This is a genomic window from Flavobacterium chilense (assembly GCF_001602525.1).
Taxonomy (GTDB): domain Bacteria; phylum Bacteroidota; class Bacteroidia; order Flavobacteriales; family Flavobacteriaceae; genus Flavobacterium; species Flavobacterium chilense.
Genome location: NZ_LSYT01000001.1, coordinates 288,357 through 403,699, shown reverse-complemented (window position 1 = coordinate 403,699; position 115,343 = coordinate 288,357). Strand labels below are relative to the sequence as shown.

At 34.5% G+C, this 115,343-nt stretch carries 103 protein-coding genes and 1 tRNA gene (2 of these 104 cut by a window edge); 63 read left to right on the top strand and 41 right to left on the bottom strand.

The genetic code is table 11. The annotated features are described in order from the left end of the window. On the top strand, positions 1–1,418 hold the 3' portion of the coding sequence (locus tag A4F88_RS01590; protein WP_068840786.1) for a type IA DNA topoisomerase. The gene continues 652 nt to the left of window position 1, outside the view; the window shows 1,418 of its 2,070 coding nt (coding positions 653–2,070); its start codon lies off the left edge, out of view; its stop codon occupies positions 1,416–1,418. A gap of 233 nt (positions 1,419–1,651) precedes the next feature. Here the strand turns inward: A4F88_RS01590 and A4F88_RS01585 are convergent, their stop codons facing one another. Further along, positions 1,652–2,089 carry a hypothetical protein gene (locus A4F88_RS01585; protein ID WP_068840785.1) on the bottom strand — a complete coding sequence of 146 codons (438 nt, stop codon included), beginning with the start codon at positions 2,087–2,089 and terminating at the stop codon, positions 1,652–1,654. 623 nt (positions 2,090–2,712) lie between these two features. On the opposite strand from A4F88_RS01585, the gene A4F88_RS01580 reads away from it, so the two are divergent. The 3 genes from A4F88_RS01580 to A4F88_RS01570 all read left to right on the top strand — a co-directional run bounded on the left by A4F88_RS01580 (position 2,713) and on the right by A4F88_RS01570 (position 9,839). Then, positions 2,713–5,736 carry a SusC/RagA family TonB-linked outer membrane protein gene (locus A4F88_RS01580; protein ID WP_068840784.1) on the top strand — a complete coding sequence of 1,008 codons (3,024 nt, stop codon included), beginning with the start codon at positions 2,713–2,715 and terminating at the stop codon, positions 5,734–5,736. Positions 5,737–5,830: 94 nt separating this feature from the next. Beyond that, complete coding sequence (locus A4F88_RS01575) at positions 5,831–7,171, top strand: RagB/SusD family nutrient uptake outer membrane protein (RefSeq protein WP_245179000.1); 1,341 nt, start codon at positions 5,831–5,833, stop codon at positions 7,169–7,171. A 118-nt stretch (positions 7,172–7,289) separates the two neighbouring features. Further along, positions 7,290–9,839, top strand: coding sequence for a S9 family peptidase (locus A4F88_RS01570; protein WP_068840782.1), 2,550 nt, complete (start codon positions 7,290–7,292; stop codon positions 9,837–9,839). A 62-nt stretch (positions 9,840–9,901) separates the two neighbouring features. On the opposite strand, the gene A4F88_RS01565 is transcribed toward A4F88_RS01570, so the two are convergent. The 4 genes from A4F88_RS01565 to A4F88_RS01550 all read right to left on the bottom strand — a co-directional run bounded on the left by A4F88_RS01565 (position 9,902) and on the right by A4F88_RS01550 (position 13,232). Beyond that, positions 9,902–10,186 carry a DUF6520 family protein gene (locus A4F88_RS01565; protein WP_068840781.1) on the bottom strand — a complete coding sequence of 95 codons (285 nt, stop codon included), beginning with the start codon at positions 10,184–10,186 and terminating at the stop codon, positions 9,902–9,904. 105 nt (positions 10,187–10,291) lie between these two features. Next, positions 10,292–11,776: a MauE/DoxX family redox-associated membrane protein gene (locus tag A4F88_RS01560; protein ID WP_068840780.1), complete on the bottom strand. Its 1,485-nt coding sequence runs from the start codon at positions 11,774–11,776 to the stop codon at positions 10,292–10,294. A 133-nt stretch (positions 11,777–11,909) separates the two neighbouring features. Beyond that, positions 11,910–12,824, bottom strand: coding sequence for an AraC family transcriptional regulator (locus tag A4F88_RS01555; protein WP_068840779.1), 915 nt, complete (start codon positions 12,822–12,824; stop codon positions 11,910–11,912). Positions 12,825–12,851: 27 nt separating this feature from the next. Continuing rightward, a complete protein-coding gene (locus tag A4F88_RS01550; protein ID WP_068840778.1) occupies positions 12,852–13,232 on the bottom strand; it encodes a DUF7793 family protein in 381 nt (126 codons plus the stop codon). Positions 13,233–13,467: 235 nt separating this feature from the next. On the opposite strand from A4F88_RS01550, the gene A4F88_RS01545 reads away from it, so the two are divergent. The 3 genes from A4F88_RS01545 to A4F88_RS01535 all read left to right on the top strand — a co-directional run bounded on the left by A4F88_RS01545 (position 13,468) and on the right by A4F88_RS01535 (position 21,860). Further along, complete coding sequence (locus tag A4F88_RS01545; RefSeq protein WP_068840777.1) at positions 13,468–15,894, top strand: aminotransferase class I/II-fold pyridoxal phosphate-dependent enzyme; 2,427 nt, start codon at positions 13,468–13,470, stop codon at positions 15,892–15,894. Between the two features lie 217 nt (positions 15,895–16,111). Beyond that, entirely contained in the window at positions 16,112–16,546 is a 435-nt protein-coding gene (locus tag A4F88_RS01540; RefSeq protein WP_068840776.1) for a DUF1896 domain-containing protein, read from the top strand. Beyond that, a complete protein-coding gene (locus A4F88_RS01535) occupies positions 16,533–21,860 on the top strand; it encodes an N-6 DNA methylase (protein ID WP_068840775.1) in 5,328 nt (1,775 codons plus the stop codon). The genes A4F88_RS01540 and A4F88_RS01535 overlap by 14 nt, the downstream gene beginning before the upstream one ends. Before the next feature lie 8 nt (positions 21,861–21,868). On the opposite strand, the gene A4F88_RS01530 is transcribed toward A4F88_RS01535, so the two are convergent. Next, positions 21,869–24,211, bottom strand: coding sequence for an NERD domain-containing protein (locus A4F88_RS01530; RefSeq protein WP_068840774.1), 2,343 nt, complete (start codon positions 24,209–24,211; stop codon positions 21,869–21,871). Between the two features lie 166 nt (positions 24,212–24,377). After that, positions 24,378–26,402, bottom strand: coding sequence for a conjugal transfer protein MobC (gene mobC / locus A4F88_RS01525; protein WP_068840773.1), 2,025 nt, complete (start codon positions 26,400–26,402; stop codon positions 24,378–24,380). 202 nt (positions 26,403–26,604) lie between these two features. Here mobC and A4F88_RS01520 point away from each other — a divergent pair, with 202 nt between their 5' ends. After that, positions 26,605–27,162 carry a hypothetical protein gene (locus A4F88_RS01520; RefSeq protein WP_068840772.1) on the top strand — a complete coding sequence of 186 codons (558 nt, stop codon included), beginning with the start codon at positions 26,605–26,607 and terminating at the stop codon, positions 27,160–27,162. A gap of 25 nt (positions 27,163–27,187) precedes the next feature. On the opposite strand, the gene mobB is transcribed toward A4F88_RS01520, so the two are convergent. Both mobB and mobA read right to left on the bottom strand, forming a co-directional pair. Next, positions 27,188–28,486 (bottom strand): conjugal transfer protein MobB, encoded by a 1,299-nt coding sequence (gene mobB, locus A4F88_RS01515; protein WP_068840771.1) that lies wholly within the window; start codon positions 28,484–28,486, stop codon positions 27,188–27,190. Between the two features lies 1 nt (position 28,487). Beyond that, positions 28,488–28,925, bottom strand: coding sequence for a conjugal transfer protein MobA (gene mobA / locus A4F88_RS01510; RefSeq protein ID WP_068841429.1), 438 nt, complete (start codon positions 28,923–28,925; stop codon positions 28,488–28,490). A 751-nt stretch (positions 28,926–29,676) separates the two neighbouring features. On the opposite strand from mobA, the gene A4F88_RS01505 reads away from it, so the two are divergent. The 19 genes from A4F88_RS01505 (at position 29,677) to A4F88_RS01415 (ending at position 43,924) form a co-directional block, all read left to right on the top strand. Next, complete coding sequence (locus A4F88_RS01505; protein ID WP_068840770.1) at positions 29,677–30,444, top strand: ParA family protein; 768 nt, start codon at positions 29,677–29,679, stop codon at positions 30,442–30,444. A gap of 4 nt (positions 30,445–30,448) precedes the next feature. Further along, a complete protein-coding gene (locus tag A4F88_RS01500) occupies positions 30,449–30,865 on the top strand; it encodes a DUF3408 domain-containing protein (RefSeq protein ID WP_068841428.1) in 417 nt (138 codons plus the stop codon). 7 nt (positions 30,866–30,872) lie between these two features. After that, a complete protein-coding gene (locus A4F88_RS01495; protein ID WP_068841427.1) occupies positions 30,873–31,139 on the top strand; it encodes a DUF3408 domain-containing protein in 267 nt (88 codons plus the stop codon). 2 nt (positions 31,140–31,141) lie between these two features. Next, the gene (locus tag A4F88_RS01490; RefSeq protein WP_068840769.1) at positions 31,142–31,777 is read left to right on the top strand and encodes a conjugal transfer protein TraD; all 636 of its coding nucleotides are present in this window, start codon (positions 31,142–31,144) and stop codon (positions 31,775–31,777) included. A gap of 41 nt (positions 31,778–31,818) precedes the next feature. Then, positions 31,819–32,637, top strand: coding sequence for a hypothetical protein (locus A4F88_RS01485; protein ID WP_143154993.1), 819 nt, complete (start codon positions 31,819–31,821; stop codon positions 32,635–32,637). A gap of 200 nt (positions 32,638–32,837) precedes the next feature. Beyond that, entirely contained in the window at positions 32,838–33,143 is a 306-nt protein-coding gene (locus A4F88_RS01480) for a DUF4134 domain-containing protein (RefSeq protein ID WP_068840767.1), read from the top strand. A 9-nt stretch (positions 33,144–33,152) separates the two neighbouring features. Beyond that, entirely contained in the window at positions 33,153–33,485 is a 333-nt protein-coding gene (locus A4F88_RS01475) for a DUF4133 domain-containing protein (protein WP_068840766.1), read from the top strand. Beyond that, a complete protein-coding gene (locus A4F88_RS01470; RefSeq protein WP_068840765.1) occupies positions 33,482–35,989 on the top strand; it encodes a TraG family conjugative transposon ATPase in 2,508 nt (835 codons plus the stop codon). The genes A4F88_RS01475 and A4F88_RS01470 overlap by 4 nt, the downstream gene beginning before the upstream one ends. Before the next feature lie 25 nt (positions 35,990–36,014). Beyond that, on the top strand, positions 36,015–36,647 hold the full coding sequence (locus A4F88_RS01465; protein WP_068840764.1) for a DUF4141 domain-containing protein: 633 nt from the start codon (positions 36,015–36,017) through the stop codon (positions 36,645–36,647). A 3-nt stretch (positions 36,648–36,650) separates the two neighbouring features. Then, the gene (traJ, locus tag A4F88_RS01460; RefSeq protein ID WP_068840763.1) at positions 36,651–37,646 is read left to right on the top strand and encodes a conjugative transposon protein TraJ; all 996 of its coding nucleotides are present in this window, start codon (positions 36,651–36,653) and stop codon (positions 37,644–37,646) included. Positions 37,647–37,668: 22 nt separating this feature from the next. Continuing rightward, positions 37,669–38,292, top strand: a complete 624-nt coding sequence (gene traK / locus A4F88_RS01455) for a conjugative transposon protein TraK (protein WP_068840762.1) — start codon at positions 37,669–37,671, stop codon at positions 38,290–38,292. Positions 38,293–38,303: 11 nt separating this feature from the next. Next, positions 38,304–38,735 carry a hypothetical protein gene (locus tag A4F88_RS01450; protein ID WP_068840761.1) on the top strand — a complete coding sequence of 144 codons (432 nt, stop codon included), beginning with the start codon at positions 38,304–38,306 and terminating at the stop codon, positions 38,733–38,735. A gap of 20 nt (positions 38,736–38,755) precedes the next feature. Continuing rightward, positions 38,756–39,043, top strand: coding sequence for a nitrogen regulatory IIA protein (locus tag A4F88_RS01445; RefSeq protein ID WP_068840760.1), 288 nt, complete (start codon positions 38,756–38,758; stop codon positions 39,041–39,043). Beyond that, positions 39,030–40,355 carry a conjugative transposon protein TraM gene (traM, locus tag A4F88_RS01440; protein WP_068840759.1) on the top strand — a complete coding sequence of 442 codons (1,326 nt, stop codon included), beginning with the start codon at positions 39,030–39,032 and terminating at the stop codon, positions 40,353–40,355. Before A4F88_RS01445 ends, traM begins: the two co-directional genes overlap by 14 nt. Positions 40,356–40,379: 24 nt before the next feature. Continuing rightward, entirely contained in the window at positions 40,380–41,279 is a 900-nt protein-coding gene (gene traN, locus A4F88_RS01435) for a conjugative transposon protein TraN (RefSeq protein ID WP_068840758.1), read from the top strand. 25 nt (positions 41,280–41,304) lie between these two features. Then, entirely contained in the window at positions 41,305–41,865 is a 561-nt protein-coding gene (locus A4F88_RS01430; RefSeq protein WP_068840757.1) for a conjugal transfer protein TraO, read from the top strand. A gap of 10 nt (positions 41,866–41,875) precedes the next feature. After that, positions 41,876–42,316, top strand: coding sequence for a DUF3872 domain-containing protein (locus A4F88_RS01425; RefSeq protein ID WP_068840756.1), 441 nt, complete (start codon positions 41,876–41,878; stop codon positions 42,314–42,316). A gap of 522 nt (positions 42,317–42,838) precedes the next feature. Next, positions 42,839–43,291, top strand: coding sequence for a response regulator (locus A4F88_RS01420; RefSeq protein WP_068840755.1), 453 nt, complete (start codon positions 42,839–42,841; stop codon positions 43,289–43,291). A 78-nt stretch (positions 43,292–43,369) separates the two neighbouring features. Further along, positions 43,370–43,924 (top strand): sigma factor-like helix-turn-helix DNA-binding protein, encoded by a 555-nt coding sequence (locus A4F88_RS01415; protein ID WP_068840754.1) that lies wholly within the window; start codon positions 43,370–43,372, stop codon positions 43,922–43,924. Positions 43,925–44,186: 262 nt separating this feature from the next. Here A4F88_RS01415 and A4F88_RS01410 read toward each other — a convergent pair whose 3' ends face one another. From A4F88_RS01410 to A4F88_RS01375, 8 genes are read right to left on the bottom strand one after another with little or no spacing between them, the layout of a single operon-like run. After that, entirely contained in the window at positions 44,187–44,993 is an 807-nt protein-coding gene (locus A4F88_RS01410; RefSeq protein WP_068840753.1) for a PRTRC system ThiF family protein, read from the bottom strand. Continuing rightward, on the bottom strand, positions 44,990–45,715 hold the full coding sequence (locus A4F88_RS01405; RefSeq protein ID WP_068840752.1) for a PRTRC system protein B: 726 nt from the start codon (positions 45,713–45,715) through the stop codon (positions 44,990–44,992). Before A4F88_RS01405 ends, A4F88_RS01410 begins: the two co-directional genes overlap by 4 nt. Further along, positions 45,712–46,887, bottom strand: coding sequence for a hypothetical protein (locus A4F88_RS01400; protein WP_068840751.1), 1,176 nt, complete (start codon positions 46,885–46,887; stop codon positions 45,712–45,714). The genes A4F88_RS01405 and A4F88_RS01400 overlap by 4 nt, the downstream gene beginning before the upstream one ends. 18 nt (positions 46,888–46,905) lie before the next feature. Next, entirely contained in the window at positions 46,906–47,124 is a 219-nt protein-coding gene (locus A4F88_RS01395; protein WP_068840750.1) for a PRTRC system protein C, read from the bottom strand. Between the two features lie 17 nt (positions 47,125–47,141). After that, on the bottom strand, positions 47,142–47,771 hold the full coding sequence (locus tag A4F88_RS01390; RefSeq protein WP_068840749.1) for a PRTRC system protein E: 630 nt from the start codon (positions 47,769–47,771) through the stop codon (positions 47,142–47,144). A 41-nt stretch (positions 47,772–47,812) separates the two neighbouring features. Beyond that, positions 47,813–48,208 (bottom strand): hypothetical protein, encoded by a 396-nt coding sequence (locus A4F88_RS01385; protein WP_068840748.1) that lies wholly within the window; start codon positions 48,206–48,208, stop codon positions 47,813–47,815. 53 nt (positions 48,209–48,261) lie between these two features. Further along, positions 48,262–49,335, bottom strand: a complete 1,074-nt coding sequence (locus A4F88_RS01380; RefSeq protein WP_068840747.1) for a DUF932 domain-containing protein — start codon at positions 49,333–49,335, stop codon at positions 48,262–48,264. Positions 49,336–49,378: 43 nt separating this feature from the next. After that, positions 49,379–49,756, bottom strand: a complete 378-nt coding sequence (locus tag A4F88_RS01375) for a single-stranded DNA-binding protein (RefSeq protein WP_068840746.1) — start codon at positions 49,754–49,756, stop codon at positions 49,379–49,381. Between the two features lie 14 nt (positions 49,757–49,770). On the opposite strand from A4F88_RS01375, the gene A4F88_RS01370 reads away from it, so the two are divergent. From A4F88_RS01370 to A4F88_RS01305, 15 genes are all read left to right on the top strand, one after another. After that, the gene (locus A4F88_RS01370; protein ID WP_068840745.1) at positions 49,771–50,100 is read left to right on the top strand and encodes a hypothetical protein; all 330 of its coding nucleotides are present in this window, start codon (positions 49,771–49,773) and stop codon (positions 50,098–50,100) included. An 82-nt stretch (positions 50,101–50,182) separates the two neighbouring features. Then, complete coding sequence (locus A4F88_RS01365; protein WP_245178996.1) at positions 50,183–50,455, top strand: DNA-binding protein; 273 nt, start codon at positions 50,183–50,185, stop codon at positions 50,453–50,455. Further along, a complete protein-coding gene (locus tag A4F88_RS01360; RefSeq protein WP_068840744.1) occupies positions 50,452–50,748 on the top strand; it encodes a hypothetical protein in 297 nt (98 codons plus the stop codon). Before A4F88_RS01365 ends, A4F88_RS01360 begins: the two co-directional genes overlap by 4 nt. A gap of 451 nt (positions 50,749–51,199) precedes the next feature. Then, positions 51,200–51,706 carry a hypothetical protein gene (locus A4F88_RS01355; RefSeq protein WP_143154994.1) on the top strand — a complete coding sequence of 169 codons (507 nt, stop codon included), beginning with the start codon at positions 51,200–51,202 and terminating at the stop codon, positions 51,704–51,706. A 174-nt stretch (positions 51,707–51,880) separates the two neighbouring features. After that, positions 51,881–52,324 (top strand): hypothetical protein, encoded by a 444-nt coding sequence (locus A4F88_RS01350; protein WP_068840742.1) that lies wholly within the window; start codon positions 51,881–51,883, stop codon positions 52,322–52,324. Between the two features lie 277 nt (positions 52,325–52,601). Then, positions 52,602–53,234 carry a hypothetical protein gene (locus A4F88_RS01345; RefSeq protein WP_162268775.1) on the top strand — a complete coding sequence of 211 codons (633 nt, stop codon included), beginning with the start codon at positions 52,602–52,604 and terminating at the stop codon, positions 53,232–53,234. 220 nt (positions 53,235–53,454) lie between these two features. After that, complete coding sequence (locus A4F88_RS01340) at positions 53,455–54,297, top strand: hypothetical protein (protein ID WP_068840740.1); 843 nt, start codon at positions 53,455–53,457, stop codon at positions 54,295–54,297. A gap of 672 nt (positions 54,298–54,969) precedes the next feature. Further along, positions 54,970–55,215 (top strand): hypothetical protein, encoded by a 246-nt coding sequence (locus A4F88_RS25100; RefSeq protein WP_073075417.1) that lies wholly within the window; start codon positions 54,970–54,972, stop codon positions 55,213–55,215. 19 nt (positions 55,216–55,234) lie between these two features. Beyond that, positions 55,235–57,334, top strand: a complete 2,100-nt coding sequence (locus A4F88_RS01335; protein ID WP_068840739.1) for a hypothetical protein — start codon at positions 55,235–55,237, stop codon at positions 57,332–57,334. 163 nt (positions 57,335–57,497) lie between these two features. Next, positions 57,498–58,292: a hypothetical protein gene (locus A4F88_RS01330; protein WP_068840738.1), complete on the top strand. Its 795-nt coding sequence runs from the start codon at positions 57,498–57,500 to the stop codon at positions 58,290–58,292. A gap of 174 nt (positions 58,293–58,466) precedes the next feature. Continuing rightward, positions 58,467–58,859: a hypothetical protein gene (locus A4F88_RS01325; protein ID WP_068841425.1), complete on the top strand. Its 393-nt coding sequence runs from the start codon at positions 58,467–58,469 to the stop codon at positions 58,857–58,859. A 215-nt stretch (positions 58,860–59,074) separates the two neighbouring features. After that, entirely contained in the window at positions 59,075–60,064 is a 990-nt protein-coding gene (locus A4F88_RS01320) for a hypothetical protein (RefSeq protein WP_068840737.1), read from the top strand. A gap of 160 nt (positions 60,065–60,224) precedes the next feature. Continuing rightward, entirely contained in the window at positions 60,225–60,638 is a 414-nt protein-coding gene (locus A4F88_RS01315; protein WP_143154995.1) for a hypothetical protein, read from the top strand. A 6-nt stretch (positions 60,639–60,644) separates the two neighbouring features. Next, on the top strand, positions 60,645–61,022 hold the full coding sequence (locus A4F88_RS01310) for a hypothetical protein (RefSeq protein ID WP_068840735.1): 378 nt from the start codon (positions 60,645–60,647) through the stop codon (positions 61,020–61,022). 164 nt (positions 61,023–61,186) lie between these two features. Beyond that, positions 61,187–61,963 (top strand): DUF6602 domain-containing protein, encoded by a 777-nt coding sequence (locus A4F88_RS01305; protein ID WP_143154996.1) that lies wholly within the window; start codon positions 61,187–61,189, stop codon positions 61,961–61,963. 380 nt (positions 61,964–62,343) lie between these two features. On the opposite strand, the gene A4F88_RS01300 is transcribed toward A4F88_RS01305, so the two are convergent. From A4F88_RS01300 to A4F88_RS01270, 7 genes are all read right to left on the bottom strand, one after another. After that, positions 62,344–63,456 carry a Card1-like endonuclease domain-containing protein gene (locus tag A4F88_RS01300; RefSeq protein ID WP_068840733.1) on the bottom strand — a complete coding sequence of 371 codons (1,113 nt, stop codon included), beginning with the start codon at positions 63,454–63,456 and terminating at the stop codon, positions 62,344–62,346. Beyond that, positions 63,453–64,031, bottom strand: coding sequence for a hypothetical protein (locus A4F88_RS01295; RefSeq protein ID WP_068840732.1), 579 nt, complete (start codon positions 64,029–64,031; stop codon positions 63,453–63,455). Before A4F88_RS01295 ends, A4F88_RS01300 begins: the two co-directional genes overlap by 4 nt. After that, entirely contained in the window at positions 64,031–65,476 is a 1,446-nt protein-coding gene (locus A4F88_RS01290; protein ID WP_068840731.1) for a phospholipase D-like domain-containing protein, read from the bottom strand. The genes A4F88_RS01295 and A4F88_RS01290 overlap by 1 nt, the downstream gene beginning before the upstream one ends. Before the next feature lie 2 nt (positions 65,477–65,478). After that, a complete protein-coding gene (locus A4F88_RS01285) occupies positions 65,479–66,837 on the bottom strand; it encodes a hypothetical protein (protein WP_068840730.1) in 1,359 nt (452 codons plus the stop codon). A gap of 1 nt (position 66,838) precedes the next feature. After that, entirely contained in the window at positions 66,839–70,999 is a 4,161-nt protein-coding gene (locus A4F88_RS01280; protein WP_068840729.1) for an AAA domain-containing protein, read from the bottom strand. A 324-nt stretch (positions 71,000–71,323) separates the two neighbouring features. Next, positions 71,324–72,667, bottom strand: a complete 1,344-nt coding sequence (locus A4F88_RS01275) for a site-specific integrase (RefSeq protein ID WP_068840728.1) — start codon at positions 72,665–72,667, stop codon at positions 71,324–71,326. A 267-nt stretch (positions 72,668–72,934) separates the two neighbouring features. Further along, positions 72,935–73,012, bottom strand: a tRNA-Val gene (locus tag A4F88_RS01270). Between the two features lie 265 nt (positions 73,013–73,277). On the opposite strand from A4F88_RS01270, the gene A4F88_RS01265 reads away from it, so the two are divergent. Both A4F88_RS01265 and A4F88_RS01260 read left to right on the top strand, forming a co-directional pair. After that, on the top strand, positions 73,278–75,065 hold the full coding sequence (locus A4F88_RS01265; protein ID WP_068840727.1) for an ABC transporter ATP-binding protein: 1,788 nt from the start codon (positions 73,278–73,280) through the stop codon (positions 75,063–75,065). A 36-nt stretch (positions 75,066–75,101) separates the two neighbouring features. Further along, positions 75,102–76,418 (top strand): porin family protein, encoded by a 1,317-nt coding sequence (locus A4F88_RS01260; protein WP_156062644.1) that lies wholly within the window; start codon positions 75,102–75,104, stop codon positions 76,416–76,418. Between the two features lie 71 nt (positions 76,419–76,489). Here A4F88_RS01260 and A4F88_RS01255 read toward each other — a convergent pair whose 3' ends face one another. Continuing rightward, positions 76,490–77,659, bottom strand: coding sequence for a proline dehydrogenase family protein (locus A4F88_RS01255; RefSeq protein ID WP_068840725.1), 1,170 nt, complete (start codon positions 77,657–77,659; stop codon positions 76,490–76,492). 269 nt (positions 77,660–77,928) lie between these two features. On the opposite strand from A4F88_RS01255, the gene aroB reads away from it, so the two are divergent. The 5 genes from aroB (at position 77,929) to recQ (ending at position 84,428) form a co-directional block, all read left to right on the top strand. Further along, positions 77,929–78,996, top strand: a complete 1,068-nt coding sequence (gene aroB / locus A4F88_RS01250) for a 3-dehydroquinate synthase (protein ID WP_068841424.1) — start codon at positions 77,929–77,931, stop codon at positions 78,994–78,996. Positions 78,997–79,292: 296 nt separating this feature from the next. Continuing rightward, the gene (locus A4F88_RS01240; protein ID WP_068840723.1) at positions 79,293–80,696 is read left to right on the top strand and encodes a type III PLP-dependent enzyme domain-containing protein; all 1,404 of its coding nucleotides are present in this window, start codon (positions 79,293–79,295) and stop codon (positions 80,694–80,696) included. A gap of 106 nt (positions 80,697–80,802) precedes the next feature. Beyond that, positions 80,803–81,771 carry a deoxyhypusine synthase family protein gene (locus A4F88_RS01235; protein WP_068840722.1) on the top strand — a complete coding sequence of 323 codons (969 nt, stop codon included), beginning with the start codon at positions 80,803–80,805 and terminating at the stop codon, positions 81,769–81,771. Positions 81,772–81,778: 7 nt separating this feature from the next. Next, a complete protein-coding gene (locus tag A4F88_RS01230) occupies positions 81,779–82,183 on the top strand; it encodes a DNA primase (protein ID WP_068840721.1) in 405 nt (134 codons plus the stop codon). Between the two features lie 136 nt (positions 82,184–82,319). Beyond that, positions 82,320–84,428: a DNA helicase RecQ gene (gene recQ / locus A4F88_RS01225; protein WP_068840720.1), complete on the top strand. Its 2,109-nt coding sequence runs from the start codon at positions 82,320–82,322 to the stop codon at positions 84,426–84,428. A gap of 59 nt (positions 84,429–84,487) precedes the next feature. Here the strand turns inward: recQ and A4F88_RS01220 are convergent, their stop codons facing one another. The 4 genes from A4F88_RS01220 to A4F88_RS01205 form a co-directional block, all read right to left on the bottom strand. Then, positions 84,488–85,003 (bottom strand): DinB family protein, encoded by a 516-nt coding sequence (locus A4F88_RS01220; RefSeq protein WP_068840719.1) that lies wholly within the window; start codon positions 85,001–85,003, stop codon positions 84,488–84,490. A gap of 30 nt (positions 85,004–85,033) precedes the next feature. Then, complete coding sequence (locus A4F88_RS01215; protein WP_068840718.1) at positions 85,034–87,619, bottom strand: phosphoenolpyruvate carboxylase; 2,586 nt, start codon at positions 87,617–87,619, stop codon at positions 85,034–85,036. A gap of 91 nt (positions 87,620–87,710) precedes the next feature. After that, positions 87,711–88,190 (bottom strand): Lrp/AsnC family transcriptional regulator, encoded by a 480-nt coding sequence (locus A4F88_RS01210; RefSeq protein ID WP_008468989.1) that lies wholly within the window; start codon positions 88,188–88,190, stop codon positions 87,711–87,713. 77 nt (positions 88,191–88,267) lie between these two features. After that, on the bottom strand, positions 88,268–89,422 hold the full coding sequence (locus A4F88_RS01205; protein ID WP_068840717.1) for a M14 family metallopeptidase: 1,155 nt from the start codon (positions 89,420–89,422) through the stop codon (positions 88,268–88,270). 312 nt (positions 89,423–89,734) lie between these two features. On the opposite strand from A4F88_RS01205, the gene A4F88_RS01200 reads away from it, so the two are divergent. Beyond that, positions 89,735–90,211 carry a helix-turn-helix domain-containing protein gene (locus A4F88_RS01200; RefSeq protein WP_068840716.1) on the top strand — a complete coding sequence of 159 codons (477 nt, stop codon included), beginning with the start codon at positions 89,735–89,737 and terminating at the stop codon, positions 90,209–90,211. An 83-nt stretch (positions 90,212–90,294) separates the two neighbouring features. Here A4F88_RS01200 and A4F88_RS01195 read toward each other — a convergent pair whose 3' ends face one another. Further along, a complete protein-coding gene (locus A4F88_RS01195; RefSeq protein WP_068840715.1) occupies positions 90,295–90,846 on the bottom strand; it encodes a 1-acyl-sn-glycerol-3-phosphate acyltransferase in 552 nt (183 codons plus the stop codon). A 65-nt stretch (positions 90,847–90,911) separates the two neighbouring features. Here A4F88_RS01195 and A4F88_RS01190 point away from each other — a divergent pair, with 65 nt between their 5' ends. The 6 genes from A4F88_RS01190 (at position 90,912) to A4F88_RS01165 (ending at position 95,687) form a co-directional block, all read left to right on the top strand. Then, positions 90,912–91,577: a spermidine synthase gene (locus tag A4F88_RS01190; RefSeq protein WP_068840714.1), complete on the top strand. Its 666-nt coding sequence runs from the start codon at positions 90,912–90,914 to the stop codon at positions 91,575–91,577. 4 nt (positions 91,578–91,581) lie between these two features. Further along, on the top strand, positions 91,582–92,259 hold the full coding sequence (locus A4F88_RS01185; protein WP_068840713.1) for a peptidoglycan DD-metalloendopeptidase family protein: 678 nt from the start codon (positions 91,582–91,584) through the stop codon (positions 92,257–92,259). Positions 92,260–92,265: 6 nt separating this feature from the next. Beyond that, complete coding sequence (locus tag A4F88_RS01180; RefSeq protein ID WP_068840712.1) at positions 92,266–92,742, top strand: hypothetical protein; 477 nt, start codon at positions 92,266–92,268, stop codon at positions 92,740–92,742. A gap of 10 nt (positions 92,743–92,752) precedes the next feature. Next, the gene (locus tag A4F88_RS01175) at positions 92,753–93,277 is read left to right on the top strand and encodes a hypothetical protein (protein WP_068840711.1); all 525 of its coding nucleotides are present in this window, start codon (positions 92,753–92,755) and stop codon (positions 93,275–93,277) included. A gap of 53 nt (positions 93,278–93,330) precedes the next feature. Next, positions 93,331–93,801: a nuclear transport factor 2 family protein gene (locus A4F88_RS01170; RefSeq protein ID WP_068840710.1), complete on the top strand. Its 471-nt coding sequence runs from the start codon at positions 93,331–93,333 to the stop codon at positions 93,799–93,801. A 143-nt stretch (positions 93,802–93,944) separates the two neighbouring features. After that, entirely contained in the window at positions 93,945–95,687 is a 1,743-nt protein-coding gene (locus tag A4F88_RS01165) for an APC family permease (RefSeq protein WP_068840709.1), read from the top strand. A 224-nt stretch (positions 95,688–95,911) separates the two neighbouring features. On the opposite strand, the gene A4F88_RS01160 is transcribed toward A4F88_RS01165, so the two are convergent. After that, a complete protein-coding gene (locus tag A4F88_RS01160) occupies positions 95,912–97,399 on the bottom strand; it encodes an aminotransferase class V-fold PLP-dependent enzyme (protein ID WP_068840708.1) in 1,488 nt (495 codons plus the stop codon). Positions 97,400–97,579: 180 nt separating this feature from the next. On the opposite strand from A4F88_RS01160, the gene msrA reads away from it, so the two are divergent. Together msrA and A4F88_RS01150 are read left to right on the top strand one after the other, a co-directional pair. Beyond that, positions 97,580–98,113 carry a peptide-methionine (S)-S-oxide reductase MsrA gene (msrA, locus tag A4F88_RS01155; protein ID WP_068840707.1) on the top strand — a complete coding sequence of 178 codons (534 nt, stop codon included), beginning with the start codon at positions 97,580–97,582 and terminating at the stop codon, positions 98,111–98,113. A 60-nt stretch (positions 98,114–98,173) separates the two neighbouring features. Next, on the top strand, positions 98,174–99,742 hold the full coding sequence (locus tag A4F88_RS01150; RefSeq protein WP_068840706.1) for a protein adenylyltransferase SelO: 1,569 nt from the start codon (positions 98,174–98,176) through the stop codon (positions 99,740–99,742). A 139-nt stretch (positions 99,743–99,881) separates the two neighbouring features. Here the strand turns inward: A4F88_RS01150 and A4F88_RS01145 are convergent, their stop codons facing one another. Together A4F88_RS01145 and A4F88_RS01140 are read right to left on the bottom strand one after the other, a co-directional pair. Beyond that, a complete protein-coding gene (locus A4F88_RS01145; RefSeq protein ID WP_068840705.1) occupies positions 99,882–100,841 on the bottom strand; it encodes a YpdA family putative bacillithiol disulfide reductase in 960 nt (319 codons plus the stop codon). 4 nt (positions 100,842–100,845) lie between these two features. Beyond that, the gene (locus A4F88_RS01140) at positions 100,846–101,319 is read right to left on the bottom strand and encodes a CYTH domain-containing protein (protein WP_068840704.1); all 474 of its coding nucleotides are present in this window, start codon (positions 101,317–101,319) and stop codon (positions 100,846–100,848) included. A gap of 198 nt (positions 101,320–101,517) precedes the next feature. Here A4F88_RS01140 and A4F88_RS01135 point away from each other — a divergent pair, with 198 nt between their 5' ends. Both A4F88_RS01135 and A4F88_RS01130 read left to right on the top strand, forming a co-directional pair. Continuing rightward, positions 101,518–102,447: an OmpA family protein gene (locus A4F88_RS01135; RefSeq protein WP_068840703.1), complete on the top strand. Its 930-nt coding sequence runs from the start codon at positions 101,518–101,520 to the stop codon at positions 102,445–102,447. Positions 102,448–102,467: 20 nt separating this feature from the next. Continuing rightward, the gene (locus A4F88_RS01130; RefSeq protein WP_068840702.1) at positions 102,468–103,022 is read left to right on the top strand and encodes a hypothetical protein; all 555 of its coding nucleotides are present in this window, start codon (positions 102,468–102,470) and stop codon (positions 103,020–103,022) included. 142 nt (positions 103,023–103,164) lie between these two features. On the opposite strand, the gene A4F88_RS01125 is transcribed toward A4F88_RS01130, so the two are convergent. From A4F88_RS01125 to A4F88_RS01100, 6 genes are all read right to left on the bottom strand, one after another. After that, positions 103,165–104,211, bottom strand: a complete 1,047-nt coding sequence (locus A4F88_RS01125; RefSeq protein ID WP_068840701.1) for an o-succinylbenzoate synthase — start codon at positions 104,209–104,211, stop codon at positions 103,165–103,167. Positions 104,212–104,363: 152 nt separating this feature from the next. Next, entirely contained in the window at positions 104,364–105,566 is a 1,203-nt protein-coding gene (locus tag A4F88_RS01120) for a tetratricopeptide repeat protein (protein WP_068840700.1), read from the bottom strand. Between the two features lie 242 nt (positions 105,567–105,808). Continuing rightward, positions 105,809–106,486, bottom strand: coding sequence for a metal-dependent hydrolase (locus A4F88_RS01115; protein WP_068840699.1), 678 nt, complete (start codon positions 106,484–106,486; stop codon positions 105,809–105,811). Between the two features lie 30 nt (positions 106,487–106,516). Continuing rightward, positions 106,517–107,479, bottom strand: coding sequence for a 1,4-dihydroxy-2-naphthoate octaprenyltransferase (gene menA / locus A4F88_RS01110; protein ID WP_068840698.1), 963 nt, complete (start codon positions 107,477–107,479; stop codon positions 106,517–106,519). Positions 107,480–107,565: 86 nt separating this feature from the next. Further along, a complete protein-coding gene (locus tag A4F88_RS01105) occupies positions 107,566–108,399 on the bottom strand; it encodes a 1,4-dihydroxy-2-naphthoyl-CoA synthase (protein ID WP_053473251.1) in 834 nt (277 codons plus the stop codon). Between the two features lie 720 nt (positions 108,400–109,119). Then, the gene (locus tag A4F88_RS01100) at positions 109,120–109,974 is read right to left on the bottom strand and encodes a CvfB family protein (protein ID WP_068840697.1); all 855 of its coding nucleotides are present in this window, start codon (positions 109,972–109,974) and stop codon (positions 109,120–109,122) included. A gap of 166 nt (positions 109,975–110,140) precedes the next feature. Between A4F88_RS01100 and A4F88_RS01095 the strand changes: the two genes are divergently transcribed. Beyond that, positions 110,141–111,490 (top strand): M28 family metallopeptidase, encoded by a 1,350-nt coding sequence (locus A4F88_RS01095; RefSeq protein WP_068840696.1) that lies wholly within the window; start codon positions 110,141–110,143, stop codon positions 111,488–111,490. Between the two features lie 60 nt (positions 111,491–111,550). On the opposite strand, the gene menD is transcribed toward A4F88_RS01095, so the two are convergent. Further along, positions 111,551–113,212 (bottom strand): 2-succinyl-5-enolpyruvyl-6-hydroxy-3-cyclohexene-1-carboxylic-acid synthase, encoded by a 1,662-nt coding sequence (gene menD, locus A4F88_RS01090; RefSeq protein WP_068840695.1) that lies wholly within the window; start codon positions 113,210–113,212, stop codon positions 111,551–111,553. A 174-nt stretch (positions 113,213–113,386) separates the two neighbouring features. On the opposite strand from menD, the gene A4F88_RS01085 reads away from it, so the two are divergent. Together A4F88_RS01085 and A4F88_RS01080 are read left to right on the top strand one after the other, a co-directional pair. Then, on the top strand, positions 113,387–114,565 hold the full coding sequence (locus A4F88_RS01085) for a thioredoxin family protein (RefSeq protein ID WP_068840694.1): 1,179 nt from the start codon (positions 113,387–113,389) through the stop codon (positions 114,563–114,565). A 21-nt stretch (positions 114,566–114,586) separates the two neighbouring features. Then, entirely contained in the window at positions 114,587–115,084 is a 498-nt protein-coding gene (locus tag A4F88_RS01080) for a GNAT family N-acetyltransferase (RefSeq protein WP_068840693.1), read from the top strand. Between the two features lie 78 nt (positions 115,085–115,162). Here the strand turns inward: A4F88_RS01080 and A4F88_RS01075 are convergent, their stop codons facing one another. Next, positions 115,163–115,343: the final stretch of a glutathione peroxidase gene (locus A4F88_RS01075; RefSeq protein WP_068840692.1), read on the bottom strand. Its footprint extends 407 nt past the window's final position; 181 of the gene's 588 nt are visible here — the last part of the coding sequence; its start codon lies off the right edge, out of view; it ends in the stop codon at positions 115,163–115,165.

Below are 115,343 nucleotides of genomic sequence, written 5' to 3'. Positions count from 1 at the left end.
AGAAGTACTGGCAGTTAGAGCTTAGTCATCAAAAAGAGTTTGTTAACTTTATAAGCCTCTCCAAAAAGAAATGGGATGATAAAAAACAAGCTGATGCTATTTTTAAATCCATTCAGCGAAGCAAAACTGCCAATGTTTCTTGCATAGAAAACAAAACGATTACAGAACAGCCACCTCTTCTTTTTGATTTAACCGGGCTGCAAAAAGAAGCCAATAAGAAGCTGAACTTTTCAGCAGAAGAAACCCTTTTTATTGCCCAAAGCCTGTACGAAAAGCGATTCATTAGCTATCCAAGAACAGGTAGTAAATATATCCCGGAAGATCTTTGGGATGAAATTTCTAATTTGGTCAGAGCATTGGAAAACAGAGATACTTGTAAAGAAGCTTTTACCAGAATAAAATGGGGACGATTAAATAAACGTATAGTTAATGACCTGAAAGTAACCGATCATCATGGTCTGCTTATTACAGAGAAAATCCCATCGGCATTACCGGCTAAGGAAAATGCGATTTATGATATGATTGCGCTACGGTTATTAGAAGCGGTTTCGGAGGCTAGTATAAAAGAAATTACTGATATAACTTTACATGTTTTACATCATGATTTTTCTTTGAAAGGCTGTAACAAGATTATGCAGGCAGGATGGCGTGCAATTAGAGGAAGTTTTTTTGACGAAGAAAGCGAACACATTCAGGAGCTGCCAGAACTAAAAGTTGGTGATGAAATTAAAATCCAAGAAGCAGTTGTAGTGGAAAAGAAAACGAAGCCTCCTGTATTATACACAGAAGCAGGGCTTTTATCGGCTATGGAAACAGCCGGAAAGGAAATTGAAAGGGAAGACACTCGAAAAGCATTACAAAATATTGGAATAGGCACGCCAGCGACAAGAGCTGCTATCATAGAAATACTTTTTAGCAGAAAGTACATTCAACGGCAAAATAAATCCCTGATGCCAACTGAAAAAGGGTTGCAAGTATATAATATTGTGAAACATAAGAAAATTGCAAATGTAGCAATGACTGGCGAATGGGAATTAGTTTTAGAAAAAATAGAACATAATCAAATTGATTCCGGTGTATTTCAAAAAGAAATTGAAGCCTATGCAGTTTCTATTACTCAAGAACTTCTAAATACTTCCATAGTAATTCAAGGTTTGCCAACCCTGATTTGTCCCAGATGCAGAAACAAGGAATTGCTTATCAAAGATATGCTTGTTAAATGCCCTGATGATAGTTGCAAATGGATTCAGTTTCGTAATGTTTGCGGAATTCAGCTAAGTATACAAAACATAGAAAATTTAGTCAATAAAGGAATTACCTCTCTTATAAAAGGTATGATGAGTAAGTCTGGAAAGAAATTCGATGCGTATATTGTACTTACTAATGATGGGAAAACTATTTTTGAGTTTAATAAATAAATAGTGTTATCAAATTTTTAATTTAATGGATTAGAAATTAGTAACATAGATCTTATATGATAGGATTTAAAAATATGGGGAAAAGAGCAATTAATATCGACATTATTTATAGGATAATGGATTTAGAAGTATTAAAATAATATTTGAAATCGTTTTAAAAAAAATAAGGTTTTCTGAAAGTAATTTTTAGAAAACCTTATTTTTTGAGATATATTCAAGTACAGATAATTGTCTTACTCTATAATGGTCAGGTATTCTAATTTATCTGATTTCCATAGTAAAAATTCTTGCTCACTTAATGGGATTGTAGAAATTACTTGATATTTCTTTTTTGAAATTTCTTCATCAACTTTTTTGGAATTAGACTTTGTATTTTTAAACAATTTTATTCTAATTCTAACGATATCATTCTTAATAATTTCTGCTGGGAACAAATCTCCATAAGTTTGTAAGTTAAATATGTCGACAATTCTGTTAACAATACGAATATTATACCTTGCCCTTTGTTTTAAATTTTCTACTTTACTTACAAATCCTTCTGACAAATCTAATTTTTGCGACAAAGCTACTTGAGAAATATAAGGAATTGAATTAATTCTCATATCTCTGACTTTTTCAATTAAATAAAAATCCAATTGGGAAATTACTATTTCTATTACTTCTTCTTCCATAGTTATAAAAGATGAAAGAAATACCTTTTTTTAAAAATACACACATCCACAGGTGGATGTGTGTATTTTTTTATTATATTTGAAAATTAAATAATCATTCAATGAGAAAATATGAATATGATTGTTTAATTTTGCGATTCTTCATATAAAAATATTTGAAGCATTCGCTTTGAATCTCGAACAGAAAACTGGTAATTTTTAACACGCGAGATGATAAGTATGATGCTCACGCTTTATTGGCGTGGGCTCTCTTATTGTTGTGTGGGTATACCAGTACCTCTGTTCGATAAGCTGAGTTCCGCGCCTTTTTTTAGGTTTTAATTTTTCTCTGCTTTATTCTTAGCAATTCTTCATTTCATAGTATCGCATCAACATTTTTTGTCTAACAATTAATTACTTGCCTGCCTATGAAATAAACCTTTGTGATATTTACTGCCTGTACTGTTTAAATTTTATTTGAATTAGTAAGACAGTATGGGCTTTTAAATCTTACACTACTTTCTCGGTTTCAACAAGGTTTACTGCTGAAACTAAACAAAAAAAGGCCCTCTATCCACTGTTGACGCAAGAATAGAGAGCCTGATTAAACAAACTTTCGTTTTAATTTAACCTTATTCAATATTATGAAAAATTTTTCATTTTACAAGGGTTGGATGCTTCTTTGCTATACGCTTATTTTAACAATTTATCTGTTTAATAATACTTTAAGAGCCAACCCAAACTTGCTAAAACTGCCTAACCAGCAGAAACAAATTACAGGAATCATTACAAACGGGACGATACCTCTTACTGGTGTTACTGTAAAAGTAAAAGGGAACACTAAAGGTACTGTTAGTGATTACGATGGAAAGTATTCCATTACTGCTAACACTACTGATGTGCTTATCTTTTCCTACCTCGGTTATAAAACCCTCGAAATTACCGTAGGTAACCGAAAAATTATCGATGTAAAAATGCTTGATAACACTACCTCATTACAGGAAGTCACCGTTAATGCTGGTTACTACTCTGTTAAAAATAGTGAACGCACTGGAAGTATTGCCAAAATCACTTCGAAGGATATTGAAAAACAACCTGTAACAAATGTACTAGCCACCATGCAGGGCCGAATGGCTGGAGTTGAAATAATCCAGGATGGTGGTACTGCAGGCGGCGCTTTCCAAATAAAAATAAGAGGGCAAAACAGTCTGCGTACAGATGGTAATAGTCCACTCTACATTATTGATGGGGTTCCTTATTCCTCCGAGACAATAGGCTCCACCGAAACGTCTACTACAACCGCTAGCCAAACAAGCCCACTTAACAGTATTAACCCAGCAGATATTGAAAGTATTGAAGTTCTTAAAGATGCTGATGCCACCGCAATTTACGGTTCCCGAGGTGCAAATGGTGTAGTACTTATTAGTACCAAAAAAGGGAAAGCTGGCAAAACAACAGTAACTATTACAGCTTCGTCAGGTATTGGTAAAGTAACAAAGATGCTAGATTTGATGAACACAGCACAATATTTGGAAATGCGTCGACAAGCGTTCGTGAACGATGGTATCACAGTTTATCCAAATTCAGCATATGACATCAACGGAACATGGGATCAAAATCGTTATACTGATTGGCAGAAGGAACTCATCGGCGGCACAGCGCAGGTCAACAACACCCAACTGGCAATTGCAGGAGGTTCCAATTCAACACAATATCTCTTAAGCGGAAATTACCGTACAGAAACAACCGTATTTCCGGGAAATTTTGGATATAACAAGGGAGCAGTTCATTTCAGTATGAACCATGTATCTGATGATAAAAAATTTAAATTAACACTTTCAGGAGGTTACACCTCTCAAAAAAATAACCAACCCTCCACAGACCTTACAGGTATATCACGAACATTGGTACCCAATGCCCCAGCTTTGTACGATATTGATGGAAATTTAAACTGGGAAAACAATACATTCGAAAATCCTCTCGCTTCGCTGCAGAGTAAAGGAGTAATTAAAACTAACGATCTTCTGGCTAATGCAGTACTTAGCTATGAGATTATTCCCGGTTTGGAATTCAAGACAAATTTGGGTTTTACCGATCTTAAGAATAATGAAGTGCGTGCGATGCCTTCTACAATGTACAATCCTGCTTATGGGATAGGCAGCAGTGAATCAATACTACTCACTAATACAACGTTAAGACAATCATGGATAATTGAGCCACAACTACATTGGAACAAAACATTTACCAATGGCAAAATGGATATCCTGCTTGGCGCTACTGCACAACAGCAAAAGAGCAACCGCCTGTATCAAATGGGATATGGATTTGCAAGTAACAGCCTTATAAATGACCTATCTTCAGCAAATTCTGTTTTTACATTTACTAGTGATGAGACTGTTTATAAATACCAGGCTTTTTTCGGAAGGATAAATTACAATTGGCAAAAACGGTTTATTTTAAACTTAACGGGACGACGCGATGGATCAAGCCGTTTTGGTCCTGGTAAACAGTTCGCTGTTTTTGGTGCCGTTGGAGCAGCATGGTTATTTTCTAACGAAAAATTCTTAAAAGAGAATACCAACATCCTAAGCTTTGGAAAACTGCGTGCCAGCTATGGAACGACAGGGAATGATCAAATTGGTGACTATCAATTTTTAAATACCTATACATCGGCAGGAACACCCTATCAGGGGACCATTGGATTAAATCCTGTAAGGCTGTTTAATCCCGATTTTGGCTGGGAGATCAATAAAAAGTTTGAAGCAGCCCTTGAAATCGGTTTTTTTCAGGATCGTATTTTTCTAACTACGGCATGGTACCTCAATAGATCCTCTAATCAGCTTGTAGGTATACCATTGCCGGGAACCACAGGCTTTTCATCCGTAAATGCAAATCTGGATGCTACTGTAGAAAATACAGGAATAGAATTAACGCTACGAACGCTGAATATTGATCGTAAAAATTTTAATTGGACAACAAACTTCAACATATCAGCGTCAAAAAATAAATTGATTTCATTTCCCGGATTGGAAGCTTCTACCTATGCTAATAATTATGTTATCGGAAGTTCCTTGAACATAACAAAAGTATTTCACTATACCGGACTCAACATACAGACAGGTATCTACGAATTTGAAGACGTAAATGGCGATGGTTTTATTACAGCTGACAAGGATAGAAAGACAGTAGCAGATTTAACGCCAAAATATTTTGGCGGGATACAAAATCAATTTCAGTTTAAGAATTTACAGCTGGATTTTCTTTTCCAATTTGTGAAACAAAAAAACTACGATTATCTCGCTAATGTACCTCCGGGAGCTTTTTACAACCAAATGGCGGCTATGACAAATTCATGGCAACAGTCAGGTGACAACACTCCCTATCAACAGAACACAACCGGTACAAATGGTGAAGCCGTAACAGCATTTTACAATTACAGGTTAAGTGATGCTGTTATTGTTGACGGATCTTATATACGCTTGAAAAACATTTCCCTCAGCTATGATTTACCACTAATGATGGATAAAAGTCTAAAGTGTAAACTTTTTTTTCAAGGACAGAACCTTATGACATTTACTCCTTATAAAGGCGGGGATCCCGAGTTTAAATATGCAGGGTATTTACCACCATTAAAAATGTATACCGTTGGTGTTCAATTGACTTTTTAACATAATACTTCTAAAGATGAAAACTACATATAAAACATTTCGGTCTTTTTTAAATGAAAAGCGGATAAGAATTAATATCATTTCAATTTTGGCTTTGCTAGTTGTATCTATCCTGACAAACGCCTGCGATAATTTTGTAGAAGTAGATCTTCCGGGTTCACAGCTTACCGGTGAAACTGTATTTGAGGATGTAACTACTGCGAATGCTGCGATGGCCGGTGTGTATACGAAACTTCGTGATACAGGATTATTGACTGGTCGCTCTACGGGTTTATCTTGCAGATTAGGATTGTATAGTGATGAATTGGATTATTATCAGGCTAATGACCCCAATTACTTCTATACGAATTCCCTCTTTTCTGCCGAATCAGGAATACAGGATTTATGGAACCAAAGCTATAATGCGATTTATGCGGCTAATGCTATAATTGAAGGTGTATCAGCCTCACAATTACTGTCTCAAAATGATAAGGATCAACTTAAAGGCGAGGCTCTTTTTGTCCGAGCACTTATTCATTTTTACCTGCTTAATCTATACGGTGAGATCCCTTACATAAAAACAACAAACTATACTCAAAACAGTAAAGTGTATAAAATCCCAGTCTCTGAAGTGTATAACCAAATAGTAAATGATTTATCGGAAGCGGTTTTATTACTGCCTGAAGATTATATAACCTCAGAACGGGTTCGCGCCAACAAAGCAGCTGCTCATGCCTTGTTAGCCCGGGTGTATCTGTTTATGGGATTGTGGCCGGAATCTGCCAATAGTGCTTCTGCTGTTTTAAATAACCCACTTTATACTTGGGAACCTGATTTAGACAAAATTTTCCTTAAAGGATCGAAAACAACTATTTGGCAATTTATGCCCGATAGTGATACGGCTAATTCTGCTGAGGGTAACCTATTTGTTTTTAACTCAGGGCCACCTCCTACTGTTGCATTAAATAATAATCTGATGAGCTCATTTGCGAGTAACGATCAGAGAAAGACGCATTGGACCAGAGCAATTACTGACGGAAATACAACATGGTATCATGCTTATAAATACAAGCTGAATTCAGGTGCTGGAACCTCAAGTGAATACTCTGTTGTTTTTCGTCTTGCAGAGCAGTATCTCATACGTGCAGAGGCACGAGCTAGACAAGGTGATCTCATTGGGGCAAAAGAAGACCTGAATAAAATACGCAATACTGCAGGACTACCTGATACAGATGCTCTTTCTTCAGCGGAAATTACAACAGCAGTACTTAATGAGCGTCGTTTCGAATTTTTTACCGAATTTGGACACCGTTTTTTTGATTTAAAAAGAACAGGCAGTCTGGACACTGCATTAGCTTCAAAACCCGGATGGTCACATAACGATGCCCTTTGGCCTCTGCCTGCACAAGAGTTACAGGCAAATCCAAATTTAAATCCGCAAAATCCAGGCTATTAATTCATCTGCCATGAAAGAAACGAACATGATAAATCGGAAGAATGCTCATTTGAGCATTTGGGAAATGATAGTCTGCATCTTTTTTTTGATTTGTAGTACTTCAATAGCAATAGCGCAGGTGAGACAGAAAAAACACCTTAGTGAAAATGAATATTATAAATGGGGTGATTTAAGAGTTACAACTGTATCTGGAACAGGAAGTTGGGTCAGCTATAAAATGAGCTATGAAAATAATACAGATACCCTCTTTGTTAAAAGTACGGTTGGAAATAAAATATATTCTTTCCCAAATGGCAACAACGGTATATTTTTAAATGCAGATATTTTCACCTGCATGATGCCTGACCAGAAATTATATATTGTTGATCTTAATTCCGGGACAAAAGTAAAAGTAAATGATGTAAGCCGATTCGAGGTTGCTTATAATGGAAAGTATATTATTACCCTAAACCAGACTTATGGTCTTAAAAGCAACATGCAAATCAGGGATGAAAATGGAGAAATTCTAGATCATATTAATGGTGTTTCAGAATACATCCTTAATAGTAAAGCAGATGCTTTGGTCTATAGTAGTGAAGTGTCTGGTAATCAAAATGTGGGCCTTATAGATTTAAAAAAATACGCCAGACATACTGTCATTTCTGCAAAGCAGCATCGTTTCCACATGCTCACATGGCAAAACAATGGAGATGCAATAGCTTTCTTCAATGAAACAGACAGTATTACAAAAAACAATAAGTTGTATTTATACCAGTTATCGAAGCGAAAAATACTCCAACTTATACAGCATGATTTTAAAGAAATAGCAGAACTGAATCTTGTAAAAGATCTAGGTTTAAAGATCTCCGATGATGGCTCAAAGGTATTCTTTGGCATTAAAAAAAGGGAACTTAGCTCTTCTGTAAAGGAGAACGAGGTAGAAATATGGAATGGCAATGCGCCCTTTGTTTATCCTTTGGAAAAAAAGATTGGAAACTTTCAAGACAGTTCTAAACTCGCAGTGTGGTTTTTAGAGAGCAACAGTTGCCTTCCAATCTCCTCGAATGAGCTGCCATACGTGAAGTTAACTGGAAAACAGGATTACGCGCTCCTTTCAAATCCCAAATCGTATGCTCCACATTACAAACAGGATGGTGATGTTGATTATTATATTACAAATCTTAGAGATAACACCCTTTCATTTTTTTTAAAGCAACAGCCCACAGACCATAATGACCTTATTTTTTCTCCTTTGACAAATCAAATTGCCTATTATCGTGATGATAACTGGTGGCTGTATAATCCTGATAAAAATAAAAGGGTTAATCTTACGAGCGGCATTGAAACAGTATGGGATTCAAGGAATGATGCACTAATGCCTCCTATTTCACCTTATAATTGTCCCGGCTGGAGTTCAGATGGTAAGTATCTATTGCTTTACGACACCTATGACCTTTGGATAGCTGACCTTACGCAAAATACCTGCAGAAGAATTACCCATGGCAGGGAAAAAAATATTGTTTTCAGGATAAGTCAGTTTGAATTTTCTAATATATTTTCAGCAAAGTATGATGGAAAAAGTACTGCGGTATTTGATTTGTCAAAAGATTTAATTCTGGAAGCTACTGATAAAGATGACTGTTCTACAGGATACTTTATTTGGAATGCAAGAAAAGGAGAAAAACCATTGGCTTTTAACGATAGTGCGATTAATCAGGTACGCAGATCAAAAAATGGCTATTACTTCTTTATTGAGCAGAAATTTGATAAGTCGCCTGTTTTGTTATTTAAACCCAATAAAAGTGCAAAAAGTACAGAAGTATTTGCAAGTAATCCACAGCAAGAGCAATACAATTGGGGCAAATCAGAACTAATCCATTATACAAATAAAAAAGGTCAAGAATTGAAGGGGGTATTGTTGTATCCTAGCGATTATGATAAGGAAAAGAAATATCCAATGGTCGTGTATATTTATCAAACTAAGTCAGTCACACTGCATGAGTATACGAATCCTTCCCAATACAGTGAGGAAGGTTTCAATCCCACCAATTATACCCTGAACGGTTATTTTGTTTTGCTGCCGGATATTGTTTATGAATTGGGAGATCCTGGCCCTTCAGCTACGGACTGCGTTGTAGCCGCAGTTAAAAAAGTAATTGATTTTGGATTTGTAGATCCTGAAAAAATAGGTCTTATTGGACACTCTTTCGGAGCGTATGAAGCAAATTTTATTATTACACAAACGGATATTTTTGCTGCAGCAATATCAGGTGCAGGAATAAGTGATACTGTTTTATGGTATTTTAGTATGGGAAAAGATTTGGAAATCCCTCAAGCCTGGAGATTAGAAAACCAGCAATTGAGAATGGGTAAATCTTTTTACGAAGATCAGCAAAGCTATTTTCGTAATTCTCCTTTAATGAATGCGGAAAATATAAAAACACCATTACTGCAATGGACAGGAAAAGAGGATACAAATATTTGCTGGGAACAAAGTGAGGCTTTTTATATAGCATTACGAAGGCTGGGAAAAGAACATATGATGTTGGTATACCCTGATGAATCCCATGCTATCTACAAAAAAGACAATCAGAAAGACTTAACAATACGAATACAGCAATGGTTCAATCACTATTTAAAAAAACGACCATCAGCTTCATGGATAAGTGTTGGTACAAAAGCGCAATAGAACAATAAATATAATGCAGTTCCAACAACCGGAACTGCATTACATTTCAATCCAATTGAAAATTATTGATTTCTAAATAATTGAAGGTTACATGGAGCAGTATCAGATGCTTTTCTATATACCTGGAAGCTACTGCTACCGTTGTTGTACATACAAGTAGCTGAACCGCTTGGATTACAATCCACCTGCACTTCCTTACAGCTGTTTGGTTGTGGAGTATGAATGTAACCCGAAATTAATACTGTGTCCGTTTTGCTTTCCTTTGACACATTTGTGCTTACAGCACCTGCGCTTGCCAGAGCAAATGCTGCAATTGGCAATACTAAAGCTTTTACAATAGTTCTCATAATATTAAAATTTAAATTAATGATCTACTCTTTTTTACAGGTTTTCGATCTTACCCCTGTTACCGGGCCCGGTAGCAATGAATCAATTAATTGATTTGTTTTTATTTATTTTTTCATAGCTTTTTTAATGGTGTTTCCTAACGAAAACCGTTGCAGGACTATACCTGAAATGGCATACAGATTGGAATCAGTAACTAAGAAATATTTCATCTTTGATTTTCCAATATTGTAAATATAAAAACTGGAAACATATTCATTTTTGGAGATGTCATAAACATCAATTATGGAGGCCTGATCCCAAACTTCTTCACTTTCAAACCTTCCTTTAAGTGAGGAATTCACAAAAAGTAAATTGTTAAAAACAGCCGTGTTTTTGTTTACCATATAAGGAGGTGCTCCTAATTTGGTATCACCTGACAGTTTTATTTTGATTACTTTTAATTTAGCTTTTGTGGTGGTATCTATTGTATTACCCCTGTAGCTTACATTCAATTTATCATCAGTAACAATATATTGGTTTCTGTAGTAGTAGGTATAAACAAAACGTTTAAGTCCGTTACTATATTCAAATGTTCCGTCAGTATCAAATATGCCGTCAATTTGTTTTTCCAGAATATCAGGATTATATTTAATGCTGACATTGTTATTAAAGTATAGGGCTCCCATCAAATTCTCACCTGTATTTTTTTGCTGGCCGCGAATGGCGATGCTATTTGAATCGATTACCGCTGCTTTGGTAAAAAAATGATTACCATTGTAAATTACGCCTGCATTCCAGTCTGTTATTTTACCTTTATAAATTACTGGAACCATACCATCATACAGATAAAAATAAGGTGCTTGTATTCTTACTTCCGCTGAACGAAAAGGAAAATCATCGCGATCTAATCGTATTGTATACTGTTTTTTGTCTTTGAAAACAGTATCAAAAACTTGCATTTGTAAAGGAGCAGCAAAATTTCCTAAATATATTTTTCCGTTATCAGAACCCGCGAGATAAAATGAAGGGTTTTGTAAACTGGTTTGGTCAATTTTTGTTATGGCATATTGGTCAAAACGTCTGATAAATGGATTTTCCCTGGTCATAATATCTTCGGATGTAAAGAATAATAAAATCATGATTCCAATTGAGGCTATGTTCGTAATGAACAGTACTCTTAAGGCCTTCTTCCCATGATTCAATAATAGTATGGCAGTTATGCCCAGCAAAATAAAGACACAATTAAATACAAGGTGTTCGTGCCAACCTAACTTTTCCAGAATACCGCCGCATGAACAGGGAATAAAAGAGCTATAATTTAAAATAATGATAATATAAGCAGTGAACATTGTCATCAATCCAACAGCCAGAGATAAGGCCGGCAGGCGGAGTTTTGGTATACCTAATAAAATCGAGATCACGATTTCCAACAGCAGTACACCAAAAGATACATAAACTGCAAATGCGCTTAAAAGAGGTGACTGTCCTAATTGTGTTTGAAAATTTTGAAAATCCAAGAATTTGCTTCCTGCTGCATAAACAAATAACAGTATATACAGAAAACAAACTACTTCTATAAAAATATACTTATGACGCTGGCTAAATTTCATGGCGGGGGTGATTGAGAATTGGTGATGTAAAATTCTCAAAACAGTTTTACATAACTGTTATCCAATCAGGAGATTGACTTATCAATTCGGAATTCTTTTTAAAGTTAGCTTCTATAAAACCTCTATAAAATTGTTATAGCATTGGATTGTCACTTGTAGAGGAAGATCTCCTTTCAAAATGAGTTGGCGGATATCCGAATTTAATTTTGAAAGCCCTTGAAAAATTTGGATAGGTAGAAAACCCGATCATGAATGCGATATTTTTTAAAGGTATCTTGGTATGCTGAATCAAGTGCAAAGAGCGTATGAGTCTTTGATTATTATAAAATTGATAAATCGAGGTTTTAAACAGGTATCTGAAACCAACTTTCAATTTATTTTCATTGGTGCCAAAAATCCTGGCAAGTTTTTGTACTGTTGGAAAGGACGCACCATTATATTCCAGAACATAATCGTACACGGCCTGTATTAATTGGACATCGAGCTCATTTTGTATTTCATTTTGCTGCCCTATAATGCTATTGTGTTCTACCGGGGCTGCCTTAAATGAGCTTACTATTAATTGTCCTGATGTTAAAAGTTTAGATACGCTGCAAAAAGTGTCAATAATTAATTTATCAGATGTTAGAAATATAAGCGGCAACGTGGTGTAATGCAACGCTCCCTGTTGCATTTTATCTGCTATGATCCTCCACACCTGTACCGATTCCGGTGCCAGAATTTTATCAAAATCATGTCCAAGTATTTTGTTTGGCTCTAAGCCCAAAAGATTTGGAATATCATTACTAAAATCCATTATAGTAAAATCTAAGTCTAATAATAAGGTAGTTTGCACCACATAATGATAGGCAGCATGAGGATTGATGTAGCCCAGATGGAATACCCCTTCCTTTATCTCCTGAGCCAGCCAATTGATTAAAACAGTCAGGACCTCAAGCTCATCATCATTTCCTGTTCGGGGTATCCGATAGAAAAAATTTCCTGCCGCCATTTCCAGAAGCATTTCATTAATGTTTTTTACGCGTTGCTGATTGATCTCCTGATGCATATACTTTATTATTTGTGCATTTAAATATTAAACAAAAGGTTTTAGAAATTCTAGTGCAGATGATCTGTCGGTAAATACTTTGGTGGGAATCTGAGGCCTGCTGATTTTCATGTAAAATGAAATCATATAAAAAGACACACTTTTCTGATCCGAGGCAATAATTCCAACCGCTTTAGCTAAAATTGAACCGTGTTGTGCCAGATAGTTTCTGGCAGCTTTGTCCGAATCGATAATTCCACGGATGTCACAAAGAATAGGATATGCTGTTCCATCTTGAATTTCTATACGGTCCGCTACAATCTGCTGGGCTGACAAAAGATCAATGACCACATTAGGCTTGTAGTTAAAAAAAAGAATCTTTTCACTGATCCAGAATACGGCAAATTCGTTTTCAAAATAGCGTTCCATACTTATGCTTTTAGGACCTGGCAAATTAGCAAATACCCAGCAAAGGATTGTTGCAAAAACAAGGCAAAAAGCAATAGTAAGCAATCATTTTTACTGTGGCTTATCAATTCAGGAGTATTGTTTGTCAATTCGGAATTTTTAACTAAAATCCAGTAATACCACTATTTTAAATTCGGAACTTTATAATCCTTTTTTCAAAAAACAAGACAAATTCATCAACTTTAATCCAATAGTAATGGCAAAAATTAAGCACAATGATTTTATTCAGACTATAGATGAAATCCTTTCTGTTGCTAAGCAGCAAGGCACAATCCATCTTTATGCTGAAGATACGGTACTCGATGGACGAACCATAAAAATTAATGGCAGGAACCTGTTCCACTTTGCCACTACCAGCTATCTGGGGCTGGAATATGACCATCGGCTGAAAAATGCAGCTATTGCTGCCATTACAAAATATGGAACGCAATTTCCACTTTCCAAAACATATATTTCCCATCCGGTATATCAGCAGCTGGAACGCAAGATTGAAACCATGTATGGTATGCCTGCAATTGTAACTAAAAACAGTACACTTGGACATCTGGGCGTAATACCAAATCTGATAAAGGATGAGGAAGGAATAATTTTGGATCATCAGGTACATTGGAGCGTTCAGAATGCCAGTCTCCCTTTGAAACTAAGAAATATTCCAGTGGAGATGATTCGTCACAATAACCTCCAAATGCTGGAAGACAAGATAAAAGACTTGTCTGCAAAATGCAATAAAATATGGTATATGGCAGACGGTGTGTATTCCATGTTTGGTGATTACGCACCGGTAAACGAACTGCTTGCATTGAGCAAAAAATATCCGCAGCTGCAGCTTTATTTTGATGATGTTCATGGAATGAGCTGGAGAGGAAAAAATGGTACAGGATTCGTACTGGATATTTTAAAACAGCTGCCTGAAAATGTTTTTTTAATGAGTACGCTCAGTAAATCATTTGGAGCGAGCGGTGCTGCATTTTTTTGTCCTGATAAAAAACTATACGACAGGATTAGAAATTTTGGAGGACCATTGACGTTCTCTGCCCAGCTGGAACCGGCCTCAGTCGCTGCTGCCTGCGCTTCTGCAGACATCCATCTTTCAGATGAAATTACAATATTACAACAGGAATTGGAACAAAAAATATCCCTTTTCAATGATCTGATCACCAAAAGCACCCTGCCTGTAATAACCCCAAATAATTCACCAGTTTTCTTTTTGGGTACTGCAATGCCCCTGACTGCCTATAAATTAGTACAACGTCTTTTTAATGAAGGTTATTTTGTCAATCCTGGATTGTATCCGGCAGTTCCTGTAAAAAACACCGGTATTCGTATTACGATATCACGAAATAATCGCAATGAAGAAATTAAAGGGCTCACAGAAGCTTTGGAATATCATTATCCTTTAGCACTCGAAGAAACTTCCAATACCCTTAATAAGGTTTCAATGGCATTTGGAATTCCACAGCCTGACTCTCAGGAAAAAGAAAATACGATAAAGCCGGCATTGAATTACCAGTATAAAACGAGTATCAAACAAATTGATGCAGCGTTATGGAATAAGCTCATTGATAAACAGAATATATTTGACTGGGATGGACTGTGTTTTTTGGAGGATGCATTTACAAACTGCAGTGAAATTGAAAATAATTGGGAATTTCACTATTTTATCATCAGTGATAATTTTGGTAATCCAATAGTGGCCACTTTTTTTACTTTTGGACTCTGGAAAGACGATATGCTTGCACCAGTGTCCGTTTCTCTACAGCTTGAAGAAAAAAGAATGAAGAACCCATTTTGCATGACCTCCAAAGTGCTGGGGATGGGATCACTTTTTACTGAAGGGAATCATTGCTATATAAATAAAAAGCATTCCTTATCCAAAGAGGCTTTACTGCTTCTTTTGGAAAAGGCAGAAATGCTGTATCAAGACTTAAATGCTGATATGCTGGTGTTACGGGATTTCGAAGAAAACCAATGGCTTAGTGATCTGTTTCATAATCTGGGTTTTATAAAAATAGCAATGCCACAAACCTGTGTTATCACGGATATAAACTGGAATAACAATCAGGAATTTGCTGCAATTCTTTCCCCACGCTCTAAAAAGCACTTTACCAGAGAAGTATTGCCATATGAAAAAATGTTCCGGGTTATTATCAAAGATCGGTTAACTGATAATGAAGTTGCGCACGCATACAGCTTGTATAAAAATGTAAAAAATAACAATTATGCCGTAAATACCTTCACCTATCCCATTGCTGTCTTTCAAAAAATGGCAGCCCATCCATTTTGGGAATTTATCCTGCTTTATATTAAGGAAGATACAGATCAGGAGCCTGTTGGAGTGCTTTTTTGTTATAAGAATTGTGCACACACTTATGTACCATCACTAATAGGAATGGATTATACAGTATCCAGGAAATACAATTTATACCGCCAACTCTTATTCCAGGGAATTAAACGTGCACAGGAACTGCATTATAAAAGAGTAGAACTTGGAATTACAGCCACATTTGAAAAAAGAAAACTGGGTGCACAGCTAATTTCAAAATTTGCTTACCTGCAGGCTAAAGATAATTTTTCAATGGAATTGCTAAGTACGATGCAAATTGAAAATAAAGCACCTTTATGAGCTGAATTCTTTTAACACCGATATAATTTAGTGGGATTAAAATCGTTTTGTAGAGTTTACTGTATGTTTTGAATATGTTACTGGTGTTAATACTACTAGCAAAAGCCAATCAAAGCCGTTTGAAGCCAAATAATGCCTGAAAACTATTCAGTAACATACTTCTTTATATTTTTACTCTGCTTAGTAAAGTAAAATATAATCCTCTAATGATATACTTATGGCTTCAGAGAATAAAATATCCTATTATTCATTACTATTAAAGGAATTGCTCAACAGCAGCTTTCCTGAGTTATCAGGGGACAAAAAATTCATTGAACAACGCGGGCAGTCAGCTGCTAAAGTGTACAATGATGCCTTTATGGCCGGCAATACAATTGAGCAATGCAATGAGATTGCGCAATATGTATTATTTGAAGGATTACACTTTTCAAAATTCGATACTATATTTAAAATCGTCTGCAACGAGTTTGACACGATCATGGCTGACGAGGAATTGCGCCCATTTGCCTTAAAAATGATGGCTGTCAGCATCCCTGTATTTGAGCAATACCGAATTACGGATGACTTTGCCGACAGCCAGGAATTTGAATTGCTCTACACCGAACTTACCGGCACTATTCAAATCTGGATAGAAGATAATGGGCTACAATAAAAGAGAACATTTAAAAAAGAATATCGAGGCGTTGCAGCTAGTTTTCCTGCTGGAAAAAGAAAAACGCCAAGCTACTGAAACCGAGAGGCAATTGCTCATGAAATATAGTGGTTTTGGTGGTCTTAAATTTGTACTCAATCCAGCTGATAAAGCCAATGATATTGACCGATGGGTAAAATCCGAACAGGATTTATTTGGAATGACTCAGGAACTTCACCACCTATTACGGGAAAACGCACAGGACGAAAAACAATACTATCGTTATGTAGACAGTATAAAAGCTTCTGTCCTGACAGCCTTTTACACCCCGCCTTCAGTCATTGGAGCCATTGCAGATTCCTTTCAGGAAAATCAAATAAATATCGAACGCTTTCTGGAACCATCCGCCGGAACAGGATCATTTATAGAAGCATTCAGGAATGAAAGTCTATCACATATAACGGCATACGAAAAGGAATTCCTCACAGGACAACTATTAAAACAGCTTTATCCTGATAACAACATCCGGATTGCCGGATTTGAAGAAATCCCGAATAAGGACAAAGAAAGCTATGATGTAATTGCCAGCAATATTCCATTTGGAGATGCATCAATATTTGACCTTTCTTATATACGCAGCAAAGATCCGGTTCGCGTACAAGCTGCCCGAAGTATTCATAATTACTTCTTTCTAAAATCCATAGACATGCTTCGGAACGGCGGTCTATTGGCATTTATCACCTCACAGGGAGTTTTGAACAGGGCCAAAAATGAACCCATACGTCAGGCTTTGATACAAAACTGCAATCTGGTTTCTGCCATACGCTTACCCAATAATTTGTTTACCGATTATGCCGGAACCGAAGTGGGGAGCGATTTGATTGTACTGCAAAAAAACAATGCCAAATCAGGACTTTCCCAAAGGGAGCAGCAGTTCTGCAGCACCTATAGCACTTCTGACAATACTTCAAACAGTATGTTATTTGAAAACGTTCAGCATATAGTGCAGACCACATCATACCAAGCAACCGATATGTATGGCAAGCCCGCCTTGATTTATGAACATGAAGGAGGCATTGAAGGAATAGCAAAAGATTTAAAAAGAATATTGTCCGACGATATCTCCAATCATTTGGATTCCGACTTATATAATGGACATAATACCACAGAAATTATTTCTGAAGATTCTATAGCTAAGTCCATTACACCTGTAATTGCCATTAAAAAAGAGGAGTCTGCTACCGATAAATCAATAGTTGAAGTGAATCTTTCAGCAGCTTCACAATTAAGTCTGTTTGGTTTATATGAGAATACGTCTGAGATAAAATACAAACCTCCAAAAAAGAAAACGGTTCATCAATCGAAGCGAAAAACAATGTCACCCATTCAGCAGGGAAATTTGTTCGATATACCCATTAGGCAAAATGATGTAATGCCATCGCTTACAAAAAAGCTCGATAAAGAAATTAAGCCCGTATTGGGAGATTTATTCTCAGATAATGCCGAGCCACAAAATGTAACCACTGCGGAATTACGTATTTATACGGACAAAATACAGTCTTTTTACCGAAAGGATTGTCTGGTGACCTACAAAGGCTATGTCGGCTATCTTACCGCTGTAGATCCCGAAGAACAAAAAGCGGAATTTGAGCCGTTGCCACTTCCTCCAATGCAAAAAATGCGTGCGGAGTCCTATATTCAAATACGTGATGCCTATCTGGAATTGTATCTGAAAGAAGCCGAACAACAAACCGAACACAAATCTGAAAGGGAAACATTAAACCGTCTGTATGATGCCTTTCTCAAAAGATTTGGGAACCTGAACAGCGCAGAAAATATCCAACTTATCAAAACCGATAGTGGCGGAAACGAGATTCCTTATCTGGAACGTGTGGTTGGCGGTGTGGTTCATAAATCCGATATCTTCTACCATCCAGTGAGTTTTTCAGTCAGTACGCTGACAGTCAATAATCCTAATGAGGCATTAGCCGCATCACTCAACAAGTATGGGACTGTCGATTTGGATTATATGTCACGAATCAGCGGGTTATCAGTTGACAATCTCAAAGAGAGTCTGGAAGCACGCATTTTCTATAACCCCTTGGAAAATGAATTTGAAATAGCAGAGAGATGGATTTCAGGAAATGTGGTGGAAAAAGCCCAGGCAGTAAATAACTATTTAGAACAAAATGCTGAAGATCTGCAAGCCCGGGATAGTCTTTCCGCTCTTCAGCAAGCGGTTCCAAGACTTATTGAATTTGAAGAGCTGGATTTTAATTTAGGCGAACGCTGGATACCAACGGGTATTTACAACCATTTTGCCTCTCATTTGTTTGATACAGATGTACGGATTTATTACACGGAAAATACGGATGATTTCTCCATTAAATGCGATAGCAAAAATATCCGTATAACGGAGAAGTATGCTATAAAATCTCAAAGCCGTACTTATGACGGAATTGCATTGCTTAAACATGGTCTAGTCAATACCACACCTGACATTACCAAGAAAGTAATGCATGGCGATCAGGAAATAAAGGTGCGTGATATGGAAGCTATCCAGATGGCCAATACTAAGATTGATGAAATCCGTAGAGCATTTTCTGATTGGCTCTATGCTCAAAATGATGAATTTAAGAAACGTCTTACCGATAAATACAACGATACCTTTAACTGTTTTGTCCGTCCACAATATGACGGCAGCCATCAAGACTTTCCCGGACTAGACAGAAAAGCGCTGGGGATTGAAGACCTGTATTCCAGCCAGAAGGATGCGGTATGGATGATCAAGCTAAACGGAGGAGCCATCTGTGACCACGAAGTGGGCGCAGGAAAAACACTCATTATGTGCACAGCTGCCCAGGAAATGAAACGTTTGGGGTTGACACACAAGCCTATGATTATCGGACTGAAAGCCAATGTTCATGAAATAGCGGAAACCTACCGCAAAGCGTATCCACATGCTAAAATATTATATCCGGGGAAAGAAGATTTTACACCGCAAAAACGTCTGCGTATTCTCGGGGAGATTAAAAATAACAATTGGGATTGTATTGTCCTGACCCATGACCAATTTGGGATGATTCCACAATCACCGGAAATGCAAAAAGAGATATTACAGGCAGAACTCGATAGTGTTGAAGAAAACCTTGAGGCATTACAGTCACAGGGAAAAGAAATATCACGGGCAATGCTCAAGGGGGTTATCATACGAAAACAAAATCTGGAAGTCAAACTCAAAACACTGCAACATGATATTGAAAATCGCAAGGATGATGTAGTCGATTTTAAGATGATGGGTATTGACCATTTGTTGGTGGATGAAAGCCACCGCTTCAAGAACTTGATGTTCAATACCCGCCATGACCGTGTTGCAGGACTCGGTAATATGCAGGGAAGCCAGAAGGCATTGAACCTGCTATTTGCCATTCGCACTATACAGGAACGAAGCGGAAAAGATTTAGGGGCTACTTTTCTTTCTGGAACCACCATCAGCAACTCGCTGACCGAACTATATTTATTGTTTAAATACCTTCGCCCGCAGGCTTTGGAAAAACAAGGTATCAATTGCTTTGATGCGTGGGCAGCTATTTATGCGCGAAAGACTACCGACTATGAGTTCTCAGTAGCCAACAATATTGTTCAGAAAGAACGTTTCCGATATTTTATCAAAGTACCGGAACTGGCTCAGTTCTACTCGGAGATTACGGATTACCGCACAGCAAAGGATATTGGTATAGACCGTCCAGAAAAGAATGAAATACTGCATAATATTCCACCAACCCCCGAGCAGGAGATATTCATCCAAAAATTGATGGAGTTTGCCAAAACGGGAGATGCTGCGCTTCTGGGAAGAGCAAAGCTTACTGCCTCCGAAGAAAAAGCAAAAATGTTAATCGCTACCGACTATGCCCGTAAGATGTCGTTAGATATGCGTATGATCAGTCAAAAGTACGATGATCACCTAGACAGTAAAGCCTCCCATTGTGCAGTAAAGCTGGCGGAATATTATTCTCGATTTAACGCTCAGAAAGGAACCCAATTTGTATTCTCCGATTTAGGTACTTACAAACCAATTGAGTGGAATGTGTATTCGGAAATCAAACGCAAGCTGGTTGAGGATCATAGGATTTCCGCACATGAAATACGTTTTATTCAGGAGGCAAAAACAGACAAGATGCGCAAAGAGTTTATCAGCGCTATGAACGAAGGGAAAATCAGAATATTATTTGGGTCAACCGATATGCTGGGAACAGGAGTCAATGCCCAGAAACGTGCAGTTGCCGTACATCATTTGGACACACCGTGGAGACCGAGTGATCTGTCTCAAAGGGATGGCAGAGCCATTCGTAAAGGCAATGAGATTGCCAAATATTTTGCAGATAACAAGGTTGATGTAATCATTTATGCGGTTGAGAAATCTTTGGACAGTTATAAGTTTAACTTGTTGCACAATAAACAATTATTTATTGATCAGCTCAAAAATAATAGTCTCGGTAAGCGTACCATTGACGAAGGCGGTATGGATGAGAAATCCGGAATGAATTTCTCGGAATATGTCGCCATTCTTTCCGGTAATAACGATTTGCTTGAAAAAGCCAAACTGGAAAAAAAGATTACTTCTTTGGAAAGCGAAAAACAGGCTTTCACCCGTTCCAAGTCTATGTCAAGATATAAGCTCGAAGACTGCATGGCAACCGTTGAAACTGCAAAATCGATGGTGGAGAGATTTTCTGCGGACTGGCAGAACCTTCAAAAACGCATTCGAAGGGATAAAGAAGATACAGTACTAAATCCAATTGAACTGATTGGATTGTCTCCAAATGCAGATATAAAACAAATCGGTGAAAAACTACATTTGCTCGCTGATAAAGCTCGTACCGAAGGACAGTATGAAGAAATCGGCACCTTATATGGTTTTACACTTTTGATAAAAACGGAAATGACACAAAAAGAAGGGATGGACATCCGCGACAACCGTTTTTTTATTCAGGGAGAAGGAAATATAAAATACACCTACAACAACGGGCAGATGGCGACCGATCCTAAACTGGCAGCCATGAACTTTTTAAATGCGCTGGAAAAAATACCAGCACTGATAGAACAGGAAAAGAAAAAGATTAATGCCATTGAAAAAGATATTCCTGTACTTCACGAAGTAGTAAATAGCATTTGGACTAAAGAGAATGCACTTGTGGAACTAAAAAACGAATTGGCAGCACTGGAACGGGCAATACAATTATCAATTACTGCGGAACAACAAATAGAAGATCCTGAACAAAAACTACAAGAAGATCAGATATCACAGCCTATTCAGAAACTGAAAATTTCCTGATTGCAGGACTAATTATCTGTCAGATCCAATTTATCAAACAAATTCGTTTCTAAATTTCCTGCAATAAAGGAATAGGGATAATTTGGATTATTAAGATTATAACCTAAGACAACGACTCCGCGTAAATTCTCTTTACTTTCCAGTTCTAATATCTGGTCTAACACATTATTCCTGGTGGCAGTATCAATATCTTTATAAGGATACCCAACTATTACGTACTGTCTTCTTTCGGGCCCGCAGGTAAGGCTTACCCAATTATGAGGTTTACTCATTTTGCCTCTTACTATGCTACTTTTCAATTCATTTAATTTCTTTTCAAATAGTGCTTGATCTTGTTTTGGTAAGTTTAATAAAATAAAGGATGCCACCAGCCAATTATTACCATTGCTGTTGATATAATTAAGAGTGTCTGACCAATACTGTGTTTTTTGCAAAAAAGGTTTTTTTACCTGTATTCCTCTTCCTTTTCCGATCATATAGGGGTCGAGCTCTTTTGATAATAAAGTAAGATTCAAATAGGTGGAGTTATTGTACTCATCTTCTCCTATATTAAAACCATTTTTTAAATAAAAACCAAATAAATCAAGCTCATCACCTTGAAAGTTAACATGGGCTTCAAACTCCCTTCTTCTTGAAAGATAATGTACTTTCTCACTTTGTAAAGGAAGGATATCAAAGATAACTTCAAGATCTGTGAAACTTATTGATGGTGCTAATTCTTCTAATTTATGTGTGACCACTTTTGCTTCAATAAGTTTCTTTAAATTACATCCAATTGATCCTAAATTAGACAGGGTCACTCCAAGTGGAACATAGTAATTTATCAGATTGGAATCAAGCTCATTTTTCGCGCCCGATTTGGTCTTAAAAATATGTAATTTTTTATTATTCTGCAGGTAATTCTTAAACCTTATAGCTTGCTCAGATGGTGCCACCACTAAATCCTTCAGTGTTTGAAATAATCGTTCAGGCGCACCACGTTTTGCCGGATTACTTACCGTTCCGGATTTAGCTTCAACAATTATAGCGAAATCTTCAATTAACACAATCAGATCATTCTCAAATATTTTGTTAGTTGTTGGGCAAGTCCATAAACTTCCACTAAAAATTTTTGCATCAGGAAATGCATCTTTAAAAAGTTTCTCTATCTTTTCTTCCAGGTATTTTCCTTTTTCCTTAATATAAACATCTTTAAGGGTTTTCTCTTTCACAATAAAACTTTCAAGTAAATCAATTCCCAGATGCGAGAATAAAAAAGGCACTGCAGAAAAATACTTATTCTCATCAAGCCTTATAAAAGGTTTTGAATGAATTGGATTATTTAAAAAAACATGGTTTTTGTCTTCGTTAGATAAGTCCCCAAAACGATATGCCAGCGGATCAAAAATTCGGCTTATATCTTCGTTGCTCAGCGAAACATTTGTTAAGGCTTTAATTTCTTCAAAATCAATAGTGAAAATATCTTTAAGTTTTAAATCCGAATGCTCTATAAAGAAGCTTTTTAACATTTGCAGATTCTTTCCGAATTCTTCCCATAAATTCAATCTTGATAGAGCATTAGTTGGGCTAACACCTGGCATATTATTTTCATATGCATCAAATACTGCATTAAAGTTCTTAGCTATAATTGCCGGGCGGATATTATTCTTATGTGCATTAAGTTTTTTGGTACTTAGATCAGCCAGACCAAATAAAACATCAAGAAATACTTCAGGCTTAAATCCTAATTTATCTTCGAACTTAGCACTTATACTAGCTGATAACTCATAAGCAATTTTTTGCATTTGTCCCTCATATGCCCAATTACGAACTGCAAGAGTATTATGCATCATTTCCAATCTTAACATCACAGGACCAAATTCTTCCTCAGTTGTTGCTTTATTGGAAAGTTTAAAATAGGCAAACGATTGATGTTGATTTAAATCTTGTAATAATTTTTTAAAATCCTCTTCTTTTTCATTTAATGGCATTGCACTAAGAGTCCTCTCTTGATATAAGGAATAACACTGTAGAATCTCTAAATAAAACATATGAAAATCTAGTCTACCATCAATTGCTTCTTTATCTATTCCTTCTTTTTCAGCAATAAAATAAAAAACGCAAAAAGAACATAAGTATAGAGGATCATAGTCTTTAAAATACTCTTGCAATTTTTGAAACTCAATTTCAAATTCGATAGTCGATCTTTCAGCTAGTTCTAAAAATGGTTTTATTCTTTGCTCAAAACTTATTTCTTCTTGAAAAGGATTGTCAATTCTGTAAAGATTTTGTGTAACTGCTTCGTAAGGTTTATATTTTTTCTTAGAAGATTTATTTTTTTTTACAATCTTTCTCTTACGGCTTACTGGCATAGTACAATTATTATATATTAAAAGAGCTTAAATATATAATAATTCATCAACAAATCTTAAGTTTTTGAATCATAGATGAACTTATAATAGCAATTATTTATCAATTTAATTCTAAAATATTTAGTTGGTTATTGAATATAGAATTTTTATGTCAAAGGTTTTGATTCTATTCATCTTTACTTTTTTTATCAGTTGTTTTTGGTATTAAATGCTGCAGTTTCGGATCGTTCTTAATCCGTTCCAGTTCATCTGCCACTATTGAGACAATATCCAGTTTGATTTGTTTGTAATTGGCCTCAATTTCAGCCTTCATCCTATCTTCTCCTTCTTCATTTACAAATGAAAGTATTTCTGGGATTTTCTGGTATGTTTTAGTTTCAGCAGCCACTTTCTCATTATCGACCACAATCTCCGCATGAAAGATCTTTTGTTCGATACGCTCCTCAAAGTTATCGGAAACTGCCCCAACAAACATTCCTTGTGTAAGGGTTGATATTTTGGAAGCGGGAATTAGGCTTTCCAGCTGCGTGGAAATAGAAGTTGATTTATCATTCCGATTGATGGTCATACTCTGACGCTGCTGCAGTATTTTTCCGAAGCGTTCCGAAAGGCTTTTAGCTGTTTCCCCGACAACCTGACCGCTGAATATATTCCCTACGGTATTCTGAATTACCTTACTTTCTTTATCCCCATAATCTCGGGTCAATTGGGAGTAATCCTGAAATCCCAGACATACCGCTACCTTATTGCTCCTTGCCGTAGCAATCAGATTGTCCAGGCCCCTGAAGTAAATTGTGGGAAGCTCGTCAATGATTACCGAACTTTTGAGCTGTCCCTTTTTATTGATGAGTTTTACGATTCGTGAATTGTACAAACCCAATGCAGCGGAATAAATATTCTGCCTGTCGGGATTATTGCCAACGCAAAGGATTTTTGGAGCTGCAGGATTGTTGATGTCCAATGAAAAATCATCACCGGTCATTACCCAATAAAGACTTGGAGATATCATACGTGACAATGGTATTTTTGCTGATGCTATCTGGCCTTGTAATTGGTCCTGAGCACCTCCCTGCCAGGCATCCATAAACGGCGATAGATAATTTTCCAGTTCGGAATAGGTGGTTAAAATGGTAAAAACATCTGCGTATTTTTTATTAAGCAGTTCAATAGCATGAGGAAATGTACAATACTTTCCATTATCATAAATTTTCAAAAACCAGATGATAGCCGCCAAAAGAATAATCGGGCTTTCGACAAAGAAATCACCCTGTTTTTGAATCCACGAACGATTCAGGTTCAGCATAATAGTATAGGCTGATTCGTAAGCATCAGATATGTCAGTCATAAAATCAGGATTGATCGGATTGCATCGATGGCTTCTTCTGGGATCATCAAAATTGATGACGTAAAACTTTGGTTTGACTTTGTATTTGTCGGTATGTTGTAATAGATGGTTGTAGGCAATGGTAGAAAGGTCATCAAATTTGAAATCATAGATATACATCGAAAAACCTTTCTCGATTTGCTGTTTAATGTAGTTGTTTACAATGGCATAGGATTTACCAGAACCAGGGGTGCCTAATACGATAGTTGCGCGGAAAGGATTTACAATATTTATCCATCCATTGTGCTGTTTTTTGCGATACCAGAATTTAGTAGGCAGATTTATGGAATACTCATTTTGCAGCAACCGGGTTTCCTGCATGAAACTTTCGTTTTCCGTATTAAATACATCCTCCATCAGGTTATTTTTGAGTAACCTGCTCATCCATACACCTGCCATTAGCAGTGAAATATACCCCAAACTCAGGGTAAAAACATATAAAAATACGGCCATTTCAATGGGTAGTCTGAGTAATGGCGTATTGAGGAAGAAAAAAATAAAGCCTATTACGAGTGCTGTATAGATTTTGCTCCAGGTAATCTTTTCATTTTTAACCCCCTTACTGCCCAAACAACTTAATGCCAGAAGAACCAAAGCAAATAGTTTCGTATACAGCGTGTGGGAAAACAGTCCTGCTGTGCGCTGAAAGTTTCCCAATATTTTATCAATTACAGATAATGTCCATTGTTCTTCTTTGAAGAACTCGTAACAAAACCAATAGCAGTGCATCAGTACTAATAAAATACTGACTGCTCTCATAAACTCCATAATTTTGGCTAATCCTCTTAAGTCATCTTCTCCCTGCATTTTCTAATTATTAAATGTTTGGGCGTGAATTTAAAGGCTTTGCGGCATGGCTATAAAAATGTGGCAGGCATTGGAAGTGCGTGGCAGTGTTTGGCGCTCAAGTGGTTCCAATCATGCTTAGATTTTAAATCGCTTTTTTTATTAAATTTATAGTCCTGAAAATTATTTTTGGTATCTCAGATCAACATTAAAGAAAAATAATATGAATTACTATAATCCTCATATGGATCCAGGTGAAAGTGAACAAGAATATGAGGCGCGGAAAACTGAAGAAAGTAAATCTGCAACAGGATTAATGTTTGGCATTGCCGGGGTTTTTATTTTCGTCTTAAAAATGGCTGCAATTTTCGGCATGTTCTTTTATGCCGGATTCTTGCTGTCGCAAAAGTTGTGGGGAGAAGAAACTAACAAAGTCAAATTTTGGGTTTTCTCTCTATTATTTACCTATCTTATTTTCTGCATCATTTATTTCTTTAAAGGAACTATCATCGGATTGCGCGCAAACAACCGTAAGTTATGGATATTACCATGGGTAATCTGCGTGTTATTATGCTGTATTGTCCCTGCATTTATAGTAAAATCAGTAGTTGCTGGTATGTTTCATGTGAGGGATAGACAAGGTATGCTGTGCGTAGGGCTTAGTTGGGCAGCATTTATACTGTTTTCATTATACGTCTATGATATCTATAAGTTCAAAACACCAACTGTTCCGAAGGTTTTGCATTGGAGCTATGCTTGGGGATTGAAATTGTCTTTATAACCGAAAGTTATAACGAATAACGAACCTATTGGCCTCTCTTACGTTTCTTTTTCTTTTTCATCTTATTGGCAAAATCCTGTTCCTGGTAATCTTCTCCCTGAGCTTCCGGCAATAACCCGCCAAAACCTTCTATACTATTATGGATATCGTTAGATTGAATAGTACTTTGATTACTTAGAAAATCAAATAAATCGTGAGGCTTCTCAGCTGGTAGACTTTCCGATACTGTTTTGATTAAAATTGTTTTGGTATCCTCACTATTTTTAATTTCCGGTTGTAGCCCATTATTCCACCAGTCGTTAAATATATTCGCTGAAAATTCTTTTCCCAAACGCGAACCGTTCCATACCGATTTGGAATTATGATCTATGAATGTAATTCCATAAATACGTCCCATATCATTTTTGCGAGTAATCACATTAATGCCTTTTTCAGTCAGCTGTTTTTTAAGGTCCTGTTCGTCAATGGCCGCCCGCAGGGTTGTTTCAATTGTTTTTCTAATTGTAAGTCTCGCATCACTTTCTTTAAGTGCCACTTTGGACGCTGCAAAATGATTTTGAAGTTCAATGTATCCTGCGCCTTTTCCAAAAAGAGACGCTTTAAACGGGTTACTTGATTTTTCTCCATTTTCGTTCAAGGCAACGTAGACTAGCCCTTGTTTGAGCTTTCCGTGCAGTTCACCCTTAACCTCTTCTGCAGTAATATTAAACAGAGACAGCAAAGCATTGTATTCGCCCAAACTTTGGAACTGATAGGATTTGGGCAGATACCTTACTACTGAAGCGATCTGGCTTTTAATGTCATTGGTCTTGTAATCTACCGGGCGAAATGCTTTTTCGTTTTGTTTGTATGTTGCGTCTGTTGCACAGGCTAATCCATATTTTCGTTCCAGATCACGACATATATCCATTGAACGTTTACGCTCATAACTGTCCGAAATTTTCCTGCCTTCTTCGTCTATGCAAACCGAAACGATATGGATATGGGTACGTTCAATATCAGTATGCTTGAACACTACGTAGGGCTGCTCGCCGTATCCCATTTTTTGCATATACTCCTGTGCAATAGCATTAAATTTTTCATCACTGACATTATCTTTTGGGTCTGGATTAAGAGAAATATGCAGAACCATTTTTTCTGTTTTACGATTCGCCAGCAAATAAGGTTCAAAAGAGCCCAGCAGCTGGGCTACAGAATAATGTCCGTCAGGAGTTTCCTGCATCTTATGGGTAAAGAGAATTTCCCCATTTTCCTTCTCGACTTTTAGCTGATTATAGTTAAGTACGCCTGTCAAGTTTTGTCCTCTGCCAATTTTAGCTACCATTTTACTTGTTGTTTTTAATATATTTTGCTTCAAATTCTCCGGTAATCTGAATGATTTTTTGACATAATACTGCCATTTCAGCTGTATGCTTTTCGAGTTTATAGAGATAAGCGGCCGCTTTTTTCTCGGAGAAATTGCGATAAAGCAGTTTTACGATTTGGTTATAATTAACTCCAACGCTCCGGAATTGTCCATACAAAGTGGTTAACCGCATATAATAATCCATTGCAGCTTTATCGATTTTGACTGTTTTAATGGTCTTCTGAAAGATGCAGGCAGTGATAAAATGTGCCATTACATTCATTTGGGACTGTTCAAAAAGAGAAAGAAAACGGGCGTTTTCTTCCGCATTCAATGATATGGAATAGCGAAATATGGCAGGATCCTTTTTAGGATTACGCCCTGATTTGCGGGGTTGTCTGTTATTATTTTGATCCATAATAAATCCAATTATAATTTTATAAAACATCGACTTTGGAGAAATGTTTTCCAGCCCCCGGCGGGGCAAGTTGTTTTGAGCAGCGGAATTCATTTCTAGCAGCTCAAAACACAACTTGCTCCTTTCTGGTGAAAGGAAAATCCGCTCTTTCAGGCGGATTAAAGTAAGCAGGGAAAACGGCTTTTGGCCGTTCATTTTCTCACCCGATATGGCATAATGCTTTTTCATAAGCATGTTAGTGAAAATCATTTTACAAAGTAAAGTGCTCTTTATAAGAGTAATGCAATGTGTTGCAGTGCCATAAACAGCCTTTGAATGCCAAGGACTGTCGCATTAATAAAAGCACATAGATAACTACATTCCTTTGTACAAGAAAGCAGATGCAGGTAGGCAGCAGGATTGCAAGGTAGTTTTAGAACTACCTCTGTATTTATCTACAGAGCAGTGTAGATATTGAAATTGGAATGTAGATAAGCTGCTAATTGTGTTTATAAGTATAAAGAAAAGCAGCTTGCTGATTACCCACCTACAGATTGGTCTATATGTACGCAGATGTAATTGAATAAATATCTCAATATGCGTAGTGCTATCTCAAAGGGTATTACTATAGCGAGGCAGTTGATTAGGATAATACAAATGTAATGAGTTACGCAGTTCGATACAAAACTACCCGTGTATAGGAATAGACAAAGATTTACCTGCCTGATTACTTACATAGTTACATAAGTATTAATAATTAAAAACAATAAAAATGGAAACAAAAAACAAACCCGTATTTATCGCCTTTTCTTCTCAAAAGGGAGGCGTAGGGAAAAGTACTTTTACAACACTTGCTGCCAGCACGCTTCATTATCGTTTAGGTTACAATGTTGCAGTATTCGATGCCGATTTTCCACAACTCAGCTTAATGAAAATGAAAGCCCGGGACTTGGCAATGGTCATGGAAAATGAGGTTTTAAAAAGAATAGCCTATACGCAGTTTACCACGATTAACAAAAGAGCCTATCCAATTATCCAGCATAAAGCCGAAGGCGTTTTGGAGGCAGCAAATGATTTTTTAGAATCCTCAAAAGTTCCAATAGACGTGATTTTTTTTGATCTTCCCGGTACGGTAAATACACCTGGCATTTTGAATGCCCTGGCAGGGATGCATCACATTTTTACCCCAATTACTGCTGATCGTTTTGTGATGGAAAGCACCCTTGTTTTTACACAGTTGATGCGGGATATCATTATGAAAAAAGGTGAAACGTCCATTAAAAGTGTTAATCTTTTCTGGAATCAGGTAGATGGCAGGGAACGCTCCCCTTTATATGATATCTATAACAAACTTATCGATGATTTGGGATTTAGCCTTATGCAGTGCAGCATCATGAACAGCACCCGTTTTCGAAAAGAAAGCGAACTCGATGCAAAGTCTGTTTTCCGCTCCACTTTAATGCCTCCTGACAAACACTTGATGAAGGCCTGCCGGTTAGATCAGTTTATGGAAGAATTTTTAAACATTGTTCAATTATAATGCTATGGAAAAAGATAACAAGAAAAAAATCACGCCAGAGATCGACGAGGCGCTTATGATGGATATAATGGCAGATGGCGTTAAAAAGGAAGGATTAACCCCTCCGCTGGAAGAACACAAAACTTCACCAGAGCTGCTGCAGGAAAAGTCTTTGATAAAGGAGCGCACAAGAATGAAACGAGGAACCGATGCCGATTATGAAGCCATTTTTTTTAAGAAGACTCATACCAATGCGCGAGATGGCAAAACGGTCTATATACAACCTGATTTTCATGAAAAATTATCGCGGATCGTTCAGGTTATCGGTGAGGACAAGCTCGCGATTTATGCCTATCTGAATAATGTACTGGAATATCATTTTCAGGAATTTGGAGAACAGATTACAAAAAGTTTTAATGAGAAATACAAACCTATTTTATAAACTAGCCATGAAGATAAAAATTAAAATCCAAGAGACAGGTAAAGAACAATTTCAAAAATTGTTTATGATCAATCGCTTTCCCTCAGGACGAAGCGGAAAAGTTGTATATCTGCGTCCTGAGTACCATGAGCGTCTGCTGCGCATTGTTCAATTGTCACGGGAAGAAAAAATTACGCTCTATTCCTATATTGACAACATTATGGAACATCACTTCAGGGAATTTGGGGAAGAAATCACAGCTTATTTCAATGAACGCAACAAACCAATTCTTTAATTATGGAAACAATTATTGTAATATGCCTGTTGATAATTATTGTCCTGCTGGTAAAGGATAAAGTTCTTATCAAGAAAAAGACAAAGCAAAAGTCGTCTCAGGCAAAAGTCAATCCGAACCTGCCCGATATTATGGGGCAACCCAAGCCCTTAAGAAGCCTTTCAGTGCCAAATACTACCAATGAAAGCCAAATACAGGAACAAGAGATAAATCGCTATAATTTTGAGATTGAATGTAACGAAAATGAAAACGTTGGTATTCAAATTCCGCAAGAAGAACTAGATGACGTTTTTGGAAATATGCCTGATTTGGAGGAAGAAGAAGAAGAATGGAACAGGTATAGAATATCCAGTGGAAATAACGGTTTTGCTCAAGGGGTTACCTTTGAAGAACTAAGCTCCGTGGGGATGCTGCTGCAAAAGGAAAAATTGGAGCCGTCCCAAAAGGAAACAGCGGCGCTCATAGTCCAGAAAATACAGGGAACCGAATTATTTATCCTGCTGGAGAATTCTATGGAGGACGCTTCCCGAAAAATAGCCGAGCTATTGGACAGCAGCCTTTTTTCTGAAACTGATTTTGGTTCTTCTACTTTGCGGAAAAATGATTTAAGTGAATTTGATATCGGGGACTTTGTCTGAAAAGATAAGTCCCCTTTATTTTATAACGAAAAATAAAGTATATGATGGAAAGAGAACTGCCGGTTATTACTATTGAAGGTACCGACTTTATAGTAGATGTAAACAAACTTGAGCTTATTGAAAAGGCCAATCATAAAAATGTTATACCGTTTGAAGATATGCGTGATGTCGGCGATGGCTATACTTTTGAATACAACCTTAAGAATAAAAACCTTCCAGGGATGTTTCACAATGAAAGCACAATGGTCAGGATTCCTGAATTTATTATTCTAGATCCAATCGGCATGGCGAATAAATACAACTATCCTGTGAACGAGATAATGGATAAATCAGATTTTGGCCTTATGGTAGATCAGCAGGCTTTTGATCTGCGGGTAAACAAAGGAATGCTACCTACTGTGGATATCGCCGGACATACCTTTTATGTTGATATTAGAATGGATAAGCTTCGTCCAAAAGACGATTTCCTTTCCAATGGTATTGTATTCTCGGATATAGAAACATACTACGATTTAGAAAAAAGGACCTACACCATTCCTTATAATCCCAAGACACACGAATTTCAGGAACCTGATTACCTAAATATAAAAGAACTTCCTAAAGATTTAATCGCAGTCAGATTTCCCTCTGAAAGATTACTCGACAGAATTGGCTGGAACAGAAAATATGGATTTGAGATTAGGCACGGTCTGGTACGGCACGGTTTAAAATTGCAGTTTGCGGCAAAGAATATTCCTTGGAAAAACACTTTTCTTGTTGATCTGATTAAAAGCAATCTAAAAGCAGAAAAGAAGCAGGAAAAAGCTACTGAGAAAAAAACATCTAATCCAGCCAAAACAAATAAAGGCCGAAGAATATAATTCTGTAATTCCAAACTTTCAAACGTCAAACATAAAATGTTTGACGTTTTTTTTATGCTCAAACACTCAAAATAATGCCACTGATAGCCAAGTAATTCCACTGACTGCCAATTTGTTACAACGACTTGATTTCCATAAGATATTTGTCCCGATAACCTGCAAGGCGCAGGTATAAATGAGAAATTTAACTCGGTTTAATCATGAAAAAACAAAGAAAAAAAATCCTGCCGACAGCAGTGGTAATGCTGGCAGGTTTCGGAGCACTTGCCCAGGGAAATGGTACGGCGGGCATCAACGAAGCAACCCAAATGGTAACTTCTTATTTCGACCCCGCCACACAGCTTATCTATGCCATCGGGGCTGTAGTCGGTCTTATCGGCGGTGTAAAAGTGTACAACAAATTCAGCAGCGGAGATCCCGATACGAGCAAAACCGCTGCAAGCTGGTTTGGGGCCTGTATCTTCCTGATCGTAGCGGCTACCATCTTGCGTTCCTTCTTCCTTTAAAACTGATATATGAACAATTACAATATCAACAAAGGCATCGGAAGAACGGTCGAGTTTAAAGGTTTGAAAGCACAATACCTGTTCATCTTCGCAGGCGGACTTCTAGGGACACTTATCCTGGTCATGATACTTTACATGGCTGGGGTCAATTCTTATATCTGTTTGTTTCTGGGAGCTGGCGGTTCTTCACTAATCGTATGGCAGACCTTTTCCCTGAACAAAAAGTATGGAGAACACGGACTCATGAAAGTGGGCGCGAAAAAAAGACATCCCCGCTACATCATTTGCCGCAAGCCTGTACATCGCTATCTAAGAATCACTTCTAAACCTGATGCCTTATGAGAAACACAGCAAAGACAACAACGCTGGAAAGTAAATTTCCACTCTTGGCAGTAGAGAACAATTGCATCCTGTCAAAGGATGCGGATATCACGGCCTGTTTTGAAGTGCGTTTGCCGGAGCTCTTTACAGTTGCATCTGCGGAATATGAAGCCATTCATTCCGCCTGGCATAAGGCTATCAAGACTTTGCCAGACTTTACGGTAATCCACAAACAGGATTGGTATATCAAGGAAAACTACGCACCTGATATGACACAGGATGACCAAAGTTTTTTGGCGAAATCCTATCAGCGTCATTTTAATGAGCGTCCGTTCCTGAATCATTACTGCTACCTGTTCCTGACTAAGACCACCAAGGAAAGGATGCGTATGCAGAGCAATTTCTCTTCGCTATGCAAAGGTTCGCTCATACCAAAGGAAATCAGGGACAGGGAAGCGATTCATCGTTTTATGGAAGCCGTCTCACAGTTTGAGCGTATCATTAACGACAGCGGACTTATCAGACTGAACCGCCTTAGTGAAGAAGACATTGTAGGCGAAGAAGGAAAACAGGGATTACTGGAACAATACCTAACGCTTTCGAGGGAAGCCGCGACACCGATGCAGGATATTGTACTGGGCGCTGAAGAGGTTCGTATCGGAAACAAAAGGCTGTGCCTGCATACCTTGTCCGATACAGATGACCTGCCCGGAACCGTTTCGGCAGATACCCGTTATGAAAAACTTTCTACCGACCGAAGCGATTGCCGTTTGTCATTTGCTGCACCTGTTGGACTCTTGCTGAATTGCAATCACATTTACAATCAATACCTGTTTTTGGATAACAGCGAAGAGAGCCTTCAGAAGTTTGAAAAATCCGCTAGAAATATGCACTCTTTGGCTCGTTACAGCCGTGCCAACCAGATCAACAAAGAGTGGATAGAAAAATACCTGAACGAAGCACATTCATTTGGTCTTTCTTCCATCAGGGCACACTTCAACATTATGGCATGGTCGGATGATCCGGGGGAACTCAAACAGCTAAAAAATGATACAGGGAGTGCACTGGCGCTAATGGAATGCAAGCCACGACACAATACGACCGATACCGCTACGCTGTATTGGGCAGGAATGCCGGGCAATGCCGGAGATTTTCCAAGCGAGGAAAGTTTTTACACCTTCATAGAACCTGCTTTGTGCTTCTTTACGGAAGAAACGAATTACCACAATTCACCATCACCGTTCGGTATCAAGATGGCTGACAGGCTCACAGGCAAACCCATCCATCTGGATATTTCTGATTTGCCGATGAAGCGTGGGATTATTACAAACCGGAACAAATTTATACTAGGTCCATCGGGAAGCGGTAAATCTTTTTTCACTAACCATATGGTAAGACAATATTACGAGCAGGGCGCACACGTACTGCTGGTTGATACCGGCAATTCCTATCAGGGATTGTGTGAACTCATCAAAGGAAAAACCAAAGGCGAAGACGGCGTGTATTTTACTTATACGGAAGACAATCCTATTGCTTTTAATCCTTTCTATACCGATGATGGTGTGTTCGACATTGAGAAGCGTGAAAGTGTCAAGACTTTGATACTGACACTCTGGAAACGTGATGATGAGCCGCCTACAAGATCTGAAGAAGTGGCATTGTCTAATGCGGTAAGCGGCTATATCGAACGCATCAAGCACAATGAGGCATATCCTTCATTCAATGGATTTTACGAATATGTTCAGGGTGATTACCGCAAGGTGCTGGAAGGAAAACAGGTAAGGGAAAAAGACTTTGATATTGCCAATTTCCTTAATGTTTTGGAGCCCTACTACAAAGGAGGTGAATACGACTACCTACTCAATTCCGATAAGCAGTTAGACCTGCTTTCCAAGCGATTCATCGTTTTTGAGATCGATGCCATTAAAGATCATAAAATCCTCTTTCCAATCGTGACCATCATTATTATGGAAGTCTTTATCAATAAGATGAGAAGGCTCAAAGGTATCCGTAAGTTGATACTGATTGAAGAGGCTTGGAAAGCCATCGCCAAGGAAGGAATGGCAAATTACATAAAGTATCTTTTCAAGACTGTCCGTAAATTTTTTGGGGAAGCTATCGTAGTCACGCAGGAAGTGGATGACATCATCCAATCGCCCATTGTAAAAGAAAGTATCATCAATAATAGTGACTGTAAAATCCTGCTTGACCAGCGCAAGTATATGAACAAGTTTGATGATATACAAGCAATGCTTGGTCTGACCGATAAGGAAAAAGCGCAGGTACTTTCCATCAATATGAACAACGATCCCTCACGGTTCTACAAGGAAGTATGGATTGGACTTGGCGGAACACACTCTGCGGTTTATGCTACAGAAGTTTCCGGTGAGGAATATCTCGCCTACACCACCGAAGAAACCGAAAAACTGGAAGTGACGCAGCTTGCAGCAGAACTGGACGGCAATGTAGAACTGGCCATCAAGCACATCGCAATGAGGCGACGCGCGAAAGAAAATCAACAATGATTACTAATTTAAAAATCGAAGAACAATGAAAAAAATACTGTTTATGGTGTATACGGCGCTTATCCTTGCCGTTGCACCGTCCGTAAAAGCACAATTTGTAGTAACCGATCCGGCCAATCTGGCCTCGGGTATTCTCAACAGCGCTAATGAGATAGTGCAGACCTCTAACACGGTGTCCAATGTCGTAAAAAATTTCAAGGAAGTAGAAAAAGTGTACAAACAGGGCAAGGAATACTACGACAAACTCCAGTCGGTAAACAATCTGGTTAAAGATGCACGCAAAGTACAGCAGACTGTACTGCTGGTAGGTGATGTATCGGAAATGTATGTAAAGAATTTTGGCAAAATGATGAATGACCCCAATTTTTCTGCCCAGGAATTGGCAGCTATTGCTAATGGCTATTCGGCTCTTCTGGGTGAGAGTACCGAGCTGCTGAAAGAACTCAAACAGATTGTAAATTCCTCCAGTCTGTCCCTGAATGACAAAGAGCGTATGGATATTATTGATCGTGTGTACAAAGAAGTCAAAGAATACCACAGCCTTGTGCGCTACTATACCAATAAGAATATTTCGGTAAGCATTCTAAGGGCAAAGAAGCAGAACAATACCAAAAGAGTGCTTGAACTCTATGGAACTTCAAATCAAAAATATTGGTAAGCCATGGAATTTAATAACCTTCACCATGTCCTTCGCTCCTTGTATGATGAGATGCTCCCGCTGTCCGCCGATATGGCGGCAGTGGCCAAAGGCCTTGCCGGGCTGGGTGCTTTATTCTATGTGGCACTAAAGGTTTGGCAGGCTCTCAGCCGGGCCGAACCAATCGATGTGTTTCCGCTCCTGCGTCCATTTGCCCTAGGACTGTGTATTATGTTTTTCCCGACAATGGTATTGGGAAGTATCAATTCGGTCTTAAGCCCTGTGGTTACAGGAACCCACTCCATCCTCGAAGATCAGGTACTTGACCTGAACGAGTTACAGTCAAAAAAAGACCAGCTCGACCACGAAGCAATGATCCGTAATCCGGAAACTGCTTATATGGTGTCGAATGAAGAGTTTGACAAAAAACTCGATGAATTGGGTTGGTCGCCCGCCGATGTAGGCACAATGGCAGGAATGTATATGGACAGAGAAGCTTATAAGATAGAGAAAGCCATAAAGGAATGGTTTCGCAATCTGCTGGAAATACTCTTTCAGGCCGCGGCACTTGTCATTGACACTATTCGGACCTTTTTTCTGATTGTCCTTTCCATACTCGGACCAATAGCCTTTGCCATATCAGTCTGGGACGGATTTCAGTCCACACTCACACAGTGGCTTTCCCGATACGTTAGTGTGTATTTATGGCTTCCGGTAGCAGATTTGTTCAGCTCGATGCTAGCTAAAATACAATCCCTGATTATTGAGAGGGACATTGAAATGCTTGCCGATCCGACATTCATCCCTGATACTTCAAACACCGTTTATATAATCTTTATGATTATAGGTATTGTGGGCTACTTCACCATTCCGACGGTAACAGGCTGGATTATTCAGGCAGGAGGAGCAAACAACTTTGCACGTAATGTTAACCAAACGGCGATGAAAACCGGAAATATTGCCGGAGCCGGAACGGGTTCCGCAGTAGGTAATATCGGTGGCAGGCTGATAAACAAATAAAAATAATTAATCACAGAAGAAAATGGAATTTAAAACGCTAAGAAATATCGAAAATAGTTTCAGCCAGATACGCTTGTATGCCATTGTGTTTGCCGTGCTCTGTGCAGGTGTCGCAGGATATGCCGTATGGCATTCCTACCGTTTTGCAGAACAGCAACGGCAGAAAATCTATGTACTGGACAATGGTAAATCACTCATGCTGGCACTCGCGCAGGATGCATCGATCAACCGTCCGGTAGAAGCACGGGAACACGTCAGACGTTTTCACGAACTGTTTTTTACGCTCGCCCCCGACAAAAATGCCATTGAAAGCAATATGAAAAGGGCTTTCAATCTTGCTGATAAAAGTGCCTTTGATTATTATAAGGACCTTTCGGAAAAAGGGTATTACAACCGTATTATATCGGGTAATGTGCAGCAGCGCATCGAAATAGATAGTGTGTCCTGCAACTTCGAGACCTATCCCTACACCGCCCGTACCTATGCCAAACAGTTTATCATCCGTTCGAGCAATGTGACAAAACGCAGCCTTATTAGTTCCTGTTATCTCGTAAACTCCGTTCGTTCAGATAACAATCCGCAAGGTTTTAATATTGAAAAGTTTGCAGTACTAGAAAACAAGGATATAGAGATCATTGAACGCTAAAAATCAAGATTATGAAACAATTACTCGATTTAGACACATTCACAAAAGCCCTAATCGATAAGGGTTACGATGGCTACTTCCAAACACAAGCCGCCTATGGAGACAAAATAAAAGACAGCATCAACAGGTTTTTGGAAGCTTGTGATAAAGGAATGGATAAACCAAGACTACACAACATCCTTATGCTGAAAACTTACCTGCAATGGAATGGTGAGGATAAGCCAAAGGTTGAGTGTTATATCTGGGTAAAGCATGAAGACGGTCTTTTCGATGTAGAAAAAATGAATATTGAAAGAACAGACCAGTATGGACATTCACTGAAAAAATCTGAACTGACAAATCTTACAATGAGGTTAGTTCCTACACTGGAAGAAGCTATTGACCAAGTGTCCGAAAAACTTAATATACAGCTTTCTTCCCCAAAAAGAGGATTTAGAATGTAACAGCTTAAAAATTGAGAAGCATGAAAAAATTAAGAGCAAATATGGACAAATGGTTTTATAGGCTGGATGAACGATGGCGGGCATTGCCCATTAGGATACAGCATAAATACATGATGTACTTTTTCGCCGCTTACCTAATTCTCACAATAGGAGTACTATTTAAAGTATGGTATGATGCCGCAAAGCCAGATAACAATATGGTCATTGGGCATATTGAAAACCCTGTCCTGAAAAAGAAAGAAATTCCTGCAGTCTTGCAGGACACATTATCAACAATTTTAAAAAATAGGATTTATGAAAGAAAATGAGAACAAAAAGACGGTTGTTCGGGTTACGGAAGGAAACCCGGCGGCAACCGCTGAGGTACTGCAAGACAGTGCGCAGAATAAAGCCGATAAATTGAAAAAGCCATTAATATTTTGCTTGATGGGTATTGTTTTTGTTGGTTGTATGTACCTCATCTTTAAACCGTCAGAAGACAAGAAGGAAATTGAGAACATCGGTATTAACGATGCGGTTCCCGAGGCTACCGACGCTGGAATGCAGGCAGATAAGCAAAAGGCTTATGAACAGGAAATGCTAGAACAGAAGGAAGCTGAAAAACGCAGTGTAATGACAACACTTTCTGATTATTGGAATACCGATAGCACAGAAGATACAACAGATCAGTCGATTGATGAGAAGGAGAACTATGATAGCAAAAAATCTGGTGAAGACAGCAATCCGACAGTTAACAGCTACCGGAGCGCACAAGCTGCATTAGGTTCTTTTTATCAGGATGACAATCGTGAAACGATGGAGCTCCGCAGGCAATTGGACGATTTGAAAGAACAGCTGGCAGAAAAGGATATGCCTAAAACAGCAACCGTAGACGACCAATTGGAATTGATGGAAAAGTCCTATCAGATGGCGGCGAAGTATCTTCCGACAGGTGCCAATTCACCGGAAGTTGTGCCTGCCAAGGATGCAGCTGCATCTCCAAAGATCTCCACGCAAAAAGAAGATTTTGTAACGTTCACTTCAGCCAAAAAAAATATTGTATCGGCCTTATACCGTGAGCCTTCAGACAGTACTTTTTTAGCCAATTGGAGCGAAACAAGAAACAGAGGATTTTATACAGCAGGTTCTACCCAGCAATTGGTACAGCCCAAAAACAGTATAAAAGCCTGCGTAGACGAAACGCAAACAGTTATTGGCGAGACAGGAGTTCGATTACGTCTGCTTGAAACTGCCCAAACGCCCAGCCATACTATTCCAAAAGGGACTATTGTGACAGCAAATGCTAAATACCAAAATGGTCGTTTACAGCTAAAAGTAACCTCTGTTGAATTGGATGGCAATATCATTCCCGTTGAGATTACCATTTACGATCTGGACGGACAGCAGGGCTTGCATGTTCCGTACTCTCCTGAAATGAATGCCCTTACAGAAATGGCCGGCAATATGAGCCAGCAGTCAGGAACAAGCCTGATGCTTACCCAATCTGCCGGACAGCAGGTTGCCGCTGACCTAAGCCGTGGTGTGGTACAGGGTATTTCAGGTTATTTCGCCAAAAAGGTTCGCACACCAAAAGTTACGCTAAAGGCAGGACATCAGGTCTACCTTGTTTCCAAGCAATAATGTTGAATTCAAATAAATAAAACAATGAAAAATCTTTTTAAAAACTTAGGGACATTAGCCCTGACCATTGGCCTGACCGTAAACTCTTTTGCGCAGGATAGTGCAAAATCTAAAACTCCGCTTGCATTGGGCAAGATAGAACCTTATAAAATGGAAGTTACCTATGATAAAACTTCACATTTGATTTTCCCGACTGCCATCCGCTATGTAGACTTGGGTAGTGAGTACCTGATTGCCGGAAAAGCGGATGATGCAGAAAACGTATTGCGTGTAAAAGCATCGGTAAGGGAATTTGAACCCGAAACGAACTTTTCGGTCATTACCAATGACGGACGGTTTTACAGCTTCAATGTGCATTACAGTTCCTTCCCGGAAGCAATAAGTTATGACCTGCTAACCATGCAGAAAACGTTGGATAAAGCCAACGGAAACGATGTGCTTTTTGAAGAATTGGGCAGCAATTCTCCGTCATTGGCGGGTTTGCTTTTGGAAACCATTTACAAAAACGACAAGCGTATCGTAAAGCATATTGGGGCTAAAAGCTTTGGGATCCAATTTATACTGAAAGGAATTTACATCCACAACGGTAAATACTACTTTCATACGGAACTCGGAAACCGCACTAATGTGCCGTTTCAGATCGACTTTGTCAATTTCAAAGTTGTCGATAAAAAGGTAGCCAAGCGTACCGTAGTGCAGGAACGCCCAATGATACCGTTACGCATTTACAAGCCATTAGACGCAATTAGCGGAAAATCAACTGAGCAAAATGTATTCCTTTTAGACCAGTTTACCATTGCCGATGACAAGGTACTGCAGATCGAAATTTTTGAGAAAAACGGCGGCAGGCATCAGGTACTTCAGGTGGAAAATTCGGATTTGATAAGAGCACGACTGATTAATGATATGCATCTGAAGTTTTAGTAATCCATATAAACAAAAATATAAAATGAAAAAATATATCTATACCGTGATACTCGTTTTGATAAGCATCACAATGGCAAAGGCACAAAGAATGCTGTCTAAACAAAAAGGACTGGAGGTAAATGTCGGAATTTTGTCCGATGATAAAATCGGCAATGATTACTTCATCAATATTGGAATGACCGTTAACGGAAAAAACGGCAATTATCAGATTTTGGCATTGGAATATTCACGCCAACACTACGACTATAAAGACCTCCGCATACCTCAGGAAACCTACGCCGCTGAGGGTGGTTATAGTTTGTTCCTCCTTGGTGATGCCCTCAAGAACGTTACCCTTAATGCAGCTATAACAGGTATAGCAGGCTACGAAAGTATCAGCCGAGGCGGTGATTTATTATATGATGGGGCTAAAATACTAAGCGAGGATAATTTCATATACGGAGCTGGTGGGCGTTTGACTATAGAAACCTACCTGTCTGACCAATTAGTGATAATCCTTCAAGGCAGAACAAAAGTCCTATGGGGTACGGATCTGGAACAGTTCCGACCATCGGCAGGTGTGGGATTAAGGTTTAATTTTTAAAACAAAAACGATGACAGCATTTTTTAATAAGTTCAGAATAGGATTACTGCCGCTATGGCTTACAGTCCTGATAAGCACTGTTATATTCTTGTCCTGTAATAAGGACGAACTGGAAATACAGAATGACTTCCCTTTTGAGGTAAAGGTGATGCCAGTACCTAAAGAAATTGTAAATGGAAATACCGTAGAAATAAGGTTAACAATTGAGCGGACAGGTAATTTTATTAATACTGAGTATTTCATTCGCTACTTTCAATTTGACGGTCAGGGTACGTTGCAGTATTACAATGAACCACCTTACCAGCCCAATGATTTATATGGGATACCAGCAGGGCAATTCAGGTTGTATTATACTTCAAACTCTACGGTTTCCCAATCCTTTGAAGTATGGATTTCGGATAATTTTGGAAATGAAAAACAGTTGAGTTTTGAATTTAACAGCAGCGATTAGCAGTAACGTGCTGGTTTATGCCAGCAGTAAAATTTCATATTTTAAGAACAGTCCGGATCCGATCTCCGGGTTGTTTTATTTGCAGTCTGTTCTGGTGTTCGGAAATATAAACATTGGATTACTGGACAAACGTTACTATATTTGCCCAAAATATAGAAAAACTCTTATAGTGTTTTTGCTTAGGACTCGGTAACTGAAAACTGGTAATTTTTAAAGACTGCGAGACAAATAAGTAAGGACGCTCATGCCATTGGCGTGGGCGCTCGCTTATTCGTGGTCGGGTATACCAGTACCTCAGTTCCGGAAAGTGTAGTGGTCTGCGCCATGTTTTTTATAATGGTACTCATGCCGCCTAAACTTAAGGGACATATTTGCGTTATCGGCAGGTAATTTGTAGTGCTCTTTTATTTTTTGCTATGAGGTATTAATAAAGTTTTTAATCACTACTACAGGATCAACGTCTTATAATGACAAATTATCAGTCATTATTTTCTATAATTTGTTCAACATTAAAAAGGAATAATGGAAAAAGAAAAACAGATTACTATTAGTATAATTGAGGACCATTCAGGGCTTAGGGTATCCCTTCAAAATTTTTTACAGTACAGTAATTTTAAAGTGGTGCTTGAAGCTGCCAATGGTCAGCTGGCTATAGAGAGTCTGCAGATGCTGGAGGTACTGCCGGACATTTGTATTTTGGATATTAACATGCCTGTTATGGATGGCTACCAGACTGCTAAGGAATTGGCAGAGAGATACCCCGGAATCAAGATATTGGTCTTCAGCAGTCTTGACAATAAGAGAAGTATAAGGGAAATGCTTAGTTTGGGAGTCAAGGGATATGTACTTAAAGGATCCGCTGCTGAAAAACTTAAAACAGCTGTAATCAAACTTCATCAAGGGGAATATTATTTTAGTGAGACAATAAGTCAAACTGCCGTAAGCTATTTAGCAGAAAACAGTAATTTGCACTAATACAGAATTACTCTTTGTAAATATAATGTTCGGCACTATATGTAATTGTGACGGCACTTAATTATAATCTTACCAATAATGTTAACTAACCCGCTGATAGACCGCACTAATAGATTTTATATCGAAATATCCAAAAAAGTACTTTCTGAAAAGGAACACGATATACTCCAAAAGCTTTTGATAGAAAAAAAGACTCTTACCGAAGTAGGAGATAATTACGGGATCAATGGCGAGAGCGTCCGCAGGATGTACGAAAGAACATTTGAAAAAGTGAAAAGTGTTACTGAGGTACTTGCTGATATAGATTTCTATAAGGAAAAATTAGAGCAGCTAAAACATGATTTTGAATATGAGACAGGGCGGATTAAAAAAAGAAGAATTACACCTGACACTGACCTGAATAAATTGCTGTATGACAGCCACTTTCCTTTTAGTAAGAGAATGTATAATATAATCGAGTCTTTAGGGATCAGTACCATAGGAGAACTTGCTGTTATCCCACTCAGGGATTTTCAGTGTTTAAGGGGATTTAAAGGAAAGTGTAAAAATGAACTGATCGCATTTATTGAGTTTGAAAACATTGAACATCTTTTTAAAGGCTTTTCTGTTTGGAAAACAGTACCAATTAAATAGTGGCAACAATTTATAAAAGCTGTCCTAAATTGCGGTCTTCTTTTGCTTCTTTTCTTTGACCGCTAATGTGGAAAGAAAAGAAGTCAAAAATGTATTTTTAGGGATGTGTGTCCCTAACAAAACACACACAACCGCTTTGGTAAAATGTCAATAGAAGGACTACGGAAAGGTACATTTTACCAATGTGGATGTCCCTATTTTATGCAAAAAGACTGTCCCGACCATCGGAAGGGTCTGTCTTTTTGCCGCCGAAAATTGGTTTTCAGGCTATTTTTATGGGCTGTGAGCGAAAATCCTTGAGGTTAAGAAAAAAGCCCCTGTACTGGGTCACTCCGTTGCGAAACAAACCCCAAAGCAATGAGCATCCCATCTGCGCCAAAGAGGAGTTAATGAACAAATCCTGTTTTTCCAATGCTTCGGACAAACTACAGCTTGGCGTATCGTCCTGTTCTTCGGACTGTTGTAGCAGTTCTGCAAATTCATCGGTAACCATTGGCAGGCTTGCCACCGTTTGGTACTTCTCTGAACTGGGCTGCTTTATCTCTGTTACAGTAGAAAGCAGTACCTGCCCTGTGTGCTGGCTGTTGCCGAAGTCAAGCCAATACTTTGGCGTATCGCTGTAATTTCTGCAGGCAGTCATATCTTTCAGAATTTCAGCCACCCCAAACCTTGCCTGCACGTTGTCCACACAAGTAATAGTAATAATTGCCTTTGCATTTTCAGGCAGTCTGCCAAATTTGTCTTTTTCAAATTTTACCGTTTCGGCTTTCCAATTTGTCCCTGACCAGCGGTTTGCACGATTGATTAAAGAAACGGATTTGTACAATCCTGTTTCGCTCTGCGCAAAACGCTGTCTGCCTAAATTGGCACTCGTGATACTATCATCATCCCAAAGGCGGACTTGCAGACCTGCGTGTCCGAGTTCAATTAAGCTGTGGTTCATTTCCATTAGGGCGGTTAATACTTTTGAGCCTGTACCGCCTGCTCCGATAAGGTTTACGCTTATCGGATTGGTAGGATTAATCAAATAGTTGTCCATAAAATGGACTTTTGTTTTTTCGGTGTTCATCTCAGTAGATTTTTAAGTGTGCTGTTATTGGGTTTTAATACTTCTTTCGGAAAGGATCTATCTGTATCAATTAGGTCTTGCCACAGGTTTACACAATTTCCATTTATCGGATTGTAGTTTCCCAATAAATGACTGAAATAGCTGTTGAAAAAATAACTTTCCCAAGCGCAGATAAATTCCTCTACTGAAGCCGAATTTTGAATATCAATATTTACCGTTCCCATACACACACTGCCGTTTTCATAGATGTTGAAAAAAGGTGCATAATGCAATGGCGTTTTTTCTGTGGGTCTTCTCTGGCTAAGCAAAGCAAAAACAGAAAGGCTATTTTTATTGGCAGACCAGACCATTGGAGGTACTTGAGCCTTGCCGTTAGCAATGCCCAAACCATTAACAAAATACATCTGCCTTTGTTGTGCTTTGGTGTACCAAATCACCGTGCCTTTTTCGCTCGGGTTGATATGCAGAATGCTTGTCGGCAAGATTCCCTTTGGCTTTAAAAAAGCGATGCTTTTTTCTTCATCTGTATGCAAAGCCTTCGCTAATACACTGGCTTCCTTTACCGTTAATGGGTGTGCATTTATCGGATTTCCGTATTTGTCCATGTCAAAATGTTCTACATACATATCACTTTGCATTGCTTTGGTTTCATAAAAGACCAATGCGGATTTCGGGTGGTATAATGTTCCGAAATTCTCGGTTATATCGTTTAAATAGTTCATTTTGATTCAGTTTTATATTCATATAGTAAACCGCATAAATCATTCAATAGCGCAAACAGGCGGTTCTCAAAATCAAGGCTTCCCAATGTTACTTGACTTCCATCAAAGGATTTGCTAATGATGGGTTCTTCCATTGTTCCGTACTCATTAAATTCATTGTTGATACTCTCGCAAAGGCTTTCATAGAGCCAGCCTTTGGTATCGGCTATAAAGGAGATGTACTTTTCCATTGCGATGGTTTCATTATCAAAGTCATCATTATCGGGATCTTCTTCGGAAATGGGAGCGTTTCGAAAAATGCCTGCTGTGGGATATTCCGTAAAAAGCGCAAAGACATTGCACGCCATCTCCCTGCATTCCTGGTCAAAGGCATCAGGGCTTTTGAAGTTTTTTAAACGTTGTTCAAAAAGCAGTAAATTGATACGGTTGAATAGTTTCTGTTCTATCATATCGCCAACCTGTTCGGCTTGCCTTAACTCACTTTTACAGCTTTCGGTTTCGTCCGTTTCATCGTCTTGTTCTAACCAGTCTTCCATCATTTCATAAATACTGTACAAATAGGTATTTTCCTGCCTGTAATACGGAATATCGGCTATATGGTACAGATAACTGCAAACCGAAATAAATAACTGTGCTGTCTTTTTCCGCTTTGGGTCGTGGAGCATTTTAAAGAGCGGAACTATGGGAATAAAATACAGGGTGGTTCTTGTATTGTATCGCTCCTCACTTATAAAGAAGGTTTTTTTGCTGTCCTGTACCAATTTAAAACCATCCCAATTGGTATGGGTACGTTTTAATTTGGTTTCCATATCCCACATCGCCAAAGCCAAATTATAGGGATAACTGTAAACCTGTGTCTGCATTGGTTCAATATCGTAATGCTTTGCAAGTTTGCAAAGGGACTTGTAAAAATCCCTCTGCATTTTTGCCGTTTTCTTACAAGCTCGTACAGATTGCTCCATTTTCAGTTTGGGCAGAAAACTACACTTTAGAAAACCATTGGCAACATGGCTGTCGGTACGGATTTCTGTTTGTCTTTGCGCACCTCGTTTGCATCTTTGGGTCTCTGCATCCAATTGGCGAACCCGCTGAGCTGTCGGTGCAACTGCTGTTGTCGTTTCTGCTTGGGTAGTCTGATAACTCCCGATATGATGTTGTGTTGCATAATTCATCGTTTTACTATTTTTTGTTTAACCTTTCGTACCCATTACACTTTCAAATTTGTACTCTATGGCTTCGTCTTTTATCTGCGGTGCAGATACTTTTGCCGTTGTCAAAATCGGGTACGTACTGGCGTAAAAATTCATTACGGCTTCCAAGTTCCAACGTGGTTCGGGGTCTGTCAGTCTGATGTCCTGTCCTTTGTCTCTGATTATAAACACTCGTTCTAATTGCGTTGCTAATAACATAGTTTCTGATTTTGGTGTTAATACTCCTGCTGGTTCTCGTTTTCCAATTCCATTTCCTGTTCTGTTTCCTTTGCTGAGTAATCGGGATACAGTCCCTCTATAGACGGTTCGGGTTTTGCTTCTTCCATTCCCCCGAAAAGGCTCGGTGCAGAAAACTTGTCAGACAATGCTGTTTTACGTCTGCGTATCTCATCAGCCTTGTCGGGAAACTCTGCCATCTCGGGAACTTTCATCCATGCTTCACGGAATCTGCCTTCTTTTTCAAGTTCGTCCGCCTTTGCCATTGCGTCCTTAAACTTCTTGTCTTTGGCTTCCTGTTCTTTCTTAGGCCTGTCTTGTTTTTCTTTCTCCATTGCGGATTGCTTTTTGGCTTCTTCCACTTGCTTCATAAAGCCTTCCATGTCTACCATCAAGCCTGAAGCAGTCTGTATAGGCGTGGTTATCTTCTCAAAAAAACCGTTGTCAAGTTCTTCGGCTGTTCCCCGAAGATTAAGGGGCGGTATGATATTCTTTGCAGTATCTGCGCACCCATCATTTTGGAGCATTATCGATACTATAATTTTATTTTCTGTCCCCTTTGCTATTGTCAGTTGTAGATTACCTGTAAAATTCAACTGTGCTATCTGATTGAAAAAATTTGTGTTCATCCTTGTAAGATTTTAAAGTGTTGTTTAATCATTTTTTAAGACTATCTGCGGTCAACGAATGACTCAATTTTTAATCCTGCCTTTCTGTTTTCCCAATAAACATATTCAAGGGCTCTTTTCTTGATTCTGAACTTTGCACCGTTTACGTTCCAACGCACCTTTATCCTGCGGATAGTTGATGGTGTTCTGAATGCATCATAGGTAATTCCCGTAATTTCTTTTTCTTTTTCTACTTTGACCACCTTGATATATACTCCCTTGTGCTCTACATGGGGATAGTGTGTAGACAGTAATAGATTATTGTTTCTGTCAAAAATTTCAAAGCGTACAAAATCTTTGTCATTCAATATAATACTGAACAGTTCTAATAAGTTAAAATTCCAATTTAACAGTAGGCGTTCCTCGTAATTTTTGTATGTTATAATTCCTATATTCATAGCTGTTGTTTTTATAGGCTACCACCATTTAAGGCAGTAGCCTTGTGGTTATTTTAATTTAGATGCAGGATTTCAGCTCCATCCGTTGCAAATGAGGTACATAGTTCAAAAGCCTTTTGGGACTTTAACTGTGCCGTACCCCCCAATACAATACTCTGTAGTTTGGCTTCATTATTTTTGTAACTGCGTACATTCTGATAGTAGCCAGTCACAGCGTTGTATGCACCAAATAAAGTACCTTTTGTGGTCTCCATCTGCTGTGTTTCGCTTATCATCGCATAGGAAAAAGCATCATCAACGGTATTTTTGAACACGGTAGAAATTTCATCTTCCGCACCTTTTCGGATTAGGTCAAGGGTTTCCTTGTTCGGGCAGAGTGCCAATTCAATAAGCTTTCTTATCTCTCGGTCTGTTACCTTTACCTTTGCCCACTCATTAAAAATGCCCTCTAATTGACTGCTGAGTGTGTTTGCCAAGCCCATAATCTTGTGGGCATTCTCGATACGCTGTTTTGCCCCCGAAGTATGTTTGATGCGAACTACATTGGTCATCGAACGTAGTGAAGCATTAAGGGTGTTTTGACAGACAATTCGGATAGGTGTAAATGCAGCTGTGATGCTTCCACTGCCATCATGCGAAGTGGTAAGGAAAATGTAACGCTCTGTTACATCATCTCCATTGCCTACACGGATATAATCGGGCAGTTTGGCTGTTATAAATATGCGTTCTCCATTGCCTAATGCTCCTGCGGTTTCATAGAGAATTCCCTCGTCACCGCCTACAATGGCATCGAAAAAATTGAAGGCTTCACGGTTCTGCACGATATGATAGTCTTTGCCTACCACGCCTAATACTGCATTGTTATCGGTACGGATATTGGCAAAATAGTTGGGTACTTCCAATTCGTTGTTGCCTATCTCAATACTGTCAGAAGTTTGTATAATGCCCGAACCTTTAGTGTATAGCGGGCTTTTAGTAACTTCATAATCCAATCCTGCGTGTTTGATTGCCTGCTCGCTTGTTGGGTACTCTGAAACAATTTGCCCCAAACCGTGCCACGCTTTTTCTTTTACGCTAAAAAATGAATAACGTCCTGTTGTGCTGTTGAAATTGATATTATGTGCCATGATAAAATGATTTAAAATTGATAATTGATTGAATACTTCTTGATTAAAAAGGGAGGTCGTTCTCCGGCTTGTCATTACTTGTTGACGTGGTAGCCTGTGCCGTTTCCGATTTTTTACCGCCCCCGTGCAGTTTGATCTGTGAGGTGTTGAAATTAAGTCCTGCCCGTGCTTCTCCGTTACTGCCTGTCCACGCCCGTGCACTTACCCTGCCTGTGAGTTCCACAAGGGAACCCTTAGTGAGTATCTTGGCAACCTTGGAGCTAATCCAGTAAGCGCAGTCAAAATACGTTGTCAGCTCTACTTGTTCGCCCGCTTTGTTTCGGTAGCTGTCGTTGATGGCTACTGAGAAATTCACTACCTGTTTACTGTTTGACACGTTGCGTACCTGCGCATCTGATGTCACTCTTCCAATAATGTTCATAATCGTTTTTTTTAGTGTTCTACAGTCTTTTTTTTCTTCATCCGCCTGCCTCAAAAAATATTTATCCAAAAGAAAAAACGGAAAAAAAGAAAGCAACAAAAAGGTATGGACATTGCGGAAGGCCAAAAGGAAACGGAATAATTGGAGGGGTACCCTTTAGGGGAGGAAACCGTTTATGCCGTAGTCTTTTGGCGGGGGATGCGGCTGGTGTCCATAATACCTTAGCTGCCTTTTTATCCTTTTTCGTATTGGAAAGTGTTCTGGTATGTGGTTTCTATTTTTATTCTGCGCATCAATACATCAATAACAAAACACTGGTGCAGGTGACTCAGCCGGACAAATAGTTCCATGAAAAGACACTGCTGGAAGTTGTGGTAAGTTCTGATGTACTTTTAAATTCTAATAATCAGATTAAAAAAGAGGCAGATGATGAATGATAGTGTAACAAAGGATGACTTGAGGCAATTTGGATTGCTTCTGTTAAATGATATTCGTAAGATAATAGACGAAAGTCAAACGAGTGAGAAAGAATCTTTGGATCCTGAATGGCTCAAAAGCCGGGTGGTAAGAAAATTGATGGATATGTCTGCGGGCTCACTGCAAAATTTGAGAGTGACAGGAAAAGTAAGGTTTAAGAAAGTATTGGGTTCCTATTATTATAATAAGACCGACCTAAGAAAGCTGTTTGGCGAAGAATGAAAATCATGGACTTAGGAGAATTATTGGATTATTTGACTGTCATTGAGAATGACAGCAGACTGAATGTCTGGCATTTTGCCCTATTGAGTGCTATTCTGTATTTAGGATATCGTCAAGGACAAAAAAAATCTATAAGTGTTAGCAGAAGCAAAATTATGGCGTTATCACATATCCATACTTTACCCACATATCACAAGTATTTTAAGCAATTGCAAGAAATGGGATATATCAGATATGTACCATCTTATCATCCTGGTTATAGAAGTAAAATTGATTTACTGATAAAACTATAAAATTGCGTTTGTAATATGTCCAAAATTACTAAAAGATAATTTGTGTTCCGGATAAAGGGACAGGATCCCCAGTTGCAAAAGGAGCTAAAAAAGCAACAGTAAATGTCCATGAAAACCCGAAATAGGCAAATGACTTTATTTTATCCGAAACTTGTAAAAGGATTCACAGTTATGCGACGCACCTGCTTGAAAGCGGAACTGATTTACGGTATATACAAGAACTATTAAGTGATAACAGCAGCAAAACAACGAAATACCCACCAATTTAAATATAAAAAAACTTACAATAAATTAAAAGTGCGTTTGAATATTTGTAAAAATTTATTTATACATTCGTATCCCCATTTTTCGTGCATTTTTCACACATATCTAACCCTATGAGATGACTTTGTGTGATTCTATCACACATATAAGTAAGTAACCTGTAATGTCGAATCACGAAACCTCTAAAATGAAACAAATCCTAAAATATCTAGTTCTGGTCGTTTTTTTTTCCTGCAATTCTCATGAACAAAAAAATACGGAAAATAAAGAAAAAAGAATAACAGAAGTTAAGTCCGCTAAAAAATGGCTTATTGAATCGATTGAAACATATTTTAAAAATGATAATTCAGAAATGGCATCAATAACTACAAAACGTTATGCAGAATATAAATCAGACGCTATGAATATCGAGTTTGACGTAGATGGAAATCTAATTGAAAAGTATTTTGAAAAAAAATGGAAAAATCATTATGATACAAAACTTGCCGGTTTTCATTCAGGTTTCCTCATTTCGGGTCAAGACTGGATAAATCCGACTGTTACAAAATGTGATTTTAAAAACAAGACTGAAAATTGTTTAGTATTTAAAACTACTATTTCAGATGACGGTTATAAAGTGAAATACATCAGAGAAATTAAAATTATAAAAGAAAACGGTCACTTCAAAATAGATGATGTTATTGACCTAAATTGACAAGACACTGAAAGTAAATGCTGTAGCGGATTTGGGCAATTGGCTTAATGGGAAGTTGGTTTTGCATTGGGAGATTTGGCAAATCCGAATAATAAGCTTAATTTATTCACAAACCCGCTTTAGTAGCAGAACATTGGCAGTAATGTTGCCGCCGAAACTTAAAAAACGAATAAAATGAAACTAAATATAAAAAAAGATATAGACGAATTAATAATGTTTAATATTTATAGTTTTAGAAAAGCAATAAAATCAATAAAAGTAACTAATACAGAGAAGTTTATTGATGACTTGCTGAATAGACCAAGTTTACTTTTAAGTTGTTTAAGTAGAGGATTTGATTTAGATGACCACGAAAAAATAGAATTAAATTGTTTATTAACTTGCAATATTCCACTTGAATTTTCTGCTAAAATTGATAATCATGGTGTAAATTGTTGGTTATTGGGTGAAAATATAAATGGGGAATCATTGGGGAATCTTGGAAATGAAAAACAAGAACTTATTGAATTATTAGAAAGCTTAAGATTGCCAAAAGAAATAGTTATTAAAACTTTTGAATTAAACCAAAAAATTGGAAAATCTGAAAGTAAGTTTACATATACAACTAAAAATTATTAAAGAAACACTACAGCCAACAGCTACAACAGATTTGGTTAATTGGCTTAATGGAAAGTTTGTTTTGTATTTGGGATGATTTGGCTAACCCGAAAATAGGACTTAATATAGTTCCAAACCCTCTGTTGTACCAAGACGTAATGCTGTGAAAAACCTCTTTAAATTTAGAGAGTATTCGGAGGGCTACATGAGAAAAATCTCAAATATGAAATTCTCAAGAGATCAATTTTAGTTTCTTCACAGACTGATGTTGAGTGACATTTTACCAAAAAACCGAAAAATGACAACAAAATTTACTGATAAACTTGACGAATTTAACGTGAAATATTGTTTTAATGAGCAAGATTACGAATTGCCAAAATTGAAATATATTATTGTAGGCGATAATCCAGGGAAAACTGAATATAAGGAAAACAAATTTTTCATCGGTACATCAGGACAGAAATTAAGAAAGCACTTCAGGATAAATGAATTAATAAATGATTTTGACATTGAATGTGCTGTTTTTAACAAAACGTTTATTCACACTATTAAAACTGAAGAATTACAAACTATTAGAAGAGAAATTGGAATAGATTTTTTTGATAATATTCAAATTCATTGCGCAAAAGAAATTTCAAGAATTGCAAATGACTATGATATTCCGATTTTGATTTTTGGCAAAAGTAAAATTGGAACAAATTTACTTTTTGATAGTTTTTGGAAAGCGATAAATGAATTTACTGATAAAAAGGAAAATATTTTAGTTTTTAATCATCCTTCTTATAATCATTTCTTCGATGAGTGGGACATATATAAAAGAGATTTAAAAATAAATTCTTCAAAAGAGTTGCTTATAGAAATAGGAACTATTAATTCACAGAAAATACGATTATCAAATGTGAAAAGACAACAGAAAATTGAAGTTGTATAAGTGATGTTTGAATAGTAGAAACTTAAAAAAATGAATCGATTAAAGTAGAACTAAATAAAAAAAACTCTTTAAATTTAGAGAGTATCTGGAGGGCTACCTGAGAAAAATATCAAATATGAAATTCTCAAGAGGTCAATTTTAGTTTTTTTCACAGCCTGACGTTAGGTGCTATTATTGAGTTACATCGGAGTAGACAAAAACAATTATCAAAAGACTAATGATGAACGAACAAAAATATAGAGAAAGCAAAATTGTCGAAACCTTATGGAGTATGAGTAGCGACTTTTCTGAATTATCCTTTATGGAAGAATATTCCTCAGACGAAGCTAAGCAGGAAGAAAACTATATTTATAAAGAGATGGAACTTGAAGGCAACTTTGAACACAAAGCAAAAACTGTTTATAAACTAATCATCGCATATTTAGAAACATCAAATCTTAAAGAATATTTAGCTGACTTTAAAACCGAATTTGCAACATTATTTACAGATAAAAGGGAAGATTTGTTTGATAAAGGTTTAGATAATGGTTCTGGTGAAATGTATAGTAAAACAGTAAGCAAACTTTGGCATTTTTTAAGTCCATTTGAATTCAGCCAACAAAGTTACATCGACAAATTACTTAAACAAACAGGAGTTACTTATCTTGAACGTATATTACGTAACACACAAGTAATTATCAATGAAACAAATGTAAAACCGACAAGTGAGCCACAGGTTTATAATGCGGCTAAGTTCGTTGTTAAATCTGTTTTTCCTTCTGCACTTGAACCAACATCAGGTTTTTTTAAATCATTTAAAAACTACAACCCAGACATACTTATACCTGAAATCCACACAGCTGTTGAATATAAATATGCAGACACCAAAACAAAATTAAAAGCTCAAATAGACCAAGTTGTAGCAGATACAAAAGGTTATACAGGCGACACGAATTATGAAATATTTTATGCCGTTTTTTACGTAATAGATGACTTTTGGGGTATCGACAAATTTGAAACGGTATGGAAAGAAATGGAGTTTCCGAAAAATTGGAAAGGAATATATATAATTGGAAAAAAATAACGGCACCCAACCGCCGTTTGACTATATGGCACTATTCTGTATTTAGGATATCGTCAAGGACAGAAAAACTATAAATGTTAGCAGAAGCAGAATTATGGCGTTATCACATATCCATACTTTACCCGCATACCACAAGTATTTTAAGCAATTGTAAGAAATGGGATATATAAGATATGTGCCATCTTATCATCCTTGTTATAGAAGTAAAATTGATTTACTAATAAAACTATAAAATTGCGTTTGTAATATGTCGAAAATCACTAAAAGATAATTTGTCTTCTGGATAAAGGGATAGGATCCCCCAATTGCAGAATGAGCTAAAAAACAACAATAAATGTCAATACAAACCCGAAATAGGCAAATGACTTTATTTTATCCGAAACTTGTCAAAGGATTCACAGTTATGCGACGCACCTGTTTGAAAGTGCCATTTATTTACGGCATATACAGAAACTATCAAGTGATGACAGCAGCAAAACAACGAAATACGCACCAATTTGAGTATACAAAACTTACAATAAATTAAAAGGGTGTTTGAATATTTGTAAAAATTTATTTATACATTCGTACTCCAATTTTTCTTCTATTTGTCACACATATAAGTAAGTTATGCGACATTTTGTGAAAAACGAAATCTCCAAAAAAAATAAAATTCAACTAAAAAAATAAAAAATGCCAAACTGTTATTGTGAATATTGCGGAACTAAAAGTTCAAGTATTTCGAGTTTAACTGCAAATTCATGTCATCGCCATCCACTTGGAAACGGAAAACATAAACTTTATGAAGGAAGCGAAAAATCTCAATATAGCTGTAAATATTGCGGTACTTCATCTTCAACTATCTCAAGTCTAACAGGAAATTCTTGTCATCGACATCCAAATGGGACTAATAAGGGAAAACATGCGCCAACATTGTAGAAAAAAATGATTAAAATTCATGAAGACAAATAGAGAAATAATAATAGCAGAGATAAATAATCGTGTCAACCATGATGGAGAATGTTATTTTGTGAATGATGGAAGTGGATCAGATTCATTTACAACTAATCATTTAAATAAAATTAGACGCCTTTACGACATAACAAAAGACACTGAAATTCTTTATTGCTACAAAGTTGAATTTTCCACAGAAGGAGATTTCTTTACTTCAGCAAGAAATTATATTTATAGTGTACTAATATTAGAAGATGGAATTCATTTTAGAAAAATAATAGAAACTACAGGTTGGGACAAAAAACCAGATTTTTTAGAATATATTTCTTGGGATAATATTGATGACATAGACTTGTGGTATAATGTCGATAAAGACACTCAAGAAAAAGAATATTTTATTAAAATTTACAATAAAAACAACAATGATTTTTTAGAAGTTCCTACTGAACTTTTTGGTTACTTCATGGAAGATGGAGACCAAAACGGAAATCTTATAATCGAAATGATATTAACTATCAAAGAAAAAATTAATATTCTTATTGATGAAAACGATAATCTTTTTGATGAATTGTGGAAAGAAATCTGTGATGCGTATGAACAAACAGATGTGAATCATAAACATTGTTTAGAACTAATAAAAAGTTTTATTAATATTTACAACTATGATGAATTAAAGATGCATTCTTTAGCTCATTTTTACACTATTTTATATTGGAATAGTTATTCACTTCAAGAATTAGGAAATCAAAAAGAAGCATTGAAAATCTTAAATCAAAAAATGGTTGATTTTGAATATTCTGATGAACTTCGATATCAATATACGTTGATATATGGAGCGAGAGCGGATTTAAGAAATGGTTTAAACGATTTATATGGAGCTTTACAAGATTACCAAATAGCTTTAAATTATTCAGACGACGATGAACTACAACATATTATATTTGATGAATTAGAAAAGACTTATTCTTTATATAAAGATTCTTTTTTGAATTTGAAGTATGATGAAAGAAAAATTTTGTTGATAAATCAAGAAATAAAGCCGAGTTTATCATCCGACTTAATGACATTGAAAAAATCTAATTTACCAGAGAACATAAAATTCCCAATTAGTCATCCTAAAATACAAGAAGTTTATATAGCTCATCCATATATTAAGGAATCTTATTTGCCTTTTTCTACTTTCGAAGAATCTTTATTTAATGATAGATTTGAAGAATTCTCTTATTTTATTCAGTGTTTAGGTGCTAAATCAATGACTATTAGAGTTGTAAAGGAAAACGAATTGACAAGTTCATATAATTCCTCAAAAAACATAGACGCTAAAATATCCGCAATGAAAATTAAAGCTGATGGATCTATGGATTTGAGTAATAATACAGATTCAAATGAAGTTTCAGGTTCTAGAAGAACCAGAACTCAAAAATTCAATCCTATTAAAAAACCATATATTCCAAAAAATTTATTATGGTATCCACACGAAACTTCTTGGCATAGGCTATACCAACAACGAATAAATGGAAATATATTACATCATCATGATTTTATGAGTTCAAAAAATTCTTATTCAATTAGTGATAATGAAAAGTCGAGAGTAAAAGTAGCATTTGAAAATTTCTATATTGGTGCGGAAGTAGAGATTAATAGGTTAGTTGAGCATAATTTTAGTCAAAGCGAAACAATAGAATGGCAAATAGAGATTGAGTTTGAATCAATAGAGAATTTATTAGAAAATAACATTGAGCAATTACATTTCAAAGCAATTGATAACGATTCTACATCTTTAAGTAATTACGAAAAAGAATATTTAGAAGAAGTGAAATTCATGTTTGAAGATGATGGAATAATTGATGAAAAAGAAAGAAGAGTTTTAAATAGATTGAAAGACAAATTAAAAATTTCTGATGAAAAAGCTGATTATTTAGAAAATCAATTTTTAGCATCAACTACATATTCAGAAAACGAAAAAGAATATATTGAAGAATATAAAGAATTTTTAAATGATGGAGAAATAACTGAAAAAGAAAGAAGGACTTTAAATAGATTTGCTACAAGATTAGACTTAACTCCCGAAAGAGTAGCCGAACTTGAAAATAGTTTAACGTAAAAAACGTCGCACAACACACTCTACAAGCGTTTTGGGCAATTGGCTTAATTTAAAAATGGTTTTGTATTTGTGATGATTTGGCAAATACGAATAATGGGCATAATTTAGTCCCAAACCCGCTGTATCGCGAGAATGTTAGCGGTTATTATAAAAAAAAGACGTTATGGAAAAAAAACATATTGAAACAATTATTCGTTCGACAATTCATATTGTAATGACTGACCCCGATTCTCTGTTACCACAAGGAATTGGTTCAGGTTGTATCATTGACTATAAAGACAAAGAAATTTTATTAACAGCTGCCCACGTAACAGATATTGAAGCTGCTACTTGTATTGTAACAGAACAACCTACAATTAATGGACAAACACCACTTTATTCTGTCGGAGCAATGAATTATCTTGAACAGTTTGATATAACAAAATATGAAGAGCAAATTGAGAAACTTAAAAGCGAACCTGATAGAATAGAAGAAATTGATTTTGGTCAAATTGACATTAGTTATGCAACACTTATGCACAAAGCAAACTTCATTCAAATTGAAATTGAATTCGAAAAATTTAATCTTAAAAAGAGCAAAAAACTTTTAATCAAAACAGATTTAACAGAAAAACCTTCAGTTGAAAAGGAATATGGTTTTTTTGGACGTATAAAGCCACTATTTTTCAAAGATACACCGAAAGGCGACATACTTGAAACTCAACAAACTTTTTATAGTGGACTAAAATTTATACAACAAATTAAGAATTATTATGAATTCGAACTTTTAAATCCAATACAAGACAACGCTGATTTTAAAGGAACGAGCGGTGCACCTATTATGGATACAGATGGAAACCTTGTTTCGCTTATAACACACGGATATGAAGGAGCAACTAAAATTTATGGTATTGCTTTAGCGGATTTTAAAGTTGGAATTGATGCAACATTAATGACAGACGAAAATGACTACTGCTAACCGTCGTTTGGCAATATGGCGAGATTTGGCTTAATTTGAAGATGGTTTTGTACTTGGGAAATTAGTCATTAACCGAAAGATTTGGCTTCCTTAATCGTCACATCAAGCGACCAAACGTTAGCGGTCAGCATAAAAAATTCGACAGATATAAAGACAATTAAAACACTGAAACAAATGAGAAAATTATTCTTTGTAACAATTATTACTTTAACGACAATTTTTGCTTTTGCACAAAGTACATCTGACACACCAACTCAAAATATTTCTACAGATAGTGATGTTGGGTATAGGCTATTCGCAACAAAAAATATGTATACATTTATTAAAGTGAATACAAAAAATGGACAAATGTGGCAAGTTCAATGGTCTGCAAAAGGTAATGAGTTTGAAACTCCGATATCCTTGATAACCCGAGTTACAAAAGAAGATGAGAAGAATGGAAGATTTTTTCTTTATCCGACAACAAACATATATAATTTCATTTTGCTTGACCAAATTGATGGACGTGTATGGCAAGTTCAATGGTCAGCTGAGCCCAAAGACAGAATTGTTCTACCAATAAATTAAATTTTATTATGTTGTCATTAGATTTTCAAACAAGAAAAGAGTTCTTAAAAAATGATAGTAATAAAATGCCGAACCGCTGAGCGACTACAACGGATTTGGGCATTTGACTTAATGGAAAGTTGGTTTTGTATTTAGGATGATTTGGTAAATCCGAAAAATAGTACTTAATTTAGTACGAAACCCGCTGTCGTACCAAAACGTTATCATAAATTTCAATGAACAACACAGAACATTTAACTTTAATTCAAAAGTATTTTCCAGAAACTGATTTAATCTCAGTAGATGAATTTTCATTATTCGATAATGAAGATTTTGCTTTAAAAACTTTTGATTATATCAGCGAAGCAATAGATAATATAAATTCAAAGTTTGAATTTAAAACTCATTTTAGTTTTAGATTTAACATAAATTTTAACGCTAAAGCTTGGACATTTAAAGATGTTAACATAATAATGCTAAATCACTCAATCATCAATGATTTAGAACCAATAATTAAAGATTCAATATCAATTTTTTTAAAAGAAAACTTCACAAAAGCTTCAGGCTTTCCAATTGAAGAGGATATACTTCTTGAATTATTTATCTATTTGACTATGAGTTATCTTTTTTTTCATGAATTAGGTCACATAATACAATTTAATTCGACTTCTAAAGGAGAAAATTGTTCAGAATTTAACGAATCAAGTCATTATGAATCACCTTATTTAGAAAAAAATCATGTATACGAAATTGATGCAGATTTATTTGGAGTATCTGTAGGGAGTATTTTAATTCTTCAATATCTGGAAGAAAATAAGATTAAACTAAATTTATCAATTCTCTTTAATTTGGTAACGCTTTACGCTTTGATAATTTCAAATATATTTATTGAGTTTGCAAATAAGTTTGAGAGAATATATTTCAAAGAAAGCGCCTATCCTCACCCAATTATAAGAACACGTTTCTGCATTGAGCAGATTTTAAATATTGTACAGGAAAATATAACAATTAACGAAGAATATTTTAATATGATTGAGAATCGTTATCTATTACTATTAAACGAGATGCGTAAGCATAAAGATACGGAGTTTGATTATTTATTATTACTAAAGGAAAATGAAGAAAACATAATTAAATATATGGATGAAATTGAAAAAATAAGTGATAATTATCCAGAATTGACTCGACATAAAGCTCAGGAAATATATGATTTAATTGGTATTTAATTAAAAGAGACTTCTGATACAAACTCCACAAAAAAGCTGGGCATTTAGCTCAATTTGGAAAATGGTTTGTATTTGAAAAATTAATATTTAACAGAAAGATTACGCGTTTTTAATCCCAGTCTGCGTGTAGCGCGAAACGTTAGCTGATATAAAACAAAAAATGAGCCTAGAGTTATTACAAAAAATATATGAAAATAGATTCGACATGTCGTATTATCTAATTCATTTCACAAGAAAAAACGATGATAGTACCGCATTTCAAAACTTAAAAAAAATCATCAAAAGTGGAAAATTAAATGCAGGCTGGTCTGTTAGAAACACCAAAAGAACAATTTTCGGAAAATATCCAGCTGTTTGTTTTACAGAAATGCCTTTGTTTAGTTTCTTAACATATGTTCAAAATAGAAACGATATTGAAAAAATTGATTTATATGGAATTGCTATTTCTAAAGATTTTATGTTTAAAAATGGAGCCCGAAATGTAATTTACGGACTAACCCGCGGAAATAATGACGAAACAAATTCTGAAAACGGAGAATGGTTCACACCACATCTACCCGATGAAGAACAATAGAGGTATATGTTGACTGATTTTTCGTATAAAAATGATTGGACACATGAAAGGGAATGGAGATGGAGAAATTGTTTTGAATTTTCAAAAGGGGATTATTTCCCAATTTGGAAAAATGATGAAATTATAAGAGTTAGTAACAAAAATTGCGGTGATATGCGTTTTAATCAAGATAAAAATATTTACATTATCGTCCGTAATTTAATTGAAGCTGATGAATTAAAAGAAGTATTTAAATCATTAAATTCCGATGAATTTAATCCACACAACATAGAAAAAACATATGCAATCGTAATAGAAAGAATTGAAAAACCATACAAATACGATTTATTAACTTTTGAGTATTTAATACAAAATAAAATTTGCATACCAATGTACAGCGTCTAACGGTCTTTACAAGATATTTGGGGAAGTTAGTAGAATTAACGTTTTTTATCACGTTTACGTTTAGCCGAAAACACTCAGTTTCATAACTTGCAAACATCTTGTATCGCCAATAAGTTATGCCTCATTTTGAAACAAAAAAGACTTACTCTTTAAATAAAAAATATATGATTAACACATTAGAATATCAACTCTCGATTAATCGTGAACTTGACACAATAAAAAATCGAGTAAGAAATTTAATTGGAGAAGCTAATTGGGGAGAAGACGGAAGATATAAAGAAGAAAAACTTAAAGCTATTTTAAGAAGTAGATTACCAAATAATTTATCTGTTGGAACAGGATTTGTTCTGAATCAAATTTCTCATACTGAAAATACTGTTTCGAAACAGATTGATATATTAATTTATGACAATACGCAACCTACAATATTTACTGAAGGAGACTTTGTAATTGTTACACAAAATAGCGTTAAAGCATTAATCGAAGTTAAATCAAAAGTATCGTCAAATCGAACACATAAAAATGGATTGTATAAAGTTGTGGAAAATTTCAGCTCAATTGTTAGATTCCCAACTTTGTCAAGAACAGATAACAATCGAATATTTAGAGGTCTTATTTCTTTTGATTATCAAGGAGGAATCAATTCAAATATTATTGATGAATCATTAAGGCTTTCAGGAGGAATAATTAATCATTTTTCATTAGGTGGTAACATATTTATACGTCATTGGTTGAGAAGTGAAGGGTTATATCCACCAATTCAAGCAAATTGCGACTCCAATTTCTATAATGTTTATAAGTTAGACGGATTATCTCATTCGTATTTTATTTCAAACCTTATTCATATGACCACAACTGCTGATTTGAGTGACAGATATTTTATGGACTTTCCAATAGAAGGAACGAAAGAGATCAAAAGGAACAGAACAGTTTGCCTATAAAAAATAAGTTATAATTGTAGTTTGGTAATATGGCTGAATTTAAGTGCATCAAGCACATCACTACAGATTTTATTGAAATATAAAAGTATCATGAAAATTGATATCAGGATCATATATTGATAATCTTTTCTAAAAAATCAGGTATTTTTACTTGAAACTTTATTTATTAAAATAAGCGAGATTTGCTATACTATGGCGGGTTTAAGCTTAATTGGCAGTTGATTGCAAATTTTAAAAAAAGTGTTTAAACAAAAAATAAGGCTTCCTTAATCTTCTGTATCGCCAAGGTACCAAATGCTATGATATACAATTATAATTGTATATATTTTAAGTTAATAGATCTACTATAAAAATTTGTTGTTATTTATGAAAGTAACAAATTAAATTGATGCTTTACGTTCAAAATCATTAATTACTTTCGATAATTTATTTAATGGATTTACTTCTTGCTTTAATGCAAATGAGAAGAACAATTCAATATCTAACTCTTTGCACTTTTCTCTTATTGATGGATTTGGTAATTCGCGAGAAACTAGAATAGATTTAGATATTACACCACCATACGTTTGTTTAACGATTTTCATTTTATTTATATCTTCTTGTTTAACAAGTCCAGATTTACATTCAATGAAAATTAATTTTTTTCCAGTATTAATTAAAATATCAATTTCATTTTTAGCAACTTGTTTATTTGATTTAAAAGTAAGTTCAAAGCTCAATAATACCTCTTTGTATTTGTTTGAAATACTAATTTCATTTGCTACTAAAAGTTCCCACCAGACAGCTTTAAATAGCAACTCGTGAGCTAATTTTGAGTTTATTGTTAAGATGTTTTTATTATTTGATTCTATGCTTATTGAAGTTTGATTCCAAGTAACCTTAAGGTTATTATTAATTGATTCAAAACCATTTAGAGGTAACGCCAAATTTTTATCAAAAAATTTTTTTCTAAAAAAACCAATTATCAATTTATATCTAGAAGTATTATTTGCGAAAATTTTAATTTTTTCGGATGTTTTAATATCCTCTTTTGTAAAATCACTCATTTTTTTGAAATTATAAGTACTATGCCCATTAATATCAAAGAACTCTTTTACTGTTAATTCAGAAATTATGTTTCTTCTTTCATACGAAGGAAGTACTAGATACGAATCATCTTGATTTATATAAAATCCACTTAATCCTTTTTCGTGTATAATAGCTTGACAAGCGAGTACCATTATTTTAGTACCTCCGGTTAAGTTAAATGTTACAGTGTCTTCTGGACTGATTTTTAGAATTATTTTCTCAAATATTGCTTTTATTTCATAGAAATCAAAGGCATTACATCTATATTCACTTTGAGAGATTCTCTTAATCATAGGTTTCAGATTATGAAGGCTTTCAACTGATTCTTTTGAAACTAAGAAATGAATTTTTTCAGGACTAAATTCTTTAATCCCAATATATATAGGCAACAACTGACCTCCAACCAATACGATTTGATGTTTCATAAAAGAAATATTTCTGGTTGATTAGCTAAAGGATCATATACAATATTTAAAATTTCAGAACCTGGCATTGGTTTTCTTAATTCTTTTAGATATTCTTTAAAATCTACATAAACAATTTTACAACCATAATCTTTTCCAAATATACTGACTGCTGCTACCATTGATTTTTTCCCTCCGGTTATATCTAGTGTCATATTTGAATTTGGATTCAAAATCAAACTTTCTTTTAAAGCTTTATAGATTGTATTAAAATTTTCATCTTCTATATAAATCATTTCATATTTTGATTCTAGAAATTTTTCTAAGTAATCATTACCATCACTTTTATTATTGGTTGTGAAAATGATATGTCTTTCAGGTTCCAATGCTTTTGCAGTTAATATAATTGGTTCTGGAGAAAATCCTAAAATGGAGAACAATACTCCACCTGACGGAATAATATCTTTATAATTGCTTATAAAATTATCTATAACTGATTCAAAAAGGTTTTCATAATAAATTTCTTGAGCTTTATTAAAATTACCTGAATTGGCAAGTTCAAGCCACTCGTCTAAATAAGGTATTTGCTTTTTCATTATTCTATTTCTAATATTAAATTAAAGAATTTAAGAAGGTATTTTTCTCTATTAAATTGGTATTTTAGTTTTTTCTTTATTGAAAAAGTATTACCCTCAAAAACAGAATCATAGGTAAACTTACCAACTGTTAAGTGGGTATTTTTTCCTGATATACTATAAAATATTGGTAGCTTTAGGAAATCATCTTTTTCAATATTTAGATCTAATTTTGCTTTTATACAAAGGTCAGAAGGAATTTGAGGGGGTTCCATTTTTTTATACTTTTCGTAAACAATATATGCCTTTATTAATTCTATTCTTTGTGGTCTGATTTTATATATATAATTACTGTTTTGGATTAAGTGCTTATGAAATTCTAAAAATTCTACTCTTTGTTTTTCATTCAACTTATATCCAACTTCAAAGCCATTAATTAAACCGTGATTACCATCAATGTTTGCTGTAAAAATTAACCCTTCATTTTCTGAAATAAGTCCCTTTGAATGATTGTCATAATTACCAAAAACATTACAACCAATTTTAACTAATTTTTCTGTTGCAAGCAAATGGTCATTTCTATAATTCATACCTCTACAAAATATAGAAACCTTAACACCTCTAATAATAGCATTATCAATTGTATTTATGAGTTTTTGAATATTCTCTAATCCAACTATGCTATATGTCGATAAGTATATGTACTCATTTGCCTTGTTAATAATATTAATGATTTCATCTAAAAGATTAGTAGTTATATTTAAATACGTAAATCTTAAATTTGAATCAATAGATCTTGGTAAATTATCAAATGTGTAGTCAATATCGGTATTAACTACCATCATTTTATTCTTTTTAGAAGTACTTATAAATTTAGTATAATTCGTTCCTTTTAAGTAAATCAAATCAAATAGTTTATCTAATTCTTGACTACTTTTCTCATCTATATACACACCCGATTCTGTGTTTTCATTTAAGGAAGGCGTGGTTAAATTAGCACTTGTAATAAACCCTTTAACTCTATCTGTAATAATAAACTTAGCATGAGCTGATTCAGAAGCTCTAACATGAACACCATTATCATATAACATTTTTATATTCGACAAATGCTGATTGGAAGTTTTGGTGTTTAACTCCTCTTCAGTTAGATACTCACTTAGTGATTCAAAATTTTCAAGTTTAGAGCTATCGAGTTGAGTTAAGATAAAGATAGAGATGTTTGAATTTTGTGCTTTATCAAGAATTAAATCAAAAATTTCTTTATCGGTTACTATAAAACTGCAAATCTTAAGTACAACTTTGCTTGATTGAATAATATTTATTATTTCCTCTTTTAGTCTTAAATTACTATTTTGAGTTAGATAAATTAATTCATTTTCTTGATAAACACTATATGCTTTTGCATTTTTATTAATTATAAATGCACCTGTCTCAAGGTTGTCCGTATGTTTAATTTCTATTATCATAACTAAATCTCTATCATAAATTGTTTAATATCCAGTTTTTCTAATAAATCATATTCTCCTGCTGCAACTAAACATTTCTTTAAATCATATTTATACTCAGGATGTTTATTTTTAAAAGCAACCATATCCATTTGATGAGTTTTGTAATTATCCAAAACATTCTTTAACTTCACTACTTTATTAACAAATACATCTGTAGTTTTATAATATATATACAAAATAAATACATTGTTGTCGCTTTTTCCAAACTCATAATCCCTCTTTCTTATAATATTAGAAATTAATTTTCTTCTATTAGGTGAGTTTAAAAGCATCTCACTATTTATATCAATACTAATTTCAGAATCATCATTTACAATATTCTCTAGGCTTGCATTTTTAATGTTAAACACACCTTCTATTACTTTTAATAAATCTTCAGTACTAAAAGAAAAACATTTATTTTCACTGTTTTTATATCTATCTATTTCTTGCCAATTAGATATTAGTATAGGTTTAGAATTTACATTATTACCTTCCCTTTGTCTTGGAATTATAATCTTAAATTGAAGGTCTCTTACTTTATCTTTAATGTTATTTTCAAAAGAAATTATATTTTTTCGAGCAGCCTCATAATATGAATTATTATCGGATAACAAATAAAAAGGATATCCATCTAATAGTTCTTTCTTTAGTAAACCATCTTTTTTGGTTATATTAACTATACAATTGAATGATAACTTTGAGAATGATAAATCTTCAATATCAATTAATCCTAATGGAATTTTCATATCCTCTCTATTATGAAAATCAATATTTTTTATTTCTTCAATAATCAAAGATTTTGATAGTGGAGTATGAACTATATCTGGACCAAATGTCTTAATAGTTTTTGTACTTCCAAAAGAATTTGTATATGAATAAGAATCACTTTCATTAACATACTTTGAATTATAAAACGTATAAAACACTTTTGGAAGTGGTTTTAAAGTAATTCCATCTACATAAAAATCATACGACTTTTTATGTTGTCGAATTAAGATTTTATTTATAAAAACATCAATACCTTCTTCACTTAAAAAATAACCATTATTTTTTGCCATTAAATGACCGTCATAAATTAATTTATTAATTCTGAATTCTACAAGAGATTTTGAAGATCCTAATAAAGCACCTACCTGTTGAATCGAATAATCAGGTTTCGCTATAAAAAAATCTATAATTACTTTATCTAGACTATCCAAAGGATCCTTTGTACTGTCTAATATACTTGAATGAATACAATAAATGGGATATTGGATGCAAAACATACCCAATATTTGTTCATCTCTTGAAGATAAATCTTCATATAATTTTTCAAAATCTATACTGAATAATCCCATGCTATATTTTTAATTTAATTTGCATTTTATCTTCATTAATTTCAGATATTTCAACTTCAATGGTTTGGTTTAATTGAATAATTATATTTTCAGGAATTTGACTATTATGCAATAACCCTTCAAATCCATTCTCAAATTGAACAAAAAAACCGAAATGTTTTTGAGAAATAATTTTTGCAGGCATTTTATTTCCAATAAATAGATTTTTATTATTAACATTCCACAGTCTTTTCTTTTTATCTGCAAAGGATTCCTTTATAATAGTATTTTTTCTTAAATTCCTTTTAGGAAAACCTAAAGTAACCCGTTCGCTTTTTTTATCAAAACTTGAGATTACTAACTTTAATTCATCCCCAATATTTAATTTTTCTAATCCATTCTTAAATTGTTCTGACATAAAAGAAATTGGCAATAAACACTCATAGCCATCAACATAAAAAAAAGCTCCAAATTTTTTACCATTTGATACTCCAATAGTTTTAAAATTGGCATTTACTTCATCATCTTTTTTATACTTATCTAATAATTTTTCAAATGGAGTTGTTACACTATGATAATCCGCTATATTTATAAAATTTCCTATTTTGTCATTTTTGCTAAGCTGTACTAATTTTGCAAATAAATTTGTGTACTTAAAAATTAAGTCAAAATGAGAACGGGGATCAGTTAAAGTTTTTTCATTTCCGACTAAAATCAATTTTTTTTTCGCTCTACTAAAAGCTACATTTAACCTTCTTGCATCATCCAAAAAACCTACTTTGCTGTATTTTTTCTTACCATTAATAGCTCTTACTATAGAATGATTTGTTGACCTTGTGAAACTAAAAATAATAATATCATATTCTTTACCTTGAAATGAATCTAAGGTTGAAACGTCAATATTTTTATTTTGACATGAAGTTGATTTATTTAAATATTTTTTAATATTTGCCACCTGAAACTTATATGGAGCAATTACTGCAATATTTTCAGTATTAATATTGCTGTCTAAAAGCTTAGGTAAAATGAATTCGGCTATAAATTCTGCTTCAGTATCATTCTTTATTGAATTATCTTCTTTTTGTTCATAAGGATTTTTTGAATTAGAAGTATCAAAAAAGATGACCTCTTTATCAAAAGGGGCAGGTAATTCAATTTTATTTAAATGAGTTCTACTACCCATTAACACTTTAGAACCATAAAAAGATTCTGAAACGAAATTACCAATATTTGGATGCATTCTATGTTGATAATTAAGCATTTCCTTATTTTCTGAAGGGAATTTACTATCATCTATTCTTTTAATTAAAAACTCAAAAAAAGATGTTTTTAAAGCATGTATAATTTCATTTTCAGTAAATCCATGACCATAAACAGAATTAGGAAAACTTTTAGGGTCCTCTTTATCAATTAATGAACTATCCATATAAGGTGGTAGCTGCATTTGGTCACCCACTAAAATTACTTTTTTACCTAATTCAATTGCGACTAAAGTTTCTGCTATATTAGCTTTTCCAGCTTCATCGATTATTACGGTATCAAATTTAAAATTACTTTCTTTAAAAACTTTATCCCCTTTGATACCAATGCATGTCGCAAAAACGACATCAACGGAATTATAAATAATTGGTTGTAATAAAATTTCACTTTCATTACTAAACGATTCATCCCATTTAACTAAAGCTTGAATTGTTTCGAAAAGCTCCTTAATGGACAAACCAATTAAATTATCTCTAAGAATATGGTGTTTATCTTTAAAAGTTTGTTGTAAGAAACGATACTCTTTTATTACTTCGTTTACTTTCTCATTATAAACCTTCAATCTAATTTTAGTATCTACATTTTTTTTTACAAAATCTAAAAATAGTTCAGCTAGCTTTTTTTGATTTCTAATGAACAATTTATAATCTTCCCTGTACTCTTTAACAAGATTCTCGTAGCAATATCTCAATAAATCTTTATTAATACGTTCAGGGTTTCCAACACGTAAAAGATTTAGGTTTGGGTTTTTAGCAATTTTTTCAAGTACATTATCTACTGCAACATGGTTTTGACCTGAAACTAATATCTTTTCTCCAATAGCAGTTAACTGCTCTATAATTTCAGCAATCACAGTCGTTTTACCTGTTCCTGGAGGTCCTTGAACTAAAAAAACATTTTTATTTCCAACAGCTTTTTTAACTGCTCTAACCTGAGTATTATCAGGTTGTTCAATTTCTGTCCTTATTAAATCTTCATTATTAAATTTTATATTTTTTAAAATAGGAAATTTAACTGTTGATGGATTGACCAATAAATTTTCAATATGATCTATTTTGATTTTTTTTTCTAAAAAATCTTTTATTATTTCCCTTTGGATATCAAATTGTTTTGTAGAAACTCTCTTATCAAGGTAAAATCCATTTTGTAACAATTCGAGGTTTATATCTTTGTAGAAGTTTAATATGTAATTATCTTCTTGTATCGAAATAAAACCATCAGACAATTTGGATAGTTTTTCTTTATCATACTGTTTAACATTTATTACACTACCTTCTTCTAATTCTAATTTATCTCCAATTTCCCTTGGAAGTTTAACAGAAATACCTATGAAATTACTGTTTATCTTATCAAAATTTTCAACAAAAACATTATTTTCTGCATCATTAGCTAATAAACTAATTTGATACTCTAAAAACTTATCAATTATTTCTAAAGTTCTACCTTCTTGTTTTAATATTTCACCAGTTTCCTTTTTTAATTCATTAACTATTTCAAAACATTCTAGTTTTAATAAACAATAATCAAGAAATTCTTTTTGAGAATTATCAAATGGTAAAGGAGTTAATGGACTAATAACTTTTAATTTATTATTAAAAAGAAATGAACCATTTTTAGTACTGTTTTTTTTTGTTCTTGAAGCAAAACCTAAATTTTGGCCTACACTAAAATTTGTTATCCCAAATTTTACATTTTTTTTATCCTTAAGTATTTCGATAAATCCATAAAAATTGATTTCTTCATTATAAATTGAAAAATCAAGTATTTCAATAATTTCTTTATTATTTTTTTTATTTTCTTCTTTACGTTTATTAATGTTTATCCAATATTTTTTATTTGAGACTATTTCAAGGACAGCTTTTTCATTTTCAATATTATGTTCTATTTGATTTAAATAAAAAGGTATTGCTTTTTGCTTTAAATCAGTTTCAAAAGGGGAACTATTAAGTATAAACTGCAAGTACAATACCACACCAGTATCAATGTCTTTACTAAAAAGGTTAGTGTCTAATTCAAATCCTTTTTTTAATTTTTGAATTTGTTTATCCGAAGCATTTTTGCCAAGAACAGATCTTTTGAATTTAGAAAATGATTGTAAATCTTCTTCAATAAAATTTAAACGGTCTTCTACTAAATCTTCTACTAAATCTTCATCATCATTTTCTTGATGTGATGGAATAAAATCGATTAAACTTGAATCTTCAAATTTACTATTAATTTTTAATCTTAAATTTTCAGTTTGGTTATTAAGTAGCGACTTTCTAACAATTCCAAATAATTTATTTTTGGTTTGAACTATATAGGTATTATTTAAATTTTGAATTATTTCTACATCATACTCTTGTCCTCGTTCTAACCTTTCCCACTTGACCGTTTGATTAATCGGTTCAACGAGATGCTTTTGAGTTAAAATGACTTGCTTATTGGCTTCATTAACCTCAAAAACAACACATTCGATAGTGTCTCCAACTTTATACTTTTTAAATGCCTGTTCACTTTGAGGAAGGGACCAAGAAATATCAATTAACGAAAGTCTTCCTATATAGCCATCTATATATTCAATTATGATTTGAGACGGTACTATAATTTTTGATATTGTACACTTTACAATGCTACCTTGTGTAAAAAGGTTTACATTACTTTTAATTTCTTTTAATTTTTGATTAGTTATGATAACTTTAGAAGTAAATGATGCTTTTTCATTATTGATATTCAGATAATTACATTCAGATATTATAGGATCAGCAATTCTCTTTTTCAAAGAGAATTGCTGCACTAAAATCTCATGCTCAATTTGATTAATCTTAGAATTTGGATTACTTTCAATAAAAATTCCATTCTCTTTTAAAAAAGCGACACCTCTTTCAAGAGAAATATTTAGTTCCCTTAAAACCTTATTTATACGGATGTTTCTATCTAACATATTAAAGTTTCTATGTATATTAACAATTCTTAATACTAATCGTGTTCAAAATAGGATGTTTATAATTCTTTTCTAAATTATGGAAACCTTTATCCAAAGTTTGGTATCTTATTATGGCGTGCTTATTTGTAGACAACTCTGTTTATTTTTGAAATAATTATATTCTTACAATAATACAAAAAAGCAAACGCAAGTAATATGAGGAAAACCGTAAAACAAGAAATTGTTATTAACAAAGTATAGGAATAAGTATGATTTAATCGTTCAACAACAAATGTCAGGTTGGTGTTTTCAGGTTTATTTTCGAAAGCTGGTAACTTCAAATTATTTAAAAGAAATTTTATCAACCATTTTTTCTGTTTTTATGGCTATTTTTTTCTTTAAATCTAAAATGTCATTTTCAAGTTTCTTTAAAGTAAATAATAGACTATCCTCAGAGTCGAATGCTGCTTTTTTATTTAGTTTATTTCTCAATTCAATCATCTGTCGACCAACTGTCTGCTGCTCAGTTATTGCATATTCTTCCGTTTGTTGTACCGATTGATGCCCTAGCATTTCTTTTACAATGTGAATCGGTACGTCATTAGCAAGTGTAACTGTACTGCCAAAAGTCCTTCTGGCTTTGTGTGTATTTAAAATAACATTCAATCCACATAAATCAGCAATTTCTTTTAGGTAAGCATTCATTTTTTGGTTTGATTTTACTGGAAGGACAGTTCCTCTGCTAAGACAAAGAGGATGATTTTTGTATTTTTCTATAATTTCAAGAGCTTTGGGTAGTAATGGAATATTTGTTGCTGATTCTGTTTTTTGACGGTCAGACATAATCCAGTATTCGCCATCAATGCCTATCTTGATATCTTCCTTCTTAAGTTGAAACGCATCAATGTAAGCTAGGCCAGTGTAACATTGGAATATAAATACATCACGTATAACAGTCAATCTTGGAGTAGAAAAAGTATGATTCTCAATCTTATTCAATTCTATTCCTGTGAGTGGTTTTTTCTTGGTTTTTGTCTTTTTCCCTTTGAATTTTTTGAAAGGGTCCTCCTTAATGATTTCTTTATCAATTGCCCGTCTCACAATTTTCCTGAAATTTGTAATGTACTTTAATGCAGTATTGTTATTACAACTTTTTACTGTCTTAAGATAAAACTCATAATCTTTTATAAATTCATAATTCAAGTCTCGGAATTCCATGTCTTCCAAGTTGAATTTGAACAAGAGAAATTCTTTTATATGCTTTTTGGATATCTCAAAACGTTCATGTGTTCCAATAGCATATTCTCCCACATCCACGAGGGCACGTAATTCGTTGTTATGGTTAAGGAATTCTTCAAGCACTTTTACTTTTGGTGCTAGTCGTCCCATAACAAAGTCTATTATTTTTTGAGAGGTAATAGGGTGTTCTGCATAAAGCAAATCATTTCTGTACTTGTTGATCTTAGTTTCAATTGCATCAAGAAAAAAATTAATGATCCTGGCGTCTTCTTTTGAACCTATAGCTCTTTCAGCTTTTTGATCCCATCTGTTCATATCCCATCTACGTTTTGTAGAAGTTTCCTTGGGAATTCCATCAACGATAATTCTTAAGTAAATATACCTAAGATTGCTTTTTTTTCGTGGGACCTTCAAAAAGAAGGTTAATCCAAAACTACTTTCTATCATAATTCAACAATTTAAATGAGTAAATGTCGAGCTATAGCGTCTTAAAATCAAGTCGTTAACGTAGTTTACATGTTGATTATCAATATTTTAATTATTGTTTTGTGGCACATTTTTTTAAAATTTAAAAGTGCCATAAAAATGCCATGTAATTTTGAGCGTTTTTGAAAATTTTGGAGGAAACAGATATAAATAAAAAAACCTGCAAATCCGAAATTTGCAGGTTTTTAGTAAGATTGTGGAACTTTATAATATCATTCCTAAAATAAGTGGTGGGCGATGAGGGGTTCGAACCCCCGACCCCCTCGGTGTAAACGAGGTGCTCTGAACCAGCTGAGCTAATCGCCCTATTTTACTAGGTTGCTATCGTTTCTGATTGCGAGTGCAAATCTACAGCTAGATTTTGTATTTACAACTATAAATTTAAAAAAAAATGAAACTTTTTTTTAGCTTTTTTAGTACTAAGCTATTTTTCAGCTTCTTAAAAATGAAATATTTTTTACTGTTTTCTTATTATTTCGTTAAAAAACGAAAACGGAATGTCTAATTCTTAATATCGCTTTGTATTCACTGGCTATAATCATACATTTGCATACCTTAATTGTATACTCAAATGGCAAGATTTAAAGAAAATGATTTACCAAAATCAAAAATTACCGCTACTTCCCTTAATAAAGCAACTATAATATTTAAATACGCTGGAAAACACCAATGGAAATTTTATGTTGGTTTAGTTTTTCTCTTACTTACTGGAGCCACTGCCCTCGCCTTTCCTAAATTAATGGGAATGCTGATTGACTGTGTAAAGAACAAAAACAGTGATCAGGCCAATCAAATTGCATTGGGTCTGATTGTGATTTTATTTTTACAATCTTTTTGTTCCTTTTTCAGATTATCACTTTTTGTGAATTTTACTGAAAATACACTGGCAAACCTTCGTTTATCATTGTACACCAATTTGGTGAAATTGCCTATGACATTTTTCTCCCAAAAAAGAGTTGGAGAATTAAACAGCCGTATTAGTGCTGATATTACCCAGATTCAGGATACTTTAACTTCGACAATAGCAGAGTTTTTGCGTCAATTTATACTTATTATTGGTGGAGTGATCTTATTAGCAACAGAAAGCCTGAAATTAACCTTATTGATGCTGGCAGTTGTACCGTTAGTTGCTGTTGCTGCTGTGATTTTTGGACGTTTTATTAGAAAATATTCTAAACAAGTTCAGGATCAGGTAGCCGAAAGTCAGGTTATTGTCGAAGAAACCATGCAGGGAATTAGTATTGTGAAAGCTTTTGCAAACGAATGGTATGAAATTGCACGCTATAAAGGAAAAATAAGCGAAGTTGTAAAACTGGCTATTAAAGGCGGTAAATACAGAGGTTATTTTGCATCATTTATTATTTTCTGTTTGTTTGGAGCTATCGTTGCTGTAGTTTGGTATGGTGTACGTTTAAGTATTGCCGGCGAAATGAGCGTGGGACAGTTAATTTCATTTGTATTGTACTCTACTTTTGTTGGAGCTTCATTTGGAGGAATTGCCGAATTATATGCACAAATTCAAAAAGCAATTGGAGCTACTGAGAGAGTTTTTGAATTACTGGAAGAAACTCCGGAAAAAATTAGCGCTGCACAAACGACTACACCATTAGAAAAAATAAAAGGTAATGTTTCTTTTCAGAATGTTGCTTTTAGTTATCCTTCAAGAAAAGAAATTCAGGTACTAAAAGATGTTAACTTCACTGCAGAATTTGGTCAAAAAATAGCCATTGTAGGGCCAAGTGGAGCCGGAAAATCTACCATTTCATCTTTATTATTACGTTTCTACGATATTACTTCAGGAGAAATTACTGTGGATGGAAAAAACATTTACGATTACGATCTTGAAAACCTTCGTGGAAACATGAGTATCGTTCCGCAAGACGTAATTCTATTTGGAGGAACAATAAAAGAAAACATTGCATACGGAAAACCAGATGCAACCAACGAAGAAATTATGCTGGCTGCTAAACAGGCAAATGCACTTAATTTTATTGAAGGTTTCCCGGAGAAATTCGAAACATTGGTGGGAGAACGAGGAGTAAAATTATCAGGAGGTCAACGTCAGCGTATTGCCATTGCGAGAGCATTGCTTAAAAACCCAAGTATTTTAATTTTAGATGAAGCCACTTCATCATTAGATAGTGAAAGCGAAAAATTAGTTCAGGAAGCGTTAGAAGTTTTAATGGAAGGAAGAACAAGTATTATTATTGCACACCGACTTTCGACCATTAGAAATGCTGACAAAATTTTAGTTTTAGATAACGGAAAAATAACTGAAGAAGGAACACACCAGGAATTGATAAATCTTGAGAATGGTATGTACAAAAACCTGAGTAACCTTCAATTTAGTAATTCTTAAATAAAGCGAAAATAACTAACTAATTTAAAAACAAAAATGCCACATCTTAGAATCGTTTTAATTTTATTGTTTATTATAATGAACACGATTAGTGTTCTTTCACAGGAAAAACCTTTTAATGTAGTCAACATCTCTCCTGATGGTTCAAAATATATCAAATTTGGTATGAATCTTCAGATTTGGGGCAGATATACAGAACTGAATCCGGGAAGTAAAATAGGTACAACAGAAGTAAATGATGCTTATGATGTTGTAATTAGGCGTTTGCGTCTGCAGGCAATGGGAATGCTGACAGACAATATCTTTTTCCACCTTCAGCTTGGTCAGAATAATATCAATTTTACACAAAATAACGGACCTTCAAATGCACCACTTTCCGTTATGGATGCATTAGGAGAATATCATTTTAGTGATAAGCTTCATATTGGAGGCGGTTTAACAAGCTGGGGATCCGGAACTACTCGTTATTCATCAAACAGTTCAGCAACACAATTGAGTTTAGACACTCCTATGTACCAGCAAATTGCCAATATATCTTCTACTTTTGGCAATCGTAATTTAAGTATTTATGCCAAGGGATATCTGGGAGATTTAAGCTATAGAGTTGCAGTTACCAATCCTTACAGAAATACAAACAACAATATTGGGTTTAATTCTACTGTAAGTCCTGAAACGCCAAGAGCACAATTTTCAGGAATCTTAACCTATCATTTTTTAGAAAAAGAACAAAATCTTGAAGCATACAACAGAGGGACTTATTTAGGTACAAAAAAAGTTTTTAATCTTGGTCTTGGTTATATGACACAGGCAAATGCAATGTGGCGTTTAGATACTGATGGTTCAGGTTTAGTGCATCATGATGATATGAAAGTTTTAGGACTGGATGTTTTTTATGATAGTCCTATAGGAAATAACGGTTCAGCTATTACGGCGTATGCGGCTTACAATAATGCGCAATATGGTAAAAACTACACACAGTTCATCTCTATTCCTAATCCTGCAATTGCAGATCCTGCACTATTAAATGGCTCAGGAAGCGGATTTATTGGTGTTGGAACAGGAAATATCTATTATGCCCAGGTTGGTTATCTGTTTAAAAATTCAGAAAATCCATCCAAGAAAGGACGTTTTCAGCCTTATTTAGCCACACAAATTGCAGATTTAGAAGCACTAAATACACCAATGACGATGTACGAAATTGGAGCGAATTATTACACTACAGGAACTTTTGGACCAAAATTTAGCTTAAATTATCAAAACAGGGCTATTTTCGACAAAACCGCACTAAATCCTAAATACACTCAGTCAGATCGTTTAGGAATGATTGTTTTACAGTGTCAGGTATCTTTCTAAACAAATATAAAAGCATAAAAAAAACTCCAATGAATTTCATTGGAGTTTTTTTATATGTGATAAACTGAAAATTATTTTCCTTTTCTGCGTTTACGTTCTGCTTTAATCATAGACAATTCGCGGCTTGTTTGCCCGGCTACAGAAGTATTTTCTTCCGCACGACGAATTAAGTATGGCATAACATCTTTTACGGGACCAAAAGGTAAATATTTAGCAACATTATAACCGTTTTCAGCCAGATTGTAACTAATATTATCGCTCATTCCGTATAGTTGTCCAAACCAGATTCTGTTGTCATTTTTAGCCATTCCTCGCTCTGCCATCATTTCCATTAATTTATAAGAGCTCAATTCATTATGAGTTCCTGCAAAAATGGCCATCTTTTCGATATGATCTAACATATAATGTACAGCATTATCATAGTTTATATCTGTCGCTTCTTTTGAGGCGCAAATTGGAGAAGGATATCCTTTTTCTTCTGCTCTTTTATTTTCTTTTTCCATATAAGCACCACGAACCAGTTTCATTCCAATATAGAAACCTTCATTTTTGGCCACTTCATGTAATTTTTTCAAATAATCCAGACGATCCCATCTATACATTTGTAACGTATTAAAAACAATCGCTTTTTCTTTATTGTATTTACGCATCATATCTGTAACCAGATCATCAGCAGCATCCTGCATCCAGCTTTCTTCACCATCAATCAGTAATGCAACATCTTTTTTGTGTGCTTCACTGCATATTTTGTCAAAACGCGCTACTACTCTATCCCATTCTGCTTGTTCAGTTGGATTTAAAGTTTGTTTCTCACCTAATTTTTCATACAATTCAAAACGTCCTAAACCAGTTGGTTTAAATACAGCAAAAGGAATTGCAAGGCGTTCTTTGGCAAAATCAACTGTTCTTAAAGTCATTTCTAATGCCGCATCAAACTGCTCTTCCTCTTCTTTTCCTTCAACAGAATAATCCAATACAGATGAAACACCTTTTGTAAACATTTTATCTACAACACTAAGACAGTCATTTTCGTTTACACCGCCACAAAAATGGTCAAAAACTGTTGCACGAATCAATCCTTCAACCGGAAGATGTGCTTTAATAGCAAAATTAGTAACAGCAGTTCCAATACGTACCAAAGGCTCGCTGTCAATCATTTTAAAAAGAAAATAGGCTCTGTCAAGTTCCGTGTCGCTTTTTAACGAAAATGCAACCTGAGTGTTATCGAATATTTTTTCCATTAAGTTTAGTTTTTGTGCAAAGATAGAGAGTGTTTTGAATATTATTTACTAAAACATATCAAATTTTTCAATATCGTTAATAACATTGTTAGAACAATTATGATAATAAGTAAGACTTTCCTGTTTTTTAAATTTCAGATTCTCAAAAAATAAAAAAAATAGCGTAAACCTTAATTAGAATCATTCGTTTTAAAACAAATTTGAGTTAAATTTTGAATATTATTTAGCTAAAAATGCCTTATTTTGCGCTTTCAATTAACTACAGAAATATGCAATCTATTCAAGCTAATAATTATCTGGTGCATTTTAACCAAAAGGCATACGAAGCCCTAAATAATCATTTAAAAGAAAACAAATACTCTAATTTGTTTATTATAGTTGATAATGAAACGAATGAGTATTGTCTTCCAAAATTTTTACCGTTACTTGAAACAGATTTAGCCATAGAGATAATTGAATTTGAAGCCGGCGAAATCAATAAAAATATAGATACTTGTATTGAAATCTGGAAAGTACTGACTGAACTTGGTGCTGACAGAAAATCACTTGTTATTAATCTTGGCGGTGGTGTTGTAACGGATCTTGGCGGATTTGTTGCCTCAACTTTCAAGCGCGGAGTTGATTTTATCAATATTCCTACTACTTTATTATCTATGGTAGATGCTTCTGTTGGAGGAAAAACAGGAGTTGACTTAGGAAATCTTAAAAACCAGATTGGTGTAATTAATGTACCTCAAATGGTATTAATAGACACACAATATCTCGAAACATTGCCTCAAAGCGAAATGCGTTCCGGTTTGGCTGAAATGCTAAAACATGGTCTAATATATGATGCAGCCTACTGGAAACAATTTTTAGATTTAGCAGCTATTGACTATAATGCCCTTGATGAATTAATCTATCGCTCAGTTGAAATTAAGAACGATATCGTTATACAGGATCCAACAGAAAAAAACATCCGAAAAGCATTGAATTTCGGACATACTTTAGGTCATGCTATCGAAGGTTACTTTTTGGAAAGTGAAGCTAAAAAAACGTTGTTACATGGCGAAGCGATTGCGATAGGGATGATTTTGGAAAGTTATATCTCATTGCATAAAAATCTAATTTCAGCAGAAGAATATGCCGAAATCAAAACGGCAATTAAAAGCATTTATGAGGATGTGAAAATTGAAGAAGCAGACATTGATCCGATCCTCGAATTGCTTATTCATGACAAAAAAAATGAATACGGATTAATTCAATTTGCTTTGATTGAAGGAATCGGAAAAATAAAAATTAACCAATCCGTTGAAAATAAATTAATTCTAGACGCATTTCAAGATTATAAATCTTAAACTTTTTTTAATAAAAAGCTTTGCTTTAGGTATATATTATTTTTTACATTTGCCACGATGAAAACAAACAATAAACAAAGACATTTTAACTCTTACAGAAACCGCCTCAATAGTTCTTTACTAAGAATATTGGATCGTTTTTATAATAGTAAAAGTCCGTTTTGTTTTGATGTTTTTTTGTGCTCAAAAGCAGAACATGAAAAACTGCAAATTGTATTTGCAAATATTAGGGTTTGAATTTTAGATTTAGCAACATTCACTAAATTAAAAATTACATCTTAACTATTGACAAATAAATGAATACAAAATATTCTGATCTAATTAATCAAACTTACTATTTTCCACAAGAGGAATTTAAATTAAACAAAGACAATCTTCAATTTCACAATATCGATTTGATGAAATTGGTTGAACAATACGGTACGCCTTTAAAATTCACCTATTTACCTCAGATTTCTGAAAACATCAATAAGGCTAAAGCCTGGTTCAGAAAATCGATGGAAAAAAACAAATACGAAGCAAAATATTACTATTGTTATTGCACAAAAAGCTCTCATTTTGAATATATTATGAATGAAGCTTTCAAGAATAACATTCATATAGAAACATCATCAGCTTTTGATGTTAATATTGTAGAGAATTTGCTTGAAAATGGTAAAATCAATAAAAGTACTTATGTTATTTGTAATGGTTTTAAGAGAGACGAATACATCACAAATATTGCAAGATTAATCAATAACGGACATAAAAATACTATTCCGATTATTGATAATTACGAGGAACTTGATCTGCTTCAGGCTGAAATTAAAGGGAAATTCAAAATCGGAATTCGTATTGCAGCTGAAGAAGAACCTAAATTTGAGTTTTATACTTCAAGATTAGGTATTGGATATAAAAACATCGTATCGTTTTACAAAAAACAAATTCAGGAAAATGATAAGTTAGAGCTTAAAATGCTTCACTTTTTCATTAACACCGGAATCAATGATACGTCATATTACTGGAATGAGTTGGTAAAATGTATCAAAGTATATATTGCGCTAAAAAAAGAATGTCCTACCCTTGACGGTTTAAATATTGGTGGAGGATTTCCAATTAAAAACTCTCTTGCATTCGAATATGATTATCAATATATGATTGATGAAATTATCAATCAGATTAAAATAGCATGTGATGAAGCCGAAGTTGATGTTCCAAACATCTTTACAGAATTTGGTTCTTTTACAGTAGGTGAAAGCGGTGGGGCAATCTATCAGATTTTGTATCAAAAACAACAAAATGACAGAGAAAAATGGAATATGATTGATTCTTCATTCATTACCACTTTACCGGATACATGGGCTATCAATAAGCGTTTTATCATGCTGGCAGTAAACCGTTGGAATGATACATATGAGCGGGTTTTATTAGGAGGTTTGACCTGTGATAGTGATGACTATTATAACTCAGAGCAAAATATGAACGCCATTTATTTGCCTAAATACAACAAAGAAAAGCCTTTATATATTGGTTTCTTTAATACTGGTGCGTATCAGGAGACTATTGGAGGTTATGGTGGATTACACCACTGCCTTATTCCGCAGCCTAAGCATATCCTGATCGATCGTGACGAAAACGGAATCTTAGCCACTGAGGTTTTCTCAGAACAACAGACATCTGATGATGTGCTGAAAATTTTAGGATACAAAAAAAAAGTATAAAAAAAAACCTGCAAAATAAAAGTTAATATCTATAAAATTATTAATTTGCAGTACCATCTAAAAGGTTAAACTTTTAATTCAAAAAAAAATAAAAAAACAAAAACAAATGAAAGGACCAATCAGTCAGTTTATTGAAAAACATTATTTACACTTTAACTCTGCTTCTTTAGTTGACGCTGCAAAAGCATATGAACAACAATTAGCAAATGGTGCTAAAATGATGGTAAGTATGGCTGGCGCTATGAGTACAGCAGAAATTGGTAAAATTTTTGCCGAAATAATTAGACAAGATAAAGTACAAATTATTTCATGTACTGGAGCCAATCTAGAAGAAGACATCATGAATTTAGTGGCACATTCACACTACGAAAGAGTGCCTAACTATCGTGATTTGACACCGGAAGACGAATGGGCTTTGCTTGAAAGAGGATTAAACCGTGTTACAGACACTTGTATTCCTGAGCACGAGGCATTCCGTCGTTTACAAAAACACATTTATAAAATCTGGAAAGACGCAGATGATAAAGGAGAACGTTATTTTCCGCATGAATTCATGTATAAAATGTTGTTATCCGGCGTTTTAGAAGAATATTACGAAATTGATTTAAAAGATAGCTGGATGTATGCAGCAGCTGAGAAAAATCTACCTATTATTGTTCCGGGTTGGGAAGACAGTACAATGGGAAATATCTTCGCATCATACGTAATCAAAGGAGACTTAAAAGCTTCTACCATGAAATCAGGAATTGAATACATGACATTCCTTGCTGACTGGTATCCAAAAAATAGCGCTAACGGTATTGGATTTTTCCAAATTGGTGGTGGTATTGCAGGAGATTTTCCAATTTGCGTGGTACCAATGTTATACCAGGATATGGAAATGCATGATGTACCGTTCTGGAGTTATTTCTGCCAGATTTCAGATTCTACAACAAGCTACGGATCTTATTCAGGAGCTGTTCCAAATGAGAAAATCACTTGGGGAAAATTAGATATTAAAACCCCTAAATTTATTATCGAGTCGGATGCTACGATCGTTGCACCGTTAATTTTTGCTTATTTATTAGATTTATAAGATATTTATGAAAAGAGTTATAGTAGACTACGCTAAACTTACCAACGAAATTTTGAACCTTTTAGTGGAGAAATTTCCTGATGGTTATGATGATTCGGATGTTATCCGTTTTAGAAATGCTAAAAACGAATTAGTAGAAGCTGTTGAAGTACGCACTGAGGACACTATTTATTTAGTAAAAATCAGTACGAAACTTGCTGACAGAATTGAGAATTATGATGAAGATGATGATATGGATCTTGATGTTGACACAATCGAACCAGTAAAAGGTCTTGATCTTGAAGATGACAGCGATGACGATGATGATGACGATACACAAGATAAACCTGATACTGATGGTGGAGACGATGACGATGATGACGAAGACAAAGATGATATCGCTGACGACGAAGATGATGAAGACGAAGATTAATTTATATCTTTAAAATAAATCAAAGGAACTCTAATAGAGTTCCTTTTTTTATGAACTAAAAGCGTGATTTAAATATAGGAAAATTACTATATTTAAATCTTTTTATTATATTTATGGTTATAAAAATATAAGCCTTATGAATTCAGAGATCTTACACGCCAAATTAAAAGAGAATTTTGGGTTTGAAAAGTTCAGACCCAATCAGGAAACCATTATTAACACCATACTTTCCGGTCAGGATACCCTGGCGATAATGCCAACCGGTGGTGGTAAATCCATTTGTTTTCAATTACCTGCTTTAGTATTGCCAGGAATTACAATTGTTATTTCGCCGCTTATCGCTTTGATGAAAGATCAGGTTGACAGTTTAAAAACCAACGGAATTAATGCTTGTTATATTAATAGCAGCCAATCGAGCGAAGAACAACAATTTTATATTGATAACTTAAAATCAAATCATTTTAAGCTGGTTTATATTGCTCCCGAAAGTTTATCCTATTTAGATGTTGCTTTTAATGAATTAACAATCAGCTTGATTGCAATAGATGAAGCACATTGTATTTCTTCCTGGGGACACGACTTTCGCCCGGCTTATACCAATTTAGGCTATTTAAAAAACCGCTTCCCTTCTACTCCGGTTCTTGCTTTAACAGCAACTGCTGATAAAGCAACCCGTACAGATATTACAAAACAATTAAACTTAAGAAATCCAAAAACTTTTGTTGCTTCATTTGACCGTAAAAATCTGAGTTTAGAAGTTCGTCCGGCATTAGACAGAGTCAAGCAGATTATTGATTTTGTTGAAGACAGATCCAATGAATCCGGTATTATATATTGCTTAAGCAGAAAGACAACCGAAGAACTGGCTCTCAAACTTCAAAAAAATGGCGTTAAGGCAAAAGCATATCATGCCGGTTTAGAAAATAAACTTCGGGCTAAAACACAAGACGATTTTATTAATGATGATTGTCAGGTCGTTTGTGCTACAATTGCCTTTGGAATGGGAATCGACAAATCTAATGTACGCTGGGTAATTCATTATAACCTGCCTAAAAACATTGAGGGTTATTATCAGGAAATTGGTCGTGCAGGCCGGGACGGATTACCGGCAGAAACGGTTTTATTCGAAAGTTATGCAGATGTGATTCAATTACAAAAATTTGCTTCTGAAGGACTAAACTCTGATGTGCAGCTGGCGAAACTGGAAAGGATGAAACAATATGCGGATGCTTTGAGTTGCCGACGAAAAATTTTGCTTTCTTACTTTGGTGAACTTGTAAAAGAGAATTGCGGTAATTGCGATATTTGTAAAAATCCTCCAACTTTTTTCGATGGTACGATTCTCGCGCAAAAAGCATTGTCAGCCATTAGCCGATTGCAGGAATCTGAACCTTTGGCCGTAATTGTCGATTTCTTGCGAGGCTCGAGAAACGCGTATATCTACGAAAAAAATTATCAAAGCTTAAAAACGTACGGAATTGGCGCTGACATTTCATGGTACGATTGGAATCAATATCTAATTCAATTAATAAATTTAGGATATTGCGAGATTGCTTTTCATCAACACAATAAAATTCTGCTTACTCCTTTTGCCAGGAAAGTATTATTTGAAGGTGAAAAAGTAAAACTCACTACAGTCGTTAAAAAAGTAATTGATAAAAACGAAATCAAAGAAACAAAAACTAAAGCTGCTAAAAATTCTCTTTTTGAAATACTTCGAAAATTGCGATATGAAATTGCAAAAGATGAAGAAGTTCCTGCCTATGTCATTTTTAGTGATGCAGCACTTAGGCAAATGGAAACTTTACGACCAATGAGTGATGAAGAATTTCTGGCTATTGATGGTGTTGGTAAAGCAAAACTGGAAAAATACGGTCAGGAGTTTATAGACGCCATTGTTTATTATGAAAAAGTAAAAAAAGAAAATAAAAAAGTCAAGAAAGAAAGCAATACTTACAAGGCTACTCTTGAATTATTTCAAAATGGAGTCTCTGTTGAGGAAATTGCAGAACGCAGAAATCTTGGCCTTACCACTATTATTTCACATTTGGCCAAATTGTATATTGATGGTAATGACATCAATTTAAGTCAGTTTGTTTCTGAAGAGGAAGTAATGCAACTTCATAAAGCACAAGTAGAATTAGAATATCCGAGTGCATTAAAACCGTATTACGATCATTTTGAAGAAAAACTATCCTATAATAAAATCAGGTTAGGTCTCGCTATTGTAGAGAAAAACAAATAAATATTTATAAAAAATCCTGTGAAGTATATTCACAGGATTTTTTTTATAAAAGAGAAAGATTACAAATATCTTTCTTCAAAAACTTTTTGATGGTGTTTTTGATGTCCAATAATCACAAAACCCAAAGCACGAACTGAAAGCTGATGTGTAGATGCAGTTCCAGTTCTCTTAAGCTGTTCTTCAGAAAGGCTCTTATAAAACAATAAAGTTGAATGTCTTACAGCAGAAAGTTCCGTTAGTAATTCCTGAATACTTCTTCCTCCTGCATTCGTATTATCGACATAATTATTTTCATCAAAACCAGGCAAAGCTGTTTTGTCATTTCTGGAAAATCGTAACGCTCTATAAGCAAAAACTCTCTCGCAGTCGATTAAATGCTGAATAATATCTTTAATTGTCCATTTTCCTTCTGCATAACGATAATCAAATTTATCCAATGGAATATTTTGGACAAATCTGATAAAATCATGCAGTGAAATTTCTAATTCTTCAGTCAGATTAATCTCACCGGCTTCGCGAATATAATTTGCAAAAGGGCCGGAATATTCTGTTTCAGGTAATATAGTTGTACTCATTTTTAATTTTATTATAATGAAAAATTACTTTTAAGCAGAGTTTCTACTTGCATTTGTATTTCCAAAAAGAGATCTCGTAACGATTTTTTCGTAAACTTTTATAAGTTCTTCATTACCGCTGGCATCTTTATTTAATTCATTAATTTTTAATAAAGCATATTGTTGTATTGTCAACAATGGCAATACAATACGTTCTCTTACCTGAATCGATGCTATACCATCGGGATAATTTTCCATCAGGGTTTTATGACCTGCTATTTTTAATAAAAGGCGTTTCGTTTCTGAGAATTCATCAAAGATAATTTGCCAGAATTCACCAAACTCAGGATCATTTCTCATGTAAGCTGTTAATGGTAAAAATGATTTTGCCAATGACATCATACTATTTTCTAAAAGTGTTTTAAAGAAAAGGGAGTTGTGATATAAATCCTGAACTTTATCCCATTGACCACTTTCTTCAAAATGCTTCAAAGCAGATCCAACTCCAAAAAATCCAGGTACGTTTTGTTTCAGCTGGCTCCATGAACCTACAAAAGGAATCGCTCTTAAATCAGCGAAATCTAACGATTCAGATTTGCTTCTTTTTGACGGACGGCTACCAATGTTGGTTTTAGAGTAGTATTTCAGCGTACTCATTTTTTCTAAGTACGGAATAAATTTTGGATGATTCTTAAAACTTAAATATTTATCATATCCAAGATTAGCCAATTGTGTCAAAATTTCGGTTTCGTCTTTGCTCAGTTCATTTTTTCCTTTACTGAAAACCTGATTTGTTACACCGGCACTTAATAAGTTTTCGATATTATAACGACATGAATCTAAAGTCCCGAAATTAGAGCTGATCGTTTGTCCCTGAACCGTAATCTGAATTTCGTTGTTCTCAATTTTCGGTCCCAAAGAAGCGTAAAATTTATGTGTTTTTCCACCACCACGTGCCGGAGGTCCTCCACGTCCATCAAAGAAAATAGCTTTAATACCATATTTTCTTGAAATTTCAGTTAAAGCAATTTTAGCCTGATAAATACTCCAGTTCGCCATTAAATAACCGCCATCTTTTGTACCATCAGAAAAACCTAACATGATGGTTTGCTTATTTCCTCTTGCCTGTAAATGTTTTGAATATTCCGGATTGGTATACAATTGCTCCATAATCTGATGTGCATTTTGTAAATCATCAACAGATTCAAAAAGCGGAATAATATCCACTGTTGGATTTTCCCAATTGTTTAATCGGATCATCGCAAAAGTTTCCATTACATTCAGAGCGCTTTCATTATTACTAATGATATAACGATTTGCTCCAGACTCTCCATTAGCTTCCTGAATTGTTTTAATAACCTGAACAGATTCTAAAGTAGATCTTGTAATTTCATCTTCAAAGTCTGCAGGATTCAAATCACCTTTGACTGTAGATAAAACATTCAGTTTTTCATCTTCAGATAAATCAAAATAATTCTTAGGGAATATATTTGAGCCTGAATTTAGGTAATGATTGACAACATCTTTAAATACAGCATTATGGATTTTACTATTTTGACGAATATCTAAAGTCGCAAAATGGAATCCGAATAGATTAATTTTTACTAAAAATGCTTCAAGTTCATCCAGATATAAAGACTGATGTTTTTCGATAATAATATCTCTTATCAGGTTCAATTGAGTGAGTAATTCCTCTAAAGTAATGTAAATTTCACCTTTAGAATAAAATACAGAACGATAAAGTTTATGTTCAAGTTCAGCTACTAAAGTGTCTACTCCTGAGAAAGTTAACTTTCTTTTTAAGTTTCTCATTTCAACATAATAACACTTTAAAATAGAAGTTCTTAAACGATCTGCAACTTTTAAAGTAATCTCTGTTGTCACGAATGGATTTCCGTCACGATCTCCTCCTGGCCAGAATCCAAGTTTTATCAACTGGTTCTGAATAGCATTTCCCTGAAGGATATTTTTTTGTAAATAATGAACAATCTCTCCTGAAGTAGCATAGAAAACATTTTCTAAGTACCAGATTAAAGAAACCGCTTCATCATAAGGATTTGGCTTTTCATTTTGGATAAAAGGTGTTTTTCCAAGCTGTGCCAGTAACTGTTTTATTTTTAATAAATCATTTGAGCGGATCGCGTCAGTCAAATCATTGATAATTCCTAAAACCGGTCCCGGATAAAACTGTGTTGGATGCGCTGTTAAAACAGTTCTCACATTAAAATTTTCCAGAAATTCAATCAATTCATCGTCTTTTTCCTTGGCATCTGATTTTTCTTTGATATCGCGTAAGGATCCTCGTCCTTCCATGTTGTTTACTTCAGGGAAAGCAGCATCTTCGATAGCGTCAAATAATACAATCTGACGTTCGATGTATTGAATAAATCGAAACATAAGATCGATTTTTTCTGTTTCTGATGCATCATTAAGGTATCTGTTAGAGAAAAACTCAAGAATTTCTTTTGGAGTTTCCTGTTTTTTAAACCCTGTTTCGCAAGTTTCTGTAAATAATGGCAATAAAACTCCTGTATTATCAATAGAATCAAAGGGCAATGTTATAAAGACACTATTGTAGATGTGGTATTTCGAGAGAACGTCCTGATTAAAACGTTCAATTTTTGGCAACGTGTACATAATTGTGTTATAGTTGGTTGGTTAATAGGTCATAAAAAAACCCCAAGAATAAACTTGAGGTTATATTTTAAATATAGCATTCAAGAAGATATTACATATTTTTAAAAATAGTATGCATCAAACGCTTCTTATCGTTTATACTTTCTTCTAATGAAATCATAGTTTCTGTTCTGTAAACACCATCGATATCATCGATCATGAAAATAACTTCTTTTGCGTGTTTAGTATCTTTTGCTCTAATTTTGCAAAAAATGTTGAATTTTCCTGTCGTTACAGAAGCTACTGTTACGAATGGAATTTGATTGATTCGCTCTAATACAAATTTAGTTTGAGACGTATTATTAAGGAAAACACCCACATATGCAATAAATGAGTACCCTAATTTATCATAATCTAAAGCCAATGAAGAACCCATTATTATTCCTGCGTCTTCCATTTTCTTTACTCTAACATGCACTGTACCTGCAGATATCAATAGTTTTTTTGCAATGTCAGTAAACGGAACTCTCGTATTGTCTATTAACATATCTAAAATCTGGTGATCTACTTCATCTAAACGAAATTTACTCATAATTCTTTAATTAATATTACTAATTGCTATTACAAAGTATAAAAATATATATAAAAAACAACAAATTCACATAAAAATTAACTTTTTATCAATCCGTTAACAAATTTAACATTTTTATTTAAATAAAAATCTGCTTTTTGATTCAATTTCGGAAAATTAGAAGAATCATCTGAATAAAATGCTCCTTTTGCATCATATTCGTAATGTCCAAAATAATTTTCCAATTCGCCTACTTCAACTATGTAAGCGTTAAAATGAATCTCATTTTCAATCAATTCTTCTTTGTATTGTGCGACAAAATTCGTAATAATTTCGATACCATCATAATTTATTTTGATATTTTTATACATAAAATCATAAAAAACGACTTTATTTTGTGAAATATTCAAATAATCACTAATTCTATTATCAACTAAATCGTTTTCGCTGATGAGTTTAAAGCTCTGAAATAGTGAGAAAAATATGTATTTTCTTGTAATTTCACGCTTGTAATCGTCAGGATAATGACCTGCTTCAAAAAGTATCGTAGGAACTCCTAAAAACTGAAAAGTATCTCCTATACAGTTTATATTGAACGAATCATCAAATCTGCCCACTTGTCCCGGAATGTATTTTTGCAATTCATCATTGATTCCGGCAATAAGGTTAATGGCTTTTAAACGATTATCATTTATTTCACGCTCATCATTATATGAAGGTGCTAAAAAAGAAACGGTTGCAGGTTTTCCGGTATCACTGGCACCAAAAATAGTACGCTGATCATGAAGATTAAAGCAATAATGAGGTTTAAATGTTTCAAATACATTCCTTAATACATTACTTTCAGGCTGGGTTAAATTTTGAGAATCACGATTCAAATCTACTTTATTGGCATTTTCACGGGTATAAAGTCTTGCTCCGTCAGGATTAAGTATTGGAATACAATAAAAAGTAAAGGTTTTAAGCATTTTTTCAGCATACTCAGATGTACCGTTTAACACATTTATAAAATCAAATAATGCTTTTGTTGTAGTGCTTTCGTTTCCGTGCATTTGAGACCAAAGATAAATTCGGGTTTCTCCTGTTCCAATTTGGTAACTATATATAGGTTCACTCAAAACAGATTTCCCAATAACCTGTACCTGATTATTCGTATTTAATTTATCTAATAAAGGCTTAATGTGGTCTAAAGTCAGATAACGGCCTGCTATGGTTTGCTCTTTGTATTGCTCAAATAATTCTTCTAAATTCATTGTGTTTTGTTTAGTTTACAAAAGTAAACATCTTTATTTTTACAATTGTAAACAATTAAAAAATAACAAAATTTAGAATTGTAAACAGGTTTTTGAATCTATATTGCTTATTTAAGATAGTAAGAGTTAACATTTGTTATTACTTTAAATATTTAATCACAAATAGCAATATTTCAATTAGTTAAATTAAGTTACATAAAGTCATAGTATATACTTAAAAGTGTTTAGATCATGATTTACAACTGTAAAATTGCTTTATTGAATACTTTTAGTTACATTTGTAAACACTGCAATTTGAAATAAGAATTTACAATGGTAAACATCGATGATTTTGTAAAACGACTTGAGATTATATTGGATTATTACACCTTAAATGCCTCAGCTTTTGCTGATAAAATTGGTGTACAAAGATCAAGTATGTCTCACCTTTTGTCCGGAAGAAATAAACCCAGTTTAGATTTTGTCATGAAAATCCTGGAGGTTTTTCCGGATGTAGATTTGTATTGGCTTTTAAACGGAAAAGGAAATTTTCCAAAAATTGAGGAAGATGATCTTTGGAAAACGAATGAACCAATTACAGAATTCACAAAATCATCTCCTCCTGTTTCGCAAACTGAAACAAACAGAATTGGGGATTTATTTTCTGAGGTGCATTATAAGGAAGAAATAAAACCTACTGTTCAAAATACTGTTGAAGTAAAAAACTTAAATTTAAGTTCTAATGAAAGTCAAATTGAAAAAATTGTCTTTTTTTATAAAAACGGAACATTTAAAGTATATAATCCCTGATTTGAAAATTTCGCGTATTTGAAAATTTTTAAAAATAATTTCCGTTTAAGGGATTCTCACGCAATTGAAAAAATATCGAAAATTTAGAACTGAAGTCCATTTTCAGGAATTTTCCCTAAGACTCCTTTATAATGTTGTTTTAAAATTTCAAGATCAGCTTCGTAATTTCCTGTCGGAAAAAATGGCTTTCCTAAATTAACTTCCTTTTTGCCCCAATCAAAAGCTACAGGAACAATAGGAACATTTGCTTTAAGTGCAATATAATAAAAACCGCTTTTTATTTCTGTAACACCTTTTCTGGTTCCTTCAGGAGCAACAGCCAAACGAAAGACTTCTTTTCGATCAAAAATGGCAGCAATAGAATCTACCTTATTTAATCCGCCTGAACGATCGATTGGTTCACCGCCAACATTTTTAAAGTAATATCCAAAAGGAAACTTAAACAATTCTTTCTTACCCACCCAATTCATCTGTAAACCTGAAATTCCACGAGTAAACAATCCAATGTAAAAATCATGGTTACTAGTATGTGGCATTACCATCAATATACATTTTTTCACTTCAGCGTTCTCTATCCCCACTATTTTCCAGCCCATTAACTTAAAAAAGATGAATTTGTATAATTGTTTTTTCATTAAAATTATTTTTTAATTGCAAAATAAAAGATTTAAAGTGGTATTTTTGAGTAAAAGCATTTAAAATGATCCAAAAATTATTGAGTTATATTATTCCAATAAAAATATTCAAAAAAAAATCACAAAGAAGCAAAATGATCGAAGTTACCTGGGCTAATGGCGAGTTGGTTCTGGATTCTGAAAATACAAATTATTCATACGGAAGTTTACAACGCATTTTAAGGTACGGACTCCGAAATATTGGTTATGAAGCTATTCTTAAAATGGATCATATTTTATTACTGGGAGTTGCCGGTGGAAGCGTTATCAAAACACTCGTAGATGAAATCGAATATAAAGGTAAAATAACCGGTGTCGAAATTGATCCTGATATGATTAAAATCGCAAATGAATATTTTAACCTCAATGAAATAAAACAATTAGAAGTTGTAATTGATGACGCTTTTGAATTTGTTTTAAAAACCAAAGACAAATACAATTTAATCATAATAGATATTTTTGAAGACATTAAAATGCCCAACTTTTTATTTGAGCGTTTTTTTAGCGAACGTATTTGTTCACTTTTAAAGAATAAGGGATTTGTTCTTTTTAATACCATGATTTTAGATGAAGCCCATAATGTTCGAAACAGAAATTATATAACTGAAATAAATCCAAACTTATATACTTCAAAAATGCTTCCGCGTGTTGAAGACCACAATGAATTAATAATTATTGAAAAAGTAGCCTAATTTTATGAAACCTCTTGCCTCTATTTTAAAAGCCTTACCACCTACTACAGTAATAGATTCCAATATTGATTTCTCAAAATACATTCCGTTAGATCTTTCTGTAACCAATCAGGAATTAGTTGCGTTTAAACCGGAAAACGCTGCTCAGTTCGAGCAATTTATTTCAGACTATCTGAAAAAAAATGATGCCGAAGTCGCTTTTGGCGGTTATATCGAAGGCAGAACGCTATACCAGAGAAGCACAATTTTTAAAAGCGATTCCATTCCGGAACGCAATATTCATATAGGTCTCGATTTGTGGACAAAAGCCAATACAGCCGTATTAGCTCCGCTTGACGGAAAAGTACACAGCTTTAAAAATAACATTGGATTAGGAGATTATGGTCCAACTATAATTTTAGAGCATGAAGTCGAAAATGAAAAATTTTATACTTTATACGGACATTTGTCGTTAGAAAGTATAGAAAACCTTAGTGTTGGGACATTTTTTAACAAAGGTGAAAAGATTGGTTCTTTAGGAGATTCAGCAATCAACGGAGATTATGCGCCACATGTGCATTTTCAAATCATAAAAAATATTCAAGCCTATTCTGGCGATTATCCCGGAGTTTGCAATACAAACGACCTGAACTTTTATATCGAAAATTGTCCTGACCCCAACTTATTATTAAAAATTACTTAAATAGTTATGAAGAAAGCAGGATTGATTATATGTTTGTTGTTGTTAATTGGATGTAAATCGAAAAATATAAGTCGTGATACTGAAGATTTAAAAATTAAAAAAGTTTCCGCTGCCGAAGTAAATGCCAATCAACAGAGAAAAGCATACGAATTGGGGAAACGCGTATTGGAAACCTGTAATACATCAAAGTTTAAACCTTTTAATGAAACAGAAGTTACTTCATCAGTTATGGAAAACACAACTGAAGAAAGATTAACAAAGACGTGTCAGAGATTTAGACAGTATTACGGAAGTTTTATAGATTTAAAATTAGACGGGGTCTACAAAACCAAACAAGAAGTAATTTACCGTTATCATGCCTTGTACACAAAAAAAGTAGCCAATAAAGAACTGCGTATTTTTGTGAATGAAAACAATTTAATTTCTGCCATAAAATCAATGGATTGGGATGAAAAATTTGATGCTAAACTAACTGAACAATAAAGTAAAACTTATGAAAATAAAAATGCCACTGCTTTTATTACTGTTTATTTCAATATTTGCAAATGCTCAGGAAACCATGACTGTAAAAGGTTCACAACCATTTCCGGCAACACAGAATTATACTTTTATCTGTGAAAAATATGTTTATACCGGCGAAGTAAATATTCAGATTGCCAAAACAGATAAAGGCGGCATTTTAAAGATAACCATTGCTACTGCAAACGATAAAACCAGAATCTCCGGCGGACTTTATGTTGATTTGGCAAATGCCGATGTCATTGCCTGTCTGGATAAAAATGTAAAAGAAACAGCAGACGGCAAAACCTCTTCATATTATTACTTTACTCCTGCAGAATTTGCAAAGCTTAAAAAAACAGATATTAAAGGAATCCGATTTATCATTACAGGAAACTCAAATGCATTTGGAGATCAAACCGGATATTTTACCGCTTCGAACAAAATGACTTACTTTTCTACGGCATTCGATAAATCAAAAAAAACATTCGATACAGCTGCTGCAATAACTGCTTTATAAATATATAGTTTAGTATAATAAATCTTATATTTATAGTCTAATTTTCCAATTATATGAATCCTAACGAAGCTTTAATAACAAAGTTCTATACCGCTTTTGCCAATGCTGATGCCAAAACCATGAGCGAATGTTACCATCCTAAAATTCATTTTGTAGATCCGGCATTTGGTTTGCTAAAGGAAGAACAGGTTTCTCAAATGTGGGAAATGCTAATCTTAAAAAGCAAAGGCAATATTAAAATTGAGTTCTCAGACATAAAAGCAGACGATTTTACAGGTTCTGCAAAATGGGTGGCTACCTATAATTTTAGTAAAACCAACAGAAAAGTAATCAATAGGATTTCGGCTCAGTTTGCTTTTCAGGACGGACTAATTATCAAACATACAGATAGTTTTGATGTCTGGAAATGGTCTAAACAGGCTTTTGGTGTAACGGGTTACTTACTAGGTTGGACAGGTTTTTTTCAAAGTAAAATTCAGGAACAGGCATTATTGTCTCTTAAAAAGTTTCAGGAATCCAAATAATTTGGCTAAATTAGAAATTCAAAAACCTCAGATTAACTAAAAGATTCTTTTTTTAGTTTCTATTTATATTTGCCTTCATCAAAGTATTTGCTTGTTTGTTGCTCTTTTTGCTAAGTTAATCGTGTTTAAATTTTTGAATAACTATGAAAGAACTTGTACACAAAAAATTAAATCAATTACAGGCAACAGCAATTTGTGGCAACGATATTAGTTCCTCTTGTTTGTACGTTTCGGCACTTACCATTTTATATGCAGGTCAATATGCCTGGATTTCGTTATTAATTGTAGCTGTTGTTTTATTCCTGTTCAGAAAAATTTATGGAGAAGTTGTAGGAGCAATTCCTTTAAACGGAGGCGCTTACAATGTTTTATTAAATACATCCACCAAACGTTTAGCCTCACTTGCCGCTACATTAACGGTTTTGTCTTATATGGCAACAGCCGTAATTTCGGCATCAGAAGGAATGCATTATTTACACGGAATCTTCGATGGCTTAAATGTAACAATTGCAACCGTTGTAGTTTTGGCTTTGTTTACCGGGCTTGCCATATTAGGAATTGGAGAATCTGCCTTTGTAGCCGTTATTATTTTTGTTACTCATATTGGTACTTTAAGTTTACTTGTCCTCGCTTCTTTGTGGTTTGTTCTCACCCATGGATTAGATACATTTCATATCAACTGGCAAACTCCTATCGCTTCAGGAAATATCAAAACAGCTTTATTTTTGGGCTTTTCAGCCGCAATGCTTGGAATCTCAGGTTTTGAGAGTTCTGCCAATTTTGTCGAAGAACAAGAACAGGGTGTTTTTCCTAAAACACTTCGGAATATGTGGGGAATCGTTAGCTTTTTTAATCCTGTAATTGCGATACTTTTAATAAGTGTCATTCCGCTGACTGAAGTAGGCGAAAACAAAGAATCTCTTTTGGCTCATTTAGGACAAACCACTGGAGGATCCTGGCTTGCCTGGCTAATTTCAATAGATGCTGTTTTAGTATTATGCGGAGCTGTATTGACTTCGTTTGTTGGAGTTTCAGGATTGTTAAACCGAATGACACTGGACCGTATTCTTCCCAATTACTTTTTAAAACAAAATAAAAGAGGTTCTCATTATCGTATCGTAATTAGCTTTCTCGTTCTGTGTATTTCAGTACTTTTTGCCACAAAGGGACATTTAGAATCCCTCGCAGGTGTTTATACATTTTCTTTTCTGGCTGTAATGGCGCTCTTTGGACTTGGAAATTTATTGCTCAAATTCAAACGCCGTAAGTTGCCAAGACCGGAACGTGCGAGAGGTATTTCAGTCGTTATTGCTGTTTTATTTGTGATAGCCGCTTTTATCGGAAACATGGAGCTTAACATCAATGCTTTTTATACGTTTCTAAAATATATGGTTCCTTCCTTAATTTTTATCGGGATCATGTTAAATCGTGTTATTCTGATACGACTTTTAATCGAAGCGCTCGAATATTTTTATCAGCCGTTACGCCGAATGGTAATTTTAAGCAATCGTTATTTGCAAAAAATGAGTGTTGAAATAAATTCACAGGAATTTGTCTTTTTTACCAAAGGCGATGATATTGCCATTCTCAATAAAGTTTTGCAGTATGTTCAGGGAAATGAAACAACCAAAAAACTAAAAATTGTACACGTAAAAAACGATTCAACAAATAACGAAGCATTAATCAAAGATCTTGAAGTTTTAGATCGTGCTTATGATGACATTGATATTGAATACCTTGAAATACAAGGTGTTTTTGGCCCTGAAATTATCGATGAATTATCTCAAAAATGGAAAATCCCTAAAAACTTCATGTTTATTGGCTCACCTGGAAACAAGTTCTCCTATCGCGTTTCAGATCTTGGAGGAGTACGTTTGATTATGTAGTTTTTTTTAGAAGCAGAAAAATTTCTTTTTCATGACCATTACTCCCGCTTTCCGTTATATCTTTTATGGCAAACCCTGCCATAAAAGGATGTCGCTACAATCGGGGCTAAACCGGAAATTCAAGGTTTTTCAGAAAATAACAAACCCGACAGTTTTTTTGAAATCTGTCGGGTTTGTTGTATAGAAAGTGTTTGTTATAAAGCTAAAATCTGTATCTAAACCAATTACGATTTAAACCAGCCTGCAACTAATTCATCCTCAAATGAAGTTGCGTTTTTATGTATAAACTCGTTTGTGTTCTTATTGTATGTATAGTCTAAAGCCCATGATTCGTGGTTTTTAGCCAAATCTTTAATACTCTCACAAACAAAAGCAATTTCTTTATCAGTCGTTGTTGGGTGAATAGACATTCTAATCCATCCCGGTTTTTTAATCAAATCACCAATTGTAATTTCGTTAACCAGTTTATTCGAAGTTTCCTGATCAACATGCAATAAAAAATGGCCATAAGTTCCGGCACAACTGCATCCTCCTCTGGTTTGAATACCAAACTTGTCATTTAACAATTTAACCCCTAAATTAAAATGAAGGTTTTCAATAAAAAATGAAACCACACCCAAGCGGTTTTTGTGCTGACCAGCCAAAATTTTGATATTTTCAACAGGTTCTAATTCGTCAAAAACATAATCAACAATTTCATGTTCACGCTGTAAAATGTTTTCTATTCCCATTTCTTCTTTCAGCTCAATTGCCAAAGCAGTTTTGATAACCTGTAAAAATCCGGGAGTTCCACCATCTTCGCGATCCTCTATATTATCAATATATTTATGTTCGCCCCAGGGATTGGTCCAGCTTACAGTTCCGCCACCCGGACAATCGGGGATCATATTATTATATAATTTTTTATTAAAAATCAAAACACCCGAAGTTCCAGGGCCTCCAAGAAATTTATGAGGAGAAAAGAAAATAGCGTCCAGATACGATTCAGGATCTTCGGGATGCATATCAATTTCAACATAAGGACCTGAACAGGCAAAATCCACAAAGCAAACTCCATTGTGTTGGTGCATCAGTTTTGCGGCTTCATGAAAAGGTGTTTTTAAACCGGTAACATTCGAACAGGAAGTTATTGAAGCAATTTTGATTGTACGATCAGCATATTTTTCTAATAACAAAGCCAGATTGTCCAGACAAAAAAGTCCTTTTTCGCAGGAAGGAATAATTTCAACATCTGCAATAGTTTCTAACCATGAAGTTTGGTTCGAATGATGCTCCATATGCGAAATAAAAACAACAGGTCTTTTTTCTGCAGGAACCACAGTGCAATCTTTTAGGTTTTCAGGAATTTTTAAACCCAAAATACGCTGAAATTTATTGACAACACCAGTCATTCCCGTTCCATCTGTAATCAAAACATCATCATTGCTTGCATTAGTATGACGCTTGATAATATTTCTGGCATGATGGTACGCTTTTGTCATGGCAGTACCTGACACAGTAGTTTCGGTATGCGTATTGGCTACAAAAGGCCCAAATTCATTAAGAAGTTTCTCTTCAATTGGTCGATAGAGCCTTCCGCTGGCAGTCCAATCGGTATAAATTATCTTTTTTTTGCCAAAAGGAGAAGAAAATTCCTGATCAATTCCTACAATGTGTTGTCTAAAATCCTGAAAATAGGTTTCTAAAGTGATGGTACTATTTTTGCTGTTCATTAGTGTGCCTGTGTTTGATTGCAAATATATTCCTTTTTTATAAAATTGCGAATTTATCAATTGTAAACTTCAAACTTTAAACAACCGATTATAATATTTAACTAAAAAGACTTTTTTTTATTAAATTATCATAATATTCTATCGGATTAATAGGGCATGTAAACTTTAACTATGACATTTATGGGAAATTTATCAGTAGCCACTTTTGGTGGTGGATGTTTTTGGTGTGTAGAAGCTGTAATTCAGCGTTTAAAAGGTGTAGAATCAGTAAAATCAGGATATTCAGGAGGTTTTATTAAAAATCCGCCTTATCGTGAAGTTTGTACCGGCAGAACCGGTCATGCCGAAGTAATACAAGTTGCTTTTAATCCTGACATAATTTCATACCATGATTTAATCTTTATATTTATGACCAGTCATGATCCCACAACTCTAAACCGTCAGGGAGCTGATGCCGGAACACAATATCGTTCTATAGTTTTATATCATGATGAGGAGCAAAAAAAGATAGCAACTCAGGTTTTTGAAGAAGTAAAAGATTTTTATAATGATCCAATTGTGACTGAATTAACCAAATTTGATGTTTTTTACGAAGCCGAAGAAGATCATCAAAATTATTACAACAACAATCAGGAAGCGCGTTATTGCCAAATAGTAATTGATCCGAAAGTACAGAAACTTAAAAAAATGTATGCGGATAAACTGATTGATTAAATAAAAGTTTTGCCAGAGATTAAATTAATTTTTAATCTCTGGTAAAAAAACAAAACTCAAATGAAAAATCTAAAAATAAATAACAGATTTACTGCTGAATTGCCTGCAGATCCAAACGAACAAAACGAAGTTCGTGCCGTTTCGAATGCACTCTTTTCTTATGTAAATCCAACAAAACCTTCTAATCCTAAACTTATTCATGCTTCTGAAGAAGTTGCTGAACTGGTTGGAATTTCTGCAGAAGAAATTCAATCAGAAGCTTTTTTAAATGCTTTTTCAGGAAAAGAAATTCTTCCGGATACACGTCCGTATGCAATGTGTTATGCCGGACATCAATTTGGAAATTGGGCAGGACAACTGGGTGATGGCCGTGCTATCAATCTAACAGAAGTTGAACATGATAATACGTTTTTTACACTCCAATTAAAAGGTGCCGGAAAAACTCCTTATTCAAGAACTGCTGATGGTTTAGCGGTTTTGCGTTCTTCCATCAGAGAATATTTATGTGCCGAAGCCATGCATTCTTTAGGAGTACCCACTACCCGATCGCTTTCGCTGATGCTTTCTGGTGATCAGGTTTTGCGTGATATTTTGTACAACGGAAATCCAGCTTATGAAAAAGGAGCAATCGTTTGTCGAGTTGCGCCATCTTTTATTCGTTTTGGAAGTTTTGAAATGCTGACAGCCCGAAATGAGCTTAAAAACTTAAAACAATTTGTAGAATATACGATCAAACATTATTTTCCTGAAATTACAGGAGAACCAAAAGGACAATATTTGCAATTTTTTAAAACAGTAGCAGATAAAACCCGTGAAATGATTTTACATTGGCAGCGTGTTGGTTTTGTTCATGGCGTTATGAATACAGATAATATGTCTGTTCACGGAATCACGATTGATTATGGTCCTTACGGATGGTTGGAAAATTACGATCCAAACTGGACTCCAAATACTACAGACAGCCAATACAGAAGATATCGTTTTGGCAATCAGCCGCAAATTGCACAATGGAATTTGTATCAATTGGCCAATGCACTTTATCCTTTAATTGATGAAGCAAAACCACTGGAAAATATTCTGGAGTCGTTTATGACTGATTTTGAATCTGACTACAAAACAATGTTTTTAAGTAAATTAGGCATATTTACTTCAACCGAAACTGATAATAGTTTAATTGATGATCTGGAAGCTGTTTTACAATTAACAGAAACCGATATGACGATCTTTTTTAGAAATTTAAGTTATGTTAAAAAATCTGATACTGTTGAAAAAGCTATTGAAAAGATTCAATTCTCATTTTATGCTATCGAAGAACTTTCCGGAGAAATTTTAGAAACATGGAAAAAATGGTTTGCTCAATATTTAGAGAGATTAGAAACAGAGGAATTATCAGATGAAGATCGTTCTCAAAAAATGAACTTAATTAATCCTAAATATGTGCTTAGAAATTATATGGCACAATTAGCGATTGATGCAGCCGATAAAGAGGATTATTCACTAATAAATGAGCTTTATACTCTCTTGCAAAAACCATATGATGAACAACCGGAATACGAAAAATGGTTCGCCAAACGCCCGGATTGGGCAAGATCTAAAGTTGGCTGCTCCATGCTTTCCTGTAGTTCTTAGTTTTTAGCCACAAATTAATTCAATTTTTATTATTTCGTCACATTGAATGGAATCGGAAACACTTTGCTTTTCTTTCGATTCCACTCAATTTGACATTTATTTTTCAGAAAAATCAATTTGAATTTTTCCCTTTTTATCTTCAAGTAATATAATCTACAATCATTTTAGCATGAATGCGGGAGTTTTCGATAAACCATTTATGTGTTTGCATCCCGCCACAAACAACGCCTGCCAGAAACAAACCTTTTACATTGGTTTCCATAGTTTCGGGATTATAAGTAGGTATTTTTAATTCATCATCAGACAATTCAATTCCCATTTTCTCCAGAAAAGTCAAATCTGGTTTGTAACCGGTTAAAGCCAGAACAAAATCATTTTCTATAGTTACATTACCGCTTGGTGTTTCAATTTCAACCTCATTTTCGCTAATTTCGGTAATATTCGATTCAAAATAAGCTTTGATACTTCCTTCTGCAATTCGGTTTTCGATGTCTGGTTTTACCCAATATTTTACCCGGTTATTAATTTCGTTTTTACGAATAACCATGGTCACATTTGCAGCTTTTCTCCAACATTCTAAAGCAGCATCTACAGACGAATTGTTAGCTCCCACTACTAAAACATTCCTAAAAGCATATTCATGTGCCTCTTTATAATAATGACGTACTTTGGATAATTCCTCTCCTTTTACATGCATTTCAATTGGAATATCATAAAAACCTGTTGCGATAATGACATTTGTTGCCTGATAACTGGCTTTATCTGTCGTAATTCTAAAAGAGTTGCTTTCTAATTTCTGAACCTGAGTTACTTTTTCAAAGAGATGGATAGCAAAATTAAAATAACGATGAATATTTCGATAGTATTCTAATGCTTCCTGACGTCCCGGTTTTGGTGCCAGGCAATTAAACGGAATATTTCCAATTTCAAGTCTTTCGGCAGTAGAGAAAAAAGTCATGTACAAAGGATAGTTAAAAATACTATTTACAATCGCCCCTTTTTCAATAATAAGATATTTTAAGTTCTTTTTTTGAGCTTCGATTGCACAGGCAAGGCCAATTGGTCCGCCTCCAACAATTATTAAATCATAATCTTTCATGTTTTTATTTCTCCCATTCTTTAAAAGGATTTTTACTCAGATAGGCGTTGTAATATCTGGGATCATTTGTTACCTCTTCTCCCAGCCATTCCGGTTTTTCAAAAGATTCTGTTTCAGATTCCAATTCTATTTCTGCCATAACCAGACCTTCATTTTCTCCATAGAATTCATCCACCTCAAAAATGTGTTTTCCTGATTTTATTTCAAAACGCGTTTTCTCAATTTTACCTTTTTCACATAGTTTAAGTAATTCCTGTGCTTCATCTATTGGAATTTCATTTTCCCATTCAAAACGGGTCATACCGCCTTGCTGCCCTATTCCTTTTATTGTGATAAAACCTTTGTTTCCTTTAATTCTGACCCGAACCGTTCTTTCGGGAAGAGAACTTAAGTATCCCTGAGCTATATTATTTTGAGTAAAAGCCTGTTTTTTAAAATCATCTGATTTTACGAGAAACTTTCTTTCTATTTCGAGCATTTTAATTTCTGAATTTAATTATTACGCAAGTTACTTAATTTAATTTGCTCACAGAATCGAAATTAGGTAATCCTGATCCTTTACTTGTTATTTTGTAATTAACTCATAATTAGATTGATAACTTTAAAATAACGAGACATTAATGCATTCTGTATTTATTTTTTTGTTAAATTTGATAGAATCTTAACTTCATCACTTATGTCTAAAAAAGCACTTTATCTATTAGGCATTGCAATAACCATCATTTTAGGTACTTTCCTGTATATGAAATTTTGTTGCAATTGTACTATCAAAACGCCTGAAACTGATACTAAAAAAGTACCAATAGTTGTGGCTGAAGAGGAGGACGATTTATTTGTCCCTTTTATTCTAAATGGTTCAGGAATTGATTATCATACGAATGATAATATCAAGTTTCTTAAAAACAGCTTCGCAGTAATTTTGCCTGTTAGTGATTCTGTATCGATTGGAATTGAAAATCTTAAAACATTTTTGATTGCAAATCCAAAACAAAAAATTACTATAACGGGTTATGCTACTTCTGATGAACAAAATACAACCACTTTTGAAAATCTGGGACTGGCAAGGGCAAACGATATCAAAAAATACTTTGTATCTAAAGGTTTATCCGGTTCTCAGCTTGACACAAAAGGAGAAGTAATCGACAAATGGAAAGCTAGTGCTGATACTCTTTTAGGTCCTGCAGACTACGAAATAGGAGCTTTAGCAGCAACTCCTGCTGCAGCTACTACCAGTACGGATGAATGGGTTATTCTGAAAAATAAAATTAACGGAGATCCGTTGATTTTACATTTTAGCACTAATAAATCGACTGATAAATTAAGTGAATCAGAAAAGCAAAAAGTAGCTGATTTGGTTAAATATATGAATCATGTTAAAGATGCCGTTATTTTGGCTGTTGGACATAGTGATAATGTTGGAAATCGTGATTCTAATGTGGTTCTTGGTCAGAAACGTGCCGAATTTTCTAAAAAATATTTGTCTAAAAATGGTATTGAAGGAAGTCGTATTACAACTGAATCAAAAGGTCCTGATGAACCAATTGGAGAAAACTCTACCGCAGAAGGTAAAGCTAGCAACAGACGAACTGTTATAACAATAAAATAATTAATCAAAAATATACTATTATGAATATACCTTGTATCTTAATACCTGCATTAGTGGGGTTAATCTGTGGAATTTTGGGTTATTTACTGGGAAAAATGAATTCTAAAGGTGATGATTCGCTTGCATTGTCCTTACAAGCTGATTTAGATGCCTGCAAAGCGAATACCCGAAATTTGAATACTAAAATCGCATCTCTTGAAGCTGAACTGGCTGCAAAAGCTAAAATTCAGGCTACTGCTCCACAATCTTTTACATCAACTGCAGCGCCTGCTTTATTATTTGATAGTGCATTGGCAGCAACAGTATTAGGTAAAAAAATAAAAGAAAATGATTTAAAAATTGTTGAAGGTATTGGACCTAAAATTGAAGCATTATTTAATGAAGCCGGAATTACGACCTGGCATCAGCTTTCTGAAACTTCAACAGAAAAATTACAATCAATTCTGGATGCCGGAGGAGAAAATTATGCGATCCACAATCCAAGTACATGGGCAAGACAGGCATTACTGGCTTACGAAGGTAAATGGCAGGAATTAAAAGACTGGCAGGATAGCTTAATTGGCGGGAAAGAATAAAAAACAGGTTTAAAGGTTCAGAGTTACGGAGCGGTAAAGTTTTTTGCTGTATTTTAACTCTGAACCTTTTACTTTAAAAAATAAATAGTGTAATAAATCTTAACCTCTGCTTCGTTGGATCTTTGCTGCTTTGAAACTCCTCTTAAACTTTATCCGGAAATTCAGAATCCCAGTGCTTAGAAGTATTGTACCATAACTGACCTTTTGAAACTTCAAGCGGACAATCGATATTGTTGGTATAAAGTGCTCCGGTTCCTAAACCTTGAGGCATTTTTGAGTTTTGCAGAAATGTCCATTGTGCAATCGCATTAAGACCAATATTGCTTTCTAATGCTGATGTAATCCACCAGCCAATATTGTATTTTTCTGCCAGAGTAATCCATTCCTGAGTTCCTCTGAAGCCTCCTATAAAACTTGGTTTTAAAATAATATATTGTGGCTTGATTTGTTGAAGTAATTTTTCTTTTTCATCTAAAGAAAAGACTCCAATTAATTCCTCGTCTAATGCTATTGAAAAAGGTGTTGTTTCGCATAAAGAAGCCATCGCTTTAGGGTTTCCTTTTTTAATAGGCTGCTCAATGCTATGAAGCTGAAATTGATTTAGTTGGTTTAGCTTATCTAAAGCCTGATCTAAAGCAAAAGCTCCGTTTGCATCTACCCTGATTTCGATTTGTTCTGCCGAAAAATGGGTACGGATAAAATGCAGTAATTCTAATTCTTTTTCAAAATCAATAGCGCCAATTTTAAGTTTGATACAATTAAAACCATCGGCTAATTTTTCTTCGATTTGTTGTTTCATGAAAGAAGCTTCTCCCATCCAGACTAAACCATTTATTGCAATTGATTTGGTATTATTGGTAAAGTCTGACGGAAACAATACATAAGGATTTTCGCTTTTTAAAGATAAAAAAGCCATTTCGATCCCAAATTGTATGGAAGGAAATTCTAATAATGATTCCCAAAGTACTTTTTCTCCTAAATCAATATTCTCGCAGGTCCATTTGAGTTTTTCTTCATAATCTTCACGATCATCAGCGCTAAGACCACGAAGAATTCCACATTCACCAATTCCTTTTTTACCATTCTCTTCGAGAATAATAAACCAGGTTTCTTTCTCTGTCATAACGCCTCTCGAAGTTCCGGATGGACGTTTGAACTCTAACATGTATTTATGGCAGGTTGCTTTCATGTTTTTTTTAAATCAAATAAGTGATATCAGTTTATTTAAGTTAGCACTTAAAAAGCATTAACTTAAATTTTTAATATCACTTATTTTTAGTCGTATTATTGAGTTACTCATACCTTATTAAGTGAGCTTATATCACTTATATGGTGGTGAGATTAATTATATAGTTTCAAAATTCTTTCGAAGTCTTTTGATGGTAATCCTGCTTTTTGGAAAACTACAAAATCTTGTTGTGTTTTTTCTTTCCAGCTCAGGCTGTCGGTTACGTTTTGGTTCTGGTACTTTTTATAAATTGCTTTTGCTTCGCTATAGTTATCACTCACCAAATAAACATGTGCTAAATTGAGTTTTACTAATAACTCGGTATCGTCAAGCTTTTCACCTTCTTTCAAAGATTTAATTGCTTTTGCATATTGTTTGGTTAGAATATAACAATACCCAATTGAACTGTAATCGAGCGCTGTAGCTTTTCCGTCGTTAATGATCGTATTTACTTTAGGAATTGCTTCGTTGTATTTTTGCTGTTTGATTAAAGCTGCAACCTGAGTTCTTAAGTCGTTGTAAACGTTTTTAGAAATATCAGCATCTTTATAACAAGTATTTCCAAAATCTTTGTAGACTTTGGTTTTTTCAATTGCTAATAATTTCTGAAACTCGGTATAGCGGTATTGCTTCATGATTTTATTTAGGATACAAACACAGAAATCATCCGAATTGGCCATCTTTTGTGCCATTGTCGATGTTTTACACAAACTAATAATTTCATTTTTGTTGTCCTGATTCCAGCCACGATTTAATTTTGTATCAACCCACGGCACGACTTCTAAAACTATTTTTTGATTTAAAACCCAGTTTTTACTGTGAAAACCAAACCAAATGGTGTTGATATTTTCTCCTAAACAGGACGATTTATCCAGTGAGAGTCGTTTTGCATCCTTGCTTACCGGATCTTGCTGAGCATAACATGCTTTATCAGTTTTCCCGTCAGAAATGTATTTTTTAGCATTTTCTGTTGAAGTAAAAAGTGCATAAGTACAAGTATCGTCGCCTGAAATTTTAGACATTAAAAAAACGGCTCCTGCAGATCCCTGACTGATTCCGGTTGGGTCCGGAATTGATTTTAAAACAGAAACCAAACTGTTTGTCATTTCCTGATTTTCATCTAAAAGTGTAATTCTGTAGACAATTTCAGTGGTTCCAACAGGCAGATCTTCTGTTTTTAAAGTAATACGATCACGTGCCGAAACAATGATTTCTTTTGTAGTAGCACGTTCTTTGTCCCAATAACCATCTTTTTGTGCAAAAGAATTATGGGTAAAAGAAATTAAAAGGATTAAAAATATTCTTTTGAAATTCATATGTAGTTTATCTTTTTGCTACGAATTGCACAAATTTTTTCAAATTATCATTTCTGAATCTATATTTAAGGACGGATTGTTTTTTGCAAATAAGCCGAAGCTCTCTTATAAAAACCAGTGCCCTAGCCCCGATAGAAGCGGCATCCTTTTGTGGCTTTGCGATAACTATAATAAAGCCACAAAAGATACAGCGTATAGCGGGAAATAGCTTCTTACTTTGATTTTACTCAGAATAAGAACTATTATAACTCGATTGATTCTCCTATTTCAAGCAGCATTAAATCTTTTCCTTTATCAAAAAACTTACGAATTGCGTCTTCGTGATCGATTTTGATATAACCAAATGTGTCAAAATGGTAGCCCAAAATTTTATCACATTCTACAAAATCTGATGCGATGATGGCGTCTTCAACATCCATAGTAAAATTATTTCCTATTGGAAGAACAACTAAGTCCAGTTCTGTTCTTAAAGGAATTAGTTTCATATCCATTGTAAGTGCTGTATCGCCTGCAATGTAAATATTTTTGTGTTCTCCTTCGATTACAAAACCACCCGGATTTCCGCCGTAACTTCCATCAGAAAATGAGCTGGAGTGAATTGCGTTTACATATTTTACTTTTCCAAAATCAAAATTCCAGCTTCCACCGTGATTCATTGGGTGCGCGTTAAGTCCTTTTTTGGCATAATAACTTGTAATTTCTGCATTAGAAACAATCACGGCATTGGTACGGCCAGCAATAGCTTCTACATCCAGAACATGGTCGCCATGCGCATGAGTTACTAAAATATAATCGGCCTTTAATGTGTTTATATCGATTGCTGAAGCTAGTGGGTTTCCTGTAATAAAAGGATCTACAATAATGTGTTTTCCTCCTACTTCAATGCCTAATGACGCGTGTCCGTAAAATGTAATTTTCATTTTGATACGTTTTTAAAGTTGAACTTTGTTTTATCTTCCTCCCAAAAAAAGATTAACGATAATATCTGAAATCAAAGAGATCATACATACTGTTAACAATATGGAAAGTAAAAATGTACTTAATGCCAGTTTTTTTAATTCGGGATCTAAAAGTTTAGGATCCTGATTTTTATAAACGGTAATTAAATGTTTAGTTAAAGGAATATATGCTAATAAAAACAGGTATTGGTCGAAATTGTAATCGCTTAAAATGGCAAAAACAATTACAGCAATCATAGCTGTAATAATGATCGACATATGATAAACCTTTGCTTTTGCTCCGCCAATTTGAACTACGATAGTATTTTTGCCTGATTTTCTGTCTGATTCTTCATCTCGCATATTGTTCAGGTTTAAAACCCCAACGCTTAGTAATCCTATTGCAACTGCCGGTAAAATCAATAAGGGATCTACTTCTTTTGAATATAAAAAGTTAACTCCTAAAGTGCTCACAAGTCCGAAGAAAATGAAAACAAATACGTCTCCAAATCCTTTGTATCCATAAGCAGAGTTTCCAACAGTATAACGAATAGCTGATGCAATTGCTGCTATTCCTAATAAAAGAAAGAATATGGAGTAAACGAAATTTGTGGCTCCAAATGCAAAATAAATTAAGGTTATAGCGGATAATAATGTTAGCAACGAGGTAATGATTATAGCCTTTTTCATGGCCTGAGGTGTAATAACACCGCTCTGAATAGCACGCTGTGGCCCTACTCTGTCTGCATTATCTGTACCTTTTACTCCGTCTCCGTAATCATTGGCAAAATTGGATAAAATTTGCAATCCTAATGTTGTTAATAAAGCAAAACCAAATATTTTCCAGCTAAATACTTCTGTAGGCGTGTTGATTGTTTCTGTTGGATTAGAAAGTGCATAAATACTTCCTACTATAATTCCGGAAACTGATAATGGCAAGGTGCGCAATCTGGCGGCTTCAATCCAATGTTTCATTTTAAGTTTAGTTTTTTTAGTTTGAGGTTTCAGGTATCAGGTTCGCAACTTACAAACCTGAAACCCGAAACTATTTTATAACTTCTTTATGGAAGCCATTTGTTTTCTCCGAAGTTTGGTTTTCTTTTTTCTAAGAAAGCATTTCTTCCTTCTTTTGCTTCTTCGGTCATATAAGCAAGACGAGTTGCTTCTCCGGCAAAAACTTGCTGACCAACCATTCCGTCGTCTGTTAAGTTCATGGCGAATTTTAGCATTTTTATAGAAGTTGGTGATTTTTGAAGTATTTCCTGAGCCCATTCGTATGCGGTAGCTTCTAACTCATCGTGTGGAATTACAGCATTAACCATTCCCATTTCAAAAGCTTCCTGAGCTGAATAGTTTCTTCCTAAGAAAAATATTTCACGTGCTTTTTTCTGACCTACCATTTTTGCCAGATAAGCAGATCCGTAACCTCCGTCAAAACTGGTAACATCAGCATCTGTTTGTTTAAAAATAGCGTGTTCTTTACTTGCCAGTGTCATATCGCAAACTACATGTAAACTGTGTCCGCCTCCAACTGCCCAACCCGGAACAACTGCAATAACGACTTTTGGCATAAAGCGAATTAAACGTTGTACTTCAAGAATATTTAAACGATGCTGACCGTCTTCTCCAACATAACCCTGATGTCCGCGTGCGTTTTGATCACCTCCGCTGCAAAAAGAATAAACGCCATCTTTTGTTGATGGCCCTTCGGCAGAAAGTAAAACTACTCCAATCGAAGTGTCTTCCTGTGCATCGTAAAAAGCCTGGTACAATTCTGAAGTTGTTTTAGGACGAAAAGCATTTCTAACATTTGGTCTGTTAAAGGCAATTCTGGCAACTCCGTTACATTTTTTATACGTTATATCTTCGAATTCTCTGGCTGTAATCCAATCCATTGCTATTTGTTTATTTTAAAAATTATAGTGTAAAAATAAATCATTTTTATATTTTTACCTACTGTATTTGCTTTAAGTCTGTGAGAAAATAAGTTCTAATGTTAACAATTAGTATTGTCTTACAAAAAATAACATTTTTTAACATTAGTTTCAAAAAATAATAAGTAATTTTACACCCTATAAATCAATGAGATACATTTTATTTCATTGGTTTTAGATTGATTTTCTTTCACTGATTTATTAACCTAAAAAATGATTTTTTTGAGAAAATTTAAAAAATTTGTCGCTCATTTTTTTATGGTTTTTATTCATAAGCCTTTGATTAATGAGCAAATGATTTATTCATTTGTAGAAACTTCAAAAAGGAGATAGTAGCACCTAAGGTTAAACGCTGGAATTGTTTATGTAATTAGTATCAGATTGATTACGAAAAGAGGAAAAATGCTAACTAAAACTTTCTATAAGTTATTTTATTAAACCAAATGGACTAGCCGTGAAATTGAATCTTTGATTTTAATATGAATGTATAGATTGTTTAAAGACATACCATTTTAGGGGATAGTTTCTAAAATTCATAAAGCTATTATTTCCTGAATGGATTCGAATTATTTTATTTCTGTTTTTTTTTAATTACAATTTTTTTTAAAACTAGAATAAAAAGGGAAAGGCTACTTGTAATGAGTAGCCTTTTCTGTTAATATCGTTTATAAGTGACCTGAATTATTCTTTTACAAGATAAATTCCATCTTCTTTAATTTCAATGAGTTTGTCTTTATATAAAGCCCCAATTGCTTTTTTGAAGGTCTTTTTACTCATTTTTAAAACGGTTTTAATATCCTCAGGATGCGAATTATCGTTTAAACGTAAAAAACCGCGATTGGCTCTTAATTCGTCCAGTATTTTCTCTGCATTTGGTTCAATACTCTGATATCCCTGAGCTTGCAGTGCAACATCAATTTTATTATCAGGACGTATATTTTTAATATAACCACGCATTCTGTCTCCGGTTCTTATGGCGTCATCATAAACTTCATCTTTGTATAACAAACCTTTATGCTGTTCATTGATGATAACATTGATTCCTAATTCAGTAATATGCGAAACTATTAAATCAACTTCTTCGCCTTTTTCAACTGTAAGCTGATCGTTATTTAAAAATTGATTCAATTTACTTGAAGCTACCAAACGATTGGTTTTTTTATCCATATAAAGGTAAACTAAATAACGTTTTCCTTTTTCCATCGGACGTGCCTGCTCTTTAAACGGAACCAGAATATCTTTTTCCATTCCCCAATCCATAAAAGCTCCCACATTATTAATGTAATTAACTCTTAAAAGTGCAAATTCATTTAATAAAATATAAGGTTCTAATGTTGTAGCAACAGGGCGTTGTTCGTGATCCAGATACACAAAAACAACAAGCTCTTCGCCTATTTCAAATTCATTTGGAACGTATTTGTTTGGTAATAAAATATCGTGAATCCCTTCCGGGTCTTTTTCAGGATTTCCTAAAAATAAACCAACTTTGGTATCACGTAATATAGTTAGGGTGTTGTATTTTCCTATTTCAATCATATTCTTCAAGTTCTAAGCCGTAAAGTAGCTAAGTTTTTATGGTGCAAATGTACGAAGTTTGAAAATGGTACGACGAAAATGTTTTAAATAAAAAACTACTGCATCACTTTTACCGGTTTGATATTTTTTTAATTAAATTTGAGAATCTGAAATTAATCTCAAATCAATGAAAAAGACCTTATTTTATTCCGTTTTTACCCTTGTGTTTTTTACACAAATTTCAATTGCTCAGGCAGTTGAAGATCCTGAAATAAAAAAAATGATTACCGAAATTAAAGCTGAGAACCTGGAAGCTACTGTTCGAAAATTAGTTTCTTTTGGTACAAGACATACTTTAAGCGATACAAAAAGTAAAACAAAAGGTATTGGAGCAGCACAACAATGGGTAAAATCTGAGTTTGATAAATTTGCTTTGGAATCTAACGGAAGACTTACTTCGACAATAGATTATTTTACTGTTAAAGCAGATGGAAAACGTGTAGATAAAGATAGCCAGCTTGGAAATGTTATGGCAACTTTAAAAGGAACTGACCCAAATGACAATCGTGTCCTTGTTATAAGCGGACATCTTGATTCGAGGGTTTCTGATGTTATGAATATAAAATCTGATGCGCCTGGTGCAAATGATGATGGCTCCGGGGTAGCTGCCGTAATCGAATTAGCGAAGGTAATGAGTAAAAGGTCTTTTCCTGCAACTATTGTTTTTGTTGCTGTAGTTGGCGAAGAACAAGGGCTTATTGGTGCACGTCATCTTGCAGAATATGCCAGAGAATCTAACTGGAATATTATCGCAATGCTTAATAATGACATGATTGGAAATAGTTTATCAAGCGGAACAAATTTGAGAGATAATACACAAGTGAGAATCTTTAGTGAAACTATTCCGTTTTTAGAAACTGAAGATGAAGCCAAAATGCGTAAAGCGACCAGTCGTGATAACGATAGTCCTTCGAGATTATTGGCCCGTTATATTAAAACAGTCACTGAGCAATATGTAGATCAGCTAAAAGTTAAGCTGGTTTACCGAAACGATCGTTTTTTACGTGGCGGCGACCATACTCCGTTTAGTCAAAACGGATTTGCAGCGGTTCGTTTTTGTGAAATGAATGAAAATTTTGATCACCAGCATCAGGATTTAAGAACTGAAAATGGTATCAAATATGGTGATTTAGTAGAATTCATGGATTTTGAATACCTGAGAAAAAACACCTGTTCAAATTTAGCTACTCTGGCTAATTTAGCCTGGTCACCAAAAGCTCCGGTTAATGTAGGCATCGAAGTCAAAGAGCTTTCAAATTCTTCGGCTTTGGCCTGGACTGCTCCGGAAGGAAAAGCGCCATACGGTTATCAGATTTTAATGAGAGAGACTTCGTCTTCTCAATGGGAGAAAACTTTTTTTGTAAAGAATACAAAGGCTGAAATACCTTATTCTAAAGACAATTACTTTTTTGCAGTCCAAACGGTTGATGCTTTAGGGCATGCCAGCTTGCCTGTATTTCCAATTCCGATTAGATAATCATGAAAACAAAAAAAGCGCCAATTTAGGCGCTTTTTTTGTTTAAAGAATAAACTGAATTTAGATAAGTTCTTTAAAATATTGTTTTAAAATAATATCGTTTTCAAAAGTTGGAGTAAAAACTTCTAAAATTGCTGGTTCATCATTTGTTGCATAAAGTAACTCAATACTTTTTTCTAATGACTCTGCATCAGAAGCGACAAAATAATTCAGTTTGTACATTTTGGCCAAATGTTCTGCCGTTAAGTGATGTGAAGTTTCGAAATACGTATTAAATACCGGTTTTTCCTGATGTCCTGGTAAAATCCTGAAGATTCCCCCTCCACCATTATTAATTAAAATAATTTTGAAGTTTTTAGGAATATATGAATTCCATAATGCATTACTATCGTATAAAAAACTGATATCTCCGGTAATGAAAACAGTTTGTTTGTTATTGCCAACAGCTGCTCCAATAGCGGTTGATGTGCTTCCGTCGATTCCGCTGGTTCCGCGATTACAGAAAACTTCGATTGAAGGATCTATATGAATTAACTGTGCGTATCGAATTGCAGAACTGTTACTAATTTGCAGCTGACTATTTTCAGGAAGGGATTCAATTACTTTTTCAAAAACTTTAAAATCAGAAAAAGCTATTTTTTTCAAATAGGCATTTCTTTTTAATTTTCTCAAATCATAAACTTCCTTAATTTCTTTAAAATAATTACTTTCTGTTAAACTGGTTTTAGACAGTAATTCATTAAAAAAATCGTTTGGTTTCATGACAAAATGCTGTGTTAAGGCACCAAACGTATCATAAGCACGTAAAGCATCAATATGCCAATGGTGTTTTGGTTTGTATTTTCTTAAAAAGCCTTTAATTCTTTTTGAGACAATCATTCCGCCAAAAGTGATTAGGATTTCGGGATTAAAAGCTTCAAAATCATCATCATCAAAAGGTGTAATTAAAGTATCAATACTATTAATAAAATCAGGATGATGTAAGTTTGAAGTTGTTTCTGTTAACACTACAACCGAAGGATCATTGGCAAGATTTTCAACAATTTTATCGTCTATAGCATTTGCTTCGTTTACCCCTACTAAAACAAGTTTACGGCTGGCAGCATTCCAGATCGAAATAATATCAGCTTCATTTTCAATAATTTTGGTTCCGATGATTTCTTCTGAATGTGTGATTTTTGGCTCTACAGAAAGTGTTTCAACGGTTTCGTATAATGGTTCTTCAAAAGGTGCATTGATATGAACGGGGCCTTTTTGAAGTATAGCAGTTTCGATCGCTTTATTGATTTTTAAATCGTTTTCAACAGAGGCTTCTTCGTTTAAATTGGCATTAAAAACAGAATGATTCTGAAAAACATTTTCCTGACGAATGGTTTGTCCGTCCCCAATGTCAATCTTACTTTGCGGACGATCTGCCGAAATTACAATTAACGGAATCTGACTGTAAAAAGCTTCGGCTACAGCCGGATAATAATTTAATAAAGCAGATCCTGAAGTGCAAACAACAGCAGTTGGCAATTGTGTTTGCTGGGCAATTCCCAAGGCAAAAAAAGCTGCACAACGTTCGTCTGCAATGCTGTAACATTTAAAGTTTGGATTTTGTGCAAATCCAATTGTCAGGGGTGCATTTCTTGATCCGGGAGAAATTATAATATTGGTGATTCCTTTTGCTATACAAATTTCGATAATGCTTTGTGCAAGCGCTATTTTGGGGTAAATCATTCTTATGGTGTATTACTTTTTGAAAAAAAATCTAAAGGCTCAGATTTTTTTTGATATCACAAAGTTACAAACTTCGTGTTGGATTTAACTTATAAATAGGAAGATATTAAGGCTTGTTTTTAGAAAAAGGGGATATATTTGTATAAATGATTTTTTAATACAAATAAACCTGTTATGCGTTTCATATATACACTCCTGTTTTTTATTTCTTTACAAGCCACAAATGCTCAAAATCAGTTTATTCCGGATGATGTTCCTTATAAAACTGCCTTGGAGAATGCAAAAACTCAGGGAAAACCTCTTTTTGTAATGCTGTATGCAGACTGGTGTCCGCATTGTAACCAAATGAAAAAAGAAGTTTTTAGCGATCCTGCTGTAATGGATTTTTTAAAAAAACATTATGTGTGTTCCTGGAAAAATATTGAAAAAGAGGAAGGAATTGCGCTTAGGGACAAATACAATACTAAATCATTGCCTACTTTTTTGTTTATAGATCCCAATAATGAAACACTTTTGTATGCTTTGAAAGGAGAATCTAAAAAGGAAGATTTTTTAACAGAAGCCAACTATGCTTTAAACCCTAAAATGCAATTACCATATTTAGAGAAACAGTTTCTTGCTGATCCGAGTGATGTGAACAAATTTTTTACTTACCTGAATACACTAAAAAAAGGAAAAGACAGAACCGATTTATCAATTCCAACCCATACTTATCTTAATACGCAATCTGATGCACAATTGGTAAGCGAGACCAACTGGCGTGTTATTGCTAATGGTGTTACGGATATAAAATCAAGAGAGTTTCAATACGTTCTAAATCATCAGAAAGAATTTGCGGTTGTGGCTTCTCAAAATCGTATTGATCGTAAAATTGAAAATATTGTTTCAGAATTACTTCGTCCGTATGTTGATAATTTAGATACGGTAAACTATTATAAACAAAGAGAAGTTGCAAAGTCTATTCGCTTACAGAAAACGGATTCTTTAGTTTTTAAATTTGATTTGACTTTAGCGGAAAGAACAGAAAAATGGCAATTTTACAAAAAAGTAACACTTGAAAATACTGAGAAATTAGTATGGAATGATGCCAGTTTTCTAAAAGATATCGGACAAACATATTTAAAACATATTGCTGATGCCGAGAGTTTAAAAAAATCTATTTTTTGGGTAAAACATTCTATAGAATTAAATGATTCTTATGATGGAAACCTGCTATTAGCCAGGCTCTATAATAAAATAAAAGATAAAAAATCAGCACTCAAATATGCGAAGGACGCCAAGGTCATTTGTACTGAAATGACATGGAGTACTAAAGATGTAGATGCTTTATTAGCTGAACTCAATAGCAAATAATAAAAAACAAGTATATAAATAATGAACCTAAAACTCAGACCAGCCACAACCAAGGATTTAGAAAAAATTCTTGAAATTGTAAACCACTCCATTTTACATACTACTGCAAATTATAGTTACGATATTCAGACTCTTGAAGTGCAAACGAAATGGTTTGAAGATAAAACAGCTAAAAATCTGCCCATTGTTGTAGCCGATTTAGATGGTGAAGTTGTAGGTTTTGGTAGTTATGGTCAGTTTCGTGAAAAAATTGGTTATCAATATACGGTTGAGCATTCTGTGTATGTGGTTGATCATGTGATAGGAAAAGGCATTGGATCTAAATTATTATCGGAATTAATTCGTCTTGCAAAAGAACAGGGGTATCATGTTATGATTGGCGCTATCGATGCTGATAATGCCGGAAGTATTGCGTTTCATGAACGATTTGGCTTTGTGGCAACAGGAACTATTCGCGAGGTAGGATACAAATTTGATCACTGGCTTGATTTGGTTTTCATGCAGTTAATTTTAGTTTAAAATGCATTAGATTATAAATAAAAAATCCACAAACCCGAATGATTTTCTGGTTTGTGGATTTTTTAATTACGATAGTTTTTAACTTTTTATCCAGTTGATAATTTCAGGATCTGTTGGTAATGTTTTTGGTTTGATAACTTTTACCAGTTCTCCTTTCTCGTTGATTAGGTATTTTTGAAAATTCCATTCAACTTCAGAATCCTGTAAGCCATTTTTAGACTTTTGTGTCAGGAATTTGTACACTTCGCACATATCATCA

Excerpts from the sequence above, each read along its gene's own strand:
- A4F88_RS01585 (WP_068840785.1), bottom strand. The coding sequence starts at position 2,089 with ATGGAAGAAGAAGTAATAGAAATAGTAATTTCCCAATTGGATTTTTAT.
- A4F88_RS01580 (WP_068840784.1), top strand. The coding sequence starts at position 2,713 with ATGAAAAATTTTTCATTTTACAAGGGTTGGATGCTTCTTTGCTATACG.
- A4F88_RS01565 (WP_068840781.1), bottom strand. The coding sequence starts at position 10,186 with ATGAGAACTATTGTAAAAGCTTTAGTATTGCCAATTGCAGCATTTGCT.
- A4F88_RS01560 (WP_068840780.1), bottom strand. The coding sequence starts at position 11,776 with ATGAAATTTAGCCAGCGTCATAAGTATATTTTTATAGAAGTAGTTTGT.
- A4F88_RS01555 (WP_068840779.1), bottom strand. The coding sequence starts at position 12,824 with ATGCATCAGGAGATCAATCAGCAACGCGTAAAAAACATTAATGAAATG.
- A4F88_RS01550 (WP_068840778.1), bottom strand. The coding sequence starts at position 13,232 with ATGGAACGCTATTTTGAAAACGAATTTGCCGTATTCTGGATCAGTGAA.
- A4F88_RS01545 (WP_068840777.1), top strand. The coding sequence starts at position 13,468 with ATGGCAAAAATTAAGCACAATGATTTTATTCAGACTATAGATGAAATC.
- A4F88_RS01540 (WP_068840776.1), top strand. The coding sequence starts at position 16,112 with ATGGCTTCAGAGAATAAAATATCCTATTATTCATTACTATTAAAGGAA.
- A4F88_RS01535 (WP_068840775.1), top strand. The coding sequence starts at position 16,533 with ATGGGCTACAATAAAAGAGAACATTTAAAAAAGAATATCGAGGCGTTG.
- A4F88_RS01530 (WP_068840774.1), bottom strand. The coding sequence starts at position 24,211 with ATGCCAGTAAGCCGTAAGAGAAAGATTGTAAAAAAAAATAAATCTTCT.
- mobC (WP_068840773.1), bottom strand. The coding sequence starts at position 26,402 with ATGCAGGGAGAAGATGACTTAAGAGGATTAGCCAAAATTATGGAGTTT.
- A4F88_RS01520 (WP_068840772.1), top strand. The coding sequence starts at position 26,605 with ATGAATTACTATAATCCTCATATGGATCCAGGTGAAAGTGAACAAGAA.
- mobB (WP_068840771.1), bottom strand. The coding sequence starts at position 28,486 with ATGGTAGCTAAAATTGGCAGAGGACAAAACTTGACAGGCGTACTTAAC.
- mobA (WP_068841429.1), bottom strand. The coding sequence starts at position 28,925 with ATGGATCAAAATAATAACAGACAACCCCGCAAATCAGGGCGTAATCCT.
- A4F88_RS01505 (WP_068840770.1), top strand. The coding sequence starts at position 29,677 with ATGGAAACAAAAAACAAACCCGTATTTATCGCCTTTTCTTCTCAAAAG.
- A4F88_RS01500 (WP_068841428.1), top strand. The coding sequence starts at position 30,449 with ATGGAAAAAGATAACAAGAAAAAAATCACGCCAGAGATCGACGAGGCG.
- A4F88_RS01495 (WP_068841427.1), top strand. The coding sequence starts at position 30,873 with ATGAAGATAAAAATTAAAATCCAAGAGACAGGTAAAGAACAATTTCAA.
- A4F88_RS01490 (WP_068840769.1), top strand. The coding sequence starts at position 31,142 with ATGGAAACAATTATTGTAATATGCCTGTTGATAATTATTGTCCTGCTG.
- A4F88_RS01485 (WP_143154993.1), top strand. The coding sequence starts at position 31,819 with ATGATGGAAAGAGAACTGCCGGTTATTACTATTGAAGGTACCGACTTT.
- A4F88_RS01480 (WP_068840767.1), top strand. The coding sequence starts at position 32,838 with ATGAAAAAACAAAGAAAAAAAATCCTGCCGACAGCAGTGGTAATGCTG.
- A4F88_RS01475 (WP_068840766.1), top strand. The coding sequence starts at position 33,153 with ATGAACAATTACAATATCAACAAAGGCATCGGAAGAACGGTCGAGTTT.
- A4F88_RS01470 (WP_068840765.1), top strand. The coding sequence starts at position 33,482 with ATGAGAAACACAGCAAAGACAACAACGCTGGAAAGTAAATTTCCACTC.
- A4F88_RS01465 (WP_068840764.1), top strand. The coding sequence starts at position 36,015 with ATGAAAAAAATACTGTTTATGGTGTATACGGCGCTTATCCTTGCCGTT.
- traJ (WP_068840763.1), top strand. The coding sequence starts at position 36,651 with ATGGAATTTAATAACCTTCACCATGTCCTTCGCTCCTTGTATGATGAG.
- traK (WP_068840762.1), top strand. The coding sequence starts at position 37,669 with ATGGAATTTAAAACGCTAAGAAATATCGAAAATAGTTTCAGCCAGATA.
- A4F88_RS01450 (WP_068840761.1), top strand. The coding sequence starts at position 38,304 with ATGAAACAATTACTCGATTTAGACACATTCACAAAAGCCCTAATCGAT.
- A4F88_RS01445 (WP_068840760.1), top strand. The coding sequence starts at position 38,756 with ATGAAAAAATTAAGAGCAAATATGGACAAATGGTTTTATAGGCTGGAT.
- traM (WP_068840759.1), top strand. The coding sequence starts at position 39,030 with ATGAAAGAAAATGAGAACAAAAAGACGGTTGTTCGGGTTACGGAAGGA.
- traN (WP_068840758.1), top strand. The coding sequence starts at position 40,380 with ATGAAAAATCTTTTTAAAAACTTAGGGACATTAGCCCTGACCATTGGC.
- A4F88_RS01430 (WP_068840757.1), top strand. The coding sequence starts at position 41,305 with ATGAAAAAATATATCTATACCGTGATACTCGTTTTGATAAGCATCACA.
- A4F88_RS01425 (WP_068840756.1), top strand. The coding sequence starts at position 41,876 with ATGACAGCATTTTTTAATAAGTTCAGAATAGGATTACTGCCGCTATGG.
- A4F88_RS01420 (WP_068840755.1), top strand. The coding sequence starts at position 42,839 with ATGGAAAAAGAAAAACAGATTACTATTAGTATAATTGAGGACCATTCA.
- A4F88_RS01415 (WP_068840754.1), top strand. The coding sequence starts at position 43,370 with ATGTTAACTAACCCGCTGATAGACCGCACTAATAGATTTTATATCGAA.
- A4F88_RS01410 (WP_068840753.1), bottom strand. The coding sequence starts at position 44,993 with ATGAACACCGAAAAAACAAAAGTCCATTTTATGGACAACTATTTGATT.
- A4F88_RS01405 (WP_068840752.1), bottom strand. The coding sequence starts at position 45,715 with ATGAACTATTTAAACGATATAACCGAGAATTTCGGAACATTATACCAC.
- A4F88_RS01400 (WP_068840751.1), bottom strand. The coding sequence starts at position 46,887 with ATGAATTATGCAACACAACATCATATCGGGAGTTATCAGACTACCCAA.
- A4F88_RS01395 (WP_068840750.1), bottom strand. The coding sequence starts at position 47,124 with ATGTTATTAGCAACGCAATTAGAACGAGTGTTTATAATCAGAGACAAA.
- A4F88_RS01390 (WP_068840749.1), bottom strand. The coding sequence starts at position 47,771 with ATGAACACAAATTTTTTCAATCAGATAGCACAGTTGAATTTTACAGGT.
- A4F88_RS01385 (WP_068840748.1), bottom strand. The coding sequence starts at position 48,208 with ATGAATATAGGAATTATAACATACAAAAATTACGAGGAACGCCTACTG.
- A4F88_RS01380 (WP_068840747.1), bottom strand. The coding sequence starts at position 49,335 with ATGGCACATAATATCAATTTCAACAGCACAACAGGACGTTATTCATTT.
- A4F88_RS01375 (WP_068840746.1), bottom strand. The coding sequence starts at position 49,756 with ATGAACATTATTGGAAGAGTGACATCAGATGCGCAGGTACGCAACGTG.
- A4F88_RS01365 (WP_245178996.1), top strand. The coding sequence starts at position 50,183 with ATGATGAATGATAGTGTAACAAAGGATGACTTGAGGCAATTTGGATTG.
- A4F88_RS01360 (WP_068840744.1), top strand. The coding sequence starts at position 50,452 with ATGAAAATCATGGACTTAGGAGAATTATTGGATTATTTGACTGTCATT.
- A4F88_RS01355 (WP_143154994.1), top strand. The coding sequence starts at position 51,200 with ATGAAACAAATCCTAAAATATCTAGTTCTGGTCGTTTTTTTTTCCTGC.
- A4F88_RS01350 (WP_068840742.1), top strand. The coding sequence starts at position 51,881 with ATGAAACTAAATATAAAAAAAGATATAGACGAATTAATAATGTTTAAT.
- A4F88_RS01345 (WP_162268775.1), top strand. The coding sequence starts at position 52,602 with ATGACAACAAAATTTACTGATAAACTTGACGAATTTAACGTGAAATAT.
- A4F88_RS01340 (WP_068840740.1), top strand. The coding sequence starts at position 53,455 with ATGAACGAACAAAAATATAGAGAAAGCAAAATTGTCGAAACCTTATGG.
- A4F88_RS25100 (WP_073075417.1), top strand. The coding sequence starts at position 54,970 with ATGCCAAACTGTTATTGTGAATATTGCGGAACTAAAAGTTCAAGTATT.
- A4F88_RS01335 (WP_068840739.1), top strand. The coding sequence starts at position 55,235 with ATGAAGACAAATAGAGAAATAATAATAGCAGAGATAAATAATCGTGTC.
- A4F88_RS01330 (WP_068840738.1), top strand. The coding sequence starts at position 57,498 with ATGGAAAAAAAACATATTGAAACAATTATTCGTTCGACAATTCATATT.
- A4F88_RS01325 (WP_068841425.1), top strand. The coding sequence starts at position 58,467 with ATGAGAAAATTATTCTTTGTAACAATTATTACTTTAACGACAATTTTT.
- A4F88_RS01320 (WP_068840737.1), top strand. The coding sequence starts at position 59,075 with ATGAACAACACAGAACATTTAACTTTAATTCAAAAGTATTTTCCAGAA.
- A4F88_RS01315 (WP_143154995.1), top strand. The coding sequence starts at position 60,225 with ATGAGCCTAGAGTTATTACAAAAAATATATGAAAATAGATTCGACATG.
- A4F88_RS01310 (WP_068840735.1), top strand. The coding sequence starts at position 60,645 with ATGTTGACTGATTTTTCGTATAAAAATGATTGGACACATGAAAGGGAA.
- A4F88_RS01305 (WP_143154996.1), top strand. The coding sequence starts at position 61,187 with ATGATTAACACATTAGAATATCAACTCTCGATTAATCGTGAACTTGAC.
- A4F88_RS01300 (WP_068840733.1), bottom strand. The coding sequence starts at position 63,456 with ATGAAACATCAAATCGTATTGGTTGGAGGTCAGTTGTTGCCTATATAT.
- A4F88_RS01295 (WP_068840732.1), bottom strand. The coding sequence starts at position 64,031 with ATGAAAAAGCAAATACCTTATTTAGACGAGTGGCTTGAACTTGCCAAT.
- A4F88_RS01290 (WP_068840731.1), bottom strand. The coding sequence starts at position 65,476 with ATGATAATAGAAATTAAACATACGGACAACCTTGAGACAGGTGCATTT.
- A4F88_RS01285 (WP_068840730.1), bottom strand. The coding sequence starts at position 66,837 with ATGGGATTATTCAGTATAGATTTTGAAAAATTATATGAAGATTTATCT.
- A4F88_RS01280 (WP_068840729.1), bottom strand. The coding sequence starts at position 70,999 with ATGTTAGATAGAAACATCCGTATAAATAAGGTTTTAAGGGAACTAAAT.
- A4F88_RS01275 (WP_068840728.1), bottom strand. The coding sequence starts at position 72,667 with ATGATAGAAAGTAGTTTTGGATTAACCTTCTTTTTGAAGGTCCCACGA.
- A4F88_RS01265 (WP_068840727.1), top strand. The coding sequence starts at position 73,278 with ATGGCAAGATTTAAAGAAAATGATTTACCAAAATCAAAAATTACCGCT.
- A4F88_RS01260 (WP_156062644.1), top strand. The coding sequence starts at position 75,102 with ATGCCACATCTTAGAATCGTTTTAATTTTATTGTTTATTATAATGAAC.
- A4F88_RS01255 (WP_068840725.1), bottom strand. The coding sequence starts at position 77,659 with ATGGAAAAAATATTCGATAACACTCAGGTTGCATTTTCGTTAAAAAGC.
- aroB (WP_068841424.1), top strand. The coding sequence starts at position 77,929 with ATGCAATCTATTCAAGCTAATAATTATCTGGTGCATTTTAACCAAAAG.
- A4F88_RS01240 (WP_068840723.1), top strand. The coding sequence starts at position 79,293 with ATGAATACAAAATATTCTGATCTAATTAATCAAACTTACTATTTTCCA.
- A4F88_RS01235 (WP_068840722.1), top strand. The coding sequence starts at position 80,803 with ATGAAAGGACCAATCAGTCAGTTTATTGAAAAACATTATTTACACTTT.
- A4F88_RS01230 (WP_068840721.1), top strand. The coding sequence starts at position 81,779 with ATGAAAAGAGTTATAGTAGACTACGCTAAACTTACCAACGAAATTTTG.
- recQ (WP_068840720.1), top strand. The coding sequence starts at position 82,320 with ATGAATTCAGAGATCTTACACGCCAAATTAAAAGAGAATTTTGGGTTT.
- A4F88_RS01220 (WP_068840719.1), bottom strand. The coding sequence starts at position 85,003 with ATGAGTACAACTATATTACCTGAAACAGAATATTCCGGCCCTTTTGCA.
- A4F88_RS01215 (WP_068840718.1), bottom strand. The coding sequence starts at position 87,619 with ATGTACACGTTGCCAAAAATTGAACGTTTTAATCAGGACGTTCTCTCG.
- A4F88_RS01210 (WP_008468989.1), bottom strand. The coding sequence starts at position 88,190 with ATGAGTAAATTTCGTTTAGATGAAGTAGATCACCAGATTTTAGATATG.
- A4F88_RS01205 (WP_068840717.1), bottom strand. The coding sequence starts at position 89,422 with ATGAATTTAGAAGAATTATTTGAGCAATACAAAGAGCAAACCATAGCA.
- A4F88_RS01200 (WP_068840716.1), top strand. The coding sequence starts at position 89,735 with ATGGTAAACATCGATGATTTTGTAAAACGACTTGAGATTATATTGGAT.
- A4F88_RS01195 (WP_068840715.1), bottom strand. The coding sequence starts at position 90,846 with ATGAAAAAACAATTATACAAATTCATCTTTTTTAAGTTAATGGGCTGG.
- A4F88_RS01190 (WP_068840714.1), top strand. The coding sequence starts at position 90,912 with ATGATCCAAAAATTATTGAGTTATATTATTCCAATAAAAATATTCAAA.
- A4F88_RS01185 (WP_068840713.1), top strand. The coding sequence starts at position 91,582 with ATGAAACCTCTTGCCTCTATTTTAAAAGCCTTACCACCTACTACAGTA.
- A4F88_RS01180 (WP_068840712.1), top strand. The coding sequence starts at position 92,266 with ATGAAGAAAGCAGGATTGATTATATGTTTGTTGTTGTTAATTGGATGT.
- A4F88_RS01175 (WP_068840711.1), top strand. The coding sequence starts at position 92,753 with ATGAAAATAAAAATGCCACTGCTTTTATTACTGTTTATTTCAATATTT.
- A4F88_RS01170 (WP_068840710.1), top strand. The coding sequence starts at position 93,331 with ATGAATCCTAACGAAGCTTTAATAACAAAGTTCTATACCGCTTTTGCC.
- A4F88_RS01165 (WP_068840709.1), top strand. The coding sequence starts at position 93,945 with ATGAAAGAACTTGTACACAAAAAATTAAATCAATTACAGGCAACAGCA.
- A4F88_RS01160 (WP_068840708.1), bottom strand. The coding sequence starts at position 97,399 with ATGAACAGCAAAAATAGTACCATCACTTTAGAAACCTATTTTCAGGAT.
- msrA (WP_068840707.1), top strand. The coding sequence starts at position 97,580 with ATGGGAAATTTATCAGTAGCCACTTTTGGTGGTGGATGTTTTTGGTGT.
- A4F88_RS01150 (WP_068840706.1), top strand. The coding sequence starts at position 98,174 with ATGAAAAATCTAAAAATAAATAACAGATTTACTGCTGAATTGCCTGCA.
- A4F88_RS01145 (WP_068840705.1), bottom strand. The coding sequence starts at position 100,841 with ATGAAAGATTATGATTTAATAATTGTTGGAGGCGGACCAATTGGCCTT.
- A4F88_RS01140 (WP_068840704.1), bottom strand. The coding sequence starts at position 101,319 with ATGCTCGAAATAGAAAGAAAGTTTCTCGTAAAATCAGATGATTTTAAA.
- A4F88_RS01135 (WP_068840703.1), top strand. The coding sequence starts at position 101,518 with ATGTCTAAAAAAGCACTTTATCTATTAGGCATTGCAATAACCATCATT.
- A4F88_RS01130 (WP_068840702.1), top strand. The coding sequence starts at position 102,468 with ATGAATATACCTTGTATCTTAATACCTGCATTAGTGGGGTTAATCTGT.
- A4F88_RS01125 (WP_068840701.1), bottom strand. The coding sequence starts at position 104,211 with ATGAAAGCAACCTGCCATAAATACATGTTAGAGTTCAAACGTCCATCC.
- A4F88_RS01120 (WP_068840700.1), bottom strand. The coding sequence starts at position 105,566 with ATGAATTTCAAAAGAATATTTTTAATCCTTTTAATTTCTTTTACCCAT.
- A4F88_RS01115 (WP_068840699.1), bottom strand. The coding sequence starts at position 106,486 with ATGAAAATTACATTTTACGGACACGCGTCATTAGGCATTGAAGTAGGA.
- menA (WP_068840698.1), bottom strand. The coding sequence starts at position 107,479 with ATGAAACATTGGATTGAAGCCGCCAGATTGCGCACCTTGCCATTATCA.
- A4F88_RS01105 (WP_053473251.1), bottom strand. The coding sequence starts at position 108,399 with ATGGATTGGATTACAGCCAGAGAATTCGAAGATATAACGTATAAAAAA.
- A4F88_RS01100 (WP_068840697.1), bottom strand. The coding sequence starts at position 109,974 with ATGATTGAAATAGGAAAATACAACACCCTAACTATATTACGTGATACC.
- A4F88_RS01095 (WP_068840696.1), top strand. The coding sequence starts at position 110,141 with ATGAAAAAGACCTTATTTTATTCCGTTTTTACCCTTGTGTTTTTTACA.
- menD (WP_068840695.1), bottom strand. The coding sequence starts at position 113,212 with ATGATTTACCCCAAAATAGCGCTTGCACAAAGCATTATCGAAATTTGT.
- A4F88_RS01085 (WP_068840694.1), top strand. The coding sequence starts at position 113,387 with ATGCGTTTCATATATACACTCCTGTTTTTTATTTCTTTACAAGCCACA.
- A4F88_RS01080 (WP_068840693.1), top strand. The coding sequence starts at position 114,587 with ATGAACCTAAAACTCAGACCAGCCACAACCAAGGATTTAGAAAAAATT.